General features: G+C 52.5%; 108 protein-coding genes, 3 tRNA genes, 1 rRNA gene and 2 riboswitches (1 of these 114 running past the window's edge). Of the genes, 84 read left to right on the plus strand and 28 right to left on the minus strand.

Annotated elements, in window-relative coordinates:
- Together H8S44_RS11945 and H8S44_RS11950 are read left to right on the plus strand one after the other, a co-directional pair.
- Positions 1 to 116, plus strand: a 23S ribosomal RNA gene (locus tag H8S44_RS11945); the annotation flags it as partial.
- A gap of 289 nt (positions 117 to 405) precedes the next feature.
- A tRNA-Asn gene (locus H8S44_RS11950) sits at positions 406 to 477 on the plus strand.
- A gap of 117 nt (positions 478 to 594) precedes the next feature.
- Here H8S44_RS11950 and H8S44_RS11955 read toward each other — a convergent pair.
- Positions 595 to 1125, minus strand: coding sequence for a transcription repressor NadR (locus H8S44_RS11955; protein WP_186873673.1), 531 nt, complete (start codon positions 1123 to 1125; stop codon positions 595 to 597).
- A 255-nt stretch (positions 1126 to 1380) separates the two neighbouring features.
- Between H8S44_RS11955 and H8S44_RS11960 the strand changes: the two genes are divergently transcribed.
- From H8S44_RS11960 to H8S44_RS11970, 3 genes are all read left to right on the plus strand, one after another.
- Complete coding sequence (locus H8S44_RS11960; protein ID WP_186873674.1) at positions 1381 to 2346, plus strand: D-2-hydroxyacid dehydrogenase; 966 nt, start codon at positions 1381 to 1383, stop codon at positions 2344 to 2346.
- Between the two features lie 223 nt (positions 2347 to 2569).
- Positions 2570 to 2641 (plus strand) — tRNA-Glu (locus H8S44_RS11965).
- A gap of 49 nt (positions 2642 to 2690) precedes the next feature.
- A tRNA-Cys gene (locus H8S44_RS11970) sits at positions 2691 to 2761 on the plus strand.
- Between the two features lie 48 nt (positions 2762 to 2809).
- Here the strand turns inward: H8S44_RS11970 and H8S44_RS11975 are convergent.
- Positions 2810 to 3523 carry a sulfite exporter TauE/SafE family protein gene (locus tag H8S44_RS11975; protein ID WP_186873850.1) on the minus strand — a complete coding sequence of 238 codons (714 nt, stop codon included), beginning with the start codon at positions 3521 to 3523 and terminating at the stop codon, positions 2810 to 2812.
- A 121-nt stretch (positions 3524 to 3644) separates the two neighbouring features.
- Between H8S44_RS11975 and H8S44_RS11980 the strand changes: the two genes are divergently transcribed.
- From H8S44_RS11980 to H8S44_RS12025, 10 genes are all read left to right on the plus strand, one after another.
- A complete protein-coding gene (locus H8S44_RS11980; RefSeq protein WP_186873675.1) occupies positions 3645 to 4589 on the plus strand; it encodes a sugar kinase in 945 nt (314 codons plus the stop codon).
- 14 nt (positions 4590 to 4603) lie between these two features.
- Entirely contained in the window at positions 4604 to 4837 is a 234-nt protein-coding gene (locus tag H8S44_RS11985; protein WP_186873676.1) for a hypothetical protein, read from the plus strand.
- A 32-nt stretch (positions 4838 to 4869) separates the two neighbouring features.
- A complete protein-coding gene (locus tag H8S44_RS11990) occupies positions 4870 to 5283 on the plus strand; it encodes a C-GCAxxG-C-C family protein (RefSeq protein ID WP_186873677.1) in 414 nt (137 codons plus the stop codon).
- A 26-nt stretch (positions 5284 to 5309) separates the two neighbouring features.
- Positions 5310 to 5909, plus strand: coding sequence for a 4'-phosphopantetheinyl transferase family protein (locus H8S44_RS11995; RefSeq protein WP_186873678.1), 600 nt, complete (start codon positions 5310 to 5312; stop codon positions 5907 to 5909).
- Between the two features lie 29 nt (positions 5910 to 5938).
- The gene (gene srtB, locus H8S44_RS12000; RefSeq protein WP_186873679.1) at positions 5939 to 6745 is read left to right on the plus strand and encodes a class B sortase; all 807 of its coding nucleotides are present in this window, start codon (positions 5939 to 5941) and stop codon (positions 6743 to 6745) included.
- Between the two features lie 18 nt (positions 6746 to 6763).
- On the plus strand, positions 6764 to 7489 hold the full coding sequence (locus tag H8S44_RS12005; RefSeq protein ID WP_186873680.1) for an NAD-dependent protein deacylase: 726 nt from the start codon (positions 6764 to 6766) through the stop codon (positions 7487 to 7489).
- Positions 7479 to 7664, plus strand: a complete 186-nt coding sequence (locus H8S44_RS12010) for a DUF951 domain-containing protein (RefSeq protein ID WP_186873681.1) — start codon at positions 7479 to 7481, stop codon at positions 7662 to 7664. Before H8S44_RS12005 ends, H8S44_RS12010 begins: the two co-directional genes overlap by 11 nt.
- Before the next feature lie 291 nt (positions 7665 to 7955).
- Positions 7956 to 8654, plus strand: a complete 699-nt coding sequence (locus H8S44_RS12015; protein WP_186873682.1) for an ABC transporter ATP-binding protein — start codon at positions 7956 to 7958, stop codon at positions 8652 to 8654.
- 10 nt (positions 8655 to 8664) lie between these two features.
- Positions 8665 to 10983: an ABC transporter permease gene (locus H8S44_RS12020; RefSeq protein WP_186873683.1), complete on the plus strand. Its 2319-nt coding sequence runs from the start codon at positions 8665 to 8667 to the stop codon at positions 10981 to 10983.
- 87 nt (positions 10984 to 11070) lie between these two features.
- Complete coding sequence (locus H8S44_RS12025) at positions 11071 to 12774, plus strand: hypothetical protein (protein ID WP_186873684.1); 1704 nt, start codon at positions 11071 to 11073, stop codon at positions 12772 to 12774.
- A 31-nt stretch (positions 12775 to 12805) separates the two neighbouring features.
- On the opposite strand, the gene H8S44_RS12030 is transcribed toward H8S44_RS12025, so the two are convergent.
- The 3 genes from H8S44_RS12030 to H8S44_RS12040 all read right to left on the minus strand — a co-directional run bounded on the left by H8S44_RS12030 (position 12806) and on the right by H8S44_RS12040 (position 14996).
- Positions 12806 to 13936 carry a pyridoxal-phosphate-dependent aminotransferase family protein gene (locus tag H8S44_RS12030; protein WP_186873685.1) on the minus strand — a complete coding sequence of 377 codons (1131 nt, stop codon included), beginning with the start codon at positions 13934 to 13936 and terminating at the stop codon, positions 12806 to 12808.
- Positions 13937 to 13967: 31 nt separating this feature from the next.
- Positions 13968 to 14504 carry an ECF transporter S component gene (locus H8S44_RS12035; protein WP_186873686.1) on the minus strand — a complete coding sequence of 179 codons (537 nt, stop codon included), beginning with the start codon at positions 14502 to 14504 and terminating at the stop codon, positions 13968 to 13970.
- Between the two features lie 225 nt (positions 14505 to 14729).
- Positions 14730 to 14996, minus strand: coding sequence for a hypothetical protein (locus H8S44_RS12040; protein ID WP_186873687.1), 267 nt, complete (start codon positions 14994 to 14996; stop codon positions 14730 to 14732).
- 250 nt (positions 14997 to 15246) lie between these two features.
- Between H8S44_RS12040 and rpsF the strand changes: the two genes are divergently transcribed.
- The 9 genes from rpsF to H8S44_RS12085 all read left to right on the plus strand — a co-directional run bounded on the left by rpsF (position 15247) and on the right by H8S44_RS12085 (position 24935).
- On the plus strand, positions 15247 to 15534 hold the full coding sequence (gene rpsF / locus H8S44_RS12045) for a 30S ribosomal protein S6 (protein ID WP_158365092.1): 288 nt from the start codon (positions 15247 to 15249) through the stop codon (positions 15532 to 15534).
- Between the two features lie 39 nt (positions 15535 to 15573).
- Positions 15574 to 16038 (plus strand): single-stranded DNA-binding protein, encoded by a 465-nt coding sequence (locus H8S44_RS12050; RefSeq protein ID WP_186873688.1) that lies wholly within the window; start codon positions 15574 to 15576, stop codon positions 16036 to 16038.
- 41 nt (positions 16039 to 16079) lie between these two features.
- Positions 16080 to 16346: a 30S ribosomal protein S18 gene (gene rpsR, locus H8S44_RS12055; protein ID WP_158365090.1), complete on the plus strand. Its 267-nt coding sequence runs from the start codon at positions 16080 to 16082 to the stop codon at positions 16344 to 16346.
- Positions 16347 to 16413: 67 nt separating this feature from the next.
- Entirely contained in the window at positions 16414 to 18348 is a 1935-nt protein-coding gene (locus tag H8S44_RS12060) for an SUV3 family DEAD/DEAH box RNA helicase (protein ID WP_207724161.1), read from the plus strand.
- A gap of 134 nt (positions 18349 to 18482) precedes the next feature.
- Positions 18483 to 20531: a DHH family phosphoesterase gene (locus H8S44_RS12065; RefSeq protein ID WP_186873689.1), complete on the plus strand. Its 2049-nt coding sequence runs from the start codon at positions 18483 to 18485 to the stop codon at positions 20529 to 20531.
- 1 nt (position 20532) lies between these two features.
- On the plus strand, positions 20533 to 20979 hold the full coding sequence (gene rplI, locus H8S44_RS12070; protein WP_186873690.1) for a 50S ribosomal protein L9: 447 nt from the start codon (positions 20533 to 20535) through the stop codon (positions 20977 to 20979).
- Between the two features lie 12 nt (positions 20980 to 20991).
- Positions 20992 to 22335, plus strand: coding sequence for a replicative DNA helicase (dnaB, locus tag H8S44_RS12075; protein ID WP_186873691.1), 1344 nt, complete (start codon positions 20992 to 20994; stop codon positions 22333 to 22335).
- A 310-nt stretch (positions 22336 to 22645) separates the two neighbouring features.
- Positions 22646 to 24199 carry an alanine/glycine:cation symporter family protein gene (locus H8S44_RS12080; protein WP_186873692.1) on the plus strand — a complete coding sequence of 518 codons (1554 nt, stop codon included), beginning with the start codon at positions 22646 to 22648 and terminating at the stop codon, positions 24197 to 24199.
- A gap of 142 nt (positions 24200 to 24341) precedes the next feature.
- Positions 24342 to 24935 carry a MerR family transcriptional regulator gene (locus H8S44_RS12085; protein WP_186873693.1) on the plus strand — a complete coding sequence of 198 codons (594 nt, stop codon included), beginning with the start codon at positions 24342 to 24344 and terminating at the stop codon, positions 24933 to 24935.
- Positions 24936 to 24976: 41 nt separating this feature from the next.
- Here H8S44_RS12085 and H8S44_RS12090 read toward each other — a convergent pair whose 3' ends face one another.
- Positions 24977 to 25147: a DUF362 domain-containing protein gene (locus tag H8S44_RS12090; protein ID WP_158365078.1), complete on the minus strand. Its 171-nt coding sequence runs from the start codon at positions 25145 to 25147 to the stop codon at positions 24977 to 24979.
- 272 nt (positions 25148 to 25419) lie between these two features.
- Here H8S44_RS12090 and H8S44_RS12095 point away from each other — a divergent pair, with 272 nt between their 5' ends.
- From H8S44_RS12095 to H8S44_RS12105, 3 genes are all read left to right on the plus strand, one after another.
- A complete protein-coding gene (locus H8S44_RS12095) occupies positions 25420 to 25629 on the plus strand; it encodes a DUF1858 domain-containing protein (protein ID WP_186873694.1) in 210 nt (69 codons plus the stop codon).
- Between the two features lie 417 nt (positions 25630 to 26046).
- Positions 26047 to 26571 carry a hypothetical protein gene (locus tag H8S44_RS12100; RefSeq protein WP_186873695.1) on the plus strand — a complete coding sequence of 175 codons (525 nt, stop codon included), beginning with the start codon at positions 26047 to 26049 and terminating at the stop codon, positions 26569 to 26571.
- Between the two features lie 2 nt (positions 26572 to 26573).
- A complete protein-coding gene (locus tag H8S44_RS12105; RefSeq protein WP_186873696.1) occupies positions 26574 to 28298 on the plus strand; it encodes a carbon starvation CstA family protein in 1725 nt (574 codons plus the stop codon).
- A 117-nt stretch (positions 28299 to 28415) separates the two neighbouring features.
- Here H8S44_RS12105 and H8S44_RS12110 read toward each other — a convergent pair whose 3' ends face one another.
- On the minus strand, positions 28416 to 29159 hold the full coding sequence (locus tag H8S44_RS12110) for an adaptor protein MecA (RefSeq protein WP_186873697.1): 744 nt from the start codon (positions 29157 to 29159) through the stop codon (positions 28416 to 28418).
- 539 nt (positions 29160 to 29698) lie between these two features.
- Here H8S44_RS12110 and H8S44_RS12115 point away from each other — a divergent pair.
- Positions 29699 to 31489, plus strand: a complete 1791-nt coding sequence (locus H8S44_RS12115; protein WP_186873698.1) for a glycosyl hydrolase family 18 protein — start codon at positions 29699 to 29701, stop codon at positions 31487 to 31489.
- Positions 31490 to 31575: 86 nt separating this feature from the next.
- On the opposite strand, the gene H8S44_RS12120 is transcribed toward H8S44_RS12115, so the two are convergent.
- Positions 31576 to 32160 carry a TetR/AcrR family transcriptional regulator gene (locus H8S44_RS12120; RefSeq protein ID WP_186873699.1) on the minus strand — a complete coding sequence of 195 codons (585 nt, stop codon included), beginning with the start codon at positions 32158 to 32160 and terminating at the stop codon, positions 31576 to 31578.
- A 152-nt stretch (positions 32161 to 32312) separates the two neighbouring features.
- Between H8S44_RS12120 and H8S44_RS12125 the strand changes: the two genes are divergently transcribed.
- From H8S44_RS12125 to H8S44_RS12160, 8 genes are all read left to right on the plus strand, one after another.
- Positions 32313 to 34910: a YhgE/Pip domain-containing protein gene (locus tag H8S44_RS12125; RefSeq protein WP_186873700.1), complete on the plus strand. Its 2598-nt coding sequence runs from the start codon at positions 32313 to 32315 to the stop codon at positions 34908 to 34910.
- Entirely contained in the window at positions 34907 to 37102 is a 2196-nt protein-coding gene (locus H8S44_RS12130; protein WP_186873701.1) for a YhgE/Pip domain-containing protein, read from the plus strand. The genes H8S44_RS12125 and H8S44_RS12130 overlap by 4 nt, the downstream gene beginning before the upstream one ends.
- Positions 37103 to 37165: 63 nt before the next feature.
- Positions 37166 to 37930, plus strand: coding sequence for an N-acetylmuramoyl-L-alanine amidase (locus H8S44_RS12135; protein ID WP_243167604.1), 765 nt, complete (start codon positions 37166 to 37168; stop codon positions 37928 to 37930).
- Positions 37931 to 38003: 73 nt separating this feature from the next.
- Positions 38004 to 38435, plus strand: coding sequence for a ribose 5-phosphate isomerase B (rpiB, locus tag H8S44_RS12140; RefSeq protein ID WP_186873702.1), 432 nt, complete (start codon positions 38004 to 38006; stop codon positions 38433 to 38435).
- Positions 38436 to 38449: 14 nt separating this feature from the next.
- Positions 38450 to 39079 carry a uracil phosphoribosyltransferase gene (gene upp, locus H8S44_RS12145; RefSeq protein ID WP_186873703.1) on the plus strand — a complete coding sequence of 210 codons (630 nt, stop codon included), beginning with the start codon at positions 38450 to 38452 and terminating at the stop codon, positions 39077 to 39079.
- 10 nt (positions 39080 to 39089) lie between these two features.
- Positions 39090 to 39575 carry a deoxycytidylate deaminase gene (locus H8S44_RS12150; protein WP_186873704.1) on the plus strand — a complete coding sequence of 162 codons (486 nt, stop codon included), beginning with the start codon at positions 39090 to 39092 and terminating at the stop codon, positions 39573 to 39575.
- A gap of 59 nt (positions 39576 to 39634) precedes the next feature.
- Positions 39635 to 40699, plus strand: coding sequence for a DUF4432 family protein (locus tag H8S44_RS12155; protein ID WP_207726275.1), 1065 nt, complete (start codon positions 39635 to 39637; stop codon positions 40697 to 40699).
- 1 nt (position 40700) lies between these two features.
- On the plus strand, positions 40701 to 41528 hold the full coding sequence (locus H8S44_RS12160) for a BtpA/SgcQ family protein (protein WP_186873706.1): 828 nt from the start codon (positions 40701 to 40703) through the stop codon (positions 41526 to 41528).
- A gap of 81 nt (positions 41529 to 41609) precedes the next feature.
- On the opposite strand, the gene H8S44_RS12165 is transcribed toward H8S44_RS12160, so the two are convergent.
- From H8S44_RS12165 to H8S44_RS12195, 7 genes are all read right to left on the minus strand, one after another.
- Entirely contained in the window at positions 41610 to 43256 is a 1647-nt protein-coding gene (locus H8S44_RS12165) for a recombinase family protein (RefSeq protein ID WP_199572093.1), read from the minus strand.
- Between the two features lie 80 nt (positions 43257 to 43336).
- Positions 43337 to 43639, minus strand: a complete 303-nt coding sequence (locus H8S44_RS12170) for a hypothetical protein (RefSeq protein ID WP_033121834.1) — start codon at positions 43637 to 43639, stop codon at positions 43337 to 43339.
- Positions 43640 to 43657: 18 nt separating this feature from the next.
- Positions 43658 to 44947, minus strand: a complete 1290-nt coding sequence (locus H8S44_RS12175) for a plasmid recombination protein (RefSeq protein ID WP_033121833.1) — start codon at positions 44945 to 44947, stop codon at positions 43658 to 43660.
- Positions 44948 to 45035: 88 nt separating this feature from the next.
- Entirely contained in the window at positions 45036 to 45224 is a 189-nt protein-coding gene (locus H8S44_RS12180; protein WP_117856474.1) for a hypothetical protein, read from the minus strand.
- Between the two features lie 69 nt (positions 45225 to 45293).
- A complete protein-coding gene (locus tag H8S44_RS12185; protein ID WP_055228675.1) occupies positions 45294 to 45509 on the minus strand; it encodes a type 2 periplasmic-binding domain-containing protein in 216 nt (71 codons plus the stop codon).
- Positions 45510 to 45909: 400 nt separating this feature from the next.
- Positions 45910 to 47256, minus strand: coding sequence for a DNA primase family protein (locus H8S44_RS12190; protein WP_117347204.1), 1347 nt, complete (start codon positions 47254 to 47256; stop codon positions 45910 to 45912).
- Between the two features lies 1 nt (position 47257).
- Positions 47258 to 47878, minus strand: a complete 621-nt coding sequence (locus H8S44_RS12195; protein WP_033121509.1) for a CHC2 zinc finger domain-containing protein — start codon at positions 47876 to 47878, stop codon at positions 47258 to 47260.
- 222 nt (positions 47879 to 48100) lie between these two features.
- On the opposite strand from H8S44_RS12195, the gene H8S44_RS12200 reads away from it, so the two are divergent.
- The 7 genes from H8S44_RS12200 (at position 48101) to H8S44_RS12230 (ending at position 55774) form a co-directional block, all read left to right on the plus strand.
- A complete protein-coding gene (locus H8S44_RS12200; protein WP_033121508.1) occupies positions 48101 to 49207 on the plus strand; it encodes a DUF6076 domain-containing protein in 1107 nt (368 codons plus the stop codon).
- A 10-nt stretch (positions 49208 to 49217) separates the two neighbouring features.
- Entirely contained in the window at positions 49218 to 49925 is a 708-nt protein-coding gene (locus H8S44_RS12205) for a hypothetical protein (protein WP_055228676.1), read from the plus strand.
- A 35-nt stretch (positions 49926 to 49960) separates the two neighbouring features.
- Positions 49961 to 51148 carry a sigma-70 family RNA polymerase sigma factor gene (locus tag H8S44_RS12210; RefSeq protein WP_033121506.1) on the plus strand — a complete coding sequence of 396 codons (1188 nt, stop codon included), beginning with the start codon at positions 49961 to 49963 and terminating at the stop codon, positions 51146 to 51148.
- 77 nt (positions 51149 to 51225) lie between these two features.
- Positions 51226 to 51993, plus strand: coding sequence for an ABC transporter ATP-binding protein (locus H8S44_RS12215; protein ID WP_033121505.1), 768 nt, complete (start codon positions 51226 to 51228; stop codon positions 51991 to 51993).
- Entirely contained in the window at positions 51983 to 54055 is a 2073-nt protein-coding gene (locus H8S44_RS12220) for an ABC transporter permease (RefSeq protein ID WP_055228677.1), read from the plus strand. The genes H8S44_RS12215 and H8S44_RS12220 overlap by 11 nt, the downstream gene beginning before the upstream one ends.
- A 19-nt stretch (positions 54056 to 54074) precedes the next feature.
- Positions 54075 to 54752, plus strand: coding sequence for a response regulator transcription factor (locus H8S44_RS12225; protein WP_055228678.1), 678 nt, complete (start codon positions 54075 to 54077; stop codon positions 54750 to 54752).
- Positions 54749 to 55774 carry a sensor histidine kinase gene (locus H8S44_RS12230; RefSeq protein ID WP_055228679.1) on the plus strand — a complete coding sequence of 342 codons (1026 nt, stop codon included), beginning with the start codon at positions 54749 to 54751 and terminating at the stop codon, positions 55772 to 55774. Before H8S44_RS12225 ends, H8S44_RS12230 begins: the two co-directional genes overlap by 4 nt.
- A 49-nt stretch (positions 55775 to 55823) precedes the next feature.
- On the opposite strand, the gene H8S44_RS12235 is transcribed toward H8S44_RS12230, so the two are convergent.
- Positions 55824 to 56072 (minus strand): DUF6061 family protein, encoded by a 249-nt coding sequence (locus H8S44_RS12235; RefSeq protein WP_033121501.1) that lies wholly within the window; start codon positions 56070 to 56072, stop codon positions 55824 to 55826.
- Between the two features lie 265 nt (positions 56073 to 56337).
- Between H8S44_RS12235 and H8S44_RS12240 the strand changes: the two genes are divergently transcribed.
- Positions 56338 to 57222 carry an SDR family oxidoreductase gene (locus H8S44_RS12240; RefSeq protein WP_186873707.1) on the plus strand — a complete coding sequence of 295 codons (885 nt, stop codon included), beginning with the start codon at positions 56338 to 56340 and terminating at the stop codon, positions 57220 to 57222.
- A gap of 9 nt (positions 57223 to 57231) precedes the next feature.
- A complete protein-coding gene (locus tag H8S44_RS12245; RefSeq protein ID WP_186873708.1) occupies positions 57232 to 57714 on the plus strand; it encodes a heme-degrading domain-containing protein in 483 nt (160 codons plus the stop codon).
- A gap of 65 nt (positions 57715 to 57779) precedes the next feature.
- Here H8S44_RS12245 and rbsK read toward each other — a convergent pair whose 3' ends face one another.
- A complete protein-coding gene (gene rbsK, locus H8S44_RS12250) occupies positions 57780 to 58721 on the minus strand; it encodes a ribokinase (protein ID WP_186873709.1) in 942 nt (313 codons plus the stop codon).
- 365 nt (positions 58722 to 59086) lie between these two features.
- On the opposite strand from rbsK, the gene H8S44_RS12255 reads away from it, so the two are divergent.
- From H8S44_RS12255 to rpe, 9 genes are all read left to right on the plus strand, one after another.
- On the plus strand, positions 59087 to 60232 hold the full coding sequence (locus H8S44_RS12255) for a sugar ABC transporter substrate-binding protein (protein ID WP_186873710.1): 1146 nt from the start codon (positions 59087 to 59089) through the stop codon (positions 60230 to 60232).
- 138 nt (positions 60233 to 60370) lie between these two features.
- Positions 60371 to 61873 carry a sugar ABC transporter ATP-binding protein gene (locus H8S44_RS12260; protein ID WP_186873711.1) on the plus strand — a complete coding sequence of 501 codons (1503 nt, stop codon included), beginning with the start codon at positions 60371 to 60373 and terminating at the stop codon, positions 61871 to 61873.
- Complete coding sequence (locus H8S44_RS12265; protein WP_186873712.1) at positions 61870 to 62832, plus strand: ABC transporter permease; 963 nt, start codon at positions 61870 to 61872, stop codon at positions 62830 to 62832. The genes H8S44_RS12260 and H8S44_RS12265 overlap by 4 nt, the downstream gene beginning before the upstream one ends.
- 65 nt (positions 62833 to 62897) lie before the next feature.
- Positions 62898 to 63668 carry a DeoR/GlpR family DNA-binding transcription regulator gene (locus tag H8S44_RS12270; RefSeq protein ID WP_186873713.1) on the plus strand — a complete coding sequence of 257 codons (771 nt, stop codon included), beginning with the start codon at positions 62898 to 62900 and terminating at the stop codon, positions 63666 to 63668.
- A 35-nt stretch (positions 63669 to 63703) separates the two neighbouring features.
- Positions 63704 to 66085 (plus strand): glycyl radical protein, encoded by a 2382-nt coding sequence (locus H8S44_RS12275; RefSeq protein WP_186873714.1) that lies wholly within the window; start codon positions 63704 to 63706, stop codon positions 66083 to 66085.
- Position 66086: 1 nt separating this feature from the next.
- Complete coding sequence (locus tag H8S44_RS12280; protein WP_186873715.1) at positions 66087 to 66962, plus strand: glycyl-radical enzyme activating protein; 876 nt, start codon at positions 66087 to 66089, stop codon at positions 66960 to 66962.
- Between the two features lie 3 nt (positions 66963 to 66965).
- On the plus strand, positions 66966 to 68735 hold the full coding sequence (locus H8S44_RS12285; protein ID WP_186873716.1) for a hypothetical protein: 1770 nt from the start codon (positions 66966 to 66968) through the stop codon (positions 68733 to 68735).
- Between the two features lie 18 nt (positions 68736 to 68753).
- On the plus strand, positions 68754 to 69431 hold the full coding sequence (locus H8S44_RS12290) for a ribulose-phosphate 3-epimerase (RefSeq protein WP_186873717.1): 678 nt from the start codon (positions 68754 to 68756) through the stop codon (positions 69429 to 69431).
- Between the two features lie 51 nt (positions 69432 to 69482).
- Positions 69483 to 70145 carry a ribulose-phosphate 3-epimerase gene (gene rpe / locus H8S44_RS12295; protein ID WP_186873718.1) on the plus strand — a complete coding sequence of 221 codons (663 nt, stop codon included), beginning with the start codon at positions 69483 to 69485 and terminating at the stop codon, positions 70143 to 70145.
- A gap of 16 nt (positions 70146 to 70161) precedes the next feature.
- Here the strand turns inward: rpe and H8S44_RS12300 are convergent, their stop codons facing one another.
- The 5 genes from H8S44_RS12300 to H8S44_RS12320 form a co-directional block, all read right to left on the minus strand.
- Positions 70162 to 70923 carry a DeoR/GlpR family DNA-binding transcription regulator gene (locus H8S44_RS12300; RefSeq protein WP_186873719.1) on the minus strand — a complete coding sequence of 254 codons (762 nt, stop codon included), beginning with the start codon at positions 70921 to 70923 and terminating at the stop codon, positions 70162 to 70164.
- 27 nt (positions 70924 to 70950) lie between these two features.
- Positions 70951 to 71619 carry a deoxyribose-phosphate aldolase gene (gene deoC / locus H8S44_RS12305; RefSeq protein WP_186873720.1) on the minus strand — a complete coding sequence of 223 codons (669 nt, stop codon included), beginning with the start codon at positions 71617 to 71619 and terminating at the stop codon, positions 70951 to 70953.
- A complete protein-coding gene (locus tag H8S44_RS12310; RefSeq protein WP_186873721.1) occupies positions 71616 to 72521 on the minus strand; it encodes a glycyl-radical enzyme activating protein in 906 nt (301 codons plus the stop codon). The genes deoC and H8S44_RS12310 overlap by 4 nt, the downstream gene beginning before the upstream one ends.
- Positions 72522 to 72530: 9 nt before the next feature.
- Entirely contained in the window at positions 72531 to 74936 is a 2406-nt protein-coding gene (locus H8S44_RS12315; RefSeq protein ID WP_186873722.1) for a glycyl radical protein, read from the minus strand.
- 170 nt (positions 74937 to 75106) lie between these two features.
- Positions 75107 to 76033 (minus strand): helix-turn-helix transcriptional regulator, encoded by a 927-nt coding sequence (locus H8S44_RS12320; RefSeq protein WP_186873723.1) that lies wholly within the window; start codon positions 76031 to 76033, stop codon positions 75107 to 75109.
- Between the two features lie 218 nt (positions 76034 to 76251).
- Here H8S44_RS12320 and H8S44_RS12325 point away from each other — a divergent pair, with 218 nt between their 5' ends.
- The 5 genes from H8S44_RS12325 (at position 76252) to H8S44_RS12345 (ending at position 83259) form a co-directional block, all read left to right on the plus strand.
- Positions 76252 to 78057, plus strand: coding sequence for an L-fucose isomerase (locus tag H8S44_RS12325; protein WP_186873724.1), 1806 nt, complete (start codon positions 76252 to 76254; stop codon positions 78055 to 78057).
- A 197-nt stretch (positions 78058 to 78254) separates the two neighbouring features.
- Positions 78255 to 79106, plus strand: a complete 852-nt coding sequence (gene gatY / locus H8S44_RS12330) for a tagatose-bisphosphate aldolase subunit GatY (RefSeq protein WP_186873725.1) — start codon at positions 78255 to 78257, stop codon at positions 79104 to 79106.
- Positions 79107 to 79203: 97 nt separating this feature from the next.
- A complete protein-coding gene (locus H8S44_RS12335; RefSeq protein WP_186873726.1) occupies positions 79204 to 81000 on the plus strand; it encodes a hypothetical protein in 1797 nt (598 codons plus the stop codon).
- 79 nt (positions 81001 to 81079) lie between these two features.
- Positions 81080 to 82573 carry a sensor histidine kinase gene (locus tag H8S44_RS12340; protein WP_186873727.1) on the plus strand — a complete coding sequence of 498 codons (1494 nt, stop codon included), beginning with the start codon at positions 81080 to 81082 and terminating at the stop codon, positions 82571 to 82573.
- A complete protein-coding gene (locus H8S44_RS12345) occupies positions 82570 to 83259 on the plus strand; it encodes a response regulator transcription factor (RefSeq protein ID WP_186873728.1) in 690 nt (229 codons plus the stop codon). Before H8S44_RS12340 ends, H8S44_RS12345 begins: the two co-directional genes overlap by 4 nt.
- 129 nt (positions 83260 to 83388) lie before the next feature.
- Here H8S44_RS12345 and H8S44_RS12350 read toward each other — a convergent pair whose 3' ends face one another.
- The 4 genes from H8S44_RS12350 to murC all read right to left on the minus strand — a co-directional run bounded on the left by H8S44_RS12350 (position 83389) and on the right by murC (position 88358).
- Positions 83389 to 84576, minus strand: coding sequence for a ribose-phosphate pyrophosphokinase (locus H8S44_RS12350; protein WP_186873853.1), 1188 nt, complete (start codon positions 84574 to 84576; stop codon positions 83389 to 83391).
- Between the two features lie 21 nt (positions 84577 to 84597).
- Positions 84598 to 85566, minus strand: a complete 969-nt coding sequence (locus H8S44_RS12355) for an ATP-binding protein (protein ID WP_186873729.1) — start codon at positions 85564 to 85566, stop codon at positions 84598 to 84600.
- 17 nt (positions 85567 to 85583) lie between these two features.
- A complete protein-coding gene (locus H8S44_RS12360; protein WP_186873730.1) occupies positions 85584 to 86669 on the minus strand; it encodes a DnaD domain protein in 1086 nt (361 codons plus the stop codon).
- Between the two features lie 309 nt (positions 86670 to 86978).
- Complete coding sequence (gene murC, locus H8S44_RS12365) at positions 86979 to 88358, minus strand: UDP-N-acetylmuramate--L-alanine ligase (RefSeq protein WP_186873731.1); 1380 nt, start codon at positions 88356 to 88358, stop codon at positions 86979 to 86981.
- 350 nt (positions 88359 to 88708) lie between these two features.
- Between murC and H8S44_RS12370 the strand changes: the two genes are divergently transcribed.
- The 9 genes from H8S44_RS12370 (at position 88709) to H8S44_RS12410 (ending at position 98915) form a co-directional block, all read left to right on the plus strand.
- A complete protein-coding gene (locus H8S44_RS12370; RefSeq protein ID WP_330593575.1) occupies positions 88709 to 89980 on the plus strand; it encodes a glucose-1-phosphate adenylyltransferase in 1272 nt (423 codons plus the stop codon).
- Positions 89980 to 91098, plus strand: coding sequence for a glucose-1-phosphate adenylyltransferase subunit GlgD (gene glgD / locus H8S44_RS12375; RefSeq protein WP_186873732.1), 1119 nt, complete (start codon positions 89980 to 89982; stop codon positions 91096 to 91098). The genes H8S44_RS12370 and glgD overlap by 1 nt, the downstream gene beginning before the upstream one ends.
- A 68-nt stretch (positions 91099 to 91166) precedes the next feature.
- Complete coding sequence (gene spoVG / locus H8S44_RS12380; RefSeq protein WP_186873733.1) at positions 91167 to 91442, plus strand: septation regulator SpoVG; 276 nt, start codon at positions 91167 to 91169, stop codon at positions 91440 to 91442.
- Positions 91443 to 91645: 203 nt separating this feature from the next.
- Positions 91646 to 92230 carry an aminoacyl-tRNA hydrolase gene (pth, locus tag H8S44_RS12385; RefSeq protein ID WP_186873734.1) on the plus strand — a complete coding sequence of 195 codons (585 nt, stop codon included), beginning with the start codon at positions 91646 to 91648 and terminating at the stop codon, positions 92228 to 92230.
- Positions 92231 to 92236: 6 nt separating this feature from the next.
- Positions 92237 to 95596, plus strand: coding sequence for a transcription-repair coupling factor (gene mfd / locus H8S44_RS12390; protein WP_186873735.1), 3360 nt, complete (start codon positions 92237 to 92239; stop codon positions 95594 to 95596).
- Complete coding sequence (locus H8S44_RS12395; protein WP_186873736.1) at positions 95586 to 96662, plus strand: peptidylprolyl isomerase; 1077 nt, start codon at positions 95586 to 95588, stop codon at positions 96660 to 96662. Before mfd ends, H8S44_RS12395 begins: the two co-directional genes overlap by 11 nt.
- Before the next feature lie 134 nt (positions 96663 to 96796).
- On the plus strand, positions 96797 to 97858 hold the full coding sequence (locus H8S44_RS12400) for a hypothetical protein (RefSeq protein WP_186873737.1): 1062 nt from the start codon (positions 96797 to 96799) through the stop codon (positions 97856 to 97858).
- Positions 97859 to 97861: 3 nt separating this feature from the next.
- Entirely contained in the window at positions 97862 to 98398 is a 537-nt protein-coding gene (locus H8S44_RS12405) for a DUF3877 family protein (protein ID WP_186873738.1), read from the plus strand.
- Between the two features lie 19 nt (positions 98399 to 98417).
- A complete protein-coding gene (locus tag H8S44_RS12410) occupies positions 98418 to 98915 on the plus strand; it encodes a hypothetical protein (RefSeq protein ID WP_186873739.1) in 498 nt (165 codons plus the stop codon).
- Positions 98916 to 98936: 21 nt separating this feature from the next.
- Positions 98937 to 99119: riboswitch (cobalamin riboswitch) on the plus strand.
- 181 nt (positions 99120 to 99300) lie between these two features.
- Here the strand turns inward: H8S44_RS12410 and H8S44_RS16975 are convergent.
- Complete coding sequence (locus H8S44_RS16975; protein WP_408609387.1) at positions 99301 to 99453, minus strand: hypothetical protein; 153 nt, start codon at positions 99451 to 99453, stop codon at positions 99301 to 99303.
- On the opposite strand from H8S44_RS16975, the gene H8S44_RS12415 reads away from it, so the two are divergent.
- The 7 genes from H8S44_RS12415 to H8S44_RS16610 all read left to right on the plus strand — a co-directional run bounded on the left by H8S44_RS12415 (position 99386) and on the right by H8S44_RS16610 (position 107183).
- A complete protein-coding gene (locus H8S44_RS12415; RefSeq protein WP_408609388.1) occupies positions 99386 to 100558 on the plus strand; it encodes a sirohydrochlorin cobaltochelatase in 1173 nt (390 codons plus the stop codon). The two genes, H8S44_RS16975 and H8S44_RS12415, sit on opposite strands and share 68 nt — an antisense overlap.
- Before the next feature lie 25 nt (positions 100559 to 100583).
- Positions 100584 to 101138: a hypothetical protein gene (locus H8S44_RS12420; protein WP_186873741.1), complete on the plus strand. Its 555-nt coding sequence runs from the start codon at positions 100584 to 100586 to the stop codon at positions 101136 to 101138.
- A 158-nt stretch (positions 101139 to 101296) separates the two neighbouring features.
- Positions 101297 to 101755 carry a hypothetical protein gene (locus tag H8S44_RS12425; protein ID WP_186873742.1) on the plus strand — a complete coding sequence of 153 codons (459 nt, stop codon included), beginning with the start codon at positions 101297 to 101299 and terminating at the stop codon, positions 101753 to 101755.
- Positions 101752 to 102894 carry an ABC transporter substrate-binding protein gene (locus H8S44_RS12430; protein ID WP_186873743.1) on the plus strand — a complete coding sequence of 381 codons (1143 nt, stop codon included), beginning with the start codon at positions 101752 to 101754 and terminating at the stop codon, positions 102892 to 102894. Before H8S44_RS12425 ends, H8S44_RS12430 begins: the two co-directional genes overlap by 4 nt.
- 28 nt (positions 102895 to 102922) lie before the next feature.
- Positions 102923 to 103966 (plus strand): FecCD family ABC transporter permease, encoded by a 1044-nt coding sequence (locus H8S44_RS12435; RefSeq protein ID WP_186873744.1) that lies wholly within the window; start codon positions 102923 to 102925, stop codon positions 103964 to 103966.
- A 4-nt stretch (positions 103967 to 103970) separates the two neighbouring features.
- Positions 103971 to 105101, plus strand: a complete 1131-nt coding sequence (locus tag H8S44_RS12440; RefSeq protein ID WP_186873745.1) for an ABC transporter ATP-binding protein — start codon at positions 103971 to 103973, stop codon at positions 105099 to 105101.
- A 129-nt stretch (positions 105102 to 105230) separates the two neighbouring features.
- Positions 105231 to 107183 carry a glycoside hydrolase family 25 protein gene (locus H8S44_RS16610; RefSeq protein ID WP_186873746.1) on the plus strand — a complete coding sequence of 651 codons (1953 nt, stop codon included), beginning with the start codon at positions 105231 to 105233 and terminating at the stop codon, positions 107181 to 107183.
- Positions 107184 to 107370: 187 nt separating this feature from the next.
- Here H8S44_RS16610 and H8S44_RS12450 read toward each other — a convergent pair whose 3' ends face one another.
- Positions 107371 to 108555, minus strand: coding sequence for an acetate/propionate family kinase (locus tag H8S44_RS12450; protein WP_186873747.1), 1185 nt, complete (start codon positions 108553 to 108555; stop codon positions 107371 to 107373).
- 218 nt (positions 108556 to 108773) lie between these two features.
- On the opposite strand from H8S44_RS12450, the gene H8S44_RS12455 reads away from it, so the two are divergent.
- The 9 genes from H8S44_RS12455 to cytX all read left to right on the plus strand — a co-directional run.
- A complete protein-coding gene (locus H8S44_RS12455) occupies positions 108774 to 109742 on the plus strand; it encodes a 2-hydroxyacid dehydrogenase (RefSeq protein ID WP_186873748.1) in 969 nt (322 codons plus the stop codon).
- A gap of 76 nt (positions 109743 to 109818) precedes the next feature.
- A riboswitch (TPP riboswitch) is annotated at positions 109819 to 109922 on the plus strand.
- Positions 109923 to 109997: 75 nt separating this feature from the next.
- Positions 109998 to 110192 carry a sulfur carrier protein ThiS gene (gene thiS, locus H8S44_RS12460; RefSeq protein WP_186873749.1) on the plus strand — a complete coding sequence of 65 codons (195 nt, stop codon included), beginning with the start codon at positions 109998 to 110000 and terminating at the stop codon, positions 110190 to 110192.
- 1 nt (position 110193) lies between these two features.
- Complete coding sequence (gene thiF / locus H8S44_RS12465; protein WP_186873750.1) at positions 110194 to 110829, plus strand: thiamine biosynthesis protein ThiF; 636 nt, start codon at positions 110194 to 110196, stop codon at positions 110827 to 110829.
- Positions 110830 to 110871: 42 nt separating this feature from the next.
- On the plus strand, positions 110872 to 111642 hold the full coding sequence (locus H8S44_RS12470; RefSeq protein WP_186873751.1) for a thiazole synthase: 771 nt from the start codon (positions 110872 to 110874) through the stop codon (positions 111640 to 111642).
- Between the two features lie 13 nt (positions 111643 to 111655).
- The gene (thiH, locus tag H8S44_RS12475; protein ID WP_186873752.1) at positions 111656 to 112909 is read left to right on the plus strand and encodes a 2-iminoacetate synthase ThiH; all 1254 of its coding nucleotides are present in this window, start codon (positions 111656 to 111658) and stop codon (positions 112907 to 112909) included.
- A complete protein-coding gene (locus tag H8S44_RS12480; protein WP_186873753.1) occupies positions 112902 to 113534 on the plus strand; it encodes a thiamine phosphate synthase in 633 nt (210 codons plus the stop codon). The genes thiH and H8S44_RS12480 overlap by 8 nt, the downstream gene beginning before the upstream one ends.
- 1 nt (position 113535) lies before the next feature.
- A complete protein-coding gene (thiE, locus tag H8S44_RS12485; protein WP_186873754.1) occupies positions 113536 to 114180 on the plus strand; it encodes a thiamine phosphate synthase in 645 nt (214 codons plus the stop codon).
- An 86-nt stretch (positions 114181 to 114266) separates the two neighbouring features.
- Positions 114267 to 115073 carry a bifunctional hydroxymethylpyrimidine kinase/phosphomethylpyrimidine kinase gene (gene thiD, locus H8S44_RS12490; RefSeq protein ID WP_186873755.1) on the plus strand — a complete coding sequence of 269 codons (807 nt, stop codon included), beginning with the start codon at positions 114267 to 114269 and terminating at the stop codon, positions 115071 to 115073.
- 1 nt (position 115074) lies between these two features.
- Positions 115075 to 115343, plus strand: partial view of a putative hydroxymethylpyrimidine transporter CytX gene (cytX, locus tag H8S44_RS12495; RefSeq protein WP_186873756.1) — the start only. 901 nt of this gene lie beyond the right edge of the window; 269 of the gene's 1170 nt are visible here — the first part of the coding sequence; its start codon is at positions 115075 to 115077; its stop codon lies off the right edge, out of view.

A 115343-nucleotide genomic window follows, 5' to 3' on the forward strand; every position in this document is an offset into this window, starting at 1 on the left:
GATATCCCATTCGAAAGAAGTAAGACCCCTTGAAGACGACAAGGTAGATAGGGCAGAGGTGGAAGTGTGGTAACACATGGAGCTGACTGTTACTAATAGGTCGAGGGCTTGACCAAGAGCGGAGAGAGCGGTCAGACGGAACAGATGCGGAGAAGAGGAGTGCTGGCACTCCGAAGCAAAGCAGATGTGACGGCTGAGCATTCGCGGAGCGAAGGCACGAAGAAGCGCGCAAGCGGTTCTGAGTGACTGGTCTCGTGCGAGTAAAGAAAGCAAAATCTTCGCGAAGCGTCATAGGATAGAAAATGTCTAAAAGATATGCAGTATATAGTTTTGAAGGTACAAAAAATTACCTGAACACTTGACATACGTTGGGTGATCAGGTATTATGGTATCTGAATTAAATATTCCTCGATAGCTCAGTGGTAGAGCGTTCGGCTGTTAACCGAAATGTCGTAGGTTCGAGCCCTACTCGGGGAGCTTAAAAACCCTGTAAGCGTTGCTTACAGGTTTTTTTGTGGGTGCAATTTGTGTGAAAAGAAAAATAGTCCTCCCGTTTTTTGATATGCTCTCCGGGAGGACTTGTATTTTGTTATTTTACTGTACCTGCTCCCAGGGCTGCAGAGGAGCCAGGAAACCTGCCTCCTGGAGCTTTTGCTGGATCATATCCAGGCGTTCCGGGGTATCGGCGGCCACCAGATGATAGTGATAGCCGGAGGTGGCGTTGCTTAAGACACTGGAGCGGCTATTTTTCAGAGTTTCCATAAACTCATATACATCCTGGCGGGAACGGATATCCATATCGGCCGAAATCCGGCCGTAGAGCCGGTGGCTGATGCTGATATTCTTGATGTGGCCGCCACAGTCCACGATAAGGTTCATCTCATCGGCAGTTTGCGCCGGCGTGTGGCAGACTTTGAACTCACGGGCGCTGCCATTGTCCTGCTGGAGGACATAGCCCCGGGTGGTAGACAGAATACCGGGGGTGGAGACCCGTATCACGGCCATATCCTGCACGATCACCTGACGGCTTACCCCGAAGTGTGCGGCTAATTCTTTGGCGGCCACAGGGGCGTCAGCCTTTTTCAAAAGTTGTAAAATCTCTGTTCTGCGCTGTGCGGTTGTCATGATACAGAAGTACTCCTCTCTATAGGGTTTCTGTATTCCATTGTAACACCTGGCTGGACAGGTGGCAAGACAGAGCAGAAATATAATAAAAATGTGAAAAATGTAGTTTATGGGGGTGGGATATGATATAATGAGCGCAAGCGAGTCAACATACTCGTATGATTGACGAGCGGCGAATGTTGATTATGAATCGAAGATTCATAATCTAATGTCGTCAGACGACAGAATTTCACAAAGACACAGGAGAGAAAGAGCATGAAAATCGTAGTATTAGACGGTTACACGGAGAATCCCGGAGATTTAAGCTGGGGAGAACTGGAGAAGCTGGGAGAGTTCACAGTTTATGACAGAACCTCTCTGACAGACGAGAACGAGGCCATAGAGCGCATTGGCGATGCGGAGATCGTGATTACCAATAAGACTCCGATTACAAAGAAAGTGCTGGACAGCTGTCCGGGCATTAAATATATCGGCGTGCTGGCCACAGGCTACAATGTGGTGGACTACGCCTGCGCAGGAGAGAAAGGCATTCCGGTCACCAATGTACCGGGCTACGGAACAGACACAGTAGCTCAGTTCGCCTTTGGATTGCTGTTGGAGATTTGCCACCATGTGGCTCATCATTCCCAGGCAGTGCATGAGGGGCGCTGGGAGAACTGCCCGGACTTCTGCTTCTGCGATTATCCGCAGATCGAGCTGGCCGGAAAGACCATGGGAATCATTGGTTTCGGCAGAATCGGCCAGAAGGTGGGAACCATTGCAAAGGCTTTTGGCATGAAGGTATTGGCTCATTCTCCTCACGAGCATGAGAGCGGAAAAGCCATCGGAACCTATGTAGATCTGGATACGTTGCTCAGAGAATCCGACGTAATTTCCCTGCACTGCCCCTTATTCCCGGCTACAGAGGGTATCATCAATAAAGAAACTATCGGAAAGATGAAGGACGGCGTCATCATCCTGAACAACAGCCGCGGCCCGCTGGTGGTGGAGCAGGATCTGGCTGACGCCCTGAACAGCGGCAAAGTGCTGGCTGCAGGTGTAGACGTGGTAAGCTCCGAGCCCATCCACGGGGACAATCCTCTTCTGGACGCGAAGAACTGCTTTATTACGCCCCATATCGCCTGGGCCACCAAGGAAGCCCGCCAGCGTATCATGGACTGCACCCTGAAGAATCTGCAGGCATTTCTGGACGGAGAACCGGTGAATGTGGTAAACGGGTAGGAAAATAAAAGCTTCAGATGCTCATCGGCTGTGCGTATAAAATTTCGCACAGCCGGTTCTTTGACTGAATGGGCAGAGCGGACAACCCGCTGGTCCTCCGGAGAGAGCCAAAAAACTTGAAAAAAGAAGAAAAAACCCTTGCAAATCCCGATAAACTATGATAATATAATCGGGCACGGCAAAAGAACCGAGCTAACGCCCATCCAAAGGGGCAGACAAATAAGGCTCCTTGGTCAAGCGGTTAAGACATCGCCCTTTCACGGCGGTAACACGGGTTCGATTCCCGTAGGAGTCATTTATATCTTGACGGAATAGATTCGTTGTGATATACTATGATAGTTGATGGCGACATAGCCAAGTGGTAAGGCGTGGGTCTGCAACACCCTGATCACCAGTTCAAATCTGGTTGTCGCCTCTAAAAAGAACTGATTTTTCAAAATGAAAAATCAGTTCTTTTTTTCTGTTATTTCCCCCAAAGCACCTTAAAAAACAGCACCGTCAGCACAAACAGAATAATGGGCCGCACGATGCGGGAGCCGTTCTTTACCACCATGCCGGATCCCAGGTAGTTGCCTGCGATGCAGCAGGCGGCGGCCGGGAGGCCCAGGGCGAAGAAGACTTTACCGTTCAGAAGAAAGACGGTGAGGGCGCCGATATTGGAAGCTAGGTTCACGGCCTTGGTGTTGGCGGAGGCCGTCAGCAGGTCGATGCGGGCCAGGCCCGTGTACAGCAGAATCAGGAAGGTGCCGGTGCCGGGGCCGTAGAAGCCGTCGTACATACCTACGAGAAAGGAGGCCGGCATGGAGACCAAAAAGGTATTCCCCCGTGACAGAGGTTCTTTTTCGTGGCTGTTCAGCTCCTTTTTCCGAAGCACGTAATAGGCCACGATGGGAAGCACCGGAAGAAGCATGTAGCGGATCAGTTGATCGCTGGCCAGCAGAGCCAGATTTGATCCCAGGCTGGAGCCGATGAGGGAGCAGAGAACGCAGGCGCCGGCCAGTGGCAGATCCATGTAGCGGAAGAGCCGGACGGCGGAAATGGTGGTTCCGATGGAGGAGGACAGCTTATTGGTGGCCAGGGCCGTATGGGGAGGCAGACCGGCAAAGAGATAGGCAGGCAGGGAGATCAGGCCGCCGCCTCCGCCGATGGAGTCCACGAATCCGGCCAGGAAAACCAGGGGACAGAGATACTGCTGTCATTTTACCGAACGCGGAAGCGGCTGTCAAATACAAAAAGTCTTTGTCCTGGGCTGTGGGACGTAGTATAATAAGAAAAAACGGACGGGGAGAAGGAACGGTATGGGATATGATATTGTGACAATGGGGCCTCTGCTCTGTGAAATCATGCGGAAAGAGCTGGATAAGCCGCTGGATCGACCGGCGGACTTTACGGGACCCTATCCCAGCGGGGATACGGCCATCATGCTGAATGCGGCGGCCAGACTGGGGGCCAGGTGCGCCATGATCGGCGTGGTGGGAGATGACGGCTTCGGAAGATGTGTGACAGATCGGCTGAAGGAGAACGGCGTGGACTGCTCCATGATCCGGGTACACCCGGAGGCGGCCACGGGAACAGCCTTTGTGTGCTATTATTCGGACGGAAGCAGGAACTTTCTGTTCCATGTACACCATGCGGCACCGGGCATGCTGGAGCCGGAGGATGTGAAGCCGGAGAAGCTGGCGGGAAGTAAATGGCTTCATGTGAGCGGCTTTACCATGTCGGTGAATCAGGCCAGCGCAGAGGCGATCTATAAAATGGTAGAGACGGCGTCGCCGGAGTCAAAGGTCTGCTTTGACCCGAATATCCGGCCTGAGGCTCTGAGCGAGGAAGAGATTCGGAAGCTTTGTATGCCGGTGATCCGGCGGGCAGACATCATTTTCCCCAGCAAGTCCGAGGCGGCTATGCTGACCGGCTGTGCCACAGACGAGGAAGGCTGCAGAAGCTGGGCGGCAGATGGAAAAATCGTAGTGCTGAAAAATGGCGATCAGGGCTGTCGGATCTACAGCGGGACGGAAGCCTTCGACGTGCCGGGCTTTTCTGTGGAAGAGGTGGATCCTACGGGAGCCGGAGATACTTTCTGCGGAGCTTTCCTGACAGGGCTGACGGAGGGAATGAGCCTGGAGGACTGCGGCCGCTTCGCCAACGCAGCGGGAGCCATGTCCGTGCGGAAGCAGGGACCCATGGAGGGAGCGCCCTCCCGGGCAGAGCTGGAGGCATTTTTACAGGAACAGACAAATACGTAATATAAAATAAGGAGATGACTATGAAATTCAAGGAGCAATATCTTCAGGGGAAGATTCCCTTTGAGGAGATCGATAAATACATTGAGGACTGGGGAAACAGTGACGAGACCTGCACCCTGCGGGAGTATCTGGGACTGAACGCGGAGGAAGAGGACGTGTGGATCTCGGACAGCGACGAGGCACTGCAGGAGCTGCTGGATCAGCAGAAAAAGCAGACCGTTTGTGTGTACACCGGAACGGCCTGGTAATACAGACAAAAAGACAGATGGAGGATTGAAAAATGGAAAGCAGAATACAGAAGACATTGGAGAATCACGCAAAGGGATATAACTGTGCCCAGGCAGTAGCCTGCGCTTACTGCGATCTGGTAGGAATGGACGAGCAAAGCGTATTCCGTGCCACAGAGGCCTTTGGTCTCGGTATGGGCGGCATGCAGGCCACCTGTGGAGCCGTGTCGGGCGCGGTGCTGCTGGCCGGACTGAAGAGCAGCTGCGGCGATCTGGAGGCACCCGTGAGCAAGGGAAAGACCTACCAGATATCCAAAAAGATCGTGGAGGGCTTTCAGAAAAAGAACGGTTCCACAGTCTGTAAGGATTTGAAGGGCGTAGAGACCGGAGAGAGACTGCGCTCCTGTGACGGCTGTATCGAGGACGCAGCTGCGCTGGTGGAGCAGATTTTATTTGCGGAAGAATAAAGCTTCCGGCTGAAAGAGGAGAGAATATGACAGAGATCCGCCTGGCAAGGACAGCACCGGGAGAAGATCCGTCTACGGCAGCCAGAAGGCTGCTTACGTCTGCGCTTGAAACAGAATATGGGATTCCGGCGTCCGCTTTTCAGGTGGAAAAGGATGAAAAAGGGAAGCCCTATCTGGCCGGATACTCTCATATCCATATCAGCATTTCCCACAGCGGCCCTTACATCGCCTGCGCCTTTGGGGAGAGACCGGTGGGTGTGGACGTGGAAATGTGGAAAACACACCCGAAATGGCGGCGGATCGTGGATAAACTGCATTCCCGGGAGCGAGAAGAACTGCTTCAGAGCTGCGGTGGTGTGATTTCCGGGGATACAGAAGAACCGGTGAGAGAGTTCTGCGGTCTCTGGGTACGAAAAGAAAGCTTTTTGAAAGCCATCGGGGAAGGCCTGCGGGTGCCTCTGGATCTCTTTGACACCACCGGGGAATGGGTAGAGCAGGAGCTTTCGCCGGAGCGGTGGAGGCTCTGGCAGTACGAGCCGGAGGAAGGCTGCAGTCTGGCAGTCTGTATGGTCGGAGACGATGGGACGGAGCCGCATTTGCAGCTGGATCTTTTTTCCGGAGTCTGATAGAATGGGGACAGAGTGAGGAGGATATGATGAAAAAAGGCAGAAAAAAGAAAAAAAGAGGAATGTCCATGCCGCTGATTCTGGCCATGGGCGTTTGCGTGATTGTATTGGCGGTAAGTATCTGGCAGCTTTCGAGTATCTTCCTGGAGTATAAGGCAGGAACCGATGAGTATGAGAAGCTGCAGGATACTTTTGCGCCGGAGGAGCCGTCAGAAGTGAACGAAGACGATGGGGAAAAGGACGACGGTACGGCGACTGAGGACACAGATGGGGAGGAGACCGTAAAGCGAGTGGCGGTCAGCGAGCTTCAGGCCCAGAATCCCGATACTGTGGGCTGGATCCAGATTCCCGGAACCGGGATCAGCTATCCGCTGATGCATACCGGGGATGATTCCTATTATCTGAACCATACTTTCAGCAAAAAGGTGAACAGCGCAGGAAGCATCTTTATGGAGACCCTGAATAATCCGGATTTTTCAGATCTGCACACGATCATTTACGGTCATAATATGAAAAATGGTTCCATGTTCGCGGGACTGAAGGAGTATCGTTCAGCGTCCTACATGGTGACCCACCCGAATATCTATGTGGATCTGGCGGACGGAACCCATGCATATCAGGTGTTTTCCGTCTATGAGGCGGATGCCGACAGCGACAGCTATACCATCGGCTTCGCACCGGATGAGCAGTATGAGACATTTTTGAGCACCATCAAGTCCCGCTCCCAGTATGACACAGGCGTGGAGGTGACGAAGGAGGATTCCATCATTACCCTGTCCACCTGTACCAGGAATGGGGAGAAGCGGTTTGTGGTGCATGCGAAGAAGCTGTATTGAGCATAGGGGGAGGTTTCTATGGCAGTTCCAGGGGATAAGGTCAGACTTTTGAAGCAATATGTAGAGGAAAGCAGTTCTATCGTCTTTTTCGGCGGCGCAGGCGTGTCCACTGAGAGCGGCATCCCGGACTTCCGGAGCGTGGACGGTCTCTATCATCAGCAGTGGAAATATCCGCCGGAGACCATCATCAGCCACAGCTTCTTCCTGCGGGATCCGGAGGAGTTCTACCGGTTTTACCGGAAGAAACTGCTCTGCCCGGAGGCGAAGCCCAATGCGGCCCACAAGAAGCTGGCGGAACTGGAGGCGGCAGGAAAGCTGAAGGCTGTGGTAACCCAGAATATCGACGGACTTCACCAGATGGCCGGAAGTAAACAGGTCTATGAGCTGCATGGCTCGGTGCACCGGAATTATTGCCAGAAGTGCGGAAGGTTCTATGATATGGAGTATATGCTGCATTCTGAGGGAGTGCCCCGGTGCGAGTGTGGCGGTGTTATCAAGCCGGATGTGGTGCTCTACGAGGAGGGCTTGGACGACGCGACCATCCGCGGCGCGGTGCGGGCTATCTCTCAGGCGGATATGTTGATCATCGGCGGTACATCACTGGCGGTGTATCCGGCAGCAGGACTGATAGATTATTTTACCGGAAAGCATCTGGTTGTCATCAATCGGGACGCGACGCCCCGGGATGCCAGCGCAGATCTGCTGATCCAGGGCAATATTGGAGAGGTTTTAAGTGGAATATAAGGTAGGAGATATCGTAAAATTAAAAAAAGCGCACCCCTGCGGAAGCTCCGAGTGGGAGATCTTAAGGGTAGGCGCGGATTTTCGTCTGAAATGTATGGGCTGCGGACATCAGATTATGATTGCCAGACGGCTGGTGGAGAAGAATACACGGGGCTTACGGAGTCCGGAGGCATAAGAGCTATCCGGAAAATTCCTTCAGATGGGATTCTGTTTCAGGTTTGCATGGAAAATAAGGAAAAATGCACGGGATTATGTTTTTGAGCATAATTCTGTGCATTTTTTATTAGAAATAATTTGCATGGAAGAGAGGGCGGCCATGAACAGTGTGGCAACAGGAAAATTTACTGTCGAAATGCAAAAATCAGGTAAAAAAGTATGGAAATCTGCTTCCCGGTGTACTATAATTTCCCTGTAAAGTTAGTTTGCATTAACTAACTGGAGAAATACGCATAATTGGGAGGGAGTCATGTTTCTTACCATCAACAATATCAAAAAATCCTTTGGCTCCGGTGACAGTCGGGTGGATGTGCTGAAAGGTATCAACCTGTCCATGGAGCGGGGCGAATTCTGCGTGCTGCTGGGGCCTTCCGGTTCCGGCAAATCTACGCTCCTGAATATTATCGGCGGAATCGACGCGGCCGATGAGGGCGATATCTGCATCGAGGGCGAGCGGATGGCCGACATGAAAGAGAAGAAGCTGACGGCCTACCGCCGAAAGCACTTAGGATACATTTTCCAGATGTACAACCTGATTCCGAACCTGACCGTCCGGGAAAATATCGAGGTGGGCGCGTATCTGAGTGACAAGCCTCTGGACGTGGACGAGCTGCTCCACACCCTGGGTCTCTACGACCATCGGAAGAAGCTGCCGAACCAGCTTTCCGGCGGACAGCAGCAGCGTACCGCCATCGGACGGGCCATTGTGAAGAACCCGGATATCCTGCTCTGCGACGAGCCCACCGGAGCCCTGGACTATCAGACCTCCAAGGACATCCTGAAACTCATCGAGACCGTCAACCAGAAGTACGGCAACACCGTCATCATGGTCACCCACAACGACGCCATCAAGGACATGGCGGACCGGGTGGTGCGGCTGCGCGACGGCATGATCCGCAAGGATTACCGGAACGAGCATAAGATTCCGGCCGAGGATCTGGAATGGTAGGAGGCGTGGTATGAAAAATCCGCTGCGGAAGCGCTTGTTGCGCGAGCTGAAAAGTGAATTTGGAAAATATCTGGTGATTTTCCTTCTGCTGGCCGGAACCATCAGCCTGGTATCGGGCTTTCTGGTGGCGGACGGTAGCATGATCATTGCCTATAACGAAGGTTTTGAAAAATACAAGATCGAGGACGGTAACTTCCGTCTGGGCGAGAAGGCCAATAAAGCCCAGCTGAAGGCCATTCAGGAGCTGGGCGTCACGGTTTACGATCTGTTTTACGCCGAGGAGCCCCTGACCAATGGCAGTACTCTCCGGATCTATCCGAATCGGGATCAGGTAGATCTGGTCTGCCTGATGGATGGCGAGATGCCCACGGGTACGGACGAGATCGCCATCGACCGCATGTATGCGGATAATAACGGCCTGACTATTGGCGACAAGCTGGAGAGCGGCGCCCGTTCCTGGATTGTCACCGGCCTGGTGGCGCTGCCCGATTACAGTTGTCTTTTTTCAGACAATAACGACAGTATGTTTGACGCGGTGAAGTTCGGCGTGGCCATCGTGACGCCGGAGATGTTCGCGAATTTCGGCAAGGATGAGCTGTATTGGAACTATGCCTGGAAATACGACGTGCCGCCGGAGGAGGGCGAGCCTGAGCAGGATGCCGCTGAGGATCTGATGCAGGGCATCCTAAATGAGGCCGAGCTGGAGAATTTCGTTCCCACCTATCAGAACCAGGCCATTCAGTTTACCGGCGACGATATGGGAAGCGACCAGGCCATGATGGTCATCCTTTTGTATATTGTTATATTGATCATGGCTTTCGTTTTCGGAATCACCACCAGCAGCACCATTTCCAGGGAGGCCAATGTAATCGGTACCCTGCGGGCTTCCGGTTATACGAAAAACGAACTGATTCGGCATTATATGACCATGCCCACGGTAGTGACACTGATCAGCGCCCTCATCGGCAATATCCTGGGTTATACCTCCCTGAAGGAGGTCTGCGCCGGGATGTATTACGGCAGCTACAGCCTGCCCACCTACGTGACCGTCTGGAATGCGGAGGCCTTTGTGGAGACCACGGTGGTGCCGGTGATTCTGATGATGGCGGTCAATTACCTGGTGCTTCGGCGGAAGCTGGGCCTGTCGCCCCTGAAGTTCCTGCGGCGGGATTTGAGCCGTCGGAAGCAGAAGCATGCCATGCCGCTAAGCCCCCACATTCCGTTCTTTACCCGGTTTCGTTTAAGGGTCATTTTCCAGAATGCCGGTAACTACCTGATACTCTTTATCGGAATCCTTTTCGCCAATATGCTGCTAATGTTCGGCCTGGCCCTTCCGGCGGTGTTGGACCACTACCAGGCGGAGATCGAGCAGAACCTGCTCTGCAATTACCAGTACATTCTGCAGGTGCCCTATGACGCCATGAATGAGGATAAGAAGCTGGAGAGTATGATTTCCATGCTGTATTTCCGGAACGAGGTGGAGACCGACAATGAGGACGCCGAGAAGTTCACGGCATACGCCCTGAATACGCCGGATAAACCCTATATGAAGGAGAGTGTAACACTCTACGGCCTGCAGGACGACAGCCGGTATATCCCCCTTGATTTTCGGGATGAGGGCGTGTATATCTCCTCGGCTTACGCGGAAAAGTATCTGCTGGAGCCCGGGGATGAGATTACTCTGTACGAGGAGTATGGTACTGACACCTATACCTTCCGGGTGGATGGCATCTACCACTACGAGGGCGGTTTGACCATTTTCATGGCTCAGAAGGAGCTGAACACCTTATTTGACCTGGGGAATGACTATTTCAGCGGTTATCTGTCCGATACGGAAATCACGGATATCGACGGGAAATACATCGGCTCTGTCATCGACGCGGAGGCCCTGACCAAGATATCCAGGCAGCTGACCGTGTCCATGGGAAGTATGATGGGGCTGGTCAATGGATTTGCCATGCTGATGTTCATGGTGCTGGTCTATCTGCTGTCGAAGATTATCATCGAAAAGAATGCCCAGTCCATTTCCATGACAAAGATTCTGGGCTATTCCAACGGGGAAATCAGCGGACTCTACATTATGTCAACCACGATGGTAGTAATCCTGTTTCTGCTCATCAGCCTGCCCATTGAATATGAAGTGATGGTGGTGCTGTTCCGCATGATGATGCTGCAGAGCATCAGCGGCTGGATTACCTTTTATATCGGGCCGGAGATTTATGTGGAAATGTTTGTAATGGGCTTTGTAACTTACCTGGCGGTGGCTCTTCTGGAATACCGGAAGATCCGGCATGTGCCCATGGACGCGGCCCTGAAGAATGTGGAGTAACTGGCAATGATTCAGGAGTGCGAAATCCCATCGGCGAAGCCGATTTTCGTGGATTTTGCATCGTGCAGTTATGAGGAGAGTGAGAGTATGAACGGAAAGAAATTGCTGAAAGAAAAGCTGGGACTGCTGCTGATCCTGCTGGTAGTGATAGCGGTGGGAGCGGCAGTCAGCTTTGGGATAAAAAAAGGAAAAACGAAGGACGACAGTGCGGCGGTTTCAGCGGGTACATCGGCGGAGGCTGTTTCCGGAACCGATTCGGAAGATATCTATGAGAATCAGGATTCTTCGGCGGAAAAGGATAAGACAGAAACGGTTTACATAAAATCGGACGCCGAGGGAAACACAAAAGAGATTACCGTGGAAACAGTGCTGAAACATCCGTCTGACGGCTCGGATATTCAGGATCAGAGTAATCTGAAGGACATCCGCAATACCAAGGGTGACGAAGAATATACGAAGGGCTCCGACGGAAACCTCATCTGGGAGAACCACGGCGAGGACATTTCCTATAAGGGAACCAGTGATGCAGAGCTGCCGGTCAGGGTAAAAGTCAGCTACTATCTGGACGGCGAACAGATCAGTCCCAGGAAGCTGGCCGGAAAGAGCGGTCAGGTGAAGATACGTTTTGACTATGAAAATTCGGCCACCGAGACCGTGACGGTAAAGAACAAAGCCTACCAGGTACAGACGCCATTCTTGGTTATATCGGCGCTGGCGTTGCCCTCGGACACCTTCTCCAATATCCAGGTGGAAAACGGCAGGCTGATGCAGATGGACGACCAGAACATGGTCATCGGCTATGCCATGCCCGGCCTGGCGGACAGTCTGCAGCTGTCCGGCTATGAGGTAACCGAGGATATGGACATTCCCGAATACGTGGAAGTGACCGCGGACGCGAAGGACTTTGAGCTGGAATTTACCGCAAGCATCATCACACCGGGGCTTTTGGAGGATCTGGATACGGACGACCTGAAGGATGCAGACGACTTCGCAGATGGCATGGACGACCTGAAGGATGGTGTGGACGATCTGGACGAGGGCGTGGGAGAGCTCTATGACGGACTCAAGGAATTTTACGGCTATCTGGACGAGTATACCAGCGGGGTGACGGCTCTCCGGGACGCCATGAACCAGGTGCGTGACGGCGCAGGACAGCTGACGGTGAATAGCAAAGGACTGAACGATGGTGCGGCGGCTCTGCAAAGCGGGCTGGAGCAGCTGAACGCCGGATTGAAGGAAGCTTCCGAAGAAGGTGAAAGTGAGAGCTCCCAGGAAGTCCTTGTGTCGATTCTGGGGAAGCTGAACGGTCTGACGGATGAGCAGAAGGAGGCATTGGCTGCTGCAGGAATTTCGGAGGAAGAGCTGAGTGCGTTGAGCGGCTATGCGCAGTCACTGGCAGCAGTACAGCCCACGGTGGAGGCTCTGGCCGCAGGCAGCAAGCAGCTGACCACCGGCCTGACAGCCTACACCACAGGAGTCAGCCAGCTCTATGCAGGCACAGAAAAAGTCGTGGAGGGCGGCACCACCCTTTGTACCGCGGGCGGCGAGCTCTACGACGCCTTCGGGGAAGCCCTGGACGGTGTCAGAGAGCTGCGTGACGGCGTCCGAGACTTTAAGAAGGACGGTATCGACGAACTCACCAGGCTGGGAGGCTCCGACTTCCGCAACGTTATTAACCGCCTGCGGGCAGTGAAAGAAGCCGACGACGGCTACGACAACTTCGCGGGGCTAGCCGAGGGCAAGACCGGAACGGTGCGGTTTATCGTGGAGACCGAGGAGATCAAGAAATAGCATTCAGGATATAAAGTGCAGAAATGCAATTTTATTTCAAAGCCTCAAGGTAAGTCTCAGTAAGAGACCCGGTAAGCGGGACTCCCAGCTCCGGCAGTACCGCATCCAACGCCTTCATCACGGCCTCCAGCTTCTCGGCCCGGGCATTCTCGCCCATGTGTCCAATCCGGATTACCTGACCCTCCAGCACATCAAAAGAACCGGCCAGCATAATGTTAAACTGTTCCCGCACCGCCGTCAGAATCGCCGCAGCAGTTGTCTCCCTGGGTACATCAAAGACAGACACCGTATTGGAATATCCCTTCCGTGTATGCAGCTTCAGCCCGCAGGAAGTCAGCGCCGTCCGCACCGCACCGGCGATCTTCGCATGCCGCTCCAGGATGGTCGTATCTGCCTTGATATTCTCAAAGGCAGCCCGCAGTCCCCGGATATCGCTGATGGGCATGGTATACGGAAACCACTGCTTCTCAAAATACCCATCAAAGGTCATTAAATTCGCATAGAAAGAAGCAATGGGGGTATTCCGTTCCTTCATAGCCGTCCATGCAGTCGGACTCACGGTCACAAAGGTCAGTCCCGGAGGGGCGGAAACCACTTTCTGGGAACCGCCGCAGAGCAGATCGATCTGATAATCATCCACCCGGACTTCCTCGCCAAACATGGCTGAGACAGAATCCACGACGGTCAGAATGCCATAGGATTTCAGCAGCGGACAGATCCGCGCGATGTCATTGAGCACGCCGCTGGGAGTGTCGCAGTGAACCACCGTGGCGTATTTGAAGTTATGATCCTTTTCCAGATAAGCCGCCAGCGCATCCACATCCACAGCCTCCAGATAATCCACGGTATACAGTACCGGATCTCCGCCGTACATCTTCACAAAGTCCGCAAAGCCCTTGCCGAACACGCCATTGTCGATGACCAGTACCCGGTCGCCCGGCTCGGTGAGACCGGCGCAGGCTGCTTCCAGCCCCAGGATACCCTCGCCGCCCAGAATCAACGCCTCATTTTTAGTATGAAGCAGAGCGCTGATGAGCTCACAGGTTTCCTTATAGAACGTATAAAAGTCCGGATCCAGATCCGGATTGGTGCAGGGCAGGCTTCTGACTGCCAATACATTTTCCCGGACCTGTGTAGGCCCGGGCGTCATAATTTCATACATGTAAAAATCTCCTTTGAATAAGTAAAACGAATTACAGTCTCTTCTGAATGGTAACTCTCAGACGCTCCGCAATCGGAATGACGATGATCGCCGCCACGCCGATCTGTACCAGGTTACCGGGAATGGAGGTCGCCGGAGCCACCCAGTTACCGTAGATAAAGCCTTCAGCGATGTAGTAGCCTACCACTTTAATCACGCATGCAACGGCGATAGCCAGTGCGTTCCAGCCGTAGCCGTGATGCTTGTCGGTGATGGCGCCTACGGTAAAGCCCATGAAACCGACGATGACGAAGGTGAACGGGGCCCAGAGATACCAGCCGGACAGCAGGTCAAAAAGTCCCATTCCGAAGGCGCCTGCCAGAGTACCGGTGCGGCGTCCGAAGATGATGGCCGCCAGGAACAGCGGTACATTTCCCAGGTGAATCAGTCCGCCGTTGGCCGCGATGGGCAGGCGAAGGTTTACAAACGCAGTGAAAATATAGGTGAGCGCAATGAGCATTGCGTCGATAACCAGTTCCTTTGTGGTAATGCCGCTCTTCTTTGCGGCAGTAGCTTCTGTATTCAGCATAGATAAATTCCTCATCTTTCCCAGCAGTTTTGTAGGTAATAGGCGGATGTGCACAGTCCGCTGCGCTCTGCTGTTGTTAGATGCTACTATAAAGGCGGACTGGCTATTTTGAAATAGCCAGTTTTTGAAAAAATGACCAAGCCAGTATAAAAACTACTAAAACACATAGAAAAACCATGAAATAAGAAGCGTAAAAGAATGGCGCAATAAGGTTCAATGTCCGTTTTAATAATCCTCCTCGATCACCTGCACCTCCAGATAATCAAACTCAATCTGATCAATAAAACTATCCTGATAAAACCGCACTTTCGCCGTCCGTTTAAAATCCGCAATGCAGGATTCCAGCCAAATCGGCTTGCTCAGATCAAACTGATGGCAGATCTCATCCAGCGCGTTAAAGATTTTATGGGTCCGTGTTTCATCGGAAAAATCCTCAACCACTGTATCCCTCAGCATACGATTACTCTTAAACTCCCTGGCCCAGATTCGCATAAAAAACCTCCCGTTTCCAAAATCATTTCTATAATAAAGAAACTTTATATCAAAGTGATAAAACAATACTTAGAGTATAAGTGCAGCTCTTCCATTTGTCAAAGAAAGAATGTATGGAAAAATCCATGAAAATCCAGAAAAAGTCCTTGCTTTGCCGTCGAAATTATGTTATAGTATTACCTCGTGATATATTATTAAATTCCTTGTTTCCCCCGTAGAGAGGAAGCCAGAGACCAAAAGGAGGTAAAGCATGAACAAGTATGAATTAGCATTAGTTGTGAATGCAAAGGCAGAGGATGACGTCAGAACTGCTACCGTAGAGAAAGCGAAAGAGTATATCGCTCGTTACGGCGGTGTAGTGACAGAGGTGGAAGATTGGGGCAAGAAGCGTCTTGCTTACGATATCCAGCACATGAGAGAAGCGTACTACTACTTCATTCAGTTTGACGCTGACGCAACCTGCCCTGCAGAGGTGGAAAAGCACGTTCGTATCATGGAGAATGTCATCCGCTATCTGTGTGTTCGCAAAGACGCATAGAGACAAGGTTTTTAACCGAAAAAGTGGAGGATTGTTGGTATGAATAAAGTAATTTTAATGGGACGTTTAACCCGTGACCCGGATGTACGTTACTCTCAGGGAGAGAGCGCTACAGCAGTGGCGAGATATACACTGGCAGTAGATCGCAGATTCAGAAGAGACGGAGATGCAAGCGCTGATTTCATCGGCTGCGTGGCATTCGGACGTCAGGCTGAGTTCGCGGAGAAGTATCTGCGTCAGGGCACGAAGATTGCGATTACCGGACGTATCCAGACCGGCAGTTATACAAATCGTGAGGGACAGAAGGTCTATACCACAGACGTGGTCGTAGAGGAGCAGGAGTTCGCAGAGAGCAAGGCGGCAGCAGGCGAGCATGCAGGCGGCTTCCAGTCTCAGCAGAATCAGGCAAATCCCTTCCAGTCCGCACCGACTCCTTCCGCAGCAGCGGGAGACGGCTTTATGAACATCCCGGATGGTATCGACGAAGAATTACCGTTTAACTAACAATCATGGAACAGTGAAGAGTATAAAAGGAGGTAAAAGCCATGGCTTACACAAAATCCGATAGAGGCGACGCTCCGATGAGACGGAGAGGCATGGGACGCAGAAGAAAGAAAGTCTGCGTATTCTGTGGAAAAGAGAACAACGAGATTAACTACAAGGATGTAGCGAAATTAAAGAGATACGTGTCTGAGAGAGGAAAAATCCTTCCCAGAAGAATCACAGGAAACTGTGCAAAGCACCAGAGAGCTCTGACTGTAGCTATCAAGAGAGCACGTCACATTTCCCTGATGCCGTACGTAATGGACTAATTCATTTACGGAAATCAGACCCCGCAGTCGTAATGGCTGCGGGGTTTTGTTATGAAAGAGGAAAATTATGATTCAAAAGAAAAAACTGAATCAGTTTTATATAGAGCAATATGAGCGGGCAGGCCGCAAAAAGCCGAAAAAGCCCGTAAAGGAAGCGGGCATGCAGGCCAGAATCGCAAAGATTCAGAAGACCCTGCGCAGCGCCAGATCGGGACAGATCAACATCCGTACCCTGGAAGAGCTGCACCGGCAGCTAAAGAACACGGCTTCCTATGCCTACCGCAGAAACAAAGAGGATTTGATACAGGCCCTCAATGAGGAAATGCTGCCCAGGCTGCTGGAGCTGGATCTGGGCATGCTGCTGGCCGAGCAGAAGGACGGTATCAATGGGGAATTCCTGGCCTGGGCCCGGAGAACCATGCCCTGCGCCATCTGCCAGGAGCCTTTGTTTACCCTGTATCCCAAGTTCCGCCGTTATAAGGTGACGAACAAGATCCTGGAGCTGGTTCCGGCCCGGCCGGAGATGGAGTTTTTGGAGGTGCGGGAGCTGCACCGGCATTTTATTCTGCACATCGGCCCCACCAACAGCGGTAAGACCTTCCGTTCCCTGGAGCGACTGAAGAAAGCAGAGTGCGGCGTCTATCTGGGCCCATTACGTCTGCTGGCCCTGGAGGTTTATGAACAGATGAAGCGGGCGGGCATTCCCTGTACCATGCGGACAGGACAGGAGTGCATCGAGGAAGCCGGCAGCCGAATCATGTCCTCCACCATCGAGATGGCAGATTTTGATGAAAATTATGACATTGCGGTCATCGACGAGGCCCAGCTGGTGGCGGATACGGATCGTGGCCACTCCTGGACCAAGGCGGTGCTGGGACTGCGGGCAAAGGAGATCCATATCTGTATGAGTCCTGCAGCGGAGGAAGTCATTTGTCATCTTATCGGTCTGTGCCGGGATGACTATGAGATTCGCCGTTACGAGAGAAAAACTGAGCTGATTTGCGAGGATACGCCCTTTATATTCCCGGACGACGTGCAGGAGGGAGACGCCCTCATCGCTTTTTCCAAGAAGTCTGTACTGGATATTTCGGGACGGCTGGAAGAAGCGGGCGTCAAGTCCAGCGTCATCTACGGCAGTCTGCCCCCGGAGATCCGCCGCCGCCAGACCCGCCTGTTCAACCAGAAAAAGACCAAGGTGGCCGTGGCCACAGACGCCATCGGTATGGGCCTGAATCTGCCGGTGCGGCGTATCATCTTCATGCAGACAGACAAGTTCGACGGCGTCAGCCGCCGACCCTTAAAGATTCCCGAAGTGAAGCAGATCGCAGGCCGGGCCGGACGCTTCGGCATCTATGATAAGGGTTATGTGAACGCCCCGGGCGAGCGGGAGCTGGCCTTCATCCGGGAACTGTACCAGGCGGAGGAAGAGCCCCTGACCCAGGTAAACCTGGGATTCCCCCAGATCCTGCTGGATATCGACGCGCCTCTGGACGAGCTCATGAAGATCTGGTACTCCGTTACCCCCTCAGAGCCCTTTGTAAAGGAAAATATCGACGAGGCCCTGTATCTTTATGAGCAGGCGAAAAGATACCGGAACCAGATCGACGGCTTTGAGAATAAGCATCTGGTCTACAAAATGATCACTTGTCCCATCGACATCAAGGATCGCAGAGTAGTATCCCTGTGGCTCAATTACTGCAGAACCTACACAGCGGACGTGTGCCTGGAAAAGCCGGAGTTCTACCGGGATCGGAAGGGCGGTATCATGCAGTATGAGACCTATTACAAGCAGCTGGACCTGTACTACCAGTTCTCCCACCGCATGCAGAAGGAAGTGGACGAGGAATGGCTGGCCGCCCAGCGGGAAAAGACTGAGATGCGGATTATGAACTACCTGGCCAAAGGAAAACAGAATTACATCGCACGCTGCAAATACTGTGGAAAGCTCCTGCCCCTGGGCACGCCCTTCCAGGTATGCGACGACTGTTATGGGAAGCGCTGAGAGGCGCTTCCTTTCTCTTTCTTTGTGCGGCAAAAGCTTTCTTTTGCTGTTCTTGTAAAGTGACAGTCAGTTGTGCTATAATAGAAATATTAAGTAGCAGACAAAGATGAAAAAGAATAATAGAGGGGACAAAAATGAAAAGAAAGGTTCAGTTAAAGGGCCGCCTGAAGCGCTATGTTCAGTGGCCCATTCTGATGAGCATTCTGCTGCTGATCATGAATCTCTGCATGTATGCCGTGTCCGTAAAGGCCGGTATTCTGATGAGCGCCTTTGTGCTGCTGTACATGGGGATCGTGATCGTGCTGTACGTGCAGAACCGGAGCCAGATCTACGGAGAGCTGGTGTCTTTCGCCACCCAGTACGGACAGGTACAGAGGAAGCTTCTGAAGGAGCTTGCCATACCCTATGCGCTGCTGGACGAGGACGGCAAGGTTCTCTGGGCGAATACGGCTTTTTTTGTGGCCTGCGGCAAGGGCAAAAAAAATCTGCGGAAGTCCATTACCCACTTTTTCCCGGAATTCACCCTGGATTTACTGCCGGAGGATGATTTCGAAGACACCCGGGTGGTGCGGTTCTCTTCCGAGGAAAAGGACTACCGGGCGGATGTGCGCCGGGTTTACCTGGATCACATCATGGAGGACAATACTTTCCTGGACGTGGAAGAGGACGACGGCTATCTGATCGCGGTTTATCTCTTTGACGAGACAGAGATGAACCATTATATCCGCAGGATTAAGGAACAGCGTCTGGTAGCAGGCCTTCTGTATCTGGACAATTACGACGAAGCCCTGGACACGGTGGAGGAAGTCCGCCGTTCCCTGTTGGTGGCCCTGGTAGATCGGAAGATTAATAAGTATTTTGCCTCCTTTGGAGGTATCGTGAAGAATATCGAGAAGGATAAGTACTTTATCGCCATCCAGGAAAAGGATCTGCCCATCATGCGGGAGAATAAGTTTGAGATTCTTCAGGACGTTAAGACCGTCAATATCGGCAATGAAATGGCGGTTACTTTGAGCATGGGCTTTGGCTGCGCGGGAAAAACCTTTGCGGAAAATTATGAGTTTGCCCGGATCGCCATTGATCTGGCCCTGGCCCGCGGCGGCGATCAGGTGGTTATCCGGGAGGGCGAGAAGATCTCTTATTTTGGCGGAAAGACCCAGCAGGTAGAGAAAACCACAAGGGTCAAGGCCCGGGTAAAGGCCCACGCTCTCCGGGAGTTTATCGAGAGCCGGGATAAGGTGATGGTAATGGGACACCGCCAGACGGACGCGGATTCCTTCGGTGCGGCCATCGGTATCTACCGGGCAGCCAAGGTGCTGGGCAAGCGTGCTTATGTGGTAATGAATGAGGTGACCACCTCAGTGCGGCCTATGAAGGCCTGCTTTGAGGATAATCCGGTCTACGAGTCGGACATGTTCCTGAGCAGCGAGCAGGCCATTGAGATGATTGACCGGAATACGGTACTGGTGGTGGTGGATACGAACCGTCCCAGCTATACGGAGTGTCCGGAGCTTCTGTCCCGGACGCCCACCATCGTGGTACTGGATCATCATCGGCAGACCAATGAGCAGATCGAGAACGCAGTGCTCTCTTATATCGAGCCCTACGCGTCTTCTGCCTGCGAAATGGTAGCGGAGATTTTGCAGTATTTTGACGAAGGACTAAAGATTAAAGCGGTGGAGGCGGACTGTCTCTACGGCGGTATCATCATTGACACGAATAATTTTACCAGCAAGACGGGAGTGCGTACCTTCGAGGCCGCGGCGTTCCTGCGCCGGTGCGGAGCGGACGTAACCCGTGTCCGCAAGATGTTCCGGAATGATATGAGCGAGTACAAGGCCAGAGCCGAGGCGGTGCGCCACGCGGAGCTGTATCACGGCTTTGCCATCGCCGTCTGCCCCAATGAAAGTCTGGAAAGCCCCACCATCGTGGGAGCCCAGGCAGCCAACGAGCTTCTGGACATCAACGGGGTCCGGGCTTCTGTGGTGTTGACCGATTACCAGCATAAGACCTATGTGAGCGCCCGTTCCATCGACGAGGTGAACGTACAGCTCCTGGCGGAGCGCATGGGTGGCGGCGGCCACCTGAATATGGCCGGAGCCCAGCTGGACTGCGGTGTGGAAGAGGCCATGGAGATTGTAAAGCACACCATTGACAAGCTGCATGAGGAAGGAGAATTTTAACATGAAAGTAATTCTGATTGAAGATGTAAAGTCCCTGGGTAAAAAGGGACAGTTAGTAGATGTAAACGACGGATACGCAAGAAACTTCATCCTGGCAAAGAGGCTGGGACTGGAAGCTACTCCCAAGAACCTGAACGATCTGAAGCTGAAAAAGGCCAACGACGAGAAGGTGGCAAAGGAGATCTATGAGGAGGCAAAGGCCTTCGGCGAGCGCCTGAAGGAGATGGAGGTTAACGTAACCATCAAGACTGGAGAAGGCGGCAAGATCTTCGGCTCCGTATCCTCCAAAGAGATCGCGGAGGCAGCGAAGGCACAGCTTGGCATTGAGCTGGATAAGAAAAAAATGGTGCTTCCCAGCCCCATCAAGACTCTGGGTACCACCCTGGTTCCCATTAAGCTGCATCCCAAGGTAACCTCCGAACTGAAAGTCAACGTAAGAGAAGCATAAGAGAGCTGTAAGATGGAAGAAGCAATCATCAAACGAGTGATGCCTCACAATATCGAGGCGGAGCAGTCTGTCATCGGCTCCATGATCATGGACCGGGAGGCAGTGCTGGTGGCGTCGGAGCTTCTGACTGGGGAGGATTTCTACCAGAGGCAGTACGGCGTAGTCTTTGACGCCATGGTAGATCTGTTCAGCCGGGACGAGCCGGTGGATCTGGTGACCCTGCAGAATGAGCTGCGGTCCCGGGATGTGCCGGAGGAGGTCAGCAGCATGGAGTTCGTCCGGGAGATTCTGGAGCGGGTCCCCACCTCTGCTAATGTAAAATATTATGCCAATATCGTGGCGGAGAAGTCCACTCTCCGGAAGCTGATCCGCCTGAATGACGAGATCAATAACCTGTGCTATGCCGGAACCGAGCCGCTGGAAAATGTGCTCGATCAAACGGAAAAGAAGGTTTTCGATCTGGTACAGCGCCGGAACGCCGGAGACTTCGTGCCCATCAAGCAGGTGGTTCTGAACGCCATTGAGAAGATCGAAGCGGCCTCCCGTACCAAGGGAAATGTCACAGGTATCGCCACCGGATTTAAGGATCTGGACTATCAGACCTCAGGCTTTCAGCCATCGGATCTGATTCTGATCGCGGCCCGTCCCTCCATGGGAAAGACCGCCTTTGTACTGAATATCGCCCAGTATATGGCTTTCCGCAGTGGAGAGACCGTAGCCATTTTCAGCCTGGAGATGTCCAAGGAGCAGCTGGTGAACCGACTTCTGTCCATGGAGTCCGGCGTAGATGCCCAGAAGCTTCGAAACGGTAATCTGTCCGATACGGACTGGGAGCGCCTGGTGGAGGGCGCCGAGGGCGTGGCCCGGTCGAACCTGATCATCGACGATACGCCTGGTATCACCCTGGCGGAGCTCCGAAGCAAGTGCCGGAAGTACAAGCTGGAGAATAAGCTGGGAATCATCATGATCGACTACCTGCAGCTCATGTCCGGTGGCGGACGATCCTCCGATTCCAGACAGCAGGAGATCTCCGACATCTCGAGAGGCCTGAAGAGTCTGGCCCGTGAGCTGAACGTGCCGGTGGTGGCCCTGTCCCAGCTGAGCCGTGCGGTGGAGCAGCGTCCCGATCACCGGCCCATGCTTTCGGATCTGCGTGAGTCGGGAGCTATCGAGCAGGATGCGGATATGGTTATGTTCCTGTACCGCGATTCCTATTATAATAAGGATACAGAGCTGAAGAACCTGGCGGAGGTCATTGTGGCCAAGCAGAGAAATGGCCCCATCGGCACCATCAATCTGCTGTGGATGCCCGAGTACACCACCTTTAAGAACTTTAAGCCGGGTCCACCGGTATAAAAGACATAAAATATAGGAAAAATCCGGACCGATTCCGTAGGGAACAGATGTATAACGGCTGAAAAACAAAAATATTTTGGAAATCATACAATATAACAAAATAATTTTAAAACGAATGACAAAATCACCGGAGCAACAGAAAAAGATACTTGAAAGCCCCGGAGCCTCTGTGCTAAGATATAGAAAATCGCGCAGGAGTTAAAAGTGAAATGTCGACGGAGACAACCAGATACAGGTTGTCTCCGTTTTTTTACTCTACAGGAAACCACTGCGGCGGAGAGGCAGTAGAGCGCGTGAGGAGGATGAGGTTATGATTGATATGATTACCAATGTAAACGGTGCGGTCAACAACGTGGTGTGGGGCTGGCCGGCATTGATTTTGCTGGGCTTTACGGGAGTGCTGATGACTTCCATGACGGGCTTCTTCCAGCTGTCCCATCTGGGCCACTGGCTGAAGAATACCATCGGCTCCATTTTCAGTGATAAGAATATCACGAAGCACACGGAGGATCGGAGTATTTCTCAGTTCCAATCCCTGTGTACGGCCCTGGCAGCCACCGTGGGTACCGGCAATATCGTGGGCGTGGCGGGAGCCATCGCCGTAGGCGGCCCTGGCGCGGTGTTCTGGATGTGGCTCATCGCTTTCTTCGGTATGATGACCAACTACTCCGAGAACGTGCTGGGTATCCTGTACCGCCAGAAAAACGGCAAGGGCGAGTGGGCCGGAGGCGCCATGTACTATCTGCGGGACGGCCTGGGCGCTAAGAAGGGCTGTAAGAAGCTGGGCACCGTGCTGGCAGTTCTCTTTTCCTGTTTCTGCCTGCTGGCCTCCTTCGGTATCGGCAATATGAGCCAGGTAAACTCCATGGTAAGTAATGTATACACGGCTTTCGGTATTCCGAAGCTGGCCACCGGCATCTTTCTCTTCGCAGCGGTGGCGCTGGTGGTCATCGGCGGCCTGAAGCGTATCGCGGCCATCACAGAGAAAATCGTTCCTTTTATGGTGTTGCTGTATCTGCTGGGGACTTTAGTCATCATTGGCATGAACATTTCTACGATTCCGGCTGTGTTCGTATCGATTTTCAAGGGCGCTTTCGCCATGAAGTCCGTGGGCGGCGGCATCGTGGGATCCGGTATCGCCCTGGCCATGAAAATGGGTATGAAGCGAGGCGTATTTTCCAACGAGGCGGGCCTAGGATCTTCTGTTATGGTACATTCCAGCTCCAATGTGAAAGAGCCGGTGCGCCAGGGCATGTGGGGCATCTTTGAAGTGTTCGCGGACACTATCGTGGTCTGCACCCTGACGGCGCTGACCATTCTCAGCTCCGGCGCGGTGGATCTGGCCACCGGACAGCTGACCGGCCAGGCGGCTGCCATCGAGTCCAGCTCCCTGGTGAGCTATGCCTTCGGCAATCATTTCGGCTTTCTGGGATCCGCCTTTGTGGCCGTCGCGATTCTGCTGTTCGCCTACTCCACCGTACTGGGCTGGAGCCATTACGGCGCGACGGCCTGCGAGTACCTGTTCGGCACCGGAGCTACGAAAATCTATCGGATGATCTTCGCGATTATTGTGTTGGCTGGTTCCGTAATGAAAGCACAGCTGGCCTGGGATATCTCCGATACCTTCAACGGCCTGATGATGCTTCCGAACCTGATAGGCGTGGTGACCCTGTCGCCCATAGTCATGCGCTGTACAAAGAATTATGTGGCCCGGAACCTGCACGGCGAAAAGGTGGAACCCATGCTGTCCATGTTCCCGGACATTCAGAAGATGCAGGAGGCGGCATTGAAGGAAGAGCTGAGAGAGGAAGCAGATGCGGCGGCTATCGCCTATGGAGCTTCTGATTCCGTGGCAAAAGATTAAGAATTTTTCAAATATGGAATTGCATTGATATGGAATTTCCAAAATATGGTTGAAATTTTCCCGAAACCTGTTATACTGTTGAATATGGAAAAATATTACATTTCCACAGAGCAAACCCACAGAAGGACAGGAGGAGAGTTTCATGAGCGAAGTACGTTATATGATATCTGATGCGGCGAAGCTGGTGGACGTGGAAGCACATGTGCTGCGCTACTGGGAAGAGGAACTGAAGCTTCCCATCGGGCGCAATGAAATGAGCCACCGTTACTATACGGAGGAAAATATTCGGTTATTCCGGCATATCAAGGAACTGAAGGATCGGGGCGTGCAGTTGAAAGCTATCAAACTGCTGCTTCCGGATTTGGAAAAGGGGGATACGGAGATCACCCATCTGGTGGCCCGGGTGGAGGGCCTGCCTGCGGAGGAAGGCGAGGAACATGCCCGGGAAGAGAAGATGCAGCAGTTCCAGTGCATCATGAGCCGCCTGATTTCCGAGGCCCTGGAGGACCACACGGAGAAGATGGGCTGCGAGATCGGAACCCAGGTCAGCAGCCAGGTTATTAAGGAGATGGACTACCTGCTCCGCATGAAGGAGGAGCGGGAGGACGAGCGTTTCCGCCGTCTGGACGAGACTATCCGGAATTCTCAGAAAAACCGCAGGGAAAAGGCGACCCTTGCAAAAGAAGAAAAGAAAAAATGGAGCTTTTTCGGACAGAAAAAAGGACAGGTCTTTTGACCTGTCCCTTTTCGTTCTGCTTTTGTCAGATATCAGACAGATTACTCTGCGCTGATAGCTCCGTGCGGGCACTCAGCCTCGCAGGTACCGCAATCCAGACATGCGTCTGCATCGATCACGTACTTGCCATCTCCCTCGCTGATAGCCTCAGCCGGACAGACAGCTGCGCAAGCGCCACAATCCTGACAATCATCACCGATTACATAAGCCATAGTGTAAATCCTCCTTTTATTATCCTACAGACCACAGGCCTGCAGGTGATATATGTTGTTAATATCGCCATGGCGATATCCATGTACAGGTGTATTTTATAATAAATATTCGGAATATACAAGTGAAAAATCTATAAACACGGGATTGTATGCAAAACTGTACAAAAAAATCCTTGCAAAGCACTCGGAATTCGATTATAATATTTCTGCTATACAGGAATAATACCGACAAGAGCGGTAAAGATATTCATAATCATAAGGAGGAACATAAAATGGCACAGGTAAATAAAGATATGCTCATCGCAGATGTACTGAAGACAGACGAGAACATGGCAGGAATCCTGATGCGCGAAGGCATGCACTGCGTAGGATGTCCGGCACATCAGATGGAGTCCCTGGGCGAAGCAGCCATGGTTCACGGCATCGATCCGGACACCCTGGTAGCAAGACTGAACGCTTTCCTTGCAGCCAGCCAGGCATAGTTTTTTATTATTATTAGTTCAACATGAAACAGCCAGGTTCCGACGCCGCTTCCGCGACCGTCCGGAACCGTCCCGAAAGGAGCACCGCAGCGAAGCTGCCGGTGCTCCTCTCTTTTTTATGGAATAGGAAATTCCGATAGAATTCCCTGTTCCATAAAAGCAAGCAGAGCTTGCAAAGATGCGCACTCGGCGCAGTGGTAGATGGTTGCCAAGGCAACCGCGCCTCGGCGCGAGAATGTGCCATTGGCACATTCTTTTTTATAATCGGCCACAGCCAGCCCGACACATGCGTTCCCCATAAAATTACAAAAATCACCTAAAAGGTATTGAAACTATATAAAAGAAGTATTATACTATAAAAAGTTTTTAAGAAAGTTTATCGATTTTTTAGAAATAAAGCAGAAAGACACACCCATTATGGAATACACAAGAGAAGCCGCCCTGACCCGGCTGCTGAAAAGCTATCAAACCTATTATGATATCCACATGTCAGACGACGAGACTCCCATCACAGCCCGCTGTGATTTTTTTGAGCATTCTGAGAAATATGTGCTTTCCCAAAAAGCCGAGCTCTGGTCCGCCGACAATGAGGAATACCTCTATCTGGTGGATATTCCCCATCTGACCCTGGAGCTATATGAGAAGTGGCGCGACCACATCCAGGGAGACGGCATGAGCCGGATTCAGGTGGGCCCGGGCCACATGGCTTCCTATATTACAGCAGTCTTCGTCTGCGATACCTGCGACGAGGATGCCAGAAAGGCATTGAAGAAATGCCGCATTTACAAAAGTTTTCATTTTTCACTGCACGGCTGGATGGACCACCATACAGCAGTAGTCCAACTGTCCACGGGACAGATTGATGCCAACGCGGGCGGACGCCATACAGCGAAAATTTTGAAAAAAATCCTATATGCAAAGAAAAAGAAAGGGAGTATGTAACAATGAATTCACTGGTACTTCTTCTCATCTGCGTTGCAATCCTGATTGTAGGCTATATCTGCTACGGCGGATGGCTGTGCAAGCAGTGGGGCGTAGGTGACAGCAAAACTGAGACACCGGCTCACACCATGGAGGACGGTGTAGACTACGTTCCGGCAAAAGCTCCGGTTCTGATGGGACATCATTTTTCCTCTATCGCAGGCGCAGGCCCGATTACCGGACCCATCGGCGCAGCGATGTTCGGCTGGCTGCCGGTAACCCTTTGGGTTCTGGTTGGCGGTATCTTCTTCGGAGGCGTCCATGACTTTGGCGCTCTGTTCGCATCCGTTCGTAACAAGGGACAGTCCATCGGCGAGATTATTTCTTCTAACATGAGCAAGCGCGCAAAGCAGCTGTTCATCATCTTCTCCTACCTGACCCTGATTCTGGTGGTGGCAGCCTTTGCTTCGATTGTAGCGTCTACCTTCGGCGCTGTATACGATGAGAGCGGCGCTCTGAATCTGGCAGCATCCGAGACTCCGGCTACCGTAGCCATGATCTCCATGCTGTTTATCGCCATTGCTATTGTATTTGGCTTCTGTGTATACCGCCGGAATATGCCCATGGGTATCGCTTCCGTAGTCGGCGTACTGGCTATCGTTCTGATCATGGCAGTGGGTATGAATTTCCATCCGATTTACCTGTCCACCAAGACATGGATGTGGATCGTGGGTATCTATATCGCCATCGCTTCTGTAACGCCGGTATGGATCCTGCTTCAGCCCCGTGACTACCTGAGCTCCTTCCTGCTTTACGCAATGCTGATCGTGGCGTTCTTCGGTGTCGTTGTGGCGCATCCCACCTTCGACAGCACCTTCCCGGCAGTGACAAGCTTCGCTGTAGACAACGGAAATGGTGTGCAGTATATGTTCCCGGTTCTGTTCACTACGGTTGCCTGCGGCGCGATTTCCGGTTTCCATTCTCTGGTGTCCTCCGGAACTACCTCCAAGCAGCTGGACAGAGAAAAAGACGCAAAGCCCATCGCCTACGGCGGAATGCTTCTGGAGTGTGTGCTTGCAATCCTGACCCTGTGCGCCATCGGCTATGCTTACAAGTGGAACGCGACTCATCCGGATGCGGCTCTGACCGGAGCTACCGCGATCTTCGGCGGTGGTATTGCTCACATGATCGACGACGTGATTCCGGGAAGCTACAGCATCCTGAATTCCCTTCTGGTACTGACCTACTCCGCATTTTGTCTGACCTCTCTGGATACAGCGACCCGTCTGGCACGTTTCATGTTCCAGGAGTTCTGGCTTGAGCCGGGCGAGACCGCCAAAGACGTAAAAGAGGGCTGGAAGAAGGTTATGGTAAATCCCTACTTCGCCACCATCCTGACGGTAGTTCTGGGCATCCTGCTTGGCATGACAGGCTACGCAAAGATCTGGGGTCTGTTCGGAGCAGCAAACCAGCTGCTGGCAGGCATTGGCCTTCTGGCTGTGGCTACCTGGCTTGGCAACGTAGGCAAGAACAATAAGATGTTCCTGATCCCGATGGCCTTCATGATTGTCGTAACCATCTGCTCTCTGTGCCTGACGGTAAAGAACCAGATCGGCATGATTGCGGCAGGCGGCGCGGACTGGGGTCCCTGGGCGCAGACCATCTTTGGTATCCTTCTGATTGCCCTGGCTATTGTCTTGGTAATCGAGGGCGTTCAGACATTGAAGAACCCGAAGAAGGCAGCGTAAGCTGTTGCAATAAGAAAAAAGATATTTTAGGAAATTCCAATAGAATTTTCTTTGGAGGTTGGCCTGACAGATCAAAAAACGGTTCCCCAATATGGGGAACCGTTTGTATTCTTAAGTTTACAGCCCGGCCAGCTTCTGCAGGGCCTCGTCGGCGATCATGAGTTCTTCGTGCTCCTCCAGGTAGGCTTCACCGGCAGAGGAATACTTCTCGCTGTTGCCGTACTCGGAGAGGATATTGGAGAACTTGTTGAACTCCTCGGGTGTGTGGGAACTCTTGCGGATCACCAGGCAGTAGTCGCCGTCCCGGGACAGGCGGTACAGGGAATTGAAGCCGTGGTAGCAGCCCTTCAGTACGTGGGCGGCATGGATGACCGTATCCAGATCCGGGAAGGAGTAGATGCGGCTGATATCCAGCTCGTTGGCCAGGGTGACAGCCTTCTTGGGCTCCGCGTCGTGGGCCGCACTTTCCTTCAGCTGACGGTCGATGAGCTTGCGGAACATATCCAGCACATTGTCCGCGCCTTCGGGAAGGATGCCGTTCAGATCGTTCACGTCCTCCGGGGTATTGTCTCCGCCGGGGGCGAATTTGGCGAAGCGGGTGTCCAGCTCCTCCGGATCCTCCACCTTCGTGATGATGAGTACGATACACTCATTGGGAAGGGGAATGGCCTCGATCATCAGGGGAATATTGTCCGCTTCAAAACCGAACTCGATGGCTGCCTGCTGCATCATATCCCGAAACAGTTCCTTGGCCTTTTCTGTACCGTAAGCCAGCTCACTCAGCTTGATCTGGCGGTTCGCCAGGTCATCCCGGGTCAGGGTACAGCGTATCTGATTGTCATTCAGTTTTTCTATCTTCATAATCCTCACATCCAAATCTATCTGAAAATCAACAGGTTTTACTGTTTCTCTTCTATTATATACATTTTTGAAAGTATATACAATACGGAATCCAAAGTCAAGCCCTGAAAAATGGCAATTTTTTATGAATAAACAATAAAGAAAGTATGAAATTTCCGGAAGGGACGCATATTGCGGCGAAAAGCCGCATACAATAAAAGAAGGAAGGCCGTTCGGCACAGAGTTCAGGTTACATTCTCGAATATATTTTACAGAAAGGAGGCAAAAAGCAAAATAAGTCCCCGTGTAAGCCGGGCTGATTCTCAGATTCCCGCACCAATTCGGTGCAGTTCCATGATGTAAGAAAAAACTACGCGGACGGCATTTCCGACCATAATATATCACGCACTCCTTTTGGAGACGGAGGCTGCGGCCCAGACAAATGCGGTGAGGACCCCTCCGAGCCGGACAGGGCAGGACGGGCCGCGGAAGTCTCCGTAAAAAAGGGGTGACGGACAGGAAAAATTCTGTTATGATAGGGGGAACAGGAGGTTTCTGCTATGGCGACGAGAAGACGAAAGAAAAGAAGAAGATCACAGGCAAACAGAAGACTTGCGTCGGTACTTGCGGCGGCAGTGCTGGTCGTAGTGGCGCTGATCGGCGTGCTGGCCAGTTATCTGATTGAGAAATACACTCCTTCCAAGGAACGGATGAGCTGGAACGAGTATTATTCCGTGGACTCGGAGGACGAGGCGGCCGTCATTTTGAACGACAAGCTTACGGACATCAAGGCCCGGGTCATCGACGGGGAGGTCTATGTGACCACCGATACCCTTTACGATTATCTGAATTCCCGTTTCTACTGGGACGCGAAGGAGAATTTGCTTTTGTACACCACTCCCACGGAGCTGATCACAGCCCAGGTGGGAAGCAATACCTACACGGTGGCGAAGCAGTCCTACACCGAGGATTACGCGCCGGTGAAGGCGGACGGTGAGACGGCTTATGTGGCTCTGAAATATATCCAGAAGTATACGGGCGTGCAGTATGAGCTGCTGACCGGCGATGTGAACCGGGTAAATATCATTACAGACTTTGGCGCAAAGGATACCGTAAAAGCAAAGAAAAAGGGACAGGTCCGTTACCGGGCCGGTATCAAGAGCCCCATCCTGACTGATGTGGCCAAGGGCGATACCCTGTACGTGCTGGAGGAGAGCGAGGACATCGGCGACTGGACCAAGGTGCGTACTGCCGACGGACTGATCGGCTATATCCGTAATAAATGTCTGGGCGAGAAGGGGCAGGAGACCATCGAGTCCAATTACGAGGAGCCGGAGTACACCAGTATTTCCAAGGACTACACCATCAATATGGCATGGCATCAGGTGACCAATCAGGACGCCAATAACACCGTGCTGGAGACCATCGCGAAGACTAAGGGACTGACCACCATTTCTCCCACCTGGTTCTTCCTGAAAGACGACGACGGCAATATCGAGTCCCTGGCGAATTCGACTTATGTAAACTACTGCCACCAGAATAACATCGAGGTATGGGGTCTGGTGGAAGATATCACTTATAAAGACACCATTACCGATTATGAAATTCTGTCCAGAACCTCATCCCGTCAGAGACTGGTGACGAACCTGATTGCCAAGGCCATTGAGTACAAACTGGACGGAATCAATGTGGACTTTGAGTACATCAAGGACGAGACGGCCAAGGCCTATGTGGAGTTTATCCGGGAGCTGTCCGTTATGTGCCGTCTAAACGGCATCGTCCTTTCTGTGGACAACTACCGTCCCGCCGACCACAATAAGTACTACAACCGCAAGGAGCAGGGCATCGTGGCGGACTATGTGATCATTATGGGCTATGACGAGCACTACGCAGGTTCCGAGGAGGCCGGAAGTGTGGCCAGCCTGAGCTGGGTGAAGGAAGGAATCGAGGAGACTCTGAAGGAGGTTCCGGCGGAGAAGGTCATCAATGCGGTTCCCTTCTATACCAGACTATGGGAGGAGCGGCCCAAGACTGAGGAGGAGCTGGCCCTGGAGTCCGATACGGACACGTCCAATCCGGTGGTGGTGACCAGCAAGGCTTACGGTATGGACAGCATCGACAAGATCCTGGCGGCCAAAGGCGCGTCCAAGACCTGGGACGAGGAATCCGGCCAGTATTATGCGGAGTACACCGCAGATGGCAAGACCTATAAGGTATGGCTGGAGGAGGAAGAGTCCATCGCCAAGAAGGCAGAGCTGATGAAGCAGTACAATCTGGCAGGTATCTCCGCATGGAAGCTGGGCTTCGAGCGGTCCGATATCTGGGATATCATTCTTCGTTATGTAAACTAAAAAGAGCATAAAAAACTCCGGGCTGTGAGAAGTGTTACAGAACATTTCACAGGCCCGGAGTTTTGATATTGCGATATTTGAAGAAATTATGCAGAAGTTCCTGCGGAATCCCCGCTCTGAGGCTTCCGGATGCCGTGGAGGGTGGCTTCCCCCACCAGGGAGGCCAGCTTCTCAAAGGGAAGTGGAATTTCCTCCCGCAGCCAGGAAATATAGACTGCTGTGACGCCGGAAATAAAATACTCGGCGTAGAGCCGGAGTTCAGGGGCGGGCATGTCGATCTGGGACTTGTAGATCTCTGTAATGAGCCGAATCATAGTGCGCTTCAGCTGGGACCAGAAGAACAGCTCCGGATTTTCTTTGGACAGGTATCGGTACAGGTCGATATCCGGCTCAATGAGCTGATTCAGACAGTGAAACAGCAGATCCGTGTCAAAGGGATTCTTAAAGAACCGGTGCCGCTCCAGGATAAGGATCAGATCATCCAGTTTCCGACGGCTGGCGTCCTGGCTTACATCCTCCAGGGATTCATAGTGCAAATAAAAGGTCTTCCGGGCGATGTTGGCCCGGGAGGCTACTTCGGAAATCGTGATTTTAGAACCGCGTTTTTCCATAATCAGAGCAAGATAAGCCTCCACGATGGCTTCTCTTGTTTTTTCTACTCGTTTATCCATGAATAAATACCCACTTTATCTACATTTGTGAATTAATTCTCGAAACGGTCAACACTGGTCATTGACCGTTAATTTTTTTCTATTATAATATATATTTCAGGTAAAGATCAATGAAATAATCTAAGGATATTTCTGAGGAGGAAATGATTTCTATGAAGAAGGTAATGGAGATTTTCAAAAGAGATCTCTGCCGGTTGAGGAAAACACCGGCGGCTATCATCGTAGCCGTGGGCATGTGTATTATTCCGGCGCTGTACGCCTGGTTTAATATCGCGGCAAACCGGGATCCTTACGGAAACACAGCAAATATCAAGGTGGCTGTGGCAAATAACGACGTGGGGGCAGAGAACAAAAAGAGAACCTTGGACGCAGGCCGGCAGATTCTGGACCAGATGGAAGAAAACGACGACCTGGGCTGGGTATTCACGGACGAGGAGGATGCGGTAAACGGCGTAAAATCAGGAAAATACTACGCCGCCATCGTAATACCGGAGACCTTCAGTGCAGATTTGCTGCAGATAGAAGACGGAACCCTCGGAAGTCCGGAGATTAAATATTATGTAAACGAGAAACGGAACGCGGTAGCGCCCAAGATCACAAACACGGGTTCCACCACCGTTCAGAATAAGATCGAGGAAGAGTTCTACAAGGTGGCTTCCGAGGCCATCGCCGAGGAGCTTCAGAGCGTGGGCGGCAGCCTGGCGGACGATCTGGAGACCACCAATGATAATATTCTGAGCATGATCGCCGACGCCCGCAAGAACTTCCAGGACTATCAGACCGTGCTGGCAAATGTGGAATCCACCATCGCCAAGAGCAGTGCCCAGATCGCCCACACCCAGACCACTCTGGATCAGGCCATCTCCGCAGCCAACTCCGGCAGCAAGTCCTTCAAGGAAGCCAAGGAGTTGATTAAGAGCAGCCGGAAAAATGTCCGAGCTTTCGGAGCGACCTTCGACCAGAGCATGAGCGACGGAGAGACGCTGCTGACAGATATTCAGACCACGGCCAGCAAGAATCTGGGTGGTCTGGAGACCACGGCCCAGCAGATGAATACGCTGATGGGGGCGTTAAAGAGGACTGCGGAGAGTATTAAGACGGACAGCAGTAATTCCATTCAGGCTTTGGATGATACGATTGCGGCATTTAAGGCGAAGCTGCAAAATCTTCAGAGTCAGCCGACTCCGGATCAGGCAACGCTTTATCAGATACAGGAAGTTATCAAACAGCTTACAGAATCCAAAACCGCCCTTGAAGGCCTGCAAAAGCAGAACGGGGATGTTTTAACCCAGATCGAGGAAATGCAGGGAAGCACCGGAACCCTGAATCATATCATGACTGATATGAGCACCACCCGGAAGGACTCCGAAAAGCTGCTGGCCCAGGGAAAGACCACTCTGCGGGATTTGAGAAGCGGCCTGAACCAGAATCTGATGCCGGGTCTCAGCTCCTCACTGGATACGGTGTCCGGTCTCACAGGCGATATGAAGACCACCCTGAAGGATGTGGCAGCCACTGCAGACCAGATGAAGGGCCTTCTGAATGAACTGGACGCCAGCCTGACCTCCGGTTCCGAGGCCCTGAAGCAGACAGGAAATTCCCTGTCCCTGGTGGATGAGCGTCTGGCCGGCCTTCAGAGCGATCTGGAGACCCTGCGGGCTTCCGATGCTTACCAGGAGATTCTGGATCTGCAGGATATCAATCCGGACGCGGTTTCCAAATTTATGACCTCTCCCATCCAGCTGAACAGCACCACCTTCTATGAGATGGAGGACTATGGCTCCGGCATGACGCCCTTCTATACGAATCTGGCCCTCTGGGTAGGCGGCATGGTGCTCATCGCCATCATGAAACAGGAAGTGGACGAGGACGAGAAGGTGAAGAAGTTTACCCTCCGTCAGGCTTACTTCGGACGGCAGATGATTTTCATCCTCCTGTCTGTGATTCAGTCCCTGATCGTGTGTCTGGGCGACCTGTATCTTCTGAAGGTACAGTGTGTCCACCCGGGTCTCTTTATCCTGACCGGCGTGGTGGCGGGCTTCGTATACCTGAATCTGATTTACGCTATTACGGCAGCCTTTAAGCATATCGGCCGGGCTATCTTCGTGTTCCTGGTTATCATCCAGATTCCGGGATCCACAGGAACCTTCCCGGTGGAGATGATGGGCGGCTTCTATCAGGCCATCTACCGTCTGATGCCCTTTACCTACAGTAACGGAGCCATGCGTGAGGCCATCGGAGGCCTGTATTACAATACCTATCTGAAGGATATGGGGATTCTGGCAGCCTACCTGCTTCTGGCCCTGCTCATCGGACTGGTGTTAAGACCGATGCTGCTGAATCTGAACGCCATGTTTGACCGGAAGCTGAAAGAGGCAGATTTGATCATTTATGAAGAGAATAACAAGACCGACGACTGCCCGCCGGAGCTGATCGCGGCGGCTCTGCGGAGAGATCCCCAGATGCGGGAGGAGTTCCGGGAGCGCGCGGAGCGGTTTGAAAAGACCTATAAACGGCGGAAGCGGATCGGTTTCCTGCTGATGGCAGTGGTGCCGCTGATTTTCCTGATTCTGATGTTCAGCGTGGAATCCAAGCTGATTTATCTGGTACTGTGGATCGCGACCCTCATCGGCCTGTCCCTCTACCTGATCTGGCTGGAATATCACCATGAGCGCATGCAGAAGCAGCTGCAGCTGGACGGGCTCTCCGAGAGTGAGCTTCTGGCGGCTATGAAGGAGGAAAGAGCATGAGAAACATCCTGCAGATTTTTTTAAGAGATGTAAAGAAAATATCACATAATACGATTGCTCTGATTATCATGATCGGTATTCTGGTGGTTCCCACCCTGTATGCCTGGTTCAATATCGGCGGCAGCTGGGATCCTTATGAGAATACTTCGGACATCAAGATCGCGGTGGCCAGCGACGACGCCGGATACCAGGGAGACCTGCTGGCAGTGGATATTAACCTGGGCGACCGGATTCTCACCTACTTCCATGAGAACGACGACATGGACTGGGTATTTACCGACAGTGAGGAGGCCGTCGAGGGCACTAAGGCGGGACGCTACTATGCGGCCATCGTGGTTCCGGAGACCTTCAGCCACGATATGATGACCCTGTTTTCCGTCAACGAAGAGCTGGTAAACCCGGAGCTTCAGTATTATTCCAATGATAAAAAGAATGCCATCGCTTCCATCGTAACCGAGAAGAAGGGCGACGCGGTCAAGGGCGAGGTCAGCGAGAAGTTCGTAAAGGCCATTTCCCAGGCAGCTCTGGAGGCCATGAAAACCGTGGTGAATATGGCAGACGAGGCGGACCAGTCCGACCTGGTAGACAACCTGCTGGTGAATCTGGACGACATTTCTTCCGATCTGACAGCGGCAGCAGGAACCGTGAGGGCCTTTGAAAATATGTCCTCCGCAGCCAACGGCATGCTGTCCACCACATCCACCTTCCTGCAGGATACCAAGGGACGCTTTGACGGCGACCTGGATTCCCTGAAGGAGGTCAAGGGAACCGTCAAGGATGTGAAGAGCGCCATGGAGGGCACCACAGACAACCTGAACGCCGCGCTGAAGTCCAGCACGGCACTGTATACCCAGATGTCCCAGGTGGTCAAAAACGCCATTTCCACAGTGGCCAACTCCGAGGACCTGAAGAATGAGCTGGCTACCCTGAAAGCCACGTCTGCACAGCTGGTAGCGGGATATGAGATAGCCGTAAATCAGATTGGCAATATTGTAAATGACGAATCGAATAAGGATATCGTAGAGTCAGCGCAGCTGAATACGCTTTATGTGGATCTGTGTACGATGCTGCAGTATGCCAAGGTATTGCAGCAGGGCCTGACCCAGGTGGAGCAGGATCTGGCAACCATGGCCACCGACGCGGCCACTGCCCAGGCGGAGATCGACAAACTGGTTTCCCAGGCAGCCCAGAATGCAGCCTCCGTCCAGAAGGACTACGAGGATAACGTAAAAAAGGATCTGGATGATCTGTCCAAGTCCGTATCCAAGACCCATTCCAAGGTATCCACCCTGATGGATTCCGTGGACGCCGGTATCGACGGCGTTACCGGACTGGCGGACGGCGCACAGTCCGACCTGACCAGGCTTCAGAAGACTCTGACCGACTCCGGGGACCTGCTGGAGCGGGCGGCAGCGGATCTGACCGACCTGGCGGATCGTCTCCGGGACGAAAAGGGCCGGGACAGCCTGGATACCATCGATTCCCTGCTGGACGAGGATCTGGACGTGGTGGGAACCTTCATGTCCACACCGGTGGAACTGACCACCGAGCACGTCTATGAGGTGGAGAACTACGGCTCCGCCATGGCTCCCTTCTACACCACCCTGGCCATCTGGGTAGGCGGCGTCGTCATGGCGGCCATGCTGAAGGCAGGCGTAAAGAAGAAAGAGCTGGAAGGCCTGACCAATGTAAAAGAGCATCAGAAGTATCTGGGAAGATACCTGCTGTTCCTGATTCTGGGACTGCTCCAGACCACCCTGATCTGCCTGGGAGACCTGTATTTCCTGGGTATCCAGTGCAAGAGCCCCCTGCTCTTCCTGCTGGCTGGCTGGGTGAGCAGCATCGTCTATGTGAATATTATTTATACCCTGTGCGTTTCCTTCGGAGACATCGGAAAGGCCGTCAGCGTCATTCTGATGGTACTGCAGGTGGCCGGTACGGGCGGAAACTTCCCCATCGAGCTGGCACCAGCTTTCTTCCGGAAGCTGTACAGCGCCCTGCCCTTCGTCTACAGCATGAACGCCATGCGGGAGACCATCGCGGGCTTTTACGGAAACTACTACTGGGAGCAGCTGGGCACCCTGCTTCTCTACCTGATCCCGTCCCTGCTGGTGGGCCTGCTTCTCAGGAAGCCCATCATCAAGTGGAACGAGCATTTCGAGGAAAATCTGGAAAGCACTCATATGATGTAAAAATATGCTTATACCGCAAAGAATCCGTCATATACTTTAGCAATAAAGATATGGCGGATTTTTATGAGAGTATGGAAAAGAAAACTGCAGGAGGCTGCCGCCGGGGGCAGCGCCCTGAAGGACCTGCTGGCCGGCCGAGAACGGAGGGCGGGACTTCTAATGGCGGCCCTGGTGCTGACGGCGGCGGTGCTCTTCGGGCACAGCGGGAGAATGCGGGAGGCGGCGTCTTCCGGGGTGAAGAGCAGGAATCCGGCCACGGTGATCATCGACGCGGGTCACGGAGGCGACGACCCGGGCAAGATCGGTGTGGACGGAGTCCGGGAAAAGGAACTGAATCTGGCTATGGCCCTGCGTCTCCGGGAGCTTCTGGAGCAGCAGGATCTGGATGTGGTCATGACCCGGGAGGATAACGAAGGCCTCTACGACCGGAACGTTGCCAATAAAAAGGCCCAGGATATGCGGAACCGCTGCGCTATGATCAATCAGGAGCAGCCGGCCTGCGTGGTGAGCATCCACCAGAACAGCTACCACGCGGAATCCGTCCACGGGGCCCAGGTTTTCTATTATAAGACCTCCAGAGAGAGCCGGAAGCTGGCGGAGATCCTTCAAAAGGAGCTGGTCCGGGTGGTGGAGCCGGAGAACCACCGGAAGGCCAAGGCCAACGACACCTATTACCTGCTGAAAAAGACGGAGGTGCCGGTGGTGATCGTGGAATGCGGGTTCTTAAGCAACTGGGAGGAGTGCGCGAAGCTGCAGGATGAAGTGTATCAGGAAAAACTCATGTGGGCGGTCCATCTGGGAGTTCTTAAATATCTGAATGAGCGCTGAATTCGTTGCCTTTCCTGTAAAAAAATGATATGATATGAAAAAATACAAATTTAACATAACAGGAGGAAAAAAGATGATAGCACTGGGATGTGATCATGGCGGCTATGAGCTGATGCAGGAGGTAATCGCATATCTGGAGAAGGAAGGACTGGAGTACAAGAATTTCGGTACCTTCAGCACAGACGCGGTGGACTATCCGGACTACGGCCATGCAGTGGCAAAGGCGATTCTGAGCGGAGAGTGTGAGAAGGGTATCCTGATCTGCGGAACCGGCATCGGTATCTCCATTTCCGCCAACAGATACAAGGGAATCCGCGCGGCACTGTGCAGCGACTGCTTCAGCGCAGAGGCCACCAGACTCCATAACGACGCGAACATTCTGGCTATGGGCGCCCGCGTACTGGGACCGGGACTGGCAGTGAAGATCGTAGATACCTTCCTGCACACCGAGTTCTCCAATGGAGAGCGTCATATCAGACGAATCGAGAAGATCGAAGAATTATAAGGAGGAACAGAAGAATGTCAAAAGTAGTAGTAATGGACCATCCGCTGATTCAGCACAAGATCGGAGTGATCCGCAAGAAGGAAACAGGAACCCGTGAGTTCCGCGATATGATCAGCGAGATCGGCGTCCTGATTACCTACGAGGCTACCAAGGATCTGAAGCTGCAGGACGTGGAGATCGAGACTCCCATCTGCAAGACCACCGTAAAGGAACTGGCAGGAAAGAAGCTGGCAGTCATCCCGATTCTGCGTGCGGGTCTGGGCATGGTAGAAGGCGTTCTGGCCATGATCCCCTCTGCAAAGGTGGGCCATATCGGTTTGTACAGAAATGAAGAGACCCTGGAGCCCATCGAGTATTACTGCAAGATCCCCAAGGACTGTGACGAGAGAGATGTTTTCGTGGTAGACCCCATGCTGGCTACCGGCGGATCCGCCATCGCGGCGATTCAGATGCTGAAGAACCGCGGCGTGAAGAATATGCGCTTCCTGTGTATTATTGCAGCGCCGGAAGGTGTAAAGAAGCTCCAGGAGGCTCATCCGGATGTGGATATCTACATCGGAGCTCTGGATGATCATCTGAATGAGAACGGCTACATCGTACCGGGACTGGGCGACGCGGGAGACCGTATCTTCGGAACCAAATAAGGAGAACTGTATGAGCGGTAAGAGACAGGACTATATCAGCTGGGATGAATATTTTATGGGCGTGGCTCTGTTGTCCGGTATGCGTTCCAAGGATCCGAATACGCAGGTGGGGGCCTGTATCGTGAGTCAGGACAATAAGATTCTGTCCATGGGCTACAACGGATTTCCCAAGGGATGCGAGGACGATGAGTTTCCCTGGGAGCGGGACGGGGACGCCAATGAGACCAAATACCCCTTCGTGACCCATGCGGAGCTGAACGCTATTCTGAACTACCGGGGCGGAAGCCTGGAGGGGGCGAAGATCTACGTGGCCCTCTTTCCCTGTAATGAATGTGCGAAAGCTATCATTCAGGCAGGATTGAAGACGGTGGTTTACGCCTGCGACAAATACGCGGACACGGCGGCCACCCTGGCCTCCAAGCGCATGTTCCGGGCAGCGGGCGTGGAGCTGGTAGAGTACCTGCATACCGGGCGAGAGATTACCCTGGAGGTGTAAGCCGGCCGGGGATAAAAGGGAGAAGGAAACTAAATATGAAAATCCGTTTAAGAGAAAACATGTTTTCAGACAGAGAGCAGCTGTTTCTGGAGGATGGGGAGCTGAAGGCCTATCTGTTCCGGTTTGAATCCGGCGTATGCGGAATCAAGCTGGAGAACAGCCTGGGCTATATTACCGTGCTGCCCTACCAGGGACAGATGGTGTGGGACGCCGTATTCCGCGGCCGTTCCCTGAAGATGCAGAATTCCTGCCATTTTCCCAGATTCCGTAAGGAGTTCCGGGATACCTACGGCTGCTATGTGATGCACTGCGGTATTCTCCGCATGGGCTGCCCATCGGAGCAGGATACCCATCCCCATCACGGGGAGCTTCCCTATGTGACCTATGACGAGGCGGCTATTGTATCCGGCACCGACGAGAAGGGACGCTATCTGGCGGTGACAGGACTCTATGAGTACAATAAGGCCTTTGGCGATCACTACGCGGCCAGACCCATGACGAAGCTGTATGCGGGCTCTTCCCTGCTGGATATCATTCTGGAGGTGGAGAACCTGGGAAGCGCGCCCATGGATATCATGTATCAGTGCCACATTAATAACGCGGTGGAGGAGGGGGCGAAGATTTATCAGACCCTTCCCTGGGATGCGGATCATATGGTGGCCCGTACCAGTGTGCCCCAGTACAGCGAGGTGAACCCGAAGTTCCTGGAACTGCTGGATCGGGTAGAGAAGGACGTAAAAGCCACACGGGTGATCACAGAGGACGACCTCTACGATCCGGAAGTGGTCATGTTCCTGCGGAATCCCATCCGGGATGAGAAGGGCTATGTCCACTATTTGTACCGTCATCTGGACGGAACCGCAGATTATACCACCTATAAAGCGGATGTGCTGACCTGCGGCGTGCGCTGGATCGTACATCATAAGGACTGGAACGCCATGGGAATGGCCCTTCCGGGCACAGCGGAGCCGGAAGGATATCTGGCGGAAAAGGAAAAGGGCAATGTGCGGAAGCTGCCCGGCGGACAGGTATTCCGTTCCGTGATCACGGCGGGAAGCCTGACGGCTGAGGAAGCGGAAGAAAAGCAGCAGCTCATCGAAAAAATTATGGGGGAGAATAACTGACATGGAAAGACTGGATAAGATTTTTAAGAACAAAAAACCGATCATCGGCATGGTACATCTGCGGCCCCTGCCGGGATCCCCGCTCTATGATCCGACCACCATGGGCATGGAGAAGATCCTGGAGACGGCCCGGGAAGAGGCGAAGATGCTGGAGGCAGCGGGCGTGGACGGCGTACAGGTGGAGAATATGTGGGATATCCCCTATCTCCAGGGAGAGAAGATTGGTCCGGAGACCGTGGCAGCCCTTGCCCTGGGTGTCCATGAGGTGAAAAAGGTGGTATCCATTCCGGTGGGCGCCGAGTGTCACATGAACGGAGCGGACAAGGCTCTGGCCTGCGCGGTGGCAGGAGGAGCCAGCTGGGTGCGCGTCTTTGAGTGGTGTAATGCTTTTATCTCCCAGTCCGGCTATATCGAGGCCATCGGCGCAGAGCTGGCCAGAATGCGGAGCCATCTGAAGGCCGAGGAGATCGCGTTCCTCTGCGACGTGAACGTAAAGCACGGCAGCCATTTTATCATCCACGACAGAAGTGTGGAGGAGCAGGCCATGGACATCGAGGCCCAGGACGGAGACGCGGTCATCGTCACCGGCTTTGACACCGGCATGCCGCCCAGTGTGGAAAAGGTACAGGAGTGCAAGAAGAAGGTGGGCCTGCCCATTCTGCTGGGAAGCGGACTGACCACAGAGAATGCCGCGGAGCTTTTAGGCTGCGCCGACGGCGCCATCGTGGGAAGCTACTTCAAGGAAGGAGGAAACTGGAAGAACCCGGTGGATCCCAAACGGACCAGAGCGTTTATGCAGGAAGTGGAGCGTCTGCGGAAAGAGCTGTAAGGCGCATAAAAAGAGGCGGAAGCGGAAGGCTTAATAGTGACAAGTAACTATTTTGTCGCAGAGAACGGTGTGACCCGAAGGTCACGCCGTTTTTCTGTGTTCATAGGTTGTTTGCGTGATGATAGGCTCGGAAATAACGGGAATATCTACATCGTCCACGAAGTTGAAGAAAATCTTCACTTTCTGCTTGCGCTTGCCGCTGGATTTGTCCGGGGCATAGACGATGATTTTCTTGATATACTCGTTCACGATGGTCTGTGTCAGCTCCTCCACATCCACATATTTCTGTGTCAGGGCGATAAAGGCATCCAGACCGTCGTTCATTTCTTCCCGCTGTTCCACCCATTCTTCGATAACTTCAATTTCGAGCTTTAACCGTTCCTGCTCCGCTTCATAGTCCGCAGACATCTTTCTGTATCTGTCCTGATTGAGATTTCCAAGAACATAGTCCTCGTACAGCCGGGCGATGATGACATCCAGATCGGCAAGGCGTTTCTTTGCCTGTTCCAGCTTCTTTTTGTCATCCCGGATGCTGCGCTCCTGGTCAGTCCTGCGGCATTGCAGCCATTCCTCCTGAAAACCGTCCACATCGCTTCGGATATACTCATTGACTGCCCGGATGCGTTCCAGAACGATTTCACGAAGCACATCTTCCCGGATATAGTGGGCAGTACAAGTACCACGGTTGCTCTTGTAGTTGTTGCAGACGTAGTGATCCTGCTTGCCCTCAAAGCTTTTGCTTGTGGCAAAGTGGAGCTTGCCGCCGCAATCGGCACAAAACAGAAGCCCGGAGAACAATCCCTGCCGTTCCGCTTTTGCGGGGCGGCGTTTGTTTTTCCTCAGTTCCTGCACCCTGTCAAACTGTGCCTGAGATACAATCGCTTCCTGTGTGTCCGGCAGATAAAACATATTCTCCGGCTCATTGGGAATCCGCTTTTTCAGCTTGTAGGACTTGGAATAAGTCTTGAAGTTGCAGGTACAGCCTGTGTACTCCTGCCGTTCCAAAATCCCTGCAATGGACTGGTTGCCCCAGTGGTACGGTCTTTCCGGCATCGGCTTTTTCTTTCGCTTGGCATAGAGTGCCTTTGCGGTCATAATCTGCTTTTCTTCCAGAATCCTTGCAATCTGCTCCGGGCCTTTGCCGTCAATGCAAAGGTCGAAGATGAGCTTGACTACCGGAGCCGCTTCTTCATCCAGAATCCAGTGATCCTTGTCCTCCGGGTCACAGCGGTATCCGTAGGGCGGTTTGCCCATGTGCTTCCCACTGGTTCCTCTCTGCCGCAAACTGACACGGACTTTCTTGCTGGTATCACGGGGATACCACTCGTTGAACAGATTACGGATTGCGGCGAAGCCCTCGCTGTCTCCCCGGTTGCTGTCTACGCCATCATTTATAGCGATAAAGCGGACATCATAACTCGGAAAGATAATATCCGTATATTGTCCAACAGTCAGATAGTCACGACCAAAGCGGCTGAGGTCTTTGACCAGCCAGCAGCCCACAAGCCCCTGCTTGACAAGCTCAAAGCCTTCCTGCACACCGGGACGATTGAAGTTCGTCCCCGTATAGCCGTCATCCACCAGAATTTTCAGGTTTGTATACCCGTGGTCACGGGCATATCGGGTTAAATACTCTCTCTGATTTGCGATACTGTTACTCTCGCCTTCCTGGGCATCCTCGTTGCTCAGACGGCAATAGAGAATGGTAATTTTCTGCTGATCCAACATAATATCCTCCTTCGGTGGTTGGTCAGCCGACAGTACCGTTGTGCATATTGGAATTATATCATGCTTTTGTGTCGCAGTCATTAACAAATCACCCCCTTGTCAGAAAAAATGAGCCGTTTTACCTTGTCGGTAAGTGGCTCATTTCCATCACACTCCGTTTCAATCACATACCATGTGTTTCCGATCTTGCACTCAATGGTTTTGCAGAAAGAGGACTGTGCCGCTTCCCAACGCTTGCGGCATTCTTCCAGAAAATCAATAGGCGGCTCAAAAATCGGATCGAAGCAGGAGCAAATATCAATATAGCCGATGGCATCGTTGATTTCTTCCATCGGGGCATCTTCCATAATCATCTTGTTAATTTCATCTACGGTTTTCTTCATAGGCAAATAGTTCCTTTCTTAAATTTCCATGTCCTGTCCACGATTGCGGGCAGGGTGTTTGTGTTCATACAGTTCCTTTCCCCTGGCGAGGATGGCATTGATAAAAGCCCAGACCTTTTCAGATGCAATCTCAATCGCATCCAGGAAAGGCTGGGCTTTTTGTTTCAGCTCCTCATAGTCTTTGTTCAGTTTTTCAAAACGGTCTTTCCATATCTTTGCGTTTTTATCTGCCTGCTCGAATTTCTGCTTGTATTTCAGCTTCTCAGACTTTTCCGCAAAGCTGCTGACCGCATAATCCTTTAGCGTGCGGCACTCATCCGCCGTCATGGTAACATTTCCCGTAATGGGATTTTTCTTGCCCATCGACTCAATCTCATGTGCAGTCATAGCAACAGACTTAGCAGCCTGAGTTTCCTTTTTCAGAGCTTCCAGTTTCTTTTTCTGCTTCTCCGTGGCAGCTTTGGCATCCGCTAAGCTCTGCTCGGCCTGTGCCACCTGTCCGGTCACAGCTTCCAAACGCTGCTGTTCGGCCTGTACCTTGAACTGTGTCACCGTCAGATGTTCTTCGGTGCTGCCACATTCTCCACGCTCTACATCGGTATAACCAGCGTTTCGCATGAAATTGAAAAAGTCATCCTGCAGCACACTGTAGGACGACTTCAAAATCTTTTTCCCTTTTGCGTTCAACATAGGATTTCCGTTTTCATCAAGAACGGGTTTGGATTCCCACTTCTTACTGCGGCTGACCTGTGTGATCGTTTCCTTTACCGTTCCCCGGAGGGATTCATCCTTGCATCGCTTCGACCACAGGATTTGTTTCTCCACCACCGGGATATAAACCACATGAAGGTGATAGTGGTACACATCCTCACCCAGAGCTTCCGACATTGCCCGGTTGCGCTCGTCGGCATGCATTACAGCGGAGAGGATATACTGCTCACCGCCCACGATCTCCACGGCGGCTTTATAGGCATCGGCATAAAACTGTTTTGCAAACTCATAGCCGCCGTGGTTGTAGAAATAAGCGGAGTTCACATCGAAAACCAACTCGCCATATTTGACGGCATCCGGTTTCAGCCCTCTGGTGGAGATGATCTTGTCCTGCTCCATCTGCTCAAACATTTTTACATAATCGTCAGTGGGAGACTTGAAGTGAACATTCAGCGCAGTACGTTCCGGCACGATGTCCACATTGGAATAACGGTCTTTTTCACGCTCATTGTGTTCCTGTACTTTTGTCACATCATCCGGAGTTTCCAAGTCCTGATTTCTGGCTAAGGTACGATCAATTCCATCATTTCTTGCCATAGATTTTTGTCCTTTCTTTAAGATTTGCAGACAGCGGAGGGCTGAGGAACGGCACTTTTTCAAAGTGTAATAACCCACTATTACACTTTCATCCATGCTGGCTACAAAGTGCCGTGGGCTCTCCGAGGGCTCTCCCGAGGGGGAATGCGGTCACTGCGGTGACCTCTGCTGACCAAGGCAAAATGTCTGCGCCTTTTACCTTGGTCAGCCCGTCTGCATGAAGCTGTTCTGCGGAACATTTCTTGCAGACGATGGCAGCGAAAACCGTATCTTTCACTGCCTGTCCATGGGCAGCACTGCGGTGCGCCTATGGGGACGGGAGATGCGGAGGGCTGTTGCCGGGGTATCACTTCTCCCGTCTTTTCTGCCATACGATGTCGTAACCAAGCACAGCGGCAAGCTCCAATACTTCCTTGTATCGTATACTTTCCCGCTGTAATTTTGCGGACAGGTTGGAAACGCTGTCGCTCCATCCGTACTCGTCCGAGAGCAGGTCAACAACTTCCTGCATGGTCATCCCGGCACGGATGATCTGTGCCTTTATTTCGTTGCGTATATTCATATTGATAAAATCCTCCATAATTCAGTTCATGTGTCGGTGCAACCTCTGCGCTCCAAGGTGGAGTGGATGCACCGAACAGTGAAAAATCTGCAATCTCCGAAATCCGTTCAGAATTTCGCTTGTGATGTCCTGTCCATATATGACCATATCCCACTTTGCCGTTTTGTGTGGTTTGGTCTGGAACAGTGAAAACACCCATTGTTCCGTGAACAGGGTACACGGTTCAGAGAAGCACGATTTCGTGAAATAGTTTCGTCCTGCGGTCAAAAACTTTGCTGTTTCCATTACCATTGATTTTTAATGCCCGAAAACAGGTCAGCTTTGAAAGCTGCTGTTTCCTATAACGGAAGAAAACAGGGGTAAATGCTGCGTACATACGTACAGAGCATGACTGGCAAAATCAATCCCGCCAGTCCTCCGGTACGTACGTACACGGCGAAACATCGTAAAATCCATTTATATGAGGTCTTGCCACAGCTTCCACGCCCATAAAGCCCCACACCCGCCGTCCGGCAGAGTTGGTGATGTTGTTGCAATGCTCCAGATTGAATCTCCCGGCATTGGCAATCATGGCATCGCTGAAGCTACGGGCTTTCAGCGGTGCAAGGGAGTTTTCCTCACACCACATCCGGTAGATTTCATAGAAATCCTTAGAGCTGATGGAAGCATCCGCTTTCAATCGGATGTATCCCTCCGACTCCATGAAATCAAAGATATTGTTGTTGTCACGCTTGACCGCTTCCCGGTTTTTCCGGATACGGTCACTCTCCGTAAACTTAAAGTTGTTGGCAACAAGCCGCTGTAAGCCTTCAAATGCCCACAGGAAGATACCCTCGGCTTCAGCTTTCATCTTCTCTGCAAGGTCAGGATCATCGGCTCTGTCCATGGGCTTTTCTTTGGTGGTCAGCACAAGCTGTCTGCGGTAAAAACCATCGCTGCGATCATATAGGGCTTGCAGATCACCATTGCTGAATGCCAGCAACCGGGCAAACATCCAGCCCTGATAACTCTGCTTGCCCTTGCGTTCCAAGTCCATTTTGCCCTGTGCAGTCACGATGGATTTTACATAGTTGGTCTGACGCAGAGCTTCCATCCGCATATCATCATCCACGCACAGCAGGATGTGTTCCAGATCGGCACGGGCAAAACGGTTTTCAGAAATCTTCCCGATGCTGCCGTCTTTCATATTCGTGCCGAAGATGGTGGACAGCACCGCACCGATTTGAGATTTACCCTCGCCACCGTTGCCTTTAATCACCATCATGCGCTGCCCCTTGTTGGAGGGAATCAGGCAATAGCCGATAAACTCCTGCAAAGTTGGAATGTCCTCGGCGTAAAGCAACCCATCCAGAAAGTTCAGCCAGATCACCGGTGCAGGAGCATCGGGATTATAGCCGACAGGCAGACGGCTTCGCACGATAGCCGGTCTGCCTTCGGTGAAAGTGCCGTTCAAGAGCAGCGTACCGTTGGCAACATGGATGCGATCCTGCTCCGGAGGGAAGTCAGACACCTGCGCTTCCAGTTTCAGCACTTCCAGAATGTTGGTGATCTTCCGTGGGATGTTGTTCACGGCACAAAATTTCAGCTTGTCGTAAATCTCCCCACGCAGAGGAAGGTCATCCGTCACTCGACCATCGGGCGTGAAAAAAGCTCCGTTTGCGAAGATGATTCTGCGCTCATGCAGAAATTCTTCACAAAACAGAGCTTCGTTGATGTTCTGCCCGTCAAACCAGACAGGAAAATTCATATTAGGCGTTTTCCGGTTCTTCGCCACGGTGCGCCACCTCCTTTTTCTTTCGTGCGGTATACTCTTGCAGAAAAGCAATTTTGTCGTCCTGCATCAGCTTGTCCACCAATGCCACCCGTTCTTCCAGATCACCCACCGTCAGCACATCTGCCATATATTCGATATAGCAGTGCATCTGGCAGGCTTCCACAAAACGGTCATCCAGAGCATCTTCCGGTGTCTTGGGTGCGTATCGTATTTTCCAATCTTCCAGCAGATGCAGATAATCCGTCAGCACCCGGAAACACAGCATTTCATTCTCCCGGAACTGACGGATATAGGGACGCTTTGGCTTGACCATAGCTGCGGCAGTGGGCGGTTTCGGGTCAAGCCCGAAGTCCGCAGCCAGCTTTTGCGCTGCTTCATAACTGCTCAGATCGAACAGTCTTGCCACAAGGTCGATTACATCCCCCTTGGCTCCGCAGCCGAAGCAGAAGAAATAATCCTCGTTCAGCTTCAAGCTCGGATGCCTGTCGTTGTGGAACGGGCAGCAAGCCATACCATTGCGGTTGACATTCAGCCCGTAGTGTTTTGCGGCTTGCTTTACGCTGATTGCCGCCTTGATGATTTCATAGATTGTCATAGAAAAACCTCCGTTCATAGTATTTAGAAAGCACGAAACACCCGCCGTGATTGGCAGGGGTTTGGCTCCTTCTACTATGGTTATGCCGGATTTTTCAAAAAACAGGCTAATCGGAGGACAACCCCGTTTCAAAAAACAGGACAACTTATGGATAGATGTAGATTTCTTTACATTAGCATGATAGAATTAAGAAAATGAAAAAACAGGACAGGAGGGGCAAGCATGAACCAAGAACTGATGACATTGGATTTTTGGCAGGATACGGTCATATATGAGGGAAAAACACTTCCTGTCGGCGCTCTTGCCTGTGATGCGCTGAATGTCCCTGCGGATACCATCGCAAAGATGAACGAGCAATGCGAGAAAATCAATCTGCTGCTTGGAATATTAAACGCCGGACAGGATGCTTCTGCACTCTGTCCTATTGCAACGGAAGCTGCTCTGACGATGCTTGATATTCTCAGTCAAACACCGCCGTTCTCCTATATGAATATCTCAAAGCACAGAGAACGGATTGAAAAAGTCTTTACTGTGGACAATGCGCTGAAATATGTGGAGTTTGCCATAAAAGCCGCAACCAATTCTTTGCAATTTGAAGAAATCCAGAACTTTGCCGATGCGATGATGCTCCAACGCTATACCGCAGTTTTCGGGCATCTGGCATACTCCCTTGGGGAATACCAAACGGCCATGCTTGATTTTGCAGAAAAATCAGACGGCAATGAAGCAGAACGCACCGCAGAGGGTTTTGCAAAAATGTTCGGCGACTATTTTCCGCCGGAGTTCTCTATCACGGAGGGCAATGCCTGGATGTCTACTTTGAATAATTCCGTTCAGTATATATCGGTCATCCGTCCCGGCGAAAAAGTTGCGAAGCTGGTCAAGCGGATGCACTATGTATCCTTTGTAGGGATGTTCCGGTCTGATCTTTTTGAGGGCTTATGTGTTGGTCATGCCCCGAAAAAATGCAAAATCTGCGGCAAGTGGTTCCTCACCACCAACGCAAGGCACACCAAATACTGCGGCGGCTATGCACCGGGGGACAAGCTGCACCGCACTTGCCGACAGATCGGCAACCTGAAAGGCAGAGAACAACGGGAGCTTGCGGACGATCATCCGGTGAAACAGATTTATGAGAAACGGCTGAACACCATAAACCGCTATGTGAAGCGTGGTACTCTGGACGCTGATCTTGCAGAGGTTATGAAAAAGCTGGCAAAGGATAAAATGCTTCGAGCGCTGAGCAATGTCGCCTATGCCAAAGGTGATTACGAAAAAGAGATGGGACAGGCTGCTTTGAAGAAAGAAGCAAAATTACGGACGAAATGAGGAATATGTAATGGCACAGAAATATGATTTAACTGATATTGGGAATGCGCTTAGCCGGGTTATGGACAATCCTATGACCAAAATAATCCGTTCTGGCTCTATTGGTGTGTTGGGCGTAGTAAACCCAGTTGCGGGAATTGTAGGCGGAATAGGAAATGATCTTCTATCTGAATACAATACCTTCAAACTCGGCCATCTACTGAACGGTCTTGCATCTGGCTTTAATCTCGAAAGAAGATTGAACGAGCTTTACAACTATGTAAACTCCAGCCCGGAAAAGGCTATTATCGTAGCCAATCTGTTCAAACAAACCGTAAATGCAGAATGCCCAAAGGTTTGCGTTATTTATGGTCTAATTCTTGCAAACCATTTAGAAACACTTACAGAATTCACGCACGAAGAATTGATTGTCTGTAAAGCTTTGGAAAACGCTACGGATTATGATCTGAAGAATTTCAAAGAAATAATGGAGAACTATCTTAAGCCAACATCAAATGGAAGAAGAATTGTATTTCCAAAAGACTTTGCAGATATTGCTGCTTTCACCACCACATGCGATTGGTGTGTATATAATAGAATCTTTGTTTCTCGCACAGCAGAGTGGGGTGAAATGGAAGAAGGCATTTTGGATATGAGCACGTACTATTACGAGGCAAATCCTGCATCTGTTCTTCTGGATAATATAAATGCTGCAAGACAAACTTGGAATTATGGTTAATTATTCCCGCTGATTACTTAGAAGGGAGGTGCGCTATGCTAAATGATTTTTCGTGGAACATGACCGGATACATACCGAAGCACCAAGTTAATCCACACGGTGACGGCATCATCCCCTATGTGGCAGAGCGCATCTTCCAACTGGAACCGGAACCGCCAGCGGTGGACAGTCTGAATGAATATATCCTGTCTGCTTTGCGGGAAAAGAATTTGCTATATTTTTCGTTCTTTCTGCACCACTACGAAACGCAGCTCAACAAGCGCATCAAAGGCTTTCTCAGTGTGGACGGCGGCAATCTGTACGACACAGACCGATTTATCGATATAAAGATCTCCTGCCGGGAGCAAATGCTCCAAAAGCTGATGGACTATGATCCTGCCAAGGGTGCGGAGTATGCTACATACATCTATCCGTTCATCTGGGATTCTATGCTCCGTTTCCGCATGGGCGAAGAAAAATGGTCGGTATCCTCTCTGACCAATTACAAAATGGTGCGATCAATGGCGTGGCTGTACCATAACACCAAAGATGCGGTCAACCAGTTTTCCAAGAAGTATAACTGCGACCTTGCTCTTGCGGAAGAATATCTGAAAGTTGTCCGTGGAATCCGCAACCAGCAGCCGTTCTATATAACGGACGAGGACGGCGAGGAAACAGGCGAGGATATAGCCCTTGACGATAGCTGGAACTATACCGACATCCTCTGGAACGGCATACAAGCAGAAAAGGTACAGCGGGCATTTGAGAAGCTGAATTACCGGGAACAGACCTTGCTCGAAAAACGGTTAGCAATCTGTATGACCTGCGGGCGAGTTGGCTCATGGAAGAACCGCCCCACTTTTGAAGAATTGGCGATTATGTTTGAGGGCAGCACAGCCAGCGGTGCAGAGCGAGCCTACCGGAAAGCGGTGGACAAACTGACAGAACTGCTGGTTGCCGAAGGTGCGCTCCATGCTGTCCGGCTGAAACAGAAAACCAAAACCAAGCGCAAAAAGAAAATCGCCGCCGCAATCTACGAATATCAAGCAGACTGCGACGGCGAATGGGGCGAAATTTCAGTTGATTTTGAGAACGGCACAGCAGAGATTATCCGACTTGCTGATTGGGATACAATTAAAACGAACTGGTTTGCCAAGGAGGCGATCCGGTATATTTTATCATTGTCGCCTGATGCTCTTACAAAATATATGCTCGTCCCCCTTGAGCCGCCACTTATATCTTGAATCCTTACAACCACTGTAAGTGGTATTTGCTGTGTTCCCATGCTATCATTTTATTACAAATGATAGGAGGTATTCACATGAAACCCATTTTGAATATTGAAAATTTAACAAAAATCTATGGCAATGTGCCAAGTCAAACAAAGGCACTGAATGGGATCACCTTCCAGGTGATGCCGGGAGAGTTTCTCGGCATTATGGGAAGCAGCGGTTCCGGTAAATCCACACTGCTCAATTGTATTGCGACTGTGATTCAACCCACAGGTGGAAGCATTCAGGTGGAAGGCGATACTCTGCAATCCCTCAAGGGAAAGGCTCTTGCAGAGTACCGTGGCAAAAAAGTTGGTTATCTATTCCAGAACTTTGAATTGCTGGACAACCTGACTGGCAGGGAAAACATCCTGCTCCCGACTTCCTTGCATGGGGTATCCGAAGCAGAAAGCAGCCAGCGGCTGAAGCAGTTGGCTGACTATCTGGAAATCACTGATGTTCTGGATAAGTTTCCGTCCAAGATGTCCGGCGGCCAGCGTCAGCGTGTTGCGGCAGCAAGGGCTCTGATCTTACATCCCCAAATGATCCTTGCCGATGAACCGACGGGTGCGCTGGATTCTAAGAACGCAAGAAGTCTTATGGAGAAGCTGTCCGGCCTGAATCGTGACGAACAAGCTACGATCCTGATGGTAACCCATGATTCCAATGCCGCCAGCTTTTGCAAGCGCATTCTGTTCATCCAGGACGGCGTGATCTTTCATGAGCTTCGGCGTGGAGACGAAAGCCAGCAGGAGTTCTACGGGCGCATCCTGAAGGTGATGGCGCAACTGGGAGGGGGCAGCGCAAATGTTCTCTAATCTCATTCTTCGGAACAGCCACCGCAGCCGAAAGGAAAACGGTCTGTTTTTCAGCTCCCTGGTGATTTCTATTGTTGCCTTTTACATGATTCTTTCCATCTCCACTCAAGATGTGATGCTCTTTTTGCAGAAAATGGAGAGTGACGCAGTTGACAAACTCCTGCTTCTGATTCCTGCGTTTTATGGGATGACCCTCGGTATTCTGTTCTTTTTGATCTATTTTGCCTGCAAGTATCAGTTCGAGCGCAGACGGCATGAGTTTGGTGTTTATCTAATGTTGGGGATGCGTAGAAGTAAACTGTTTGGTATGCTTCTGGCGGAAGATTTCCTGACCAGTATTCTTGCCATGCTCATAGGCTTACCTGTGGCTGTGGTGCTTTCAGAAATTGTCAGTCTTGTCACCGCCAAGCTGGTAGGCATGGGGATCATCGGTCATCAGTTTTCTTTATCCTGGTCTGCAATTGAATGGACGCTGGCAGGATTTCTGGCAATTAAGCTGACGGCACTTCTGATTTTGAGTGGACGAATCAGCCGCCAGGAGATCGGTACTTTGCTATCCCAGCCAACGAACCGCCCCAAAAAGCAAATGCCATCTGTTATCTATGGACTGGCTGCTATATGCGGAAGTGTGATGTTGGCAGTGGCTTACTACATGGCGATTCAGGGAATTGCATGGACAAAGGTAAGTATGATGGGACTGACTTTGCTGTTGGGCATAGTTGGTACGATGCTGCTTTTCTATGGGATGCGTGCGCTGATTGCTTTGATTGTTAAGAAAGGAAAAGGAAATAAGCAGCTTCATGTATTTACCTTCCGGCAGATTCAGGAGAATGTTATTCATCAGTCAACCTCCATGGCCATCAGCTCCCTGCTGATTCTGGCGGCGCTGTGTTGTTTTGGTGCGGGCGTAGGAATTGCAGGAACGAATAGCCTGTCTTCTGGCCATGTAATCGACTATACTTTTGAAGATCATACTGCAGAAGATTCATCGCAGGTTCTTCCGAATATAAAGGCAGCCCTGAAAGAAAACGGTTTGGAAAATCAATTTTCAGAGCTTTTTGAAATGAGGGTTGGGCGTATTCGCACCACAGAAGATTATGATAATGCCTACAGCATGGACGCTGTTATGGACTCTCTTCGGAGCCTGCCCCAGTCGGAAGACCGGGATGTCCTTCTGAACAATCTTGGTTATGCCACATACCCATATTTGATTTGTTTATCGGACTATAATCGTTTGTTGGAATTGTCCGGCAAACCGGCTCTCCAATTAGGCGAAAAGGAGGCCGCTGTCTATATTGATACAGAGTTTACTACGGTAAGTCGTACCGCAATGCTGAACCAAGTATTGGCCGGACAGCCCAAGGTGGAACTGGATGGTAGTCCGATTCATCTTACAGGAGAGGTTCAGTCTGTGAATTTGGTCACGGACCGTTCTATAACCTTGTCCTTTGCATTGATTCTTCCGGATGAAGCATTCCTATATTATAGCCAGGGAATGTATGATACCTATGTCAATGCGGTGCTCAGTGAGCAGGCTCTGGATGGAAATAGCCTTATGACTGCATATTTGGATTTGAACGAGAAGCTGGACGAAACTGGCATTGAATATGAAAGCTATCTTCAGAATATAGGTCGTCAGCTTTTCTACACCATAGCATCCAGTTATATTACCCTCTATCTTGCGATTGTTTTCCTGGTAGTTGCCAACACCATCGTGGGTGTTCAGTTCCTGATGAGTCAGCAGAAAACCGGGCGCAGATACCAGACCCTGATCCGCCTGGGAGCTACTTACGAAACCCTTTGCCAGTCTGCTGGAAAGCAAATTACCTGGTTTATGGGACTTCCTGTATTGGTTGCGGCTGTCAGCAGTCTGTTTGGAGTCAGGGCGTTATTTACAGGGATACTCTCGTCCCGAACCCGTGGGACAGTGTCTGAAATGCTGCTTGTATCTGCTGCTATGATTTTACTACTTTGCGTGATAGAATATATTTATATGAGAGTGGTCAAGCGCTCCAGTGATCGGTATTTGCTGACACTGATGCAGCCGCAGAGAGAAGAATAATTTGGAAGGAGGTGCTGTCATGAAAAGAATTGCTGTTGTGGAAGATGAAGTCTATATGCGGGAAGAACTCTGCGATATGCTCCAAAAGGACGGCTATCTTGTGGAGGCAATTACCGAGTTTGAAGATGCCGCTCGGCTCTTGGCAGCCCTCCGCCCTGACCTTGTGATCTTAGACCTGAACTTGCCGGAGATCAGTGGCTTTCAAATCTGCCAGGAGCTAAAGAATAAAACTGCTATCCCCGTCCTGGTGCTGACTTCCAGAGATCAGGTAAAGGATGAACTGCAAGCGTTCCAGTTGGGTGCCGATGAATATTTGACGAAGCCGTGCAGAAAAGATCGACTTCTTGCCAGGGTATCCAATATTCTCAAAAGGTATGAAGGCCGTACCAATCTCATAGAGGGACCAGATTTCCTGTTAGACCAGCAGACCTACACGCTTTATATTCATAATACCTCTGTGGTGCTTCCAAAAAATCAGGGAAAACTGTTGGTCGCTCTTTTGTCCGGCGGCGATGCTCTGGTCACGACGGAGCAGCTTTGCATGGCACTATGGGGAACCACGGAATACATAGATGAAAATGCCTTGCAGGTTAACCTAACCCGGCTGAAAAAAACGATGTCCGCCCTTGAAATGAAGCAGCGAATCGTTGCAGTTCGAGGAATGGGCTACCGTTTGGAAGCGGAGGTGTCTCTATGAAGCAGCTTTGGCACATGATAGAACGGTACTACCCCTGGCTTCTGTTGCTGCTGGGCGTGGATTGCTTTTGCGCTGTCATTCTTTGGATTTCTGACATTCAGGTATTTCAAACCTTGATCGGGTTAGTAGTTCTGACGAGCATCCTTTTGTTTTCAGCGATTCTGTTTGTACTAAACAAGAGGGAGAACACCCACATGGAACTGTTCCGAGATTTCCTCAGTGATCCTACCATCTGCAATGAAGAACGGCTGCTCAGTGCCATTAGTCAGAAAGAAGGAGAATCTGTCCGATTTTTGGCTTCGGTTTTACGGGAATACAAAAACGAGAGTAACAATATGGCGGATGCCCTACGGGACTATGAAGAATACGTGGAGGGCTGGGCACATGAAGCGAAAACGCCCCTATCGTTGCTGACCATGCTCTTGGATAACCGGAACGATGAAATCTCTCCTTCCCTGCAAGCAAAGCTGGATTATGTCCGCAGTCAGCTTCAGGAGGATGTCACGCAGATGCTGTACTATGCCCGGTTGAAGAGCAGTACAAAGGATTACCGATTTGAGGATGTCAATTTGAATGACTGCTTGGGTGAAGTTCTGGAGGACTATGCCCCACTTCTTGAAGAGAAGCATTTTGTCATTCTCAACAAACTGCAATCTGAAACAGTCTATACAGACCGTAGAGGACTTCAGTTTATGTTGGGACAAATCGTTAGCAATGCCATCAAATATAGCAGCGATAGTCCCATGCTTACAATTTCCGTGATACATTCGGAGACTGCAGATATCCTTTCTGTTGAAGATAACGGCATTGGCGTAAAAAAATATAATCTGCCGTACATTTTTCAAAAGGGCTTTACCGGGGATTCTACTGACAGCAGAAAGAAGGCTACCGGTATGGGACTTTACCTGGTTAAGAAGATGGCCGACGATCTAAATCTTCATCTGGAAGCAGCTTCCCAGTGGGGAAAGAGCTTCAAGATTGTCATCTTCTTTCCTAAATTGAGATCCAACGGAGGGAAATAATATAAACAGAAAAACGCCCGCAGGATTTTCTCCTGCGGGCAGCGTGTTGTCAGCTATCCCAAGGCTTGTATTCTGTTACAGTTTTCAAATAGGTTTCGGGATCGCCGTTCAAGATAAGGTCTGCATACTCCAAAGGAGCGTTGTAGATCAAATAATCCAGCTCTGACCGCTGATACATATTGTCAGCAATCTCGTTCTCAACGACGATAGTGTCAATCGCAATCATACTGCCGTCGCTGAATTTCACTTCCACACAGCAATTATCCATATTGTAGGCACAAGATATTAAGGTTTTCATGGTATGTCCTCCATAATTCGTAATATAAAGCGAAAATCCCGTCTGACTTTCTGTTAGAAATCAGACGGGATTTGTCCGTATGCACCCCGGAAACCGTCAGCTAACAGTTGATAAGTAAATTAGTTCCTTATCACTGTTAAGCCAAGTATTTCCGCTTCTTTTTTTATGCACAAGTGCCAAACTTGGAATTCCAAACGAAAAAGGGTGGATTTCCAAGCTCAAAACGATTATAATGAGATTAGAGAAGGAAAGGGGGAAGTATTTTATGGAAAATGAAACGAAAAAGCAAAAGATTCTGCTGACTGGCGGAAAAGGCTTCTTTGCATCCAGGCTGGCGGGCTACTATCGGGATAGGTATGAGTTCGCGGTGCTGGGAAAAGAGGATCTGGATATCACTGATGAAAAAGCGGTGCTGGACTGCGTGGGCAGTTTCCAGCCGGACATCATCGTCCACACAGGCGCAGTGGCAGTGACCAACTTCTGCAATGAGCATCCGGACATTGCTCACCGCATCAATGTGGAGGGCAGCGTGAACATGGCCCGGGCAGCGCAGCAAAACAAGAGTAAGCTGGTGTTTCTGAGTTCCGAGCAGGTTTTCAATGGCAATACCAACGGCGGTCCCTTTAAGGAAGAGGACGCGGCAGTGCCCAATACGGTTTACGGGGAAAATAAGCTGGAGGCCGAGGGACTTCTGAAGGATATGCTGGAAGAACTGTGGACAGTGCGGTTTACCTGGATGTTCGGCCTTCCGGAGTACGGGAAAAGAATGTCCAACGGTATTCTGTGGGACACGATTACGAAACTTATGCGCCAGGAGAAGATTGTGGCGTCCCGCCACGAGTTCCGTGGTATGGGATATATTCAGGAGACCGTGGAGAACTTTCAGAAGCTATTTGAGAGTCCTTTCGGAACCTATCACATGGGAGCCACGAACAATCACAGCCGCTATGAGATCGTAGAGCATATCCTGGAGCTTCTGGGAATGGGAGACAGACTGCCGGAACTTCTGGAGGAGGATACGGTACATTATCTGGAGCATAACCGGGATGTACGCCTGGATACCGCAAAGGCCCGGGAGGCCGGCATGGTATGGACGGATACCTGGGACGCAGTGGAAAAATGCCTGAAAGATTTCGGCGTGATCCGATAGGAGGGAAAAATGGAAAAAGAACAGATAGAGAAGCGGATAAGGGAGCTGCAGGAAGAGTACAGAGAGCTGGTTCTGGACAGCTTCAGCGCTGAAGCCGCTTGGAAGATAGGCTGCCGGATTCGGGAAAAGGCTCTGCAAAACGGATATCAGATAGCGGCATCGGTAACGCTGAACAGAAAGCGCCTTTTTTACATGGCGGTGGAGGAGACTACACCTATCAATGAGCGTTGGATTCATCGTAAGGAGAATACCGTCTATACCTTTTTTAAAAGCTCCTATGAGATGTCCCTCTATATGAAACTGAAGGAGGACCGCATCGAGCCCAGATATGGCCTGAAGGACGGGGACTATGCCGCGGCAGGCGGCTGCGTTCCGGTGATAGTGAAAAACGTGGGCTTTGTCGGCACCGTGGCTGTTTCCGGCCTGACAGAGGAAGAAGACCACAATCTGGTGGTGGAGACTTTGAAGGAGTATCAGCGGGGACTGCTTTAGAAGCAGTTCCCGGTTGAATAAAAAAGACGTCTCCCGTAGGGGAGACGTCCGATGTACCTTGATAATTAAATATTGACCCCTTGTTCTTTTAAGAAGGAAAGCACACGCTCCTGGGGCTGAATGGAATTCTGGGCACCCAGAGTCATAGCGGACAGAGCGCCGCAGGCACTTCCGATCTGCAGACAGGTCTTCATGTCGTAGCCGTTTGCCAGGCCGTAGGCCAGACCGCCGTGGAAGGAATCGCCGGCAGCGGTGGTATCCACAGCCTTGATGGAGAAGGCCGGAAGGCTGAGAGCTTCATCCTTATTGGCATAGAAAGCGCCCTTCTCACCCATGGTGATGCAAAGGTTCTTTACGCCGCGGGAGAAAAACCACTCGGCGGTTTTCGTCTTCCACTCTTCGATGGGCATCTCGGAACGGAGAATTCCGGTGTAGGCTTCACTCTCGGTCTCGTTGGGGGTGATAAAGTCCACCAGCGGGAAGATTTCATCCGGGAGAGAAATCGCCGGAGCCGGATTCAGGATGGTGATGGCACCCGCTTCTTTGGCAAGTTTCAGACCATACATGGCAGCGTCCAGATTGATTTCCGTCTGGGTAATGAAAACGGCAGCGTCGGCGATAACGTCCTTTCCGGCGTCGATCATTTCTTTGGTAATTTTGTGGTTGGCGCCCGGAGCGTAAACCAGCATGTTGTCTCCGTTGGGATCTACATAGATGGAAGCGCAGCCGGTACGATTCGTATCGGATACGTGGATGCGGTCGCAGTCGATGCCCTTGGACTTCAGGGCCTCCAGAACCGCGCCGCCCTGCATGTCGTTGCCCACCTGGCCGATCATGGCTGTGGGAACGCCCATCTGGGCCGCCTGAACTGCCTGGTTCGCGCCCTTGCCGCCGCCGAACATGTCTACGGAGAAACCTACGACGGTCTCGCCTTTAGCGGGAAGCCGCTCGGCGGATGCGGTGATATCATAGTTGATGCTTCCGAGAACTACAATGTTTTTGCTCATAATATCAGGATCCTTTCTGAAAATAATAGAATATGGTAATGTGTAGTAGAAATTGGGAAATCCAACTTCAAATTCAACATTCCTCTAACCTGAAGTATATAATAGAAAGTACAAAAAATCAAATGGAAAATGGAAATGTATACAATAAAAGTCGAAAAAAAGAAAGTGCGAATTGTACAAAATAGCCCAAAAACAGTATTGACAAGCTAAAAGTGTTGTGATACTATACATTTGTCACTTGGAAATGCAGTTGTGAAAAGCACAAATACCGAAAAAGGAAGGTTGGAAATCCAAACTTCTGAATCGGGAAAGTGGACAGGCATTTTCAAAATAGCAAAACTATAGATTTCAGGGAGGAAACAGACATGAAAAAGAAAGCACTGGCAGCACTGCTCGCATGTGCGATGACCGCTGGCCTTCTGGCTGGATGCGGAAGCAAGGAAGCAGCACCGGCTGAGACCACAACCACAGAGACCACAGAGGCTACGGACGATGCAGCAGCTAAGGAAGAGGCTCCGGCAGCTGAGGAGACCGCAGCAACCACAGAAGTTGTTAAGTATAACGACATCAAGGATGAGCTCGGCGGAATTCCGGCAGCAGCAAAAGATATGAAGTTCAACATCGGCTTCTGCGGTAAGGCTTTCGAGAACGAGTTCTGGAGAATGGAGAAGGAAGGTTCCGAGGCAGCAGCAAAGGCACTGCAGGAACTGGGACTTGATGTAACCGTTACTGCTCAGGCAGCAAGCGGTGAGAGTGATGTTCAGGGACAGGAAACCGTTATGAAGGCCATGAGCAACGGCGATTATGACGCTATCATGGTAGCTCCGATTTCCGATTCTAACCTGACAGCAGCTATCGAGGCAGCTCAGGAAAAGGGTATTCCGATGTCCTACTGCAACGATAAAGACGCAAACGTAGACCTTCCGTCCGTTGTAGCTGACCATAAGGATACAGCAGAACTGGCAGCTAAGTGGATCGCTGAGAAGATTGGCGAAGAGGGACAGGTAGCAGTTGTACAGGGTCTTCCGACCGCTGAGGCAGCTCGTCTTCGTACCGATTGCTTCGTAGATTACATGACAGCTAACTATCCGAACATCGAAGTAGTAGCACAGCAGAACGCTGACTGGGATCGTACAAAGGCAAAAGACGTTGCAACTACTATCCTGAAGGCTAACCCGGATGTAAAGGCTATCTACGCTAACAACGACACCATGGCTATGGGTGTTCTGGAAGCTGTTAAAGAGCTGAACCTGCTTGGCAAGGTATTAGTAGTTGGTACAGACGGAACCACTGAGGCTCTTGAGTCCATCAAGGCTGGCGAGCTTTCCGCAACCATCAACGATTTCCCGTACTATCAGTCTCAGGTAGTTGTTGAGATGCTGGTTCGTACACTGGCTGGACAGGAAGTTCCGAAGTACATCTACTCTCCGCACGCTGTTGTTGATGCAGACAACTGTAACCAGAGTAACGAAGAGATTCTTGGATGGACCGGATTCACACTGGCAGAGTAATAAATAAAATCGCCCTGTGGTAACAGGGAGAAGATATCATGCAAAAGGTAATGGGGCTGTTCGCAATATCGTCTGATTTTTGCAGCAGTCCCATTCCATATAAACATGGTTGGAAGATTGGAGAAAGGTAGCAGGTTTATGGAAAAATATATCGAGTTTCAGAATATCACAAAAGTTTTTCCAGGCCAGAAAGCGCTGGACAATGTTTCGTTTTCTGTCAGAGAAGGTGAGATTCACGCTCTGCTGGGCGAAAACGGCGCCGGAAAATCGACATTGCTGAATATTCTGCATGGAATGTTTCCGGCTACAGAAGGCAAGGTCTTTATCGAGGGAAAAGAAGTAAAGTTTAAGAGCGCGCTGGATGCCATTGATTTCGGTATCGCAAAGGTGCATCAGGAGATTAATGTTATTCCGGAGCTTACCGTAGCTCAGAATATGATGCTGGGCGGAGAGCCCAGAAAAGGTGTCCTTCTGGACAAGAAAAAAATGGAACAGGAAACACAGGCACTGCTGGACAAGCTGGGATGTGATTTCCGGGCGGATGAAAAAGTAGGCGGTCTGTCTGCAGGTAAGAAGCAGATGATTCAGATCGCGAAGGCTCTTTATATGAACGCGAAGGTTATCTCCTTCGACGAGCCCACATCCTCCTTAAGTAACGCTGAAGTCAAGACTCTGTTCGGGATCATCCGTGATCTGAAGAAGCAGGGCATAACGATTTTATATATCAGCCACAAGATGGATGAGATTTTTGAGATTTGCGACAGAGCCAGCATCCTGCGAGACGGATGTTATATCACCACTCTGGATCTGAAAGAGACCACAGAGGAAGTGCTGGTTCAGAACATGGTAGGACGTGACGTCTCCATGTTTGCCCAGAGACTGAAACCCTCCTGCGCGGATAAGAATACCACCGTGCTGAAGGTAGAGCATCTGAGCGGCCCCGCCGGATTCGATGATATCAGCTTTGAGCTGCATAAGGGAGAGATCCTGGGATTCTTCGGACTGGTAGGAGCCATGAGAACCGAGGTTATGAGAGCTATCTTCGGAGCAGACCCCACCTATGGCGGAGAGGTTTATTATAAGGGAGAAGCGCTTCCCCATAACCGTACCCCCCACACAGTAGTAGAAAAAGGTATCGGACTGGTATCCGAGAACCGTAAGGAAGAGGGCTTTGTCAAGAACTTTGACAATGCGGATAATATTGCGCTGGCAAGCCTGAAAAAGTATATGAAGGGCTTCTTTGTAAACCGGAAGATGAAAGAGGAGAATTCCGTAAAGGTCGGCGAAACCGTAGGACTGACTCCCAACGATCCGGAGTTCCTGACCATGAGCCTTTCCGGTGGAAACGCCCAGAAGGTTATTCTGGCAAAGTGGCTGTCCACAGACGCAGACATCCTGATCATGGACGAGCCCACAAAGGGTATCGATATCGGCGCGAAAGCAGAGATTTACAAGCTGATGGAGGATATCGTAGCATCCGGAAAGTCCATCATCATGGTATCTTCCGAGATGACAGAGGTCGTGGGTATGAGCGACCGAATGCTGATTATGCGTGAAGGAAAGCTGGTTGGTGAACTGGAGCGCGAAGAATTTGAGGAAGAGCGCATTATTACTTATGCAGTAGGAGGTAGCCAGTCATGAAAAAGTTATTAAAAAATAATTTCCGAGAAGTCAGTGTTATCATTGCAATCGCGATTATGTTCGTGATATTCGGAGCGCTGAATTCAGTCTATTTACAGCCCACCAATATCATTGATATTCTGGATCAGGCAACCATTTACGGACTGATGGGTCTGGGCATCATGCTTCCCATCATCACAGGTGGAATTGATATTTCCGTAGGCTCCGTCCTGGCTATGTCCGGATGTATCGTGGCGAAGCTGGCAGTAGCCGGTGTAAACCCGATTCTCTGCATGATTGTAGGACTTCTGGTAGGTTTCGCAGCCGGTGGTGTCAACGGACTCCTGATTTCCAAGATGAAGCTTCAGCCGTTCATCGCTACCATGGGTACACAGTCCGCATTCCGTGGACTTGCTTACATCATCACCGAGGGATATCCGGTACTGGGTGTTCCCGATTCCTACAGAGGAATTCTGAACCTGAAGCTGGTGGGAGATATCCGTATTTCCGTTCTGGTATTCCTGATTTGGGCAGTGATTATCTATGTTCTGTTAAAGAAGACCCGTCTTGGTACCTACATTTACGCAGTAGGTGGTAACGTAGAGGCAGCAAGACTTTCCGGTGTACGTGTAGAGCTGGTAACTACACTGGCTTACGCCATCGGTATGCTGGGAACTGCTCTGGCAGGCCTGGTACAGATCGCCAAGCTGGGAACCGGAGACCCGACCACAGGTAACGGATGGGAAATGAACGCCATCGCAGCAGCAGCCATCGGCGGAACCAGTATGGCAGGCGGCCGTGGTAATCCCTGGGGAACCGTACTGGGAGCTATCCTTTTCTCAGGACTGAAGGTAGGACTGGTAGTTATGAACGTAAATACATACTGGCAGTACGTTGCTACAGGTCTGGTAATCATTGTGGCGGCTTACGTGGAGATTTTCCAGAGTATGATCGCCTCCAAAAAGAAGAAAAAAGCATAAGACAACAAAAGCAGGGGCGTCTCAGATTGGGATGCCCCTTATTTTGTAGGAAGATAGGTGGATATATGAGAACGAAACAGATGGTGCGCAGACGGGACCGGATACTGGAGCTGCTGACCCAGTCAGAGAATGAAATATCAGTGAGAAAGCTCCTGGAGGAGCTGCAGGTCTCGGATGAAACCCTCCGCAAGGACCTGGTGGAAATGGAAAGACAGGGGACAATATTAAGAAAGCACGGCCGAATTCTGCTGGCCGATGTGTCGGCAGACGATCCCTTAAGCATCCGTTCCATGCAGAACCGGGGCACCAAGGAGCGCATCGCCAGAGAGGTGCTGAATCATATCTCCTACAGCGACGAGTGCATTGGTCTGGATGTGGGAAGTACCGTCTGGTATGTGGCAAAGCTTCTGGCTGAGGATCGAACGAAGATCGCCATTACCAATTCGTTGGAGATATCCACGCTGTATGGACAGAATAATAACAATAATATCTACTGTACCGGCGGAATGCTGCGAAGCGTGGATAAAGGATTCTATGGCTACTGGGCCTGCGATAATTTAAGAAAAGTAAATATGGGCGTGGCTGTTCTGGGTACGCCGGGCATCATGGGAAGAAAAGGGCTGGGAGCCATCTCCTATGATGATAAGGAGCTCAAGCAGATCTATGTAAAGAACAGCCAGAAAACCATCGCTGTCTTTGACAGCACCAAGTGTAACTGTACCTGTCTCATCGACGGCGCGGAATGGGAGGACATCGACATTGTAATCTCCGATACGGCCATGAGCGAAGAGGACAGAGACAAGATAGGAAGCAGGACGAGACTGATTCTGGTGTAAAAGTGCGCCGGGAATCAGAGAAAGGAGATATTTTTATGGAAAACTTTATTAACCTTGTAAAACAGATTCCCGTGACAGAGCGCATCGAGAGACTGAAGGAGCAGACCCTCACAGAGCCCCGGTATCTGACTGTGGAGCAGGCCCGGATCATCACCCGCGTATATAAGGAATACAGTGAAGAATCTGTGGCCATGAAGCGGGCGAGAGCCCTGAAGGCAGCTGCGGAGGAGCTGGAGCTTCGCATCGACGAGGGAGAACTGATTGTGGGAAACCGGTCCAGGGAATCCTGCGGCGGCGTGGTGTTCCCCGAGGGCGGTATCAAGTGGCTGGAGAATGAGATCGACATTCTGGAGACCAGACCCCAGGATAAGTTCCATGTGCGCCCGGAGGATCGGGAGTACTTTTTCAGGGAGCTGGTGCCCTTCTGGGAGGGCATGACCCTGGAGGACAATGTGGCTGCGGCCCTTCCGGCTGAGATCAAGGGCTGCGAGGTGGTAGGAAAGCTGAATCAGAAGGATCACGCCCAGGGCCATATCTGTCCCAATGTGCAGGAATGGCTGGAAAAGGGACCGGCAGGCCTGCTGGCGGAAGCCAGAGAAAAGCTGGCAGCCGCGACCGAGGAGAAAAAAGAGTTCTATCGTAGCACAGAGCTGGTTCTGGAGGGAGCCATCCGATTTATGGAACGTTACGCAGAACTGGCGGAGCAGCTGGCTGAGAGCTGTCCGGTGGAAAAAGCAGAAGAAAAAGAAAACTACTTAAAGATCGCGGAGGTGTGCCGGAATCTGTCCCGGAAGCCTGCAGAGTCCTTCCGTGAGGCCGTACAGGGCATGTGGTTCCTGATCGTGTTGTTGCAGCTGGAGTCCAACGCTTCTTCCTTCACCCCGGGACGGGCGGATCAGTATCTCTATCCCTATTACCGGAAGGATCTGGATGAGGGACGAATGACCCTGGAAGAAGCCCAGGAGATTCTGGACGCGGCCTTTATTAAATTCAATCAGATCGTATATATGAGAAATACCGACGGCGCGGCCTTTTTCGCGGGTTTCCCCATCGGCTTCAATATCGCTGTGGGCGGACAGAGGGCGGACGGCAGCGACGCGGTCAATGAGCTGAGCCATCTGATTCTTCACGCGGAGGAACATGTACGGATGCGCCAGCCAAACCTGTCGGCCCGGGTACATAAGAATTCCCCCCACAGCTATTTGAAGCATGTGGCGGAGGTTATCAGCCTGGGTACGGGTATGCCCCAGCTCTTCAATGACGAAGCGGTGGTACCGGCCCTGGAAAAGGCGGGCTATTCCCATGAAGACGCCATGAATTACGCTATCGTAGGCTGTGTGGAACTGAGTGTGCCGGGCAAAGCCCTGGGTTTCAGCGACGCAGGCATGTTTAATCTGGTAAAGGCCCTGGAGCTGACTCTGAACGACGGCGTCTGCATGCAGAGCGGAAAGCAGATTGGCCTGAAACTGGGTACTCTGGAGGATTTTCAGAGCTTTGAGGAGCTGGAAGAAGCCTATAAAAAGCAGATTTATTATTTTACGGAGCAGATGGAGCAGGGCCTGCAGATCGTCGAGGCCATGCACAAAAAGTACATGGTATCGCCCATGCTGTCCTGCGTCATCGACGACTGCATGAAACAGGGCCTGGATGTAACCGCAGGCGGCGCAGTCTATAATAAATCCGGCATTCAGCTGATTCAGGTGGCCAATGTGGCGGACAGCCTGGCGGCCCTGAAGGAGCTGGTCTACGACAAAAAAGAGATTACAGCCAAAGAGCTGTTATACCAGCTTCGGAATAATTATCCCGACGAGAAGGTGCGTCAGATCATGCTGACCCATGCGCCCAAATACGGCAACGATGTGGAGTGGGTAGACAATATGGGTGAAAAATGGGTGGAATGCTTCAAGGAGAAGATCGAAACCTATAAAAACTACCGTGGAGGCAATTACACCATCGGCCTCTATACCGTATCGGCCCATGTGCCCATGGGCATCAAGGTGGCTGCTACGCCCGACGGACGCCGCAGCGGCGAACCTCTGGCGGACGGCGGATTGAGCGCCGTATACGGCCGGGACAGAAAGGGCCCCACAGCGCTTCTGCGTTCCGTATCCCGGATCAACAGCGGCAACGCGGCCAACGGCTCCCTGCTGAATATGAAGTTCGCGCCGCAGATGTTTGCGGACGACGAGGGCATCGAGAAGTTCTGCGGTATTATCCGGGGCTTTATCGAATTGAAGATCAATCACGTCCAGTTCAATGTGGTGAATAAGGAAGATCTGATCGCTGCAAAGAAGAATCCGGAGAACTACCGGCATCTGCTGGTTCGTGTGGCCGGTTATACGGCCAATTACGTGGATCTGGCGGAGAAGCTGCAGGATGAAATCATAGCCCGGACAGAGTACGGAGGAAATGCGTAAAATGACAGGTGAAATCTTTGATATCAAGCATTTTGCGGTCCACGACGGACCGGGAATAAGGACCACTATTTTTCTGAAGGGCTGTCCCCTTCACTGCGTCTGGTGCCATAACCCGGAGGGTATGCGCCGGGGAAAGGATCTCTGGGTAAAGCGGGAGGCCTGCATCCATTGCGAAACCTGTATCCACACCTGCCCGAAACAGGCGCTGCGAATGAAGGACGGAGAGGTTTCCATCGACCGGAGCCTCTGTGACTTCTGTAACAAATGTGTAGAAAAATGTCCGGCACGAGCCATGCAGCGCATCGACCGGCAGGCGGAGGTGAAGGAGCTGGTGGATCTGGTGACCCGGGAGGAGATCTTCACCCGGGTATCCGGGGGCGGCGTGACCATTTCCGGAGGTGAGCCCCTGTATCAGCCGGAGTTCTTAAAAGAGCTTCTGCAGGGGATGAAGCAGGCGGGAGTTCCCACCTGTATCGAGACCAGCATGTTTGCGAAACAGGAGGTGCTGGAGAGCATCGCTCCCTATGTGGATCAGTTCCTGGTGGACATCAAGATCCTGGACGAGGAGACCCACAAAAAGTATACAGGTGTGTCAAATCAGCAGATCTTGAGCAACTTCCGTTACCTGGCGGGTCTCGGAAAGCCCATTCTGGTGCGGATACCGTTGATTCCGGGCATTACCGCCACGGAAGAGAACCTGCGGGCCATCCGGGCTTTTGTGGACAGCGTGAATCCGGAGATTCCGATAGAAGTACTGAACTTTAACTCCTTTGCGGGAAGCAAGTACCGGTTCCTGGATCAGAAGTATTTCAACGACGAACTGCGTGCCTTCCCCAGGGAAGAGCTGGAGCAGCTTCGAAGCTGCGTGGAGGAATAAGATATGAATCCTGTGTTTTTGTCAGAATTGCAAGAAAAGATAAACGGGCTGGAGCCGGAGAAAAAGACCGGAATCCGCCTGCTGGTGTGGGTCAATGAAAAGGACGAGTACCGGACTCTGGATTTCCAGCTTCCGGTGAAGGAACTTCTGGAGCAGGAATACGGCCTGTACCGGAACTATCTGCTGGCCATGATGAATAACCTGCTGGTGTCCTTCGGCGGGGCGAAGCTTGTCATTTATCATGAGAAGGAGGACGGCCTGGACGATCTGATTCAGGACGCCATTTCCGAGTTCCATGCGGAGGCGCCCCGGAATGATCGTACCGGCTATGGCGTTTACCTGAATTATATTAACCGTATGAACACCTTCCTGGGACTGGGACGGTTCTTTTTCGAGGTACATCCCCTGGAGGAGTATCCGCGCCTTTTGCCGGAAAAAGAATACCGGATCTATATTCCCGGGGATGAGCAGCAGGAAAAAGAGCTTCTGCGAAGAAGCGCAAGGGAGCTTTCCGGTACCTGCATCTGTTCTCTGGATGTGGGCGGCAATTCCATTAAGGGCGCTGTGGTGAAGGACGGCAGAATCGCGGTGCTTAAGGAGTACTGCTGGTATCCCACCGGCTGCAAGGTGGCAGAGGAGATGAACGATCCCATGATCCTGATGGTGCGATTCTTAAGCGCCTGTACGGGACTTCTGGAGCGGGACGGGGATCTGGAAGGGGCCCGGGCGGCCCTGGAGAAGACCGTGCCTTACGGAGAGCTTCTGAAGGCCACAGAGGCCCTGGAGGCGGAGGGCATCGTCACGGAAGGACGTTTTGATTCCGTGGTAGCCGGCTTCCCGGATATTGTGGTACATAATAAGATCGCCGGAGGGGAGTCCTTCAAGCATCAGGGACTGAAGAATAACCCGGATACGGACTATGAGATCGAGTTCTTCCGTACGTCAGATCTGGACGAGATGCTGGCTCCCTACGCGAAAGCGGGCGCGCCTGTGGTAGTCCTGAACGACGGCAACGCGGCTTCCTATATTACCAGCGTGGAGCAGGCATTCGCGGAGGAAAGCATTCTGGATGAGAACGGTCTTTTTGCCAATACCATCGGAACGGAGATGGGCACGGGCTTTATCTCCCGGGGCGGAACCATCCAGCATATTCCCCTGGAGGGCTTCCAGCATGTGATTGACCTGGGGAATGAGGAATACAAGCGTTACCCGGCTTCAGATATCCGCAGTGTGAACAGCACCAATACGGGTATCCCTGGCGTGGTACAGAAATACATTTCTCAGATGGGACTGTTCCGCATGGCCATTACCTGGATGTACGAGCACCAGGATCCCATGTTTGAGGAGCTCCAGGAAAAGGGCCTGTTGTCATTTGACCGGGAGAGTGATAAAATGACAGCAGTACTGGAACCGAAGGATCGGAGAGGGGAGCTGACCCGCTTTCTGGTATCCCTGCTGGAGCAGCGGCATCCGGCGGTGGTTTACGCATATGAGACCATGGGAAAGGCCATGGGTATCCTGATTGATCAGGATCGGCTGATTTTCCCGGAGATAGCGCCTGTACGTCTGCTGAGCGGCGGCATCATCGCGGATAACCGCGCCTGTGAGCTGCTGCGGAAGGGACTGAAGGAATATAATTCCGGCTATGAAGTGATTCGACTGGATGAGGAGACCATGTATTCTCCCCTTCTGAAGAGCATGAAGCCGGAAGAGAGAAACTTTAATGTGGCGATCGGAAGCGCGTATATCGGAAACCGCTTTCTGATTCAGTAAAAAGAGGAGAGTACGACTATGGAAAAGAAACTGATTCTGGGAGGATCCGCATCCTGCTTTGACCTGTTTAACCTGGAGCGGCAGTTTAAGGAGATGGAGCAGGCGCCTGTGGACTTTATTCACTTTGATATTGTGGATGGAAGATTTAATCAGTGTATCATCCTGGGAACCCCTACCCTGCAGGCCATGCGGCCCCATACGGAGCTTCCTATCGAGGTACATATGGCAGTATATGAGCCAGAGCTTTATATTAAGCAGTTTGTGGACGCGGGCGCGGATATCATTACCATTCACCCGGAAGGAACTAAGGATGTGATGGCAGCTTTCGATCTGATCCGCAGTCTGGGCGCGAAGCCGGCCCTGGCCTTCCGCAGCGAGACCGCTCCCACTGAGGATCTGCTTCCGGCCATGGAGCAGGCAGAGTACATCATCAAGCTGACAGTAAACCCGGGATTCTCCGGACAGCAGATTCAGCCGGCAGCCTTTGAGAAGATGAAGGCCCTGCGGGATATGATGGACGCTCACGGCATCGGAACCCCCATCGCCGCGGACGGGAATGTGAACGTAAAGACCATTCCCACACTGGTGGAGTATGGAGCGGATATGCTCATCGGAGGTACCTCCGGACTCTTCCTGAAGGGAAAGACCGTCAAGGAATGCGCGGAGGCAATGCTTGCCGCCATGAAAATAGATTAAACAAAACAGAAGAGACAGAAGATGCACGAAAGAGTGCAGGGAGGTTAAGAAATGGCAGGAAAAATTACACCGTCTATGATGTGCGCGCCACTGGATAAGATCGGCTGCTATGTTAAGGCATTTGAGGAGAATCAGGTGGAATATCTTCATATCGATGTGATGGACGGACAGTTCGTACCGAATCTGATGCTGGGAACTGCATACATCAGCAGTCTGAGAAAGATCACATCCATTCCCCTGGATATTCATCTGATGATTGTGAATCCGGAGTCCAAGCTGGACTGGTTTGATATTCAGCCGGGTGAGTATGTGTCTATTCACTACGAGTCCACACCCCATGTACAGAGAGCGCTGCAGACCATCAAGAGCAAGGGCGGCAAGACCATGGTAGCCCTGAATCCGGGCACACCCATCGAGGTACTGCGCTATCTGCTTCCGGATCTGGACGGCGTCCTGCTTATGACAGTAAATCCGGGCTTTGCGGGACAGAAGCTGATTCCCCAGGGACTGGACAAGATCCGCGACACCAGAAAGTTCCTGGACGATATGGGGTATCCCCAGATTGAGATCGAAGTGGACGGAAATGTAAGCTGGGAGAATATCCCGAAGATGGCGGCGGCAGGTACGGATCTGTATGTGGCAGGAACCTCCAGCCTGTTCAATGATAAAGTACCGGTAGAAGAAAGTGTAAAGAGATTCCGCAGCCTGATTTAGGCCCCGGGATAACACATCAGGCCCTGAGAACTGCGGTCTGCTTCAGATAAGGGGCCAGCAGCTCTTCGGAGCTGTCGCTGTCGGTGATGAGCAGATCGATGTCTGACAGAGGACAGACCACCGAGAGAAACTGAAGATTGAATTTATGACTGTCAGCCAGCAGAATGTGGTTTCTGCTGGCTGTAAGCATCGCCTGCTTTATCTTCATCTGGGAATAGCCGATGACGCTGACGCCCGCCTCCGGGGAGACTCCGTTGGCGCCTATGATACAGTGATCGGCCCGGATGGCAGCGAGCTCCTGCTCAGCGGCAGGGCCCGAGGTGGCGGCCAGATTCCGGCTGCATTCGCCGCCAATGAGAAAGAGATGAATATGAGGCGTATCCAGCAGCTCCGCGGCTGCCAGGATGGAATTTGTATAGACCGTGACCCCCAGAGAGGGGTCTTTTTTAATCTGACGGAGCAGATAAAGACAGGTGGAGGAGTCGTCCACCAGCAGGGCATCGCCGGGATGGATCTGCCGGACGGCCGCTTTGGCGATAGCCAGTTTCGCAGCGGCATTCCGATAGAGATTCTGGCGGATATCACCCTTGTAGAGACTCTCTCCGGCCCGCTCCGCTCCACCATGAACGCGCCGCACCAGTCCCTGATCGGACAGAAGGCGGAGATCCAGACGGATGGTCATCTCTGATACGTGAAGCTCACGGCTCAGCTCAGACACCAGTACCCGGCCCTTCTGATCCAGTTTTTCGAGAATGTATGCGACGCGTTCTTTCTGCATAAATGTATTCGGTTCCTTATATGGGATTTAGTCGGTTCCCTCTACGATGCGGATTCCTTTGCTGGTACCCATGCGGACTGCGCCTGCTTCGATCATGGCGTCGCAGATGGCACGGTTGTTAATGCCCGTAGAAGCCTTTACAGACATCTTATCACCTACGACAGATTTCATCAAGCGGATATCTTCCACTGTGGCGCCGCCGGAACCGAAACCGGTGGAGGTCTTTACGAAGTCTGCGTTTGCCTTCAGGGCCAGCTCGCAGGCCTTTACCTTTTCCTCGTCAGTGAGGGCGCTGGTCTCGATGATGACTTTGACGCCTGCCTTGGGATGGGCTGCGTTTACCACGGCCAGGATATCCTCATAGACATAATCGTAGTTTTTGTCCTTCAGAGCGCCGATGTTGATGACCATATCCACCTCATCGGCTCCGTTTGCCACCGCTTCCTTTGCCTCCTCGGCCTTAATATGGGTGGTGTTTGCGCCCAGAGGGAAGCCGATGACGCAGCAGGTCTTCACGCCGCTGTCTTTGAGCTGCTCATGAACGTAGGCCACATGGCAGGGATTGATGCAGACGCTGGCGAAATGATACTGCTTGGCCTCATCGCAGAAACGCTTTACCGTCTCCCGGGTGGTCTCGGGCTTCAGGACGGTGTGATCCATGTATTTTGCGTATTCGGGGTTGTAAGATTGACTCATGATTTGTTTCCTCCTGTTTGATAAAATTTAGATGTTTCAGCTAAGTGCTGTAACGTTTCAGGTGTCATCTGCGGTACGCTGTCCATCTGATAAGACAGGCCGCAGGAGCGGAATTTGCTGCTTCCGTACTGATGGAAGGGAAGCAGAGTGCGTTCCCGGATTCCCAGGGCATCCAGAAAGTCCGCGATGGCCCGGAGGGCTTCCGGTGTATCGTTGAAGCCGGGGATCACAGGCGTCCGTACATGGATATGGGCGTCGGTGGCCGAGAGCTTTTTCAGATTCTCTGAAATCTGCTCATTGGAACGGCCGGTGCGGGCCTTATGTACCTCCGGATCCAGGTGCTTGATATCATAGAGATACAGGTCGACAAGTCCCTGAAGCTCTGCGAAGGTCTCCCAGGGAACCAGTCCTGTAGTCTCCACGGCGGTGGAAATCCGGGCTTCTTTACAGAGAGTCAGAAGCTCCTTTGCGAAGTCCTTCTGAAGCAGGGGCTCTCCGCCCGAGAGGGTGACGCCTCCGCCGCTTCTCTCATAGAAGGGCAAATCCCGCTCTATCACCCGAAAGACCTCTTCCGGGGCCATGGGCGTTCCCTTTACCACCAGAGCGCCTGCAGGGCAGGCCGCAGCCAGCCGGAGAGCATCGTCTCCGGTGCAGGAGCCGAAGTCGAAGATGGGGCCGTCCGGGGCGGCTTTTACCTGTCCCTCCTTTGCCGCAGCCGCGCAGGAAAAGCAGCGGATACAGCGGGACTGGAGATGGAAGAGCCGGGGGACAGAGCCCCAGGATTCCGGATTGGCGCACCAGGCACAGCGCAAGGGGCATTCCTTCAGAAATACGGTGGTACGGATGCCGGGGCCGTCATGGATGGAGTAGCGCTGAATATCAAAAATCATTCCCTTTGTCATAACTTCCTCCTAGGCTGCGCCGTGCTCGGTACGGCTGATGATCTCGTCCTGGATGTCCTTATCCAGCTCCACGAAAAAGGCGCTGTAGCCGGCTACCCGGACTACCAGGCTCCGGTATTTGTCCGGATGCTTCTGGGCTGCGATGAGCTTCTCCCGGGTCAGAATGTTGAACTGGATGTGCATGCCGCCCAGCGAAAAATAAGTACGGATGAGATCGGTGAGTTTCTGCTGATCCTCCGGTGTTTTCAGAATAGAGGGCAGGAACTTCATGTTAAAATTGACGCCGTTGATGGCAAGGGTATGGGGCAGCTTTGCCACAGACCGGGCCGCTGCGGTGGGGCCGTGGGTGTCCATGCTGTGCTTGGGCGAGATGCCGCCGTCGCCCAGAGGCGTTCCGGCCAGTCTGCCGCTGGGAAGGGCGCAGACCTGACGGCCCAGAGGCGTATTGGAGGACAGGCAGAAGAGTCCCGGGCGGAAGGTGCCGCCGCGGACAGTAGCTTTGTCCCGGACGCAGTCACAGTAAAGCTTTGCGACCCAGACGGCCATATGGTCTGCAGCGTCCACATCGTTGCCGTATTTGGGTACCTGATTCAGAAAACGCTGCCGGAGAATCTCTTTATCCTTGAAATCGGTCCGCATGGCCTCCATGACCTCTTCGGCGGAGACACTGTGGGTCTCGTAAATCATATGCCGGATGACATTCAGGGAATCGGCCACGTCCGCGGTGCCTACGCCATTGATGCCAATGTGGTTATATTTAGCTCCGCCCCGGGTGCAGTCCCGTCCGTTTTCCAGACAGCCGTCCAGTAAAAGGGAGGAGAAGATATGGGGACAGTAGTCGCCGATGAGCTTTTCGGTACAGTTCAGGGAGCAGACCATCAGATTCACAAAGTAGGTGACCTGGGTGCGGAATGCTTCCTGTACCTCCTCAAAGGTCTTAAAATCTGTGAGATATCCGGTCTTGGGCCCCATCTGCATGCCGGACATCTGGCATACACCGTTAAAGAGGGCCAGCTCCAGGCACTTGGCCAGATTAAACATCCCGGCGTTGGTGCTGCCCATGGTATTGCCGTAGCCGGTGGGCTCTACACAGCCTACGATGGCATAGTCCAGGGCCTCCTCCCGGGTCAGGCCGTCCCGCATGAGGGCGTCGATGATCTGGTCGTCGTTGAAGAAGGGCATCTTTCCGCCCTCCTTGTGAACCAGGATCTGGATGACACGGTTTACATAAGCATCCGGATTCTTGGAGGAAAGCCGGATACTGGTATTGGGCTCCGAGTTAAAGACAGCCTCCTCGGCCTCCAGGCACAGGTAGGTCATATCGCAGACCGCGTCGTTGCCCTGGGGATCGAGACCGCCCAGCACCAGGTTATTGGCGGTGGAAAAGCCGCCGTTATTGCGGACGCTGGAATAGGTTCCGGCCTTGATGATATCACTGTGCTTCACCCAGAGACATTCCAGGATCTCCCCGGCCTCGTCCCGGGAGAGGACGCCGTCGGCCAGATCCTTTTCGTAATAGGGCCGCAGAATCTGATCCACCCGTCCATCGGAGATGGAGGAACCATTCTGGCCGCAGTAGTCGATGAGGATCACGAACCAGAAGGACTGGACCGCCTCAAAATAAGTCCGGGCGGGCTGGTAGGGCACCCGGTCACAGTTGGCAGCGATCAGGGAAAGCTCTTTCTTCCTTCGCTCGTCGGTACAGTCGGCCGCCATGGAGCGGGCCAGCTCCGCGTAGCGCTTCTGGAAGGCCTTCACGCCGTCGATGCAGATGAGGGCTGCCTGGTAGAACTGCATTTTCTCCGCGTAGTCCGGGTCACAGTAGTCCAGTTCTTTCAGATAGCGGGCTGCTTTTTCTTCGATGGAGACGAAGCCCTCCTGGAGGATCCGGCGCACATTGGGCAGATAATGTCCGTGTCCGCTGCGGGTCCGGCTTAAGGGATTGAACACCCGGTAGGGGGAGTCCAGGATCCGGAGAAGCTCCGGACTGAAATAATGAACCGCCCGTTCTCCCGCGCAGCGGGTCTTCCAGTAAGGGAAGATATCATCCAGCAGAAACCGTTTATCTTCTTCCGAGATCTGAAGGGTATCCACCTTGCGGACGGGCATCAGATCCAGTTCTTTTTCATCAAAAAGGCCGAACTCCGGAAAGACCGGGGCGCAGCGGGGCTTTGCGGCGTGATTGCCCACAATCAGCTCCTCCTGATCGATAAAAATAGTCATGTGCTCCAGCAGATGGCGCAGAGCCTTGGCCCGCCGGAGAATATAGGGTTCGCCCTCGGTGGACTGATAGCTTTCGGTCACCAGCCGGGCCCGCTCCACGCAGATCTCGGGAACCACGGCCCGCATGCGGGCATTCAGAAATTCCGTCCGCTCCTGGCGGGTGATGCCTTCAGGAAACAGCAGTTTTTTCATAATCAAATCTCCCCTTTATTCTTTAAATCCTGTTTTAAGCATAACAAAGCGGGCGAAATTTACAACTGCCCCTGGAAAAGAAAATCTCCGGAATCTGAAAAAAACGAAAAAATTTCCCGTATTTTTTTCGAATGAAAATTGTATGAAATTAGTTACGAAAATCCGGGGGTTCAGGAGGACGCGTTTTTCACCAGGGTAAGGGAATCGTGTTCCACGAACTCCTTTTCCGCGGAGCGTCGGTTGTAGTAGGTCCGCTTATAGGTGTCCGGATCCGGCAGCAGCAGGAATTCCGAGGGAGTGCAGCCGGTGATTTCCTTGAAGACCCGGTTGAAAGTGCGGATGTTATTGAAACCGCAGTTCAGGGCGATGTCCGTGAACTTCTTTTCCGTGTGGCGGAGCAGATAGGCCGCCTGCTCCACCCGCACCAGGTTCAGGTAAGTCACGTAGTTGATGCCCATGAGCTTTTTGAAGGTCTTGGAAAAGTGACTGGCGCTGAAGTTCATGCGTCCGGCGGCGTACTCCAGAGAGATATTCTCAGCGTAGTGGACGTCGATGTATTCCAGCAGATCCTGAAGATCGTCCAGCATCCGCTCCCGCCTGCCGTCGGGCAGCTGATCGGCGCCGACCCGGGGATGGTTCCGCTTCAGCAGAGACCAGAAGGTCTGCAGGGAGGAGGAAACCACTTCCTTATAATAAGGCGCTTTCTGAGTAAGCTCCCGGGAAATGGTGTCCATGAGCAGGGGCAGCATTTCCGCCAGTCCGTACTGACCAAGAAGCTCTGCGGGAACCAGGGGATGGATGAAGCCCGGGTTCTGGAACAGGGGGCTTACGATGGACGGGTCGAAAATCAGAAAATCCATAGAATTGTCCATGCCGTGGGAATCGCAGTAGTGGATGACGCCGCTCTCGCAGATGGCCAGATCCCCGGCGTGGGCCGTAAATGCGTGGTCGGTGATATGCAGGGTACAGCTGCCGGAGCGGATATAGATGAGCTCGATCTCCCGGTGCCAGTGGGCGAGAAAGCCCACATTTTCGTAGCTGGAATGCCATACCATAAAATCCGAATCGTAGCTGCGCACCTCATGGAAAGCCTTCATAATGAAAAACAGCCCCCTTTCACCTGCTGTTGGAAGTAATAAATAAAAAAAGAATCCTTAATTAAAGAAAGTATATCAATTAGCACAAAAAATGTCCATATAAGAAGATAATTTTACGTGCATTTTTCTGAAATGTGTTGTATAATAAATTCATCGGAAATCAGAAGAAGAGGAAGTTCTGATTTTTAAGAAATAATGTAAATATGGAGGGCATCAAAGTGGCAAAAAGCAGATTAATTGGAGATTACCCTGTAATCGGTATCAGACCTACCATCGACGGCAGAAGAGGCGTGCTGAAGGTACGTGAGAACGCAGAAGAGCAGACCATGAACATGGCGAAGGCGGCAGCGAAACTGTTCGAGGAAAACCTTCGTTATTCCAATGGCGAGCCGGTAAAGGTAGTCATCTCTGACACCACCATCGCACGCGTGGGCGAGGCTGCCGCATGTGCAGACCAGTTCCGTAAGGCAGGCGTAGACATTACCCTGACCGTTACCCCCATCTGGTGCTACGGCGCAGAGACCATGGATACCGATCCGCTGACCATCAAGGGCGTATGGGGATTCAATGGTACCGAGCTTCCGGGAGCCGTATATCTGGCATCCGTTCTGGCTACCCATTCCCAGAAGGGACTTCCGGCATTCGGAATCTATGGACATGAGGTACAGGACAAGGATCAGGCAAATGAGATTCCGGAAGATGTAAAAGAGAAGCTGCTCCGTTTCGGACGTGCCGCAGTGGCAGCAGCTACCATGAGAGGAAAGTCCTACCTGCAGATCGGTTCCATCTGTATGGGTATCGGCGGATCCATCATGGACCCGAACTTTGTAGAAGAGTACCTGGGTATGCGTGTGGAGTCTGTGGATGAGGTAGAGATCATCCGTCGTATGACCGAGGGTATCTATGATGAGGAAGAGTATCAGAAGGCCCTGAAGTGGACCAAGGAAAAGTGTAAGGAAGGCTTCGACAAGAATCCGGACTTCATCCAGAAGACCAGAGAGCAGAAGGATGCTGACTGGGAGTTTACCGTAAAGATGATGTGTATCATCAAGGACCTGATGAACGGTAATAAGAACCTGCCGAAGGGCTGCGAGGAAGAGATGGTTGGCCACAATGCGCTGGCTGCAGGATTCCAGGGACAGAGACAGTGGACAGACTTCTATCCGAACTGCGACTTCCCGGAGGCACTGCTGAACACCACCTTCGACTGGAACGGAGCAAGAGAGCCGTACATCCTGGCTACCGAGAACGATATCCTGAACGGCCTGGGCATGATGTTCATGAAGCTTCTGACCGGACGTGCTCAGATGTTCGCGGATGTTCGTACATACTGGAGCGGAGACGCTGTAAAGAGAGTAACCGGCTATGATATCGAGGGTAAGGCAAAGGATGCAGACGGATTTATCCATCTGATCAACTCCGGCGCATGCTGTCTGGACGCTTCCGGTAAGGCTACCGACGAGAGCGGCAACGCAGTGATGAAGGAGTGGTGGAATGTCACCGAGGCAGATCAGGAAGCGATCCTGAACGCTACCACCTGGAACGCAGCGGACAACGGATACTTCCGTGGCGGCGGATTCTCCTCCCGTTTCGTCACCGAGGCAGAGATGCCGGCTACCATGATTCGTCTGAATCTGGTGAAGGGTCTGGGACCGGTTCTGCAGATCGCAGAGGGCTGGACTGTAAACCTGCCGGAAGAGGTAACCGATACTCTGTGGAAGAGAACCGACTACACATGGCCCTGCACATGGTTCACACCGCGGTGCACAGGTGAGGGCGCATTCAAGAGCGCATACGATATGATGAATAACTGGGGCGCAAACCACGGCGCTATCAGCTACGGCCACATCGGCGCAGACCTGATTACCCTTTGCTCCATCCTTCGTATTCCGGTTTGTATGCACAATGTTCCGGAAGAGAAGATCTTCCGTCCGTCCGCATGGAACTCCTTCGGTATGGATAAAGAGGGACAGGATTTCCGCGCATGCAAGGCTTATGGTCCTCTGTACAAGACTATTCGCTAAGCGGGCGGCTATCTGAGAAATATTATCAGAATTTGATTCAGAATCCCATTCAGGGCCTGCGGTTTACCGCAGGCCCTGGTTTTGTCCAGTCTTTTCAGTTGCGTTTTTTTTAAGAAAAGGGTATGATAAGAACGATATGAAAACACAGCCGCAGGCTGTCACTCTGAATACACTCTGAACAAAAGGAGGAAACGATTATGTCATTTGTTACATCAGAAAAAATGCTTTTGGACGCCCAGAAGGGCGGTTATGCCGTAGGCGCGTTCAATGTGGAGAATATGGAAATGGTCATGGCGGTCATCGCTGCAGCCGAGGAGCTTCGGGCACCGGTCATGATGCAGACCACCCCGTCCACCATCAAGTACGCGGGACTGGACATGTATCTGGCAAATGTGAAGGCGGCAGCGGAGCGGGCCAGTGTTCCCGTATGCCTGCACCTGGATCATGGCGACAGCTTTGATTTGGCGATGCGTGCGTTACGAACAGGCTATACGTCTATTATGATCGATGGCTCCCATAACGTCTTTGAGGAGAACATCGCGGTGACCAAGGCTGTGGCGGACGCTTGCAGACCCTCCGGAATCCCGGTGGAGGCAGAGTTGGGCAAGGTCGGCGGCAAAGAGGATGATCTGGACGGCGGCGAGGGCAATGGTTACACAGATCCGCTGGAGGCGAAGGAATTCGTGGAGCGTACCGGCGTGACGTCTTTGGCCGTGGCCATCGGAACAGCTCACGGTGTATACAAGGGTGTGCCGAAGCTGGATCTGGATCGGCTGGCTGAGATCCGTAAGGTCGTGGATATCCCCTTGGTACTGCACGGTGCCAGCGGACTTTCCGAGGAAGCAGTGGTGGAGAGTATCAAGCGTGGTATCTGCAAGGTGAATTTTGCGACGGAGCTTCGTATCGCTTACACCGATGGCACGAAGGAATTCCTGGCGGCGAACCCGGATGCCTTTGACCCGAAGAAATACGGTAAGGTAGCCATGGAGCATGTGAAGGAGATCGTAAAGACCCGTATGACCATGTGCGGCTGCGTGGGCAAAGCATAAGGAAAACAGACAGGCAGGGAGCGGAAAAAGGTGCCGTTCCCTGCGTATTCTCTGAAATCAGAAATAGAAATTAGAGATATAAACAGGAGACATAGAAGTGAAGAATCCGGCAAACCAGACAGACCGCAGGCGGCAGCACCTGATATTTATCGGCCTGTTTCTTTTATTACAGATAATTTTTATATGGAGGAGCTTTTACGGCTTCAATACGGCGGATGAGATGTATTTTATTGGCTGCTCCGAGCGTATTTTCCGGGGAGAAAAGATCCTCATTGACGAGTGGAACCCCACCCAGCAGCTCTGTTCCTTTCTGCTGCATCCCATTTACTGCCTGATTCGGACGGCTCTGGGCTCTACGGAAGGTATTGTCATGGCCAGCCGGTTCGTCTATCTGGTGTATTCCGGTGTGCTGACCCTGTTCTTTTACCTGCGGTTTCAGAGACGGGGCTATGCCGCCTTCGGCCCGGCTCTGCTCTTTGCCATCTTCGCGCCCTTTAGTATCTGCGCCATGTCCTATAACTCTATCGAGTTCGGCATCCTTCCGGTGCTGCTGGCGGTGCTGTCGGCCAGGATGGAGCATTCCGTGCCGGAGTACATTCTCTGCGGCGTCCTCATGGCCGTGGTGGTGCTGGCGAACCCCTTTGCCCTGCTCATGTACGGGTCTTATGGCCTGATTTGCCTGGGAGCCACCCTACGCGGAAGAAAAAGGGGAGTGGAGCCGGAAGGGGCCCTGCAGTTTAGAAACTTCCTGTGGATGACCCTGGGCGCAGGTATCGTCCTGGTGCTGTTTCTGGCCTTTATCTTCCAGCGGGGAACCCTGCCGGAGATGCTGGCCAATGTGCCCCATATCGTGGGGGATTCGGAGCATCAGGAGGGGTATCTCTATAAGACCTGGCGGTACTTCCATCTATGTTTTAAGAATTATAAATGGATGTTTGTGGGACTGGCTCTCGTTTATGGAGCCACCTGGCTTGATAAAAAGCGGTATGCTCACAGCCTGATTTATATGCTCCTGGCCTCGGTCTGTGTGATTCCCTATCTGATTTACTATGGCTTTATCTTCGAGCATATCACCGTGAACTATCAGATGCTGCCCCTGGCTTTCTGGTGCCTGGAGGCGTATCTGGTGACGGAAAAGAAGGATCGGCGGCTGTTCTGCTGGTGGTTTGTTCCGGCAGTGCTTTTTACCATGATCGTCCAGTATGCCACCAACACAGGTATCGTGACCCTGAGCGTGGCCTACGGCATGTGCTCCTGTGTGGGGCTGATCTTCGTGGCGGACTGGGTGCAGGAAGAAAAGCAGAGGTGGCAGCACGCGCAGCAGGAAACTGGTAATAGCGCAGCGGGAACAGAACGGGCTGCAGGACGATGGAAGGCGGCGGCGTTCTGTGTGGCGGGTGTGCTTCTGGTGCAGTTTGCGGGGACCTTTTTCCTGCGGATGACCTACGACTGGGGCGACGAGCGAACCTGGTCCCTGACGGCACAGATGAAGCGCGGTCCCCTGAAGGGCGTCCATACCACACCGGAGATGGCGGACTGGTACGGAAAGGTGCTGGACGAGCTGGATATGCTGGAGCTCACAAAGGAGGATGAGATCATGGTGGTGGGCGTGGCCCCCTGGATCTATCTCTACACGGACGCAGGCTGCGGCAACTACTCTACCTGGCAGGTCCATGAAAAGAGCACTCAGCTCTATGATTACTATGCCCTGCACCCGGACAAGTTCCCGGATGTGGTCTATATGGCCCACTGGGCGGAGGAGTTCTTAAGCTGCGAGCTGGCGAACCAGTTCCTGGAGAAGGATTACCGGGTGGTCTACGCGGGCACGGGAACCGTGCTGATGTCCCCGGAGCGGGCGGACGCCTGGGAAGCGGGACGCGTTACCGGAAGCTGAGCGCAGTATTTTAGAAAAAATTAATACTTTTTACAATAGTTTCTTTTCAGGATTTTTTCGGATATGATATAATAAGCTTATGAAACTTCGTACAAAACTGATTATTACATTTCTGATACTGATTCTGGGGCCGGTGATGTTCACAGCACTGGCCTTTTTTGGAATCAGCCGGTATCAGATGAAAACTATTAAAAAATTATACGGTGTGGAGAGCGCTTCCTACGAGACTCTTTCCAATACGCCGGCCATGCTGAACAGGATTACAAAGGAGACCTACACAGGCATGGAGAAAAAGGCGGAGAGCGATCCGGAGGCCTTTGAGGATGACAGTTATCTGCAGTCTGTGAACCTGGAGCTGGAAGCCCGGTATTCCTATCTGGTGATTCGTATCGGGGACGCTTATACCTATGTGGGAAGCGACGATGCCACCCGGCAGGAGCTGCTGGATGCCCTGCCGGACTACGGCACCCATGATTCCAAACAGGATGTGGGAACCTATGTGGGAGGCGATCTGCAGGCTCTGGTGAAGCAGATGGATTTTGAACTGTCCGACGGAACCGAGGCCAGCGCTTTTATCGTTACGTCCATCAGCAGTATGCTGCCCGAGGTGGAGTCCATGTTTGTGGACAGCGTGCTGGTACTGGTGCTGATTCTGATTTTTACCAGCCTGATTCTGACTGCCTGGATCTACAAGAGCATCGTTACACCCATCCATCATCTGCAGGTGGCTACGAAAAAGATCACCGACGGTAATCTGGACTTTGAGATGCCTGTGGGAGGGGACGACGAGATCGGAGAGCTGTGTACGGACTTTGAGGAGATGCGTCGTAGATTGAAGGAGTCTGCGGAGGAGAAGCTGGAGTCTGAGCGCCGGAACAAGGAGCTTATCAGCAATATTTCCCATGACCTGAAGACCCCCATCACGGCGGTCAAAGGCTACGTGGAGGGCATTATGGACGGCGTGGCCGACACGCCGGAGAAGCAGGAAAAGTATATCCGTACGATTTACAATAAAGCCAACGACATGGAGCGGCTCATCAACGAGCTGACCTTCTACTCCAAGATCGATACGAACCGGATTCCCTATACCTTTGAGAAGATCAATGTGAACGCCTATTTTGCGGACTGCGTGGAGGAACTTTCCCTGGAGCTGGAGGAGCAGAATATCGAGCTGGCGTACTTTAACTATGTGGACGAGGATGTACAGGTGATTGCTGATGCGGAGCAGATCAAGCGCGTTATCAATAATATCATAAGCAATTCCATCAAGTATATCGACAAGCCCAAGGGCTACATTAATATCCGGGTCAAGGATGTGGGAGACTTCATCCAGGTGGAGATCGAGGATAACGGCAAGGGCATTGCCACCAAGGATCTGCCCCTGATCTTCAACCGGTTCTACCGGACGGACGCGTCCCGGAATTCGTCCAAGGGCGGAAGCGGCATCGGTCTGTCCATCGTAAAGAAGATCATTGAGGATCACGGCGGCAAGGTCTGGGCCACAAGCAAGGAACATACGGGAACAGTCATGTACTTTGTTCTCAGAAAATATCAGGAGGTACCGGTGACATGAGTAAAATACTAATCGTAGAGGATGAGGAAGCCATCGCAGATCTGGAGAAGGATTATCTGGAGCTCAGCGGATTTGAAGTGGAGATAGCCGGAGACGGCACGGTGGGCCTGAAGAAAGCCCTGGAGGAGGACTTCCAGCTGGTGATTCTGGATTTGATGCTTCCGGGTATCGATGGCTTTGAGATCTGCCGTCAGATCCGGGAGAATAAAAATATCCCCATCATCATGGTATCGGCAAAGAAGGATGATATCGACAAGATTCGTGGCCTGGGTCTGGGCGCGGATGATTATATGACGAAGCCCTTCAGCCCCAGCGAGCTGGTGGCCCGGGTGAAGGCGCATCTGAACCGTTACGAGCGGCTGGTCAGCAGCAATGTGAAGGAGAACAGCATTATCGAGATCCGGGGTATCAAGATCGACAAGACCGCCCGCCGGGTGTGGGTGAACGGAGAGGAGAAGAACTTCACTTCCAGGGAGTTTGATCTGCTGTCCTTCCTGGCGGAGAACCCGAACCACGTATTCACCAAGGAGGAGCTGTTCCGGAAGATCTGGGATATGGATTCCGTGGGCGATATCGCCACAGTAACCGTGCATATTAAAAAGATCCGGGAAAAGATCGAAACGAACTCCGCGAAGCCCCAGTATATTGAGACTATATGGGGTGTCGGCTATCGGTTCAAAGTTTAAAGGAATGAACACCCCATACAGTCCTGCTCCGCAGGATAAAAAAGCCTTCAGGAATTCATGTGGATTCCCGAAGGCTTTTACGATCTTACAAAGATACGATTTTACAAAGAGACTTTGGAGCGCAGAGCCTTATACCTGCGGATGTTCCTCCTGATATTTATTCAGCAGGGCCTGGATCCGGTCATAGGGATTCAACAGATCGCTGATGGAGACGTCGTGGTTCAGGGTGTCCACCAGAAGGGCGATATACTTGCTCATATCGCAGCTTACATAGTAGGGACGGCTTAAGAGCTCCGGTGTCTGGTATACCAGATTTGTGGTCAGAAGCTTGGTCAGGCAGCCTTCCTCGTAGGCCTTGTCGAAGAGCTCCAGGCCGTTGGTGAAGAGACCGAAGGTGGAGAAGACGAAGATGCGGTTCGCGCCGCGCTTCTTCAGCTCCCGGATGACCTCGATCATGCTCTCGCCGGAGGAAATCATATCGTCCACCACGATCATGTCCTTGCCCTCGATGTCCGTACCCAGGAACTCATGGGCAATGATAGGATTCCGGCCGTTCACCACGCGGGTGAAATCCCGGCGCTTGTAGAACATACCCATATCCAGGCCCAGAACGTTGGCCAGATAGACGGCCCGGGACATGCCGCCCTCGTCGGGGCTGATGACCAGCATGTGCTGGCTGTCGATCTGCAGATCCGGGGTACTGTTCAGCAGGCCCTTGACCAGCTGGTAAGCCGGGGTCACGGTTTCAAAACCGTGGAGCGGGATGGCGTTCTGTACACGGGGGTCGTGGGCCTCAAAGGTCAGAATATTCTCTACACCCATATTCACCAGCTCCTGCAGGGCCAGAGCACAGTCCAGGGACTCCCGGGAGCTGCGCTTGTGCTGACGGCTCTCGTAGAGATAGGGCATGATAACTGTGATACGGCGGGCTTTGCCGCCGATGGCAGCGATGACACGCTTCAGATCCTGAAAATGGTCGTCGGGAGACATGTGGTTTGTGTAGTTGTAGAGCTTGTAGGTGAGGCTGTAGTTGCAGACGTCCACCATCAGATACAGATCGTTTCCGCGGACAGAATCGTCGATGGTTCCCTTGGCCTCGCCGGAACCGAAACGGGGCGTATGGGCAGGAATCAGATAGGAATCGCGCTCATAGCCGGTAAAGGCGATGTTTTCTTTGTGCTCCAGTTCGTTGGTGTGACGCCATTCTACCAGATAGTCGTTGACCTTCTGGCCCAACTCCTCACAGCTTTTGAGGGGAATCAGGCCCAGGGAGCCCACTGGAATAGTTTCGAGAACACGCTGGCTGCGTTGCAGTATCATGATAGTTACCTCCGTGATTTATGAGTTGTTATAAAGTTTTTTCTTGATTCGGATATCGCTTCCGGGCAGCTGCCGGATGGTATAGCAGCTGATGATGCGGGACAGGGTCCGCTCGGAATAGATGCTTCTCAGGGCCTCCATATCCAGATTCGAGGAAATCAGCGTGGACTTCCTGCGGAGAATCCGCTCGTTGATACAGAGGAAGAACTGGGACACCGTAAAGGAATTGGAAAGCTCCGTACCCAGATCGTCGATGATCAGCAGATCACAGTCGAAAAGATAGGGGTAGGTCTGCTGTACATTCCGATCGTTCCGGTCGCCTCCGAAGGCTGCTTTGGAAAGCAGGTCGAAGAGCTGGAAGGCTGTCAGATAAACGACCGAATGGCAGCTGTCCATGAGCTCTTTGGCGATGCAGTTGGAAAGAAAGGTCTTTCCGGTGCCTACGGCTCCCAGGAGAAGCAGGTTCTGAAACTCCCGGTCGAAGTTCTCGATAAAGAGCCGGGCTTCGATGACATTGCGCCGCATCAGATCCCGGTCACTGCCATCATACCAGTTATAAGAGAAAGTGTCAAAGTTTTCCTGCTTTAAAACCTCCTTCAGGTTTGATTGATGATAAAGCAGGTCGATCTCCGCCTGGAGAAAGCAGTGGCACTTCTTTTCTTCGATATAACCGGTGTCGTGACAGTCGGGGCACACATAGCGGGGCTCCAGGGAAGCTTCCGTGAGGTCGTGGGCGGCCAGAAGGGCTGCCCTTTGAGCCTGCAGTCCGGAAAGTTCTGCTTCAGCCTCCTGCCGGGCGCTGCCGCCCTCCACTGCAGCCCGTACCTTCCGGGCCTGGCAGGCTGTGATCTCCGCTTCCAGGGGTGAAAGCTCCGGAATCTCCCGGTGGATCTGTCCGAGGCGTTCCTCCAGCTCCCGCCGGCTGTCCGCCTGACGGGCCGCGTACATCCGCATAATCGAGTCGTATTGTGTATTCATCAGGGACATAGACGCTTATCCTCCGCTTACTGGTTGATGAGCTGTTTCTCCAGCTCCTTGTAGTCGTATTCCCGCTCCTGGAAGTTGTGGAAACGGTTCGGAGCGGAGGCACGGCGGGGAGCCGTCTGGGTCTCGGTCTTTGCCTGGCTGCGCTGCTTCTCCAGCTGTTTCTGTTCCAGATACTTCTGATCCAGGGACTTCAGCTGCTCCGGGGAAGTGATCTGCTTCTCCCGCCAGCCGGTGAGAATCTTGTCCGCGTAGGGGAAACTGGGCTGGTGGATGGTGCTGATGGTACGGCTGCAGGCCTCGGTGATCAGCTCCATGGAAAAACCGTATTCCTTCAGCCATTTTTTCATAAAAGCGATCTCCGCCTCCACTGGGTTCCGTCCCGAGATACCGAAGGCCTTCAGAATTCGAAAATAAGCCCGGTTATAAAGGGTGGTCTGCTCCTTGGCCTGGGCCACGGAGGTATAACCGTCCTCATGCCAGCCACGGGCAGTGGCTTCTATGTAATGGATGCTCTGGTGACCGCCGGATACGCAGTACTCCACCAGATACTCAATGAGGGCGGCGCTGAAGCCGTAGAGCTCATGGAGATCCAGGATCTTGCCTACCTCCACAGGGGTCAGGGTTTTGCCCAGATACTGCTCGCAGATAAAGAGAAGCTGCTGGGCCTCCTGCTGGGGAAGGGGATCGAACTGCCGAGCCACCGGGCCGGAGCTCTGCGGAGCCGGTGCAGCAGATCCAGAAACGGATGTCTCCGAATCCGAAGCCTGCGAACCTGGGGCCTTTGCAGCCTGTGCGCTGCTTCCATCCTCCCCGTCCAGCATCCGGATCCCGGTGAGATTCCGGGAGGAGTCGTACTCCAGGCGCAGCAGGCGCATCTTCTCCCAGTACTTCAGGGCCCGCTGTACGTCGCTTTCCGTATTCTCGAACTTATCGGCAATGAGAGTCACGGAAAGCTCCTGGGGGTCTGATTTCAGACAGCGCAGAAGATACAGATAAATTTTAACATATTCGCCGTTGGCTTCCGGCATATATTTGTCCAGAAACAGATTCGGAACCAGCGTATGCCCGCTGTCTCCGTCTCCGCATAAGATAAATCCGCTCATAATTCAGATACCTCTCCAAGTGCCTTTATTGTAGCATAGTTTCCCATAAAAGAGAACAGGCTTTTTTTAACAGAGGCACCGGGGGAATGTGCATAGAGCAAAATGTGGATAATGTGGATAACTTTGTGGAGAAATATTATTTGCAACCAGATCGGAAGTGGGATATCTGTAAAAAACCCGATAAAAAGGCGATAAATGAAAAAACCGGGAGCGAAAGGCGTAATACCTTATGTCAACGGGTTGTCCACAAAAAAATCCACATGCTTTGCGGGGATAAAAGGTGCAAAAGCATGTGGATAATGTGGATAACTACTGTGAAAGCAGCTCTTCGCCAATGTTTATCACGTCTCCGGCTCCCATGGTTATACACAGGTCGCCGTGGATACAATGTTCCAATAAAAATTTCTCAATTTCGCCGAAGGACGGGAAATAGTGGACGTCCGTACCCAGAGCTTTCAGTTCCTGCTCCAGATTCCGGGAGCTGATTCCCAGAGTGTCGGTCTCCCGGGCTGCGTAGATATCGGCCAGGACCACATGATCCGCCAGGGAAAGAGCCTTCGCGAACTCCGGCAGAAAGGCCTTCGTCCGGGTGTAGGTATGGGGCTGGAACACGCACCAGATCTCCCGGTGGGGATAATGCCGGGCCGCCTGGAGAGTGGCGCGGATCTCCGTGGGATGATGGGCGTAGTCGTCGATGATGGTAAAGCCGTTCTTTTCGCCCTTGTACTGGAAGCGGCGGTCCGTGCCGGTGAAGGTCAGAAGACCCTTCCGGATGATCTCCGGGGCGATGTCCATATGCTCCGCCAGGGCGATGGCTGCCAGGGCGTTGAAGATATTATGCTCGCCGGGCACGCCCAGACGGTATTCTTCCGCCGGAACGCCCTTCCGGATCAGACGGAAGGAAGCATGGGCCAGTTCGTCGTAGGTGATTTCACCGGCCCGGTAGTCCGCGTCTTCGGAGGAGCCGAAGGTCGTCACCGGACAGCTGACGCCGGAGGCGATCTCCCGCCAGTTCTCGATATCGCTGTTCAGGATCAGCAGGCCGTCCTCCGGCAGCAGTCCCGCGAACCGATGGAAGGAGTGACGGATATCCGCCAGATCCTTGAAGAAGTCCATGTGATCCTCTTCGATATTCAGAATGATTCCCACGGTGGGGAAGAAATGCAGAAAGCTGTTGGTGTACTCGCAGGCCTCTGTCAGGAAGGTGTCGGAACCGCCCACCCGGATATTGCCGCCGATGGCCGGAAGAATACCGCCCACGGAAATGGTGGGATCCGTGTCCGCAGCCAGCAGGATGGAAGAGATCATGGAAGTGGTCGTGGTCTTTCCGTGGGTGCCGGATACGGCGATGGCCTTTTTATAATTCCGCATGAGCTGACCCAGAAGCTCGGCCCGGGACAGCATGGGAAGATTACGCACCTGAGCCCCTGCAAACTCCGGATTGTCCGGGTGAATGGCGGCCGTGTAGACCACCACGGCGCAATCGTCAGGGATATTCTCTGCCTTCTGTCCGATGCAGATGCGGGCGCCCAGCTTTTCCAGATGCTCCGTCAGCTCGGAAGGGTGACTGTCAGATCCGGATACGGCGAAGCCCTCTTTTAAGAGAATCTCGGCCAGACCGCTCATACTGATACCGCCGATACCGATGAAGTGAACGGGAACCGGCTGGTGAAAATGAAGTTGATACATATCATACACATCCTTGTCATGTTATAGGTATTTCCAGTAGTTAGCATTTGTATTTAGTATAGCATTACTATAGGATAAGAAACAAGTCTATCTTTCGGAATGGGAAAATATAAATAATTAACAAGAAAATAACACGGGTTTAATACAAGATGGACAAAACGACAAAAACGAGATAAAAAAACTGTCGCAAAATGTTTAAAATAATTTCATAAAATCCTAAAAAAATGTTCACTATTTACAAAAGGTATGCTATAATACACTGGAAGGCAGTTACAAATACGGGGGGATTCCCCAGTTTTGCCAGAGCCGGATAATGTGACACAAGGAAAAACACAACAAGAGGTGATTGGGTGATTAAGAAAGAAATGATAGCCATGCTTTTGGCTGGCGGCCAGGGAAGCCGTCTCGGAGTTTTGACCGCGAAAGTAGCAAAACCGGCCGTGTCTTTCGGAGGAAAGTACCGGATAATTGATTTCCCATTGAGCAACTGTATCAATTCAGGAGTAGATACAGTAGGCGTGCTGACACAGTATCAGCCCCTGCGTCTGAATACCCATATCGGAATCGGTATGCCCTGGGATTTGGACCGGAATGTAGGCGGTGTAACCGTACTGCCGCCCTATGAAAAGAGTACGAACAGCGAGTGGTATACAGGAACTGCGAATGCTATTTACCAGAATCTGGATTATATTGACACGTATAATCCGGACTATGTTCTGATCCTTTCCGGAGACCACATTTACAAGATGGATTATGAGGTAATGCTGGATTTCCATAAAGAAAATAATGCCGATGTGACTATCGCGGTAATGCCTGTTCCCATGGAAGAGGCAAGCCGTTTCGGAATCATGATCACCGATGAGAATAACCAGATTACAGAGTTTGAGGAGAAGCCGGAGCATCCCAGAAGCAACCTCGCTTCCATGGGTATCTATATCTTCAGCTGGCCGATCCTGCGGAACGCGCTGATCCAGCTGTCGAACCAGCAGAACTGCGACTTCGGAAAGCATATCATCCCCTACTGCCGGGACAATGGCAACCGTCTTTTCGCCTTTGAGTTTAACGGCTACTGGAAGGACGTGGGAACCCTGGGCTCCTACTGGGAAGCGAATATGGAGCTCATCGACGTGATTCCGGAGTTTAACCTTTACGAGGAATTCTGGAAGATTTACACCAAGAGCGACGCGGTTCCGCCCCAGTATATCTCGGCGGATTCCCGGATCGAGCGGAGTATCATCACCGGCGGATCGGAGATCTACGGAGACGTGTATAATTCCGTCATCGGTTCCGGCGTTACCATCGGAAAGGGAACGGTGGTTCGGGACTCTATTATCATGAAGAATACCACCATCGGTGAGAACTGTATCATCGAGAAAGCCATCATAGCAGAGGAGGCAGAGATCTCAGACGGCGTGGTGATGGGCATCGGCGAGGATGTGCCGAATAAGGTACAGCCCAGGATCTATTCTTTCGGTCTGGTGACCGTGGGAGAGAATTCTTACATACCGCCCAATGTAAAGATTGGAAAGAACACCGCTATTTCCGGCGATACCACGCCGGATGACTATAGAGAGGGCGTTCTGGAAAGCGGAGAGACACTGATAAAGGCAGGTGACAGGTAATGAGAGCGATTGGAATCGTACTGGCAGGCGGCAATAATCACAGAATGAAGGAACTTTCCAATAAGCGTGCGGTGGCGGCGATGCCGGTGGCAGGCAGCTATCGGAGCATCGACTTCGCGCTCAGCAATATGTCCAACTCCCACATCCAGAGAGTGGCAGTGCTGACACAGTACAACGCGCGATCCCTGAACGAGCACCTGAATTCCTCCAAGTGGTGGGATTTCGGAAGAAAGCAGGGCGGCCTGTATATTTTTACGCCGACCATCACGGCGGACAACAGCTCCTGGTATCGGGGCACGGCAGATTCGATCTATCAGAATCTGGACTGGTTAAAGAAGAGTCATGAACCATACGTTATCATCGCGTCCGGCGACGCGGTATACAAGATGGATTATAATAAGGTGCTGGAGTACCATATCGACAAGAAGGCAGACATTACCGTGGTCTGCAAGGATATGCCGGCCGGGACGGATGTTTCCAGATTCGGTGTGGTGAAGACCGATGAAGAGGATCGGATCGTGGATTTCGAAGAGAAGCCCATGGGCGCCGATGGAACCACCATTTCCTGCGGTATCTATGTGATCCGCAGAAGACAGCTCATCGAGCTCATCGAGAAATGCGCCCAGGAAGACAGATATGACTTCGTGCGCGACATCCTGATCCGTTATAAGAATCTGAAGAGAATCTTTGCTTATCGCACCACCGATTACTGGAGCAGTATCGCGTCGGTAGATTCTTATTATCAGACCAACATGGACTTCCTGAAAGCGGACGTCCGCAAGTATTTCTTTAAGACCTACCCGGAGGTATATTCCAAGGTGCTGGATCTTCCTTCAGCCAAGTACAATCCAGGCGCAGATGTGAAGAATTCCCTGGTGTCCAGCGGCTGTATTATCAACGGCACCGTGGAGAATTCCGTCTTATTCAAGAAAGTGTTCGTGGGGAATAACTGTGTGATTAAGAACTCCATTATTCTCAACGAAGTGTATATCGGCGACAATACTTACATTGAAAACTGCATCGTTGAAAGTCGCGATACAATTCGTGCTAACTCCCGTTACATTGGAGAGCATGGGGTGAAGATAGTCGTCGAAAAAAATGAGCGTTACGTTCTGTAGCGGCGGCCCACGCAGAGCACTACTAAGAGAAACTGGCCCGGACGGGTCAGAAGAAAGGGGCAGGAAGTATGCAGATTACAGATGTACGCGTACGGAAGGTGTCAAAAGAAGGTAAAATGAAGGCTGTCGTATCCATCACCATTGATGATGAATTTGTAGTTCATGATATCAAGGTGATCGAGGGCGAAAAGGGGCTGTTTATCGCAATGCCCAGCAGAAAAGCGTCTGACGAAGAGTATCGGGATATTGCGCATCCGATTAATTCCGGAACCAGAGATGCCATCCAGTCGATCATTCTGGACAAGTACGAGGCAGCTTTGATAGAGGGCGAAGAAGAGGCGTAAGCACGGAGAAAGCCATAAGCAGGAGTGCAGCAGAGTAACAAAATTGGGGGAAAAGGCGTTGTTCGGAAGGACAGCGCCTTTTTGTGTCCTCCGGGCAGAATGTATTTGCTTTCCGGCCTCTTGCAAAACGGCCCGAACTCCTGTACTATAATGAAAAGTGGTTACAAATAGTGAACAGATATAACAGGAAAAGGAGTAAAGGCATGTATTTGATAGCAGGTCTGGGGAATCCCACCAGACAGTACGAGCATACAAGACATAATATCGGTTTCGACGCCATCACATATCTGGCGGATCGGTATCATATAATGATGAATACAAAGAAGTTTCAGGGAATCTGCGGAAGCGGCGTCATTGAGGGGCAGAAGGTACTGCTGCTGAAGCCGCAGACCTATATGAATCTCAGCGGAAACAGCGTGGGGGAGGCGGCGAACTTTTACAAGCTGGATCCGACCACGGAGGTCATTGTCATCTACGATGATATTGCGTTGGATCCGGGCTTTATCCGGGTACGGAAAAAGGGAAGCGCAGGCGGACACAATGGCATCAAGGACATCATCGCCCATCTGGGAACCCAGGAGTTTCAGCGGATCCGCATCGGCGTAGGTGAGAAACCAAAGGATTACGATTTGGCGGATTATGTGCTGGGCCGTTTTACGGCGGAGGATCGGAAAAAGGTGGAGGAGGCCATGGAGCAGGCGGCGGACGCGGTGAGCCTTATGGTGCAGGAGCGGACGGACGAGGCCATGAACCTCTATAATAAGAAGAAGCAGGATACGCAGGAGTAAAGGATCATGAAAGCTTTTGTGGAGCCTTTCCGGCAGCTGGGAATCTATGAGGAGCTGGCAGGAAAGCTGAAAAAGAACCGGGGCGTGCTGTGGCTGTCCGGCTGTGTGGATTCCCAGAAGATACACGGGGCCTACGCCCTGTGGCAGGGGTATTCCCGGCGGCTGCTCATTACCTACAGCGAGCAGAAGGCGAAGGAAATCTATGAGGACTGCCGGTATTTTGACCGGGAGGCGGTGCTGTATCAGGCAAAGGATTTCCTCTTTTTCCATGCGGATATTCAAGGCAATCTTCTGGTGCAGCAGAGAGTGCGTGCCCTGCAGGCCCTTTTGACGAAGCCGGAGGTGACGGTGATCACCACTTTTGACGGCCTCATGGATCGGCTGCGGCCCCTGAAGACCGTGGAGGATTCCATCCTGTGTATCGGCCGGGACAGCATCGTGCAGATGGACGCTCTGGCGGAAAAACTGGCCCGTCTGGGCTATGAGCGGGTGCTGCAGGTGGAAGGTCCGGGACAGTTTGCGGTCCGGGGCGGTATCGTGGATATCTATGCCCTGACGGAGGACGCGCCCTGGCGAATTGAGTTCTGGGACGATCAGGTGGATTCCATCCGGAGCTTTGATGTGGAGAGCCAGCGTTCCATGGAGAATCTGGAGGAAATCGTGATCTATCCGGCGGCGGAGCCGGTGCCCGGGGAAAAGGAAGAGGCAGTGAGCTTCCTGGACTATTTTGACCCGGAAAAGACCCTGTTTTTCCTGGATGAGCCCGTGCGGCTGCTGGAAAAGGGGCGCACAGTGGAACAGGAGTTCCGGGAGAGCATGGCGAACCGGGCGGAGCGGGGCGAGACCCTGCCCGAGGAAGCCCGTCTGCTCTATGGAAGCAGCGAGATCACAGCCCGGCTGAACCGCCGGAACTGCGTGGGCTTAAGCCTCATGGAGCAGAAGGCCCAGGAGTGGGAGGTGACGGGACGCTATCCCATCGACGCCCGTTCCGTTAATCCCTACAACAGCAGCTTTGAGACCCTGGTAAAGGATCTGAAGCGCTGGAAGCGGGAAAAGTATGGAATCATTCTCATGTGTGCTTCAGGAACCCGGGCGAAGCGCCTGGCAGCGGATCTGCAGGAAGAGGAGCTGAACAGTTTCTATAGCGAGGATCCGGAGCGGGTGGTGAAGCCCACGGAGATCATGGTGGTTCACGGAAGCCTCCACCGGGGCTACGAGTATCCCATGATCCGGTTTGCGGTGCTGTCTGAGACGGATATCTTCGGACGGGAAAAGAAAAAGCGCAGGAAGCAGAAAACTTATGAGGGCCAGAAGATCCAGAGTTTTTCGGATCTGAAACCCGGAGATTATGTGGTCCATGAGAATCACGGCCTGGGCATCTACCGGGGTATTGAGAAGGTAGAAGTAGACAAGGTCATGAAGGATTACATCAAGATCGAGTACGCCAAGGGCGGAAATCTCTACATTCTGGCCACCCAGCTGGAAATGATTCAGAAGTATGCCGGATCCGACGCGAAAAAGCCCAAGCTGAACCGGCTGGGCGGCAGCGAATGGACCAGAACCAAGTCAAAAGTCCGGGGAGCGGTCCAGGAGGTGGCGAAGGATCTGGTGAAGCTCTACGCGGCCCGGCAGGAAAAGGACGGCTACGTGTACGGGCCGGATACGGTCTGGCAGACGGAGTTCGAGGAGCTCTTTCCCTTTGAGGAGACGGAGGATCAGCAGCTGGCCATCGAGGCTGCCAAGCGGGACATGGAGAGCACGAAGATCATGGATCGGTTGATCTGCGGAGACGTGGGTTACGGAAAGACCGAGATCGCTATCCGGTCCGCATTCAAGGCAGTCCAGGAGAATAAGCAGGTGGTTTATCTGGTGCCCACTACCATTCTGGCCCAGCAGCATTACAATACCTTTGTCCAGCGGATGAAGGACTTTCCGGTGCGGATCGATCTCATGTCCCGGTTTCGGACTCCGGCGGAGATCAAAAAGACCGTGACGGATCTGAAGAAGGGCTTTGTGGATATTGTCATCGGAACCCACCGCGTATTGTCATCGGATGTGGAATTCAAGGACCTGGGTCTTCTGATCATTGACGAAGAGCAGCGTTTTGGCGTGGCCCATAAAGAAAAGATCAAGAAGCTGAAAGAGAACGTGGATGTACTGACCCTGACGGCTACGCCCATTCCACGTACCCTGCATATGAGCCTCATCGGTATCCGGGATATGAGCGTACTGGAGGAAGCGCCCCAGGATCGGCTTCCCATTCAGACCTATGTGATGGAATACGACAGCGAGATGGTCCGGGCGGCCATCAGCCGGGAGCTGGCCCGGGGCGGCCAGGTCTATTACGTTTATAACCGGGTCAATAACATTGCGGAGGTGGCGGCCCAGGTGGCGGATCTGGTGCCTGAGGCCAATGTGGCCTACGCCCACGGGCAGATGCGGGAGCATGAGCTGGAACGGATCATGTTCGACTTCATTTCAGGGGAAATCGACGTGCTGGTGTCCACCACCATCATCGAGACGGGCCTGGACATCTCCAACGCCAATACCATGATTATCCACGACGCGGACAATCTGGGCCTGTCCCAGCTCTATCAGCTGCGGGGACGGGTGGGCCGTTCCAACCGGACCTCCTACGCCTTTCTCATGTACCGGCGGGATAAGCTTCTGAAGGAAGTGGCCGAAAAGCGCCTGGGGGCCATCCGGGAGTTTACGGAGCTGGGCAGCGGCTTCAAGATCGCCATGCGGGATCTGGAGATCCGGGGCGCGGGCAATCTGCTGGGGGAGCAGCAGCACGGACACATGCAGGCGGTGGGGTACGACCTGTACTGTAAGATGCTGAACGAGGCCGTAAAAAAAGAAAAAGGAACGGAAACGGAAGAAGAGGAGTTCCAGACTCTGGTGGATATGGATATCGACGCCTATATTCCGGCGTCCTACATCCGAAGCGAGAGCCAGAAGCTGGATATCTATAAGCGGATAGCGGGAATTGAGACCTTTGAGGAAAGTGAAGACATGCAGGATGAGCTGTTGGATCGGTTCGGCGATCTGCCGAAGCCGGTGCAGAACCTTCTGGAAGTGGCGTGCCTGAAGATCCGGGCCCACAGCGTCTATGTGCGCGAGATCGTGGAGAAGCCTGATGAGATACGCCTGCTTCTCTATGAGAAGGCACGGCTTAATCCGGCTGCCTTTCCGGCTTTCCTGGAGCGCTTCGGCGGACGGATGAAGTTTACCATCGGCGATAAACCGGGTCTGTTTTACCGGCGGCAGAAGAACAGCCGGGGAGAAGAGGACGACGCCGTGAAGCTGGTGCGCGACATTTTGGATGCCATGCGGGAACTGCGGGAGGACAGAGATGAACCATAACTATCAGCGAAAAATAGAAAGTACAGGAGAAAAAAGACGGGAAACATGGGGGGTGATCCTGGCGGTGCCGATCCTGGCCGCGCTGCTGCTCACAGGCTGCGAGGGAAGCGAAAAAGCGGGAGTCCCGGCGGCTCTGAAGGAGGAGAGCGGTACGGTGACGGCTACCCTGGGAGAAGAGCCCATTTACGTGGAGGAAGCGCAGTTTTATATGCGGATGCTCCAGGAACAGTGGGAGTATGAGCTCTACGACGATTTCGGGGCGGATATGTGGCAGCAGGAGGCCGGCGAGAACGGTGAGACCCTGGAAGAGGTACTGAAAAGCAATGTGCTGGACACCCTGACGGAACTGCATCTGCTCTGCGCCCATGCGGAAGAATACGGGGTGACCCTGACAGAGGAGGAACAGGAAGCCATCCGGGAGCGGGCGGCAAACTTTATGAAAACGAATACCGAGGAGGTGCTTCGGGAGGCAGGAGCCGACGCGGAAACGGTGGAACGCTATCTGACCCGGAATGAGCTGGCCTCCAGGACGGCCAAGGCCATTCAGGACGCCTTTGAACCGGGACTGACAGAGGAGGACGCCCGGGTGGGCAGGCTGACCTACGCCCTTTTTTCCGTCACCGGAACCTATGACGCGGAGGGCAACCATACCGCCTTTACGGAGGAAGAGATCGCACAGATTCAGAAGGACGCGGAAGCCTTTGCGGCCAGAGCCCGGGAGCTGGGAGATATCACTGCCGCGGGCGGGGAACTGAACCATACGGTGATCGACGTGTATTTCGGCGACGACACCAACGGCGGCGCCCACCCGCAGGTGGCAGAGGCGGCCCGCGCCCTGAAGCCGGGCGACGTATCGGACGTAATCCACACGGAGGACGGCTGGTATGTGGTGCAGCATGTGACCGATTACGATGAGGAGGCCACACAGGAGAATCTGGAGGCTCTGACAGAGGAAGCCAGGCAGCAGCACCTTTTGGAGCTGGAGGACGCCTGGGAGAAGGAGACGCCCCTCACCCTGGAAGAGAGCGTCTGGGAGACTGTTCAGGTAAAAGGGTCGGAAGAATAACCCCTGAAAATAAAAATGAAAAGTTTGTGACGGGGCTAAGAAAACCTTGCCCGGCAGGAAAAAAGCGGCTATAATAAACGAAGAGTACTCTGCGGCGGTATCTGGAGAACGCAGGGAAGAAAGGACTTACGGAAATGATGAAAAAAGCAATGGCAGTTCTGGTATCCGGCTTGACGCTGGCAGTGGGCGTGGCAGGATGCGGAAACGGCAATACAGTGGATGGCACAAAGACTGTGGCAGTGCTGGACGAGACCACGGAAGTACCCCTGGGAGAGTTCAACCTGATGCTGCGTTATCTGCAGGCGCAGATGGAGAGTAACTACGGAGCCATGATGGGTATGACGAACATCTACTCCCAGGATCTTACAGGCAGCGGAACCATATACGGCGAGACCGCCAAGGAGACCCTGATGGATCAGTTTAAAGAAATGTACGTGCTGGAGGCGGAGGCTTCCAACTACGGCGTGGAGCTTACCGACGAGGAGAAGAGCGCTATCTCCGACGCGGCGGATCAGTTCTTAAGCGACAATTCCGCTTCTGTAAAGAAGGAACTGGGCGTGGACAAGGCCATGACCGAGCATCTTCTGACCCTGATGACTATCCAGAATAAGATGTACGGGCCCCTGACCGAAGACGTGGATACGGAGGTATCCGACGAGGAAGCGGCTCAGAAGCGCATCGCCTATGTATTTATGTCCACAGCCGGAACCGAGCAGGACGAGGACGGCAATACCATCGACCTGACCGACGGGGAAAAGGCAGCGAAGAAGCAGGAGCTTCAGGATATTCTGGACGCTGCAAAAGAGGACGGTGACCTGAAGGCAGCCGTGGACGCGGCCAATGAGGGCCGGGATGAGAACTCCCAGCTGACCGCCAGCGAGGCGACCTACGGAGCGGACAGTACCTCTCCTGCAGAGGAGGTACGGACAGCGGCGGACGCCCTGGCGGACGGAGAGTTCGCGGAGATCATCGAGGCAGACAGCGGTTACTACGCAGTACAGATGATCAGTACCTTCGACGAGGAGGCCACAGCCACAAAAAAGGATTCTATCGTAAACGAGAGAAAGAACACCCTGTATCAGGAGAACTGTGCGGCACTGGAGGAGCAGCATGCTTTCGATGTGAAGGACGATGTGCTGGCAGAACTGACCTTCGACCGCAGATACATAGTAAATACCGACAGTACGGAGGAGTAATTCATGATGGGAAGAGAGAGACTGGAAAAGAATCTCGCGGACCAGATGAAAGAGGCTCAGCTGAAGCTGGGATATGAAGAGGAGACCATGAGGCTTTATTACCCTGTGGCCTCCTTGAATCTTTTACTGGGAACAGACTGCGAAAAGGCAGGCGAGATGAAGGAGACGCTGGAAAAGCTGTTCGCGGAGCCGGAAAGCAGGCTCGGGAAGCTGGAGTTTGCGGTGCGGGCAGGCCGTATTGAGATCAGCGTGCCCCCGGAGGGAGCCCGGTACGTCCATGAGCACATGGGAGACGTGGCGTTTTTGCAGGAGATCGTGAGTCTGTTCAGCGATCCCCACGGAAAGAGTGTGGAGGATGTGAAGCAGGTATTCGGAAAGTTCGGCGCTTATGTGTGCGAGCAGATGCCGGAGGGCTCCGACTTTGACCAGGTACTCTACTTCGAGGATCCGTCGGTGGACGAGTACTATTACTGTGTGAAAGAGGAAATGGGGCATCTCATTTATCACCGGTTTTTGAAAGAAGATTACAGAATGATGTGAAAATACATGGGAGAAGAAGTTGAACGGATTAACCTATATACTCACGTGGTTGGACGATCATTTTATGCTGGTGTTCATCGGCTGTCTGGAGCTGCTTCGGATGCTCCGGCTGCAGGCGGAGCGCCGCCGGGAGGAGCGGATGACTCCCATGGAGCGGGCAGAGGCAGAGGAGGTGAAGCTCTTTCAGTATCTGTCCATTTTGGGGATAGAGGCCAGCCTGGGCTGGCAGACCGACGAGATCGGGAAACAGGTGGCAGAGCACTGCGGGAACCTGAAATCGGAGGAGTACAAAAGGGTCAGCACACTGCTTGAGAAAACCGTATATGGAGGCCTGTCTCTGGAGCCTTACGAGGAGCGTACGGTGGAAAGCTTTCTGGAGAAGCTGCGCGAAGAGGGAAGAAACGGGGACCTGAGAACGAAACTCAGACTGCGTTATTCGTGTCTGAAAAGAAAAAAGGCAGAAAATCCGGCAGAAAAAGCTATAAAATGGTTGATTATTTTAAAAAGACTGTTATAATGCTGGTGTAGGTTATATGAAATTGAATAAGAAGCAGCTGGTGCCGTTTAAAAAAGCGGAGAATAGGGAAGCAGGTGAAAGACCTGCGCGATCTCGTCACTGTAAGCAGGAGCAGCTTATCTTAATGCCACTGAGCCATCGGGAAGGCGATAAGCAGCACTTATACTGTAAGCCAGGAGACCTGCCAGACTGCGGCGCATGGAATTTTAGAATCAGAATTCCGGATCACGAGGATTGATAGTGCCAAATGGGGATATACACAGCTGTCTGAATGGAGAGGATTCTTTCCGGAGCCGGACAGGTGTGATAAGATGACAGACAATCCGACGATCCAGACGATCGTCGGATTTTTTTGTTTGATTCCTTCTGCTCTTATATTTTTCATTTAACTTAAAATATTTTTCGGGAGGAAAAGAAAGATGAAAAAGAAACTGGTAACACTTTTATGCGTAACCACTCTGACAGCATCCATGCTGGCAGGCTGCGGCAGCAAGGCTGAGACGCCGGCTGCAGACACTACTACTACGGAAGAGACCACAGACGCTGCAGAGGAGACTGCAGACGACGCGGACGCAGATCAGGCTGCAGCTGACAACGTAGCAGCCCTGATTGACAAGATCTATGTTCAGGAGAGAACAGAGACCACAGACGCTGACTGTAAGGCAGCCAAGGAAGCATGGGACGCTCTGACAGACGCTCAGAAGGAGCTGGTAGAGGGCGAGAACGCTGACCCGGATTACTTCGGACGCGACACCGGAGACGCTTCCAAGGATGATCCGAGAAACCAGGACGAGATCGGCGAGAACGAGCTGCTGGTAGTAAGCTTTGGTACTTCCTTCAATGACAGCCGTGTAGCTGATATCAAGGGTATCGAGGACGCTCTGGCAGAGGCAAATCCGGACTGGTCCGTAAGACGTGCCTTTACCGCGCAGATCATCATCAACCATATCCAGGCCCGCGACAGCGAGGCAATTGACAACATGGATCAGGCTCTGGATCGCGCAGTTGCCAACGGCGTAAAGAATCTGGTAGTACAGCCGACCCATCTGATGCACGGCGCTGAGTACGACGAGCTGATGGAGGCGGTAGACGCATACAAGGATAAATTTGAGTCTGTAAAGGTAGCTGAGCCGCTTCTGGGCGAGGTTGGAGCAGACGCTTCCGCAGTCAACGCTGACAAGAAGGCTGTTGCCGAGGCTATTACTGCTGAGGCTGTAAAGACGGCTGGTTTCGATACTCTGGACGCAGCAAAGGAAGATGGCGTGGCATTTGTATTCATGGGTCATGGTACCTCCCATACCGCAAAGGTTTCCTACAGCCAGATGCAGGCACAGATGAAGGACCTGGGATATGAGAACGTATTTATCGGAACCGTAGAGGGCGAGCCGGAAGATACTGCATGTGAGAATGTGATCAACGCAGTAGCAGAGGCCGGTTACACCAAGGTTGTGCTTCGTCCGCTGATGGTAGTTGCAGGCGACCACGCAAACAACGATATGGCAGGCGACGATGATGATTCCTGGAAGAGCATGTTCAACGCATCCGGCAAGTTCGAGAGCGTAGACTGCCAGATCGCAGGTCTGGGCGAGATCGAGGCAATTCAGAATCTCTATGTAGCTCATACCGCAGAGGCTATGAAATAAGTAAGGATAAAGGACAAGAAAAGAAATGAAGAAGAAAATCATCGCGTTAATGGGAATGGCAGTCTTAAGCTGTACACTGGTTATGGGCTGCGGCAGTAAGACAGAGACACCGGCGGCAGAGACCACCACAGAAGCGGAAAGCTCTGATGAGGTGGCTGCCGAGACAGAGGAGACTGCAGAACCGGAAGAGACTGCAGGCACCACCCTGGAGGACGGCGTTTACACCGCGGACTTTAATACCGACAGCAGCATGTTCCATGTAAATGAGTTTTACGAAGGAAAAGGAACTCTGACCGTAGAAAACGGACAGATGACCATCCATGTGGTCATGCCTTCCACGAATATTGTAAATCTGTACGAAGGTCTGGCAGAGGACGCCCAGAAGGATGGCGCAGAGCTTCTGCAGCCCACCGTAGAGACCGTAGATTTCGGCGATGGTACAGAGCCGGAGGAGGCCAATGCCTTTGACGTACCGGTACCGGCACTGGGCGAGGAGTTTGATCTGGCGTTGATCGGAACCAAGGGCGTATGGTATGACCATAAGGTCAGCGTATCCAATCCGGAGCTTCTTCAGGACTGAGAATTTAGTATCGTATAGAGCACTTGTGGCTATGTGCGTAAAGAAATGATTCAGGGGGCTGTTGTAGAATGTGCAGAACGTTTTGCGGCAGCCCTCTTGTTCCTATAACAGAAAATACCGATGGCAGGATTCTGATTTGAATAAAAAGGAGTAAGACAATGACAATCGATGAATTACAGCTGGCAGACGGCAATTATACGGTAGAGGTAACTCTGGAGGGCGGCAGTGGCCGGGCGACCATAGAATCTCCCACAGGATTGTGCGTAGAAGACGGACAGGCGACAGCAGAGATTGTATGGAGCAGTAATCATTACGACTATATGATCGTAGGCGGCGAGAAGTATCTTCCGGTGAGCACCGATGAGCATTCGGTGTTTGAGATTCCGGTGGAAGTGTTTGATGAGGGGATGGATGTGATCGGCGATACCACAGCCATGAGCACGCCCCATGAGGTGGAGTATACACTGACCTTTGCATCGGATTCTATCAAAGGAGAGAACGGCGGCGCGGCAGACAAATCAGGTTTGTCCACAGTGGCGGCAGGCATTGTGATTGTGGCAGTAGCGGCAGCCATTGCAGCAACTGTGATTCGGAAAAAGAGGAATACAAAAGCATGAAAAAGAAACTGACGGCACTTGTGCTGTGCCTGGCAATGAGTCTGGGTCTTGTGGCCTGCGGGGCGGGCGGATCCGCCCGGGAAGAAAACAGTACGGATATCAGCAAGGAGCTGACCTACACAGACAGTACGAAGCTTCTATACGCGCAGAAATTTACCATTGACAATTATGAGGGCGGCTACGCGCTGGTAACCATTGCGGATGACGGACGTTTTCTGGTGGTTCCGGAAGGGAAAGAAGCGCCGGCAGATCTGGCGAAGGACATCACCGTTTTGCAGCAGCCCATTCAGAATATATATCTGGTAGCTTCGGCGGTCATGGACATGTTTGTGTCCCTGGACGCTTTGGACAGCATCCGGTTCAGCGGAACCAGGGCAGAGGGATGGTACATCGACGAGGCGAAGGCAGCCATGGAGAACGGCGATATCCTCTATGCAGGCAAATATTCCGCGCCGGATTATGAACAGATTCTGGCGGAGAACTGTGGTCTGGCCATCGAGAATACCATGATTTCCCATACGCCGGAGGTACAGGAACAGCTGGGGAAATTTGGGATCCCTGTGCTTGTGGATCATTCCAGCTATGAGCCGAACCCTCTGGGACGGACCGAATGGGTGAAGCTCTATGGTCTTCTGACCGGCCATGAGGAAGAGGCAGAGGCAGCCTTTGCGAAGGAGGCGGACGCATTTGAGGCCATCGGCGGGGAAGAAGCCACCGGCAAAACCGTGGCGTTCTTCTATATTACCAGCAATGGCGAGGCCAACGTGCGGAAAACGGCGGATTATCTGCCGAAAATGATCGAGCTGGCCGGAGGTACTTATATCTTCCCGGATCTGGGAGACGAGGATGACGCCACGTCCACCATGTCCATGCAGATGGAAGAGTTCTATGCAGGGGCGAAGGACGCAGATTATATCATTTACAACAGTACCATCGAAGGACAGCTTTCCTCTGTGGAGGATCTGCTGGCCAAGAGCCCGCTGTTGCAGAAATTCAAAGCGGTACAGGAGGGGCATGTGTACTGTACCACCAAGAATCTGTATCAGTCCACCATGGAACTGGGAACCATTACCTCGGATATCCACCGGATGCTGGTGGGGGACGACGCGGATCTGACTTATCTGTATAAGTTGAATTAGCTGACAGTGACAGAAGGGAACGAGAACTATGAGGAACATAACTGGCGGCAGAAATGCCCGAAAGAAAGGAAGATACTGGGCGGCATTTCTGGTGCTGGCGGTACTGGTGCTGATTTTTATGGTCTTAAGCATCTGCATCGGAACCGTGAATATTCCCGTTTCGGAGATTCCAGGAATATTGGGAAAGAACGGAAGCGACGATACCTACACGGATATCGTCATGGGCATCCGTTTCCCCCGGGCGGCTGCAGCAGGTATCCTGGGCGGCGGTCTGGCCCTGTCCGGGTATCTCTTACAGACCTTTTTCCATAACCCCATCGCAGGCCCCTTTACCCTGGGTATTTCCTCCGGCGCGAAGCTGGTGGTGGCCCTGGTCATGGTGGCGTCCCTGGGAAATGCCCTGCGCTTAAGCTCCTGGGTGATGATTGTGGCGGCCTTTGTGGGAGCCATGATCTGCATGGGCTTCGTGATTCTCATGTCGAAGGTGATGGATCAGATGTCCATGCTCATCGTCAGCGGCGTCATGATTGGCTATATCTGTTCGGCGATAACGGATTTTGTGGTGACCTTCGCGGATGATGCGGACATTGTAAATCTGCACAACTGGTCGAAGGGAAGCTTTTCCGGCATGACCTGGGACAATGTACTGATTATGGCCATTGTGGTCGGCATCACCGCTATCTGTGTCTTTCTCATGTCCAAGCCTATCAGCGCCTATCAGATGGGAGAAGCCTACGCCAAAAATATGGGGCTGAATGTGCAGGTATTCTGGATTCTGCTGGTGCTGTTATCAAGCGTTCTGTCGGCCTGTGTGACGGCCTTTGCTGGGCCTGTGTCTTTCGTGGGAATCGCGGTGCCTCATCTGGTGAAGAACCTGTTCGGGACGGCGAAGCCGATCCTGATGATACCGGCCTGCTTTCTGGGCGGCGCGGCCTTCTGCCTCTTCTGCGATCTGCTGGCCCGGACCATGTTCGCTCCCACAGAGCTGTCTATCAGTACGGTGACAGCGGTATTTGGCGCGCCAGTGGTCATCTATATTATGATTCACAGAAAGAAGGAGAGGACGGAGTAGACTTATGGACAGACCTGGGGAATATTATTTCTATACGGAAGGACTGACCGTGGGTTACCATGGCGTCCCTCTGATTAAAGATATCAAAATCAGCCTGAAAAAGGGTGAGATACTGACCCTCATCGGTCCCAATGGCGCGGGAAAGACCACGATTCTGAAAAGTATCATAAGACAGCTGGCCCCCTTGGGCGGCGTGGCAGTGCTGGACGGCAGGGCCATGGGCGACTTAAGCGGAAAAGAACTGTCCCGGAAGCTTTCTGTGGTGCTCACCGAGCGCATCCATCCGGAAATGATGACTTGCCGGGATGTGGTTTCCACAGGCCGTTATCCCTATACAGGCAAATTTGGCGTGCTGTCGGAGGAGGACTGGGCTGTGGTGGATGAGGCCATGGATCTGGTGCATATCCATGAACTGGCGGATCGGGATTATACGAAGACCAGCGATGGACAGAAGCAGCGGGTCATGTTGGCCAGAGCTCTTTGTCAGCAGCCGGATATCATCGTGCTGGACGAGCCCACTTCTTTTCTGGATATCCGTTATAAACTGGAATTTCTTTCCATTCTTCAGAATATGTCACGGACACGGAATCTGTCTGTCATCATGTCATTGCATGAGCTTGACCTGGCAGGCCGTATTTCCGATAAGATCGCCTGCGTCCGGGGAGATAAGGTGGATCGGTTTGGCACGCCTGAGGAGATCTTTACCGAAGGATATATCCCGAAGCTGTACGGCATGACGGTGGGAACCTACGATGAACTCACCGGAGATCTGGAGCTTCCGGCCGTGGAGGGGGAACCGAAAGTCTTTGTCATCGCCGGGAACGGCACAAGCACGGCAGTGTTCCGCAGACTCCAGCGGGAGCGGATCCCCTTTGCAGCGGGGATCCTGTGGGAAAATGATCTGGATTATCCGTCGGCCAGGGCCCTGGCTGTGCGGACTGTCAGCGTACCGGCCTTTCAGCAGATCAGCCCCGGGGCTCTGGAAGAGGCGAAAGGGCTCATAGACAGCTGCGACAGCGTACTCTGTCCCTTGGAGCCTTTGGAAACGGAAGCCGGGACGGGAATGGCTGCGGGGCTTTCGGAGCTTCTGGCCTATGCCCGGAGCAGTGGGAAAATCAGAACGGAACTCCCATAAATTACATGCGACATTTTGATCCGGAACAGTTGAAAATGAGGGGGAAGGGTGTTATAGTTAGTAGGAAAACGACTAGAAGAGAGAACCCCGCATGACAAACAGATACGAGGAGCAAAAGAGGAGTAGAAAATGAGAGGGAAGAAAGTTACAGCGCTGATGCTTTCACTTATCATGACAGCATCACTGCTTGGGGGCTGCGGTTCCAGAGCAAAGGTAACGGAGGATATGATTCCGTCGGTCACAGACCTGCGAGCGGACGGAGAGGCAGAGGCAGAGGCCAGCGTCATGGGACTGAGCATGAACAAGTCCTATGTGGCAGAGCTCATCAGACTGGACGGAGACAATACCGAGATGGCCTCCGTGGACGCAAAGGAAGTGCCGGTAGTACTGAAGGCCACATCCATTGCCAAGGACCTGAAGGTCAAGATCGTAAACAAGCGAAACGACAAGGTCATCATCGGAACTGCCTTTGAGGTGACGGTGACGGATTCCGCAAAGAATAAGAAAAACTACAAGGACGACGATAAGGACGGTATTATCTATATTAAGTCCATGGAGCCGGGCAAGTGTACAATTTCCATGAAAGCCTCCGGTTCCTACAGCGCTCCGGCGGACATTACAGCCACGGTCAAGGCGAAGATTGATTATAAGGCCATCGATGTCACCGACGAGATTAAAAAAGAGAGTGAAATCAACGCAGCCAAAGAGGATGCGAATACCAATGGAAACAGTGGAGCGGGAAGCGCAGAGAAGCTTTCCGACACCGTAGAATATGTTGAGAGCTCCAAGACAGAGGTTACCGAGGAGGTTAAGACCCAGAAGGTGGACAGTTGGGGACAGAAGGTTTACGCCAAGCAGCAGACCGATGATTTCGGAACCCCCGTGTATGAGAAGATTAAGTCTGAGCCGGACAAATATCATGTGGATAAGGACGGCGACGGCAAGTGCGACCGCTGTGGAGCCACCATTAAAAAAGAGGAACCGGGCCACAGCCACAGCTATACGAAAAAGGTCGTGATCACAGAGCCCACCTGTACCACAGAGGGTGCTTATGAGATGCAGTGCCCCGAGGACGGCGCCAAGGGTGAGACCGGAACCATTCCGGCCCTGGGCCATGAAGATGAGAACAGCGACGGTATCTGTGATCGCTGCGGAGCGTCCGTCGGCGCCACACCGGTAGAGCCGACTCCGGCTCCGGAAGAGCTGACTGGAGAGGGAGCCGCAGTGGTGGTGCGTGGACTGATGCTTCTGGCAGCCGCACCCACCGAGAAAATCGTATACGACGAGACCAGCCGTCCCATCTACGACACCAAGAGCGACCCGGTCTACGAGGTGACCAAGAAGGTCACAGGATACAAGTATACAGGCTGGCAGACCATCGACGGAGCTACCTATTACTTCGATAAGAACGGCAATAAAGTCACCGGATCCCAGGTCATTCAGGGTATCCAGTACACATTCAGCGGCGACGGTGTCCGCTCCGGCACCATCGGTATCGATGTATCCAAGTTCCAGAGCAGCATCAACTGGAAGAAGGTCAAGAACGCAGGCATTAACTTTGCCATCATCCGCTGCGGATACCGTGGATACGGTTCCGGCGTCCTGGTGGAGGATCCCATGTTCGCGTCCCATATCTCAGGCGCGAAGGCAGCAGGCTTACGGGTAGGCGTTTATTTCTTCAGCCAGGCCATCTCTGAGGCAGAGGCCGTTGAGGAAGCAAGTATGGCCGTGAAGCTGGCCCGTCGCTATGGTATCAACATGCCCATCGCCATCGACAGCGAGTATGCCGCAGGCGGTCGTGGCCGTGCCGACGGACTCTCCAAATCCGAGCGGACCAAGATCACTATCGCCTTCTGCAACACCGTAGCGAACTCCGGCTATACCCCCATGGTATACGCCAGCAAGTCCTGGTTCGGAGAGCACTTAAGCGTCTCATCCTTCCCGGGTAGCTACCGTATCTGGGTAGCCCATTACGCTGCCAAATGCGGCTACAGCGGCCGCTACGATATCTGGCAGAACACCTCCAGGGGTTCCGTGGACGGCGTCAAGGGCAACGTAGACATGAATATCAGTTCCATCTAAGTACATACAAAGAGCTCTGCAGCCGTTTATGACTGCAGAGCTCTTGTCCCTTTTATGTAATAGGAAATTCCGTTGGAATTTCCTATTACATAAAAGGCACTTCGTGCCAGTATGCGCACTCGCGCGATAAGGAAGTTTGTCGCAAGCGACCGCGCTCGGCGCGAGAATGTGCAAGGCACATTCTTTTTTATAAAGAATAGGAATAGGTCTTCCGGGCAACCCCCAGCTCCTCGTTGGCCGGGATCACATGCACCATCACAGGAGAATCTTCCTGAGAGATTACCACATTTCCCCCATCGCAGTTCTCATTCCTGACCGGATCCAGCCAAACGCCCATGTGTCGTAACTGATTGCACACAGCCTCCCGGATCCGTATCCCATGTTCCCCGATTCCTCCGGTAAACACCAGATGATCGAGACCGCCCAGCTCCGCAAAATAAGCCCCGATATGCCGTACGATGCCATTACAGAATATATCGATGGCCAGTTTCGCCCGCTCATTTCCCGCATCAGCCGCTTCCTGCACGTCCCGCATATCATTGCTGACGCCCGAGATGCCTAAAAGGCCGCCCTTTTTCGTCAGCCCATCCAACACTTCGTCCAGAGACAGACCTTCTTTCTGAAGGAAAGGCACGATAAAGGGATCAATATCCCCGCAGCGGTTGGACTGAATCACGCCCACCTGCAGGGAGATACCGAAGCTGGTATCCACGCTCTTTCCGTCGTTGATAGCGCAGAGAGATCCGCTGCCGCCCAAATGGCAGGAGATAGCTTTCCCCGTGGAGCCATAGAGCTCTGTCAGCGTCTCTGCCACATAGCTGTGAGAAGCTCCGTGATAGCCCAGACGCTGGATGCCGTACTTCTCATACCACTCCCAGGGAATGCCGTAGATCCGCCGTTCCGGGGGAATGGTCTGATGGAAAGCCGTCTCGAAGGCTCCCACCAGCATGGCGTCGGGCGTCAGCTTCTGAAACTGCCGGATGGCCTCCAGATAAGGCTTATTGTGGGCCGGAGCCACCACCATATAGTCCTCCATGCCCTGAAGCACCTCCGGGGTCAGCTCGTGGATGCCGTAGTGATCCCTGGACAACACCGTCTTGAAGCCGATGCGCTCCAGTTCCGCCAGATCCGACAGCAGGCCCCGATCCGGGTCGAGAATCTGGTCGAGAAACAGCTGAATGCCCTCTGTATATGTGGGAACAGACAGCCCTTCCTGAAAGATCCGATAGTCCCCTGGGCCGGAGTAATGGAAGATGGCGGAATCCGTACCGACCCGCTCCACCTTGCCCTCGGCCAGAACCAGCTCCTCGGGCATGTCAAACAGCTTGAATTTCAGTGACGTGCTCCCTGCGTTACAGACTAAAATTTTCATGTAAAACCTCCTGAAATAAATTGTTCGTTAAAAAATACACAATAATGTTAAAAAATTATCAATAAGATCTTGCAAAAAGAAAACCCACCTGTTATTTTATTAGTATAGCAAAAACAAAAACGATACACAATAAAAAGAGCAGCCGGGAAACGCAAAGCAGCCGTTGGGGGCAGAGAAGACAGCAATGCGGACCCTGGTGGAATCAGGAGGAAGATACAATGATCAAAATGGCATTTTTCGACGCAAAACCCTATGAGGTAGAAGCATTTAAAAAGTGGAGCACCGATGATATTCAGATTCGTTACATGGAGCATAAGCTGAATGCCCAGACCGTAGATTCTGCCAAGGGCTGCGATGTGGTGTGCGCGTTTGTAAACGATACCATCGATGGGGAGGTTCTGGAGGAGCTTCAGAAGCTGGGTGTAAAGCTGGTGGCCATGCGCTGCGCCGGATACAACAACCTGGACCTGAAGGCTCTGGGCGATCTGAAGGCAGTCCGCGTACCGGCTTACTCTCCCCACGCGGTGGCAGAGCACGCCATGGCCCTTCTGCTGACCCTGAACCGGAAGACCCACAAGGCCTACAACCGGACCCGTGAGTTTAATTTCAGCCTGAACGGACTGACCGGCGTGGATCTGTACGGAAAGACTGTGGGCGTGGTAGGTACCGGACGGATCGGAAGAATGTTCATCGATATCTGCCGGGGATTCGGTATGAAGGTCATCGCCTACGATATGTACCCGGCGGAGGGCATCGACTACGTGGATCTGGATACCCTGTTCCGAGAGAGCGATTTCATCTCCCTGCACTGCCCGCTGACAGACGAGACCCATCATCTGGTAGACGAGAAGCGCTTCGCCATCATGAAGGACAGCGCCATCCTCATCAATACCTCCCGCGGCGCCCTGGTGGACAGCGTGGCTCTGGTGGAAGCCCTCTGGAACAAGCAGCTCCGGGCAGTGGGCCTGGACGTGTACGAGGAGGAGGCCAACTACTTCTTCGAAGATTGTTCCGGTGAAATCATCGATGACGCCACCCTGCAGCTTCTGGTGTCCATGCCCAACGTACTGCTGACCTCCCATCAGGCCTTCCTGACGGAAGAGGCCCTGTCCAATATCGCCGAGACCACCCTGAACAATGTAAAGGAGTTCATGCTGAACGGCAATCTGGTAAACGAAATCAAATAATATGCAGAAACTGTACAGGAAATTTTGAAAAGACCTTGTTCTTTTATGAAAATCGATCTATAATGCAAAAAGACAATAAAACAGACGGGAGCTTGTATACAGGCTGAGAGGAAGGTGTGACCTTCGACCGAGAACCTGATTTGGATAATGCCAACGTAGGGATACCTGAGCAAAAAAGGAAAAACGGAAAGCTACCAAATCGGCGGCTTTCCTTTTTGTTTTACTGCGAAAAATTATGGGACAGGAGAAGAAGGCATGGTAAAAGTAAACGGAACAGAGCTTAATATCGCCGGAAAAACCGTGGCGGAATATCTGGCCGGAACCAATTACGATCCGAAGCGGATCGCAGTGGAGCGAAATGGCGATATTGTGCCAAAGGCACAGTATGAGACAGTGGTGCTGGCGGACGGCGACAGCGTGGAAGTGGTCAGCTTTGTGGGAGGCGGCTGAGATGATACCGACAAAGGAAGAATGGTACCGGGCCCTGGCAGACCGGCATGGGGAAGCCTTCCAGAAAAGGGCAGAGCACACGACCGTGGCCATCTGCGGCCTGGGAGGCTTAGGCTCCAATATCAGTATCTGCCTGGCAAGAGCCGGCGTGGGAAAGCTGATACTGATTGATTTTGACCGGGTGGATATCTCGAATCTTCACCGGCAGCAGTACAAGGCAAGCCAGCTGGGTCTTCCGAAGACGGAGGCGCTGGCGGCAAATCTGAAAGAAATCGCGCCCTATATCGAGCTGGAACTCCATACGATCCGCATTACGGAGGACAATATAGGAGAGCTTCTTACGGATGCGGACCTGATCTGCGAGGCCTTTGACAATCCGGAGTGCAAAGCAATGCTGGTCAATGCAGTGCTGGAGAAATTTCCGGAGAAATATCTATTGTCTGGCTCCGGTATGGCCGGTATGGACAGCGTGAACCGAATACAGACCCGGCGGGTTACGAAGCGGTTTTATCTCTGTGGGGACGGCGTCAGCGATGTGAAGGAGTGCGGTACGCTGGTTTCCAGCCGGGTCATGACCTGCGCAGCCCACGAGGCCCATATGGTGATACGGATTCTGGCGGGAGAGCCGGAGCCATAGAAGAGTATAAAAAGCGAAATTTAAGAGAAAGAAGGTATACATATGAACAACGATACATGGACGCTGGGGGGACATGAATTCCATTCCCGTTTTATTCTGGGATCCGGAAAATATTCCCTGAACTTAATCGAGGCTGCGGTAAAGGACGCAGGAGCAGAGATCATCACACTGGCGGTACGCAGAGCGAACACCAGAGAGCATGAGAATATCCTGGATTATATTCCGGACCATGTGACACTGCTTCCCAATACCAGCGGCGCGAGAACTGCGGAAGAAGCAGTCCGTATCGCGCGGCTGGCCAGAGAGCTTGGCTGCGGCGATTTCGTAAAGGTGGAGATTATGCGGGATTCCAAGTATCTTCTGCCGGACAATCAGGAGACCATTAGAGCCACCGAGATTCTGGCGAAGGAGGGCTTCGTGGTCATGCCCTATATGTATCCGGACCTGAATGTGGCAAGAGATCTGGTGAACGCAGGAGCGGCTTCCGTTATGCCGTTGGCGTCTCCCATTGGATCCAATAAGGGACTGGCCACAAAAGAATTTATCCAGATCCTGATTGATGAAATCGATTTGCCGATTATCGTGGACGCCGGTATCGGAAAGCCCTCTCAGGCCTGCGAGGCCATGGAGATGGGAGCTGCGGCGATTATGGCCAATACGGCGCTGGCCACAGCAGGCAATCTGCCGCTTATGGCTTCCGCTTTCAAGGACGCCATAGAGGCCGGACGAAACGCGTATCTGGCAGGGCTTGGAAGAGTGCTGACCAGGGGCGCGGCAGCCTCCGATCCGCTGACCGGATTTCTGCGGGATTGAGAGGTGTGAGCACATGGAAAATCAGTTCTTTGTAGACTCGGAATATCTTTCCGAAAAAGCGCTGGAGAAGAAGCATAAGCTGGAGACGGATCCCTCATCCAGAACCAATCATATGGAATATATGCCGGGCATGGAACAGATCGACTCGGACATCTGTGAGAAGGTCATGTCCCAGGTGGCGTCCTATGATTATCAAACGTACACAGAGAAGGATGTAAAGGCAGCTCTGGAGCACCGTACCTGCTCCGTGGAGGATTTTAAGGCTTTGTTATCTCCGGCGGCGGAACCCTTCCTGGAGCAGATGGCAGAGCGGGCCAGATGGGAGACCAGTAAGCACTTCGGCAATACGGTGTATCTGTTTACGCCCCTTTATATCGCCAATTATTGTGAAAATTACTGTGTATACTGTGGCTTCAACTGCTATAACCACATTAACCGCATGAAGCTCAATATGGAGCAGATCGAGAAAGAAATGAAGGTTATCGCCGACAGCGGTATGGAGGAGATCCTGATTCTGACCGGTGAGAGTCGTGGTAAGAGCGGCGTCGATTATATCGGCGAGGCCTGTAAGCTGGCAAAGAAGTATTTCCGGATGGTGGGGCTGGAGATTTATCCGGTCAATTCCGATGAATACCGGTATCTTCATGAATGCGGCGCGGACTATGTGACGGTATTTCAGGAGACCTATGATACGGATAAGTATGAAACGCTGCATCTGATGGGGCACAAGCGTGTATGGCCCTACCGGTTCAACGCCCAGGAGCGGGCGCTGATGGGCGGCATGCGCGGCGTGGGCTTTTCGGCGCTTCTGGGGCTGTCGGATTTCCACAAGGACGCGCTGGCAAGCGCGCTGCATGTCTATTATCTGCAGCGGAAATATCCCCATGCGGAAATGTCCCTGTCCTGTCCGAGACTGCGTCCGATTATCAACAACGATAAGATCAATCCGCTGGACGTCCATGAAAAGCAGCTGTGCCAGATTATCTGCGCATACCGGATCTTTTTGCCCTACGTGGGGATCACCGTGTCCTCAAGGGAGAGCGCGTCCTTCCGGAACGGGATCGTGAAGATTGCGGCGACGAAGGTGTCTGCAGGCGTATCCACCGGTATCGGGGATCATGAGAGTAAATACAGTGGCAAGGACGACGGAACAGAGACCGGCGACGAGCAGTTTGAGATCAACGACGGGCGGAGCTTTGAGACCATGTATGAGGATATCACGGAGGAAGGACTTCAGCCGGTGCTGAATGATTATGTGTATGTCTAATGTGTTAGTGATTACAAACCGTAAGCTTTGCAAAGAGGATTTTTTCGGGCGTATAGAAGCGCTGGCTGCGGCGGGACCCAAGGGTATTATTCTGCGGGAAAAGGATTTGCCGGAGGCGGAATATCTGGAACTGGCGCGTCAGACGGCAGAAATCTGCGACAGATATCGGACGCCCTGTGTTCTGCATAGCTTTCCGGGGATAGCCCTGGAGCTGGGGGTAAAGCGGCTCCACCTGCCGCTGCCTATCCTGAGGAACTTATCCCCGGATGAGCGGGCGTATTTTACCGTGCTGGGCGCGTCCTGTCATTCCGCGGAGGACGCCCGGGAGGCGGAAACTTTGGGATGTACCTATATCACTGCGGGGCACGTATTTGATACAGACTGCAAAAAAGGACTGCCCGGGCGGGGACTGGAGTTTTTGAAACAGGTGTGTGAAAGCGTGAAGACACCTGTGTACGCCATCGGTGGAATCGCTCCAGAGAATTATAAAGAGGTGATGGCTGCGGGGGCGACAGGCGTGTGCGTCATGAGCGGCGCTATGGTATGTGAAGCGCCGGGACACTATCTGTCAGCCTTTTCAGAAAAGACAGAACAGGCAGCGAACACACAGAAGGGGATAAGATAGAATGAAATTTAAGAAAGAGATGCTGCTGCTCTATGCGGTGACGGACCGGCACTGGACCGGCGGACAGACGCTGGAAGAGCAGATTGAGGAAGCTCTGGCGGGAGGCGTGACGATCCTGCAGCTGCGGGAAAAGAATCTTCCGGAAGAGGAATTTCTGCAGGAAGCTATCCGGGTAAAGGAAATCTGTCATCGCCACGGCGTCCCGCTGATTATCAACGATAACGTGGAGGTAGCCCTGAAAAGCGGCGCGGACGGTGTCCACGTGGGGATCGAGGACGCTCCGGTCAGCGAGATTCGCGCCCGGGTTCCGGCGGACTTTATCATCGGGGCCACCTGTAAGACGGTAGAGCAGGCGAAGAAGGCAGAGCAGGCAGGCGCGGACTATATGGGCGTAGGAGCCGTATTTCCATCGCCGACCAAGACAACGGCCATTCGGATTACCAGGGAGCAGCTCTATGAAATCTGTACCTCCGTACAGATTCCGGCGGTGGCCATCGGCGGTATCACTGCAGAGAACATCACAGAGATCCGGGGCGGCGGCATGGCCGGAGCGGCTGTGGTTTCCGCTATCTTCGGAGCGGCGGATATTCCCAAAGCAGCGGGAGAGCTGAAGAAAAAGGTAAAAGAGATAGTAACGGGCGCATAAAGCCCGTGAAAGCGGCAGACCGGGGGCACCACTCTCTGTCGCGATAGAAAAATAATGCGAAAACAAAGGAAAAGAGGAAAACACAAATGAGAACAGCATTATCAATCGCAGGCAGCGATTCCTGCGGAGGCGCCGGCATTCAGGCAGATCTGAAGACTATGACCATGAATGGAGTGTACGCGATGACAGCGGTTACCGCACTGACAGCGCAGAACACCACCGGCGTAAGAGCAATCCAGGAGGCAACTCCGGAATTTTTGGGACAGCAGATTGACGCGGTATTCGAGGATATTTTCCCGGACGCGGTCAAAATCGGAATGGTATCCGCAAGCGAACTGATTCGTGTCATTGCAAAGAAGCTGCGTGATTACGAGGCAAAGCATATCGTGGTGGATCCGGTCATGGTAGCTACCAGCGGCTCGGTGCTTCTGAAGACAGATGCAGTGGAGACACTGGAAAAGGAGCTGCTGCCTCTGGCAGAGGTGGTGACGCCCAATATTCCGGAGGCGGAGATTCTGTCCGGCATGGCTATTAAAACCAAAGAAGATATGCTGGCGGCGGCAGAGAAAATCAGTAAAACCTATGGCTGCGCCGTCTTATTAAAGGGCGGGCACAGTATCAATGACGCCAACGACTATCTCTATGCAAATGGGGAAGGCCACTGGTTCGAGGGCAAGCGCATCGACAATCCCAATACCCATGGAACCGGCTGTACCCTTTCCAGCGCGATTGCTTCCAATCTGGCCAAGGGCTATGAACTTCCGGAAGCGGTAAAGCGGGCGAAGGATTATATCTCCGGCGCGCTGGGAGCCATGCTGGATCTTGGCAAGGGATCCGGCCCTATGAAGCATGCCTTTGATCTGACGGGTGAATTTGCGAAGGAGGTGCGGTAAGATGACAGAAAAGCGTACTTCTGTATTTGAAAACGGTCTTATCTGGTTCGGAGCCGGAGTCTCGATTGCGGAGATTCTGACAGGAACTTATCTTGCAGATCTGGGCTTCGGAAAAGGTCTGCTGGCTATTATCGTAGGCCACATCATCGGCTGCACCATGCTGTTCTTATCCGGTCTCATCGGCGGAAAGGTGCGAAGAAGCGCCATGGAAACGGCAAAGATGAGCTTTGGAAGCAAGGGCGGACTGCTTTTTTCCGCACTGAATGTGAT

Source organism: Anaerosacchariphilus hominis, from assembly GCF_014290175.1.
Taxonomy (GTDB): Bacteria; Bacillota; Clostridia; order Lachnospirales; family Lachnospiraceae; genus Laedolimicola; species Laedolimicola hominis.

What these genes read in the sequence shown, in the direction of transcription:
- H8S44_RS11955 (WP_186873673.1), bottom strand. Translation starts at nt 1,125, where the DNA reads ATGACAACCGCACAGCGCAGAACAGAGATTTTACAACTTTTGAAAAAG.
- H8S44_RS11960 (WP_186873674.1), top strand. Translation starts at nt 1,381, where the DNA reads ATGAAAATCGTAGTATTAGACGGTTACACGGAGAATCCCGGAGATTTA.
- H8S44_RS11980 (WP_186873675.1), top strand. Translation starts at nt 3,645, where the DNA reads ATGGGATATGATATTGTGACAATGGGGCCTCTGCTCTGTGAAATCATG.
- H8S44_RS11985 (WP_186873676.1), top strand. Translation starts at nt 4,604, where the DNA reads ATGACTATGAAATTCAAGGAGCAATATCTTCAGGGGAAGATTCCCTTT.
- H8S44_RS11990 (WP_186873677.1), top strand. Translation starts at nt 4,870, where the DNA reads ATGGAAAGCAGAATACAGAAGACATTGGAGAATCACGCAAAGGGATAT.
- H8S44_RS11995 (WP_186873678.1), top strand. Translation starts at nt 5,310, where the DNA reads ATGACAGAGATCCGCCTGGCAAGGACAGCACCGGGAGAAGATCCGTCT.
- srtB (WP_186873679.1), top strand. Translation starts at nt 5,939, where the DNA reads ATGAAAAAAGGCAGAAAAAAGAAAAAAAGAGGAATGTCCATGCCGCTG.
- H8S44_RS12005 (WP_186873680.1), top strand. Translation starts at nt 6,764, where the DNA reads ATGGCAGTTCCAGGGGATAAGGTCAGACTTTTGAAGCAATATGTAGAG.
- H8S44_RS12015 (WP_186873682.1), top strand. Translation starts at nt 7,956, where the DNA reads ATGTTTCTTACCATCAACAATATCAAAAAATCCTTTGGCTCCGGTGAC.
- H8S44_RS12020 (WP_186873683.1), top strand. Translation starts at nt 8,665, where the DNA reads ATGAAAAATCCGCTGCGGAAGCGCTTGTTGCGCGAGCTGAAAAGTGAA.
- H8S44_RS12025 (WP_186873684.1), top strand. Translation starts at nt 11,071, where the DNA reads ATGAACGGAAAGAAATTGCTGAAAGAAAAGCTGGGACTGCTGCTGATC.
- H8S44_RS12030 (WP_186873685.1), bottom strand. Translation starts at nt 13,936, where the DNA reads ATGTATGAAATTATGACGCCCGGGCCTACACAGGTCCGGGAAAATGTA.
- H8S44_RS12035 (WP_186873686.1), bottom strand. Translation starts at nt 14,504, where the DNA reads ATGCTGAATACAGAAGCTACTGCCGCAAAGAAGAGCGGCATTACCACA.
- H8S44_RS12040 (WP_186873687.1), bottom strand. Translation starts at nt 14,996, where the DNA reads ATGCGAATCTGGGCCAGGGAGTTTAAGAGTAATCGTATGCTGAGGGAT.
- rpsF (WP_158365092.1), top strand. Translation starts at nt 15,247, where the DNA reads ATGAACAAGTATGAATTAGCATTAGTTGTGAATGCAAAGGCAGAGGAT.
- H8S44_RS12050 (WP_186873688.1), top strand. Translation starts at nt 15,574, where the DNA reads ATGAATAAAGTAATTTTAATGGGACGTTTAACCCGTGACCCGGATGTA.
- rpsR (WP_158365090.1), top strand. Translation starts at nt 16,080, where the DNA reads ATGGCTTACACAAAATCCGATAGAGGCGACGCTCCGATGAGACGGAGA.
- H8S44_RS12060 (WP_207724161.1), top strand. Translation starts at nt 16,414, where the DNA reads ATGATTCAAAAGAAAAAACTGAATCAGTTTTATATAGAGCAATATGAG.
- H8S44_RS12065 (WP_186873689.1), top strand. Translation starts at nt 18,483, where the DNA reads ATGAAAAGAAAGGTTCAGTTAAAGGGCCGCCTGAAGCGCTATGTTCAG.
- rplI (WP_186873690.1), top strand. Translation starts at nt 20,533, where the DNA reads ATGAAAGTAATTCTGATTGAAGATGTAAAGTCCCTGGGTAAAAAGGGA.
- dnaB (WP_186873691.1), top strand. Translation starts at nt 20,992, where the DNA reads ATGGAAGAAGCAATCATCAAACGAGTGATGCCTCACAATATCGAGGCG.
- H8S44_RS12080 (WP_186873692.1), top strand. Translation starts at nt 22,646, where the DNA reads ATGATTGATATGATTACCAATGTAAACGGTGCGGTCAACAACGTGGTG.
- H8S44_RS12085 (WP_186873693.1), top strand. Translation starts at nt 24,342, where the DNA reads ATGAGCGAAGTACGTTATATGATATCTGATGCGGCGAAGCTGGTGGAC.
- H8S44_RS12090 (WP_158365078.1), bottom strand. Translation starts at nt 25,147, where the DNA reads ATGGCTTATGTAATCGGTGATGATTGTCAGGATTGTGGCGCTTGCGCA.
- H8S44_RS12095 (WP_186873694.1), top strand. Translation starts at nt 25,420, where the DNA reads ATGGCACAGGTAAATAAAGATATGCTCATCGCAGATGTACTGAAGACA.
- H8S44_RS12100 (WP_186873695.1), top strand. Translation starts at nt 26,047, where the DNA reads ATGGAATACACAAGAGAAGCCGCCCTGACCCGGCTGCTGAAAAGCTAT.
- H8S44_RS12105 (WP_186873696.1), top strand. Translation starts at nt 26,574, where the DNA reads ATGAATTCACTGGTACTTCTTCTCATCTGCGTTGCAATCCTGATTGTA.
- H8S44_RS12110 (WP_186873697.1), bottom strand. Translation starts at nt 29,159, where the DNA reads ATGAAGATAGAAAAACTGAATGACAATCAGATACGCTGTACCCTGACC.
- H8S44_RS12115 (WP_186873698.1), top strand. Translation starts at nt 29,699, where the DNA reads ATGGCGACGAGAAGACGAAAGAAAAGAAGAAGATCACAGGCAAACAGA.
- H8S44_RS12120 (WP_186873699.1), bottom strand. Translation starts at nt 32,160, where the DNA reads ATGGATAAACGAGTAGAAAAAACAAGAGAAGCCATCGTGGAGGCTTAT.
- H8S44_RS12125 (WP_186873700.1), top strand. Translation starts at nt 32,313, where the DNA reads ATGAAGAAGGTAATGGAGATTTTCAAAAGAGATCTCTGCCGGTTGAGG.
- H8S44_RS12130 (WP_186873701.1), top strand. Translation starts at nt 34,907, where the DNA reads ATGAGAAACATCCTGCAGATTTTTTTAAGAGATGTAAAGAAAATATCA.
- H8S44_RS12135 (WP_243167604.1), top strand. Translation starts at nt 37,166, where the DNA reads ATGAGAGTATGGAAAAGAAAACTGCAGGAGGCTGCCGCCGGGGGCAGC.
- rpiB (WP_186873702.1), top strand. Translation starts at nt 38,004, where the DNA reads ATGATAGCACTGGGATGTGATCATGGCGGCTATGAGCTGATGCAGGAG.
- upp (WP_186873703.1), top strand. Translation starts at nt 38,450, where the DNA reads ATGTCAAAAGTAGTAGTAATGGACCATCCGCTGATTCAGCACAAGATC.
- H8S44_RS12150 (WP_186873704.1), top strand. Translation starts at nt 39,090, where the DNA reads ATGAGCGGTAAGAGACAGGACTATATCAGCTGGGATGAATATTTTATG.
- H8S44_RS12155 (WP_207726275.1), top strand. Translation starts at nt 39,635, where the DNA reads ATGTTTTCAGACAGAGAGCAGCTGTTTCTGGAGGATGGGGAGCTGAAG.
- H8S44_RS12160 (WP_186873706.1), top strand. Translation starts at nt 40,701, where the DNA reads ATGGAAAGACTGGATAAGATTTTTAAGAACAAAAAACCGATCATCGGC.
- H8S44_RS12165 (WP_199572093.1), bottom strand. Translation starts at nt 43,256, where the DNA reads ATGTTGGATCAGCAGAAAATTACCATTCTCTATTGCCGTCTGAGCAAC.
- H8S44_RS12170 (WP_033121834.1), bottom strand. Translation starts at nt 43,639, where the DNA reads ATGAAGAAAACCGTAGATGAAATTAACAAGATGATTATGGAAGATGCC.
- H8S44_RS12175 (WP_033121833.1), bottom strand. Translation starts at nt 44,947, where the DNA reads ATGGCAAGAAATGATGGAATTGATCGTACCTTAGCCAGAAATCAGGAC.
- H8S44_RS12185 (WP_055228675.1), bottom strand. Translation starts at nt 45,509, where the DNA reads ATGAATATACGCAACGAAATAAAGGCACAGATCATCCGTGCCGGGATG.
- H8S44_RS12190 (WP_117347204.1), bottom strand. Translation starts at nt 47,256, where the DNA reads ATGAATTTTCCTGTCTGGTTTGACGGGCAGAACATCAACGAAGCTCTG.
- H8S44_RS12195 (WP_033121509.1), bottom strand. Translation starts at nt 47,878, where the DNA reads ATGACAATCTATGAAATCATCAAGGCGGCAATCAGCGTAAAGCAAGCC.
- H8S44_RS12200 (WP_033121508.1), top strand. Translation starts at nt 48,101, where the DNA reads ATGAACCAAGAACTGATGACATTGGATTTTTGGCAGGATACGGTCATA.
- H8S44_RS12205 (WP_055228676.1), top strand. Translation starts at nt 49,218, where the DNA reads ATGGCACAGAAATATGATTTAACTGATATTGGGAATGCGCTTAGCCGG.
- H8S44_RS12210 (WP_033121506.1), top strand. Translation starts at nt 49,961, where the DNA reads ATGCTAAATGATTTTTCGTGGAACATGACCGGATACATACCGAAGCAC.
- H8S44_RS12215 (WP_033121505.1), top strand. Translation starts at nt 51,226, where the DNA reads ATGAAACCCATTTTGAATATTGAAAATTTAACAAAAATCTATGGCAAT.
- H8S44_RS12220 (WP_055228677.1), top strand. Translation starts at nt 51,983, where the DNA reads ATGTTCTCTAATCTCATTCTTCGGAACAGCCACCGCAGCCGAAAGGAA.
- H8S44_RS12225 (WP_055228678.1), top strand. Translation starts at nt 54,075, where the DNA reads ATGAAAAGAATTGCTGTTGTGGAAGATGAAGTCTATATGCGGGAAGAA.
- H8S44_RS12230 (WP_055228679.1), top strand. Translation starts at nt 54,749, where the DNA reads ATGAAGCAGCTTTGGCACATGATAGAACGGTACTACCCCTGGCTTCTG.
- H8S44_RS12235 (WP_033121501.1), bottom strand. Translation starts at nt 56,072, where the DNA reads ATGAAAACCTTAATATCTTGTGCCTACAATATGGATAATTGCTGTGTG.
- H8S44_RS12240 (WP_186873707.1), top strand. Translation starts at nt 56,338, where the DNA reads ATGGAAAATGAAACGAAAAAGCAAAAGATTCTGCTGACTGGCGGAAAA.
- H8S44_RS12245 (WP_186873708.1), top strand. Translation starts at nt 57,232, where the DNA reads ATGGAAAAAGAACAGATAGAGAAGCGGATAAGGGAGCTGCAGGAAGAG.
- rbsK (WP_186873709.1), bottom strand. Translation starts at nt 58,721, where the DNA reads ATGAGCAAAAACATTGTAGTTCTCGGAAGCATCAACTATGATATCACC.
- H8S44_RS12255 (WP_186873710.1), top strand. Translation starts at nt 59,087, where the DNA reads ATGAAAAAGAAAGCACTGGCAGCACTGCTCGCATGTGCGATGACCGCT.
- H8S44_RS12260 (WP_186873711.1), top strand. Translation starts at nt 60,371, where the DNA reads ATGGAAAAATATATCGAGTTTCAGAATATCACAAAAGTTTTTCCAGGC.
- H8S44_RS12265 (WP_186873712.1), top strand. Translation starts at nt 61,870, where the DNA reads ATGAAAAAGTTATTAAAAAATAATTTCCGAGAAGTCAGTGTTATCATT.
- H8S44_RS12270 (WP_186873713.1), top strand. Translation starts at nt 62,898, where the DNA reads ATGAGAACGAAACAGATGGTGCGCAGACGGGACCGGATACTGGAGCTG.
- H8S44_RS12275 (WP_186873714.1), top strand. Translation starts at nt 63,704, where the DNA reads ATGGAAAACTTTATTAACCTTGTAAAACAGATTCCCGTGACAGAGCGC.
- H8S44_RS12280 (WP_186873715.1), top strand. Translation starts at nt 66,087, where the DNA reads ATGACAGGTGAAATCTTTGATATCAAGCATTTTGCGGTCCACGACGGA.
- H8S44_RS12285 (WP_186873716.1), top strand. Translation starts at nt 66,966, where the DNA reads ATGAATCCTGTGTTTTTGTCAGAATTGCAAGAAAAGATAAACGGGCTG.
- H8S44_RS12290 (WP_186873717.1), top strand. Translation starts at nt 68,754, where the DNA reads ATGGAAAAGAAACTGATTCTGGGAGGATCCGCATCCTGCTTTGACCTG.
- rpe (WP_186873718.1), top strand. Translation starts at nt 69,483, where the DNA reads ATGGCAGGAAAAATTACACCGTCTATGATGTGCGCGCCACTGGATAAG.
- H8S44_RS12300 (WP_186873719.1), bottom strand. Translation starts at nt 70,923, where the DNA reads ATGCAGAAAGAACGCGTCGCATACATTCTCGAAAAACTGGATCAGAAG.
- deoC (WP_186873720.1), bottom strand. Translation starts at nt 71,619, where the DNA reads ATGAGTCAATCTTACAACCCCGAATACGCAAAATACATGGATCACACC.
- H8S44_RS12310 (WP_186873721.1), bottom strand. Translation starts at nt 72,521, where the DNA reads ATGACAAAGGGAATGATTTTTGATATTCAGCGCTACTCCATCCATGAC.
- H8S44_RS12315 (WP_186873722.1), bottom strand. Translation starts at nt 74,936, where the DNA reads ATGAAAAAACTGCTGTTTCCTGAAGGCATCACCCGCCAGGAGCGGACG.
- H8S44_RS12320 (WP_186873723.1), bottom strand. Translation starts at nt 76,033, where the DNA reads ATGAAGGCTTTCCATGAGGTGCGCAGCTACGATTCGGATTTTATGGTA.
- gatY (WP_186873725.1), top strand. Translation starts at nt 78,255, where the DNA reads ATGTCATTTGTTACATCAGAAAAAATGCTTTTGGACGCCCAGAAGGGC.
- H8S44_RS12340 (WP_186873727.1), top strand. Translation starts at nt 81,080, where the DNA reads ATGAAACTTCGTACAAAACTGATTATTACATTTCTGATACTGATTCTG.
- H8S44_RS12345 (WP_186873728.1), top strand. Translation starts at nt 82,570, where the DNA reads ATGAGTAAAATACTAATCGTAGAGGATGAGGAAGCCATCGCAGATCTG.
- H8S44_RS12355 (WP_186873729.1), bottom strand. Translation starts at nt 85,566, where the DNA reads ATGTCCCTGATGAATACACAATACGACTCGATTATGCGGATGTACGCG.
- H8S44_RS12360 (WP_186873730.1), bottom strand. Translation starts at nt 86,669, where the DNA reads ATGAGCGGATTTATCTTATGCGGAGACGGAGACAGCGGGCATACGCTG.
- murC (WP_186873731.1), bottom strand. Translation starts at nt 88,358, where the DNA reads ATGTATCAACTTCATTTTCACCAGCCGGTTCCCGTTCACTTCATCGGT.
- glgD (WP_186873732.1), top strand. Translation starts at nt 89,980, where the DNA reads ATGAGAGCGATTGGAATCGTACTGGCAGGCGGCAATAATCACAGAATG.
- spoVG (WP_186873733.1), top strand. Translation starts at nt 91,167, where the DNA reads ATGCAGATTACAGATGTACGCGTACGGAAGGTGTCAAAAGAAGGTAAA.
- pth (WP_186873734.1), top strand. Translation starts at nt 91,646, where the DNA reads ATGTATTTGATAGCAGGTCTGGGGAATCCCACCAGACAGTACGAGCAT.
- mfd (WP_186873735.1), top strand. Translation starts at nt 92,237, where the DNA reads ATGAAAGCTTTTGTGGAGCCTTTCCGGCAGCTGGGAATCTATGAGGAG.
- H8S44_RS12395 (WP_186873736.1), top strand. Translation starts at nt 95,586, where the DNA reads ATGAACCATAACTATCAGCGAAAAATAGAAAGTACAGGAGAAAAAAGA.
- H8S44_RS12400 (WP_186873737.1), top strand. Translation starts at nt 96,797, where the DNA reads ATGATGAAAAAAGCAATGGCAGTTCTGGTATCCGGCTTGACGCTGGCA.
- H8S44_RS12405 (WP_186873738.1), top strand. Translation starts at nt 97,862, where the DNA reads ATGATGGGAAGAGAGAGACTGGAAAAGAATCTCGCGGACCAGATGAAA.
- H8S44_RS12415 (WP_408609388.1), top strand. Translation starts at nt 99,386, where the DNA reads ATGCTGGCAGGCTGCGGCAGCAAGGCTGAGACGCCGGCTGCAGACACT.
- H8S44_RS12420 (WP_186873741.1), top strand. Translation starts at nt 100,584, where the DNA reads ATGAAGAAGAAAATCATCGCGTTAATGGGAATGGCAGTCTTAAGCTGT.
- H8S44_RS12425 (WP_186873742.1), top strand. Translation starts at nt 101,297, where the DNA reads ATGACAATCGATGAATTACAGCTGGCAGACGGCAATTATACGGTAGAG.
- H8S44_RS12430 (WP_186873743.1), top strand. Translation starts at nt 101,752, where the DNA reads ATGAAAAAGAAACTGACGGCACTTGTGCTGTGCCTGGCAATGAGTCTG.
- H8S44_RS12435 (WP_186873744.1), top strand. Translation starts at nt 102,923, where the DNA reads ATGAGGAACATAACTGGCGGCAGAAATGCCCGAAAGAAAGGAAGATAC.
- H8S44_RS12440 (WP_186873745.1), top strand. Translation starts at nt 103,971, where the DNA reads ATGGACAGACCTGGGGAATATTATTTCTATACGGAAGGACTGACCGTG.
- H8S44_RS16610 (WP_186873746.1), top strand. Translation starts at nt 105,231, where the DNA reads ATGAGAGGGAAGAAAGTTACAGCGCTGATGCTTTCACTTATCATGACA.
- H8S44_RS12450 (WP_186873747.1), bottom strand. Translation starts at nt 108,555, where the DNA reads ATGAAAATTTTAGTCTGTAACGCAGGGAGCACGTCACTGAAATTCAAG.
- H8S44_RS12455 (WP_186873748.1), top strand. Translation starts at nt 108,774, where the DNA reads ATGATCAAAATGGCATTTTTCGACGCAAAACCCTATGAGGTAGAAGCA.
- thiS (WP_186873749.1), top strand. Translation starts at nt 109,998, where the DNA reads ATGGTAAAAGTAAACGGAACAGAGCTTAATATCGCCGGAAAAACCGTG.
- thiF (WP_186873750.1), top strand. Translation starts at nt 110,194, where the DNA reads ATGATACCGACAAAGGAAGAATGGTACCGGGCCCTGGCAGACCGGCAT.
- H8S44_RS12470 (WP_186873751.1), top strand. Translation starts at nt 110,872, where the DNA reads ATGAACAACGATACATGGACGCTGGGGGGACATGAATTCCATTCCCGT.
- thiH (WP_186873752.1), top strand. Translation starts at nt 111,656, where the DNA reads ATGGAAAATCAGTTCTTTGTAGACTCGGAATATCTTTCCGAAAAAGCG.
- H8S44_RS12480 (WP_186873753.1), top strand. Translation starts at nt 112,902, where the DNA reads ATGTCTAATGTGTTAGTGATTACAAACCGTAAGCTTTGCAAAGAGGAT.
- thiE (WP_186873754.1), top strand. Translation starts at nt 113,536, where the DNA reads ATGAAATTTAAGAAAGAGATGCTGCTGCTCTATGCGGTGACGGACCGG.
- thiD (WP_186873755.1), top strand. Translation starts at nt 114,267, where the DNA reads ATGAGAACAGCATTATCAATCGCAGGCAGCGATTCCTGCGGAGGCGCC.